Origin of the sequence: Myxococcus guangdongensis (genome assembly GCF_024198255.1) — a bacterium.
Taxonomy (GTDB): Bacteria; Myxococcota; Myxococcia; order Myxococcales; family Myxococcaceae; genus Myxococcus; species Myxococcus guangdongensis.
The window spans coordinates 171,407-286,749 of record NZ_JAJVKW010000010.1 but is presented as its reverse complement, the minus strand read 5'-3'; the positions used below and the strand labels follow the sequence as shown (position 1 = coordinate 286,749).

Here is a 115,343-nt window from a genome sequence, read left to right as displayed (position 1 = left end):
AGCGCATGGCCGAAGTCCGCGTTGGCTTCCTCCAACGCGGTCCGGTCGTAGCGATGGGTGTCGAATACGGCCAGTCGCATGCCTGCCCTCCCGCCGACGGACCGGGTGCCCGTCGCGCTGGTGCTCCCGCTGCAACGCCCACACCATGTCTTCCTCGTGGCCCGGGCGCGATGAAGGGCCGCGAAAAAGCTGCGCATGCGCGAAAAAGGACGCAAAAAAGCCAAGGCACCGTGCCGGGCGAGCAGGCGGGGCCCCGAGCATGGGGGGGACGCGCCAGGAGCCCGCGCGGCCTACCTTCCCAACAGAGACTCCGAGAAGGAGGCGTCATGTTCCGCTGCGCGGCCTGTGGTGCGTTCAATCGCGTGAGAGAGCCCCGACCCTCGGGAAACCCCGAGTGTGGCCGGTGTCACCGGGCGCTGGATTTGTCGGGCGCGCCGCAGGAGGTGGACGGCGAGGGGCTGGACCGGGCGGTGCTGGCCTCGCCGGTGCCCATCCTGTTGGACCTGTGGGCGCCGTGGTGCGCGCCGTGTCGCGCGGCGGCCCCCATCCTGGACGCGGTGGGCCGGGCTCAGGCGGGGCGGCTGCTCGTGCTCAAGCTCGACACGGAACAGAACCCGCGCTCCGCGAGCGCGCTCGGCGTGCAGGGCATCCCTACCTTCGTGGTGTTCCAGGGCGGGCGCGAGGTGGCGCGGCGCAGCGGGGTGATGCCGAAGCCGGAGCTGGAGCGCTGGGTGGCGGGCGCGACGTCGGCGCAGGGAGGCGCGGGCGTGACGGCCTGAGTCGTGCATTCGCGCGTGGACCGCGCCTCGGCCATCACCCGTCGGGGCCCGCACATGAGCACATGAGGGGAGTCGACATGGTGTCCGAGGCCGCGCTGCTGACGGACCTCTACCAGCTGACGATGACGGAGGCGTACCTGGCCGAGGGCCAGTGGGACGAGGGGGTGTTCAGCCTCTTCGCGCGGCGCCTTCCTCGCCAGCGCAACTACCTGGTGGCCGCGGGGCTGGAGGACGCGCTCCGGACGCTCGAGGACTTGCGCTTCGAGTCCGAGGACCTGGCGTGGCTCGAGTCGACGGGCCGCTTCTCGGACCGGCTGCTGCGTTGGTTGGAGCGCTTCCGCTTCAGTGGCGACGTGGACGCGATGCCGGAGGGCACGCCAGTCTTCGCGCAGGAGCCGCTGTTGGAGGTGCGGGCGCCGCTGCCCGAGGCGCAGCTGGTGGAGACGTACCTGCTCAACCCGGTGCATCTGCAGACGCTCGCGGCGTCCAAGGCCTCGCGGGTGGTGGAGGCGGCGCGAGGCAGGCCGGTGATGGAGTTCGGGCTGCGGCGCATCCACGGCGCGGACACGGGGCTGAAGGTGGCGCGCGCGGCGTATCTGGCGGGGGTGGACTCGACGTCGAACGTGCTCGCGGGGAAGCGGTATGGGATTCCGCTCGCGGGCACGATGGCGCACAGCTACGTGCAGTCGCACGACGATGAGCTGGAGGCGTTCCGCGCCTTCACGCGCGTGTATCCGGACGCGACGCTGTTGGTGGACACCTACGACACGCTGCGGGGCATCCAGCACGTCATCCGGCTGGCGCGCGAGCGGGGTGAGGAGTTCCGCGTGCGCGCGCTGAGGCTCGACTCGGGGGACTTGCTCGCGCTGTCGTTGGCGGCGCGGGAGCTGCTCGACGAGGCGGGCCTGCAGCGGGTGCGGCTGGTGGCCAGTGGGGGGCTGGACGAGGAGCAGGTGGCGGGGCTGCTCGCGCGCGGTGCGCCCATCGACGGCTTCGGCGTGGGCACCGCGATGGGCGTGTCCGCGGACGCGCCCTCGTTGGACATGGCCTACAAGCTGGTGGAGTACGCGGGCCGGGCGCGGGTGAAGTTGTCCGCGGGCAAGGCGCTGCTGCCCGGAGCGAAGCAGGTGTATCGGCAGGAGGAGGACGGCGTGGCGAGGCGCGACCTGCTGGTGCGGCGGGGAGACGCGGCGCACGGACGGCCCCTGTTGCGGCCGGTGATGCGCGCGGGCCAGCGCGTGCCCGGGGCCGTGGCGTCACTCGCCGAGGCGCGGGAGTATGCGCGTCGTGAGCGTGAGCGCTTGCCGAGGGAGGTGCGGGCCCTGGAGCCGGCGAGGCCGCCCTACTCGGTCGTGATTGGAGACGGGCTGGCGCGGGCGCGCGCTCACGAGGTGGAGGTCTGGGCGACCGAGCCGTGAGGCCGGGTGACGCTTCGCGCGAGGGCACCGTCCACGGCGAAGGCGCCGCTGCCGAGGAGGGCCTGGGCGACGAGCGCCATGATGAGGAAGGCGACGTACTCCCAGCCTCCACCCGGGTTGGTGAACATCCAGCCCAGGGAGGCGTGCGACGCGAAGGCGCCGAGCATCATGGGCAGGAGCCCCAGTGACACGAGGCGGACCCGCAGACCCGCGATGAGCGCGAGGCCGCCGAGCAACTCCATCGCGAACACCGGCGTGGCCATCCAACCGGGGAAGCCATGGGCCACGAAGAACCGGGCGGTGCCCTCGAGGGTGAAGAGGAACCACTTGGCGCCCGCGTGGGCCAGGAACACCGCGCCCAGGGACACACGAAGCACGGTGGCGGCGAGGGCGGATGAACCAGGATGTGATGCGTTGCCGAGCATGACGACCTCCGGAAGACGGCTGAGCTGACGCGACATGGAATGCGCGCCTGGCGGCTCCGGGGGAAGGTCCGTGTCGAGAACGAATCGTTCTGCTCGCAGGACAATCTTGTGCGTCGGTGCGCCTGCTTCAGCGCTCAGGAGACCGGAGCGTGAGCAGGCACAGCCCCAGCACGCGAAGCTCGTTGGTGCGGGGCGCTGCTCGGCGCATCCATCGGAACGAACTTCCGAGGTCGGCTTGAGGGCCTGTTCAAAGCTCGGACGCCCACGCGCGAAGGCTCACAGCCCGGGTGCGTGGAGCGGAGCGCGCCAGTCAGGAGCCCTGCTCGGCTCAGCACTCGGGCATCTGCGCGCCAGGAGGCTCAGCCCCAGCGCGGGGAGCGAAACTCCGCGGCCAGCACATCGAGCAGGGCGCGCACCAGCGGCGCGGGGGAGCGCCCCGCCGCGTGGACAGCGTGGATGCCCACGGGCCTCGGCATGAAGTCGTCCAGGACGGTGACGAGCCGCCCCGAGCGCAGCTCCTCGTCCACCATGAAGCGCGGCAGCACCGCGAGGCCGATGCCCTCCGCCACCGCCTCGCGCAGCAAGGTCCCGTTGGCCACCGTCAGCGGCCCGCTCACGGACACGGGGATGCGCCCCCGGGGGCCATGGAAGCGCCACTCGTCCTCGACGCGCAGGTGCGCGTAGCGCAGGCACGCGTGGCCCGACAGGTCCTCGGGCCTGCGGGGTGTCCCCTTGCGTTTCAGGTAGGCAGGCGCCGCGCAGACACACAGCGCGGTGGTCGCGAGCTTGCGGGCCACGAGGTTCGAATCGCGCAGGCGCGTGATTCGCAGGGCGACGTCCACCCGCTCCTCGACCAGGTCCACGAGCCTGTCGCTCAACATCACCTCCACCGAAGCCCCCGGGTGGGCCGCGAGGAAGCGCGCCAGGGGACGGGCGAGGTACATCTGCGCGAAGCTGATGGGCGCGTTGATGCGCAGGCTCCCCCGCCCCGCGTCGGAGGCCCCTCGCGTGGCGGCTCCCGCCTCCTCCAGCAGACGCGCGGCATGCGCGTACACACCCATGCCCGCATCCGTGACGGAGAGCTTGCGGGTGGTGCGGATGAGCAGCCGCTCCCCGACCCGGGACTCCAGGCGGGAGATGCGCGCGCTCACCACCGACTTGGACACCCCGAGCACCCCCGCGGCCCGGGTGAACGAGCGGTGCTCCACCACGCGCGCGAAGCACGCGAGGCCCAGCAGGTCATCGAACAGGGGCTCCGTCACGCGCGCAGGCTGCCACGGACCCACCTGTAGAACCAGATGCACACATCTACACCGTATTTCCAATGCAATCGAGTGACTGTTATGCCGCCGTCACGCGGAGTTGACGTGGAAGACCGCACGGAGCGTCGGTCCCCCCCGTCACAATGCGGGCCTCACCATTCACCACGAGGAACGGATGACACGAGCAACCACAGCGAAGACGTGGCTGGGCCTGGGACTTTGCGGAGCACTGGCGACGATGACGGGCGCCACCACGGCGGTGGCCGAGGCGCCGCGCACCGAGGCGCGGGCGGCCTTCACCTCGCCCTGGTCCGCGGCGGCGTCGATGAGCCAGGTGCGCGCGTACCACACGGCGACGCGGCTGCCGACGGGCAATGTGCTCGTCACGGGTGGCAGCGGCTGGGGCACGGTGTCGGCGTCGACGGAGACGTACAACCCCAACACCAACACCTGGGCGGCGACGGCGACGATGAGCCAGACGCGCTCGAACCACACGGCGACGCTCCTGTCCTCGGGCAAGGTGCTCGTGGTGGGCGGCCAGGGCGCGGGCACGCTGGCGAGCGCGGAGCTGTACAACCCCTCGACGAACACGTGGAGCGCCACGGGCAGCCTGGCCACGGCGCGGCGGAACCACAAGGCGGTGGTGCTGTCGACCGGCAAGGTGCTGGTGTTCGGCGGCTTCGGGGCGACGGCGCTGAAGAGCGCGGAGCTGTATGACCCGGCGACGGGCACGTGGACGGCGACGGGCTCCACGTCCGTGGTGGCGGGCCGCACCAGCCTCACGCGGCTGCCTTCCGGCAACGTGCTGGCGGTCAACGACGACGGCGTCGTCGGCGCGGCCGAGGTCTACAACGTGAGCACGGGCACGTGGAGCACCGCCGCGGCGGCGCCCGCGTTCTACGGGCACGCGGCCGTCCTGCTGAACCAGGGCGCGGTGCTGGTCGTCGGTCAGGAGCAGGGCCAGTATGCGAGCGGCGCCTGGCTGTTCTGGCCGGAGGACAACGAGTGGGAGTACACGTCCTACGCCACCGAGGAGCGCCGCATGGGCCACTCCCTGACGCTGCTGCCGTCGGGCAAGGTGCTCGTCGCGCGCGGCACGCGCAACCAGATTGGCGGCGTGACGGAGGTCTACGACCCGCAGGCGTTCTGGCAGCTGTACGTGGTGGGCAATGACCAGGCGACGCAGGGTCACACCGCCACGCGCCTCATCAACGGCCAGGTGCTCGTGGTGGGCGGCTCCAGCCAGGAGGAGCCCGAGCTGTACTCCTCCGCGGAGCTGTACACCGAGTAGCCCGCGGGCATGGATTCAACGGCCCCACCCCGCGCACACGGGTGGGGCCGACCGGGCACGCCGCACCCGTTGACTCGCGCCAGCCCCTGGCTAGGTTCACCTCGAATGTATCGGCCCTCCCACCGTCTCCTGCGCTGGCTCCGACTGGTCCTCGCCAGTCTGACGCTCGTGGGGACGGGGGCCATGGCGCAGCCGCCCGCGCGCCCGGTGGCCGCCGCCGTCCAGGCCGGTGGCTCCACCACTGTCCACAGCGCGCCCGAGCTGGTGCGTTACGCGCGGCACCTCGCGGGCCCCGCGCCCTTCATCATCGCCCCGGTTGGCGGCACCGAGCCACGGGCGCCCGAGCCACCCCGCCGCACCGCTCGACGCTTCCTGCTCCATCGGTCGCTCCTGCACTGAGTCCTTCCGGAGTCCCTTTCCGGAAGAGCCCACTCACGTCCCAGGAGCACCCATGTCCCGGTTTCTGACGCGGGCACGCGACGTCGCGTGCGCCGTGGCGCGACCTCTCCGTCGCGCGCTTCGACTCGTCTTCATCCTCATCCTCGTCGCCCTGCCCATCCCCCTCGCGCCCGTCGTCTCGGCGCTGCTGCGTCCCTTCCGACGCAACCTCCCCGCCGAGGTCCTCCGCGAGAACGAGAAGAAGAAGCCCTGAGCCGTCATCTCACGGCTTCACCCACTCCTCGCGGTCCGGAGGTCCACCGAAGTCATCACCCTTCCTGGGAGGCTGCCGCGAGCGCTTCACCGGCAGCCGCCACCCGCGCCGCACGGAGATGAGGCGCACCAGCGCGCCCACCGCCATGCCCGCCACCAACGCCAGACGCCGGTGCCCCGTGAGCGAGAGCGCCAGACACACCAGGCTCGCCGCGAGCGCGGCGATGGCGTAGTACCCGGGCTCCGGTCTCATCACCGTGGGCGTGCGCCGGATGAGCACGTCGCGGATGATGCCGCCCCCCGCCGCGGTGATGATGCCAATCAACACCGCCGTCCCCGGACTGAGCCCCACCTCCAGCGTGCGCTGCGTGCCCGCCACCGCGAACGAGCCGAGCGTCAGCGCGTCCAGCGCCGACAAGAGCTTCACCGTCGGCCCGTGCCGCAGCTCGAAGAGGAACGCCGCGAACGCCCCCGTGAACGCCGCGACCAGATACGCCGGCTTCACCAACACCAGCGGAGGCCCCACCTGCAACAGCGTGTCGCGAAGGATGCCGCCGCCCACGCCCGACACCAGGCCCAGGACGAGGAAGCCCATCAGGTCCATCTTCCGACGCTCGGCCAACAGCGCGCCCAGCACCGAGCCGGAGAACACGCCGAGCAGGTCCGCCACCAGCGTCCCCAGCGAGATGACCTGCTCCTGGACATTGGGTTCCGTCAGGTCGAGTGACATGGCATGCGCGAGGCGGCCCGTCAGCGCTCCACCCCACCCGCAGCGTGGGGACGCCCCCCGTCACGAGCAACACACGCCGGCAGACCCAGGGACTGGCCGCACGGCACCCCCATCACAGCGGGCAACCTCTCGGGCGACGGCGCGACACCTCACGCTCGGGTGGACGTGCTCCGCGCGAGACAACACCTTCCAGGAGCAACCTCCTCTCCCGAGCCCACGCCATGAGCCCCACCCAGCCCGCGGACCGCATCTTCGAGGGTGGCACCCTCCTCACCATGAACGACCAACAGCCCACCGCCGAGGCCATCGCCCTCCAGGCCGGTCGCATCCTCGCCGTGGGCACCCGCGCCGACATCCTCGCGCTGCGCGGCCCCGACACCGAGGTCGTCTCGCTGCGGGGCGGCACCATGATTCCCGCCATCGTCGATGACCCCACCACCACCGACGCCGCGGCCTCCGGCGATGTCGAGCCCCAACCCCAGGGCACGCTCGAGCCCGGCCAGCGCGCCAACTTCGTCGTGCTCTCCGACAATCCGCTCACCCTGGCGCCCCAAGCCCGCGAGGACCTTCGGGTGTTGCACATCGTCAAGGACGGCGAGAGCCTCTACCTCGACAACGCGCAGGCCGAGCAGGAAGAGGACGACGCGATGTTCACCGAGGCCCTGTTCCTCGACGAGAGCGGTTGGCTCGTCTGAGTTCCTCCCGGAAGCGACGCGTCGTGACGCGGGGAGCGGGGTGAATGGCACCCATGCGCGAGTGGGCTATCGGAAACTTCATCGCCCTCTACTCCGAGGGTGACTTCCTCCCACTCCGGCCGTTCTGCGATGGTGTGAACGAACCCCGCACCGGAGAGCCTCCATGCTCCGCCATCTCGGCCCCGCGTTCTTCCTCGGCACCCTGCTGATGGGTGGCGCTTGCAAGAAGTCACAGGACCCCGTCCCCGAGACGCCCGCGGCGCCCAAGCCCGCCCCCGAGCCCTTGCCCGCCTTCTCGCTGTCGCTCCTCCAGGACGCGGCGCCGGCGGGCTGTACTTGGCTGCGGCAGGAGACCACGGGCATACGCAAGGCCCTGACCACCGTGGAGGCTCCCTGCGCGCGGGTCAGCCTGGCGTGGAGCCCGGACGGCAAGCAGGGCGTCCTGATGGACCGGGGCAACAACAGCGTGCAGCCGCGCGCCTGGAAGGTGGACTTCGACTCCGCCCAGGGTGTCCCACTGCCGCTGCCCGCCGAGGGCCTCACGGACACGGTCGGCTTCGACGCGCGAGGCCAGGTGGTGGCGCTCGTCTCCCAGCTCGAGGGGCTGGCGCGCAAGGAGGAGCGCGGCGAGGAGTTCTTCGTCGTCGACGGCCGCAAGCTGATGGTGCCGGAGATGGAGGGCAGCAGCCCAGGGCTGGCCCACGCGTACCGCCGTGAAGGAGAGACGTGGAAGCGCATCGAGTCGGTCGCCACGGTGTACGAGACCGAGGACGCGCCGGGCACGAGCGCGCTGGCCACCGCGAGCCAGCTGGTGTCCTCCACCGACGGCACGGACCCGGACGACCCCGTCTCGACGGAGCTCTCCGAGGGCAGTGAAGACGCGGTGCGCCTGGACGCGGTGGTGAAGGACAAGGGCCATACCGAGTACGGCGCCTGGGTCTCGCTGGAGACGCATGGTGGGCCGCTGTTCGCCTGGCGCGCGGCGACGGAGCTGCCGGTGTTGATGCTGCCCTTGCGGTGGGAGTCGGAGGACCGCCTGTTGGAGCCCGAGTCCCTGTCGCTGCCCCCCACGGAGGTGGTGGCCGTGCGGGTGAGGGGCGCGCTGCTCCTGGTGAGCGCGGAGGCCCACGCCCGCGTCTACGACGCGCGCACGAAGAAGCGCATCGCCTCGTTGGACGACGTGCATGACGCGCGCTTCTGGCCCAAGCAGCGCACCGTCACCGCCGCCATCCCGACCGCGGGCGCCTCGGCGACGCAGTAGTCCCCCGGGGGACGGGCAGGCATCCGAGCGGCCAAGCCATCCCTCCCGCTCGTGAGCACCTTTCGGGGGATGCACGAGCGCTTCCACAAGTTCGCCCAGGGCGTGTCCGAGCGCGTGGGCTCCATCCAGGCGTTGCTCCTGGCGGTCGCGGTGGTGGTCCTGTGGTTGGTGTCGGGGCCGCTGTTCCACTTCAGCGACACCTGGCAGCTCGTCATCAACACGGCGACGACGGTCATCACCTTCCTGATGGTGTTCGTCATCCAGGCCACCCAGAACCGGGATGCGAGGGCCATCCACCTCAAGCTGGACGAGCTCATCCGCTCGCAGCGGCATGCCCGGAACTTCTTCACGGACCTGGAGCACGCCACGGACGAGGAACTCGCGGAGCTGTCGCTCCAGTTCAAGCAGGTGCACGAGCGCGCCCAGCGCCGCCGCGCCGCGAAGGAACCGGCGCCTCCACGCAGCGCCGACGCGAAGCACTGAGGGCGCGCGTCAGAGCTTGAGGGCCCCGGGCGCGAGGATGGCGGTCACGATGGCCACGTAGCTGCCCACGCCGATGCAGCAGGTGAGCGCCGGAATCAGCAGCGCGCCGAACACCGCGGGGCCCCAGCCGACACCGTGCAGGCTGCGGTACGCGGAGACGCGGACGCCGAGGCTCCAGAAGGGCAGCACGTACATGCTGCAGAAGGGCACCAGGCCCGCGAGGTAGACGCCCTGGGCCAGGGCATGGCCGCGCAGCGTCGTCCTGAACGAGCCCTGTGCGCCCGCGACCTTGAGCACCAGGTGGTCCAGCCCCGCGGCCACGAGCGTGAGGCCCATGCTCATCAACGGCACCAGCATCATGCAGACGACGAAGAGGACCACGGCGACGCCGCGGTAGAGGAGCGGGTTGGTCTCGTTGTCGGAGCCGCTGGCGGGGAAGGTCTCGTAGGGGAAGGCGAGCAGGAAGAGGGTGTAGAGGAGCCAGGTGGAGAAGGAGCCCACGAACGCGGTGAGGCCGGCGAAGACGAGCGAGTCGCCCACCGACGCCTCGCGCGACATGCGCTCGAAGGTGGTGACGGGGCGAAGCATCACCTCGACGCACGTCTTCCAGAACGCCTTGACCCAGCCGAGCTCGGCGCGTTGGTCCCAGGGGAGCAGGGCGTGGGGCACGCGGGCGTGGCACATCTCGCAGACCAGCTCCTGCCGTGGACCTCGGCGCAGACACCGGGCGCATGCGAAGGCGCCGCAGCGCTCACAGGCATGCTGGCTCATCCACTGGGGATGGACGGCGCACACCGGGGCGCCCGAGTCGGGCGGAGGCGAGGCGAGGAAGGAGGCGCCGCAGCCACCGCAGCGAAGGACACCAGCGCCCACGGGGACCTGGCAGAAGGGACACACGAGCTCGGACACGCTTCACATCCTCGCACAGTCGCCACACGCGCAAGGACACAGCGGGACACCACCGGAGCGAAGCACGCGCGGCGCCTGCCCGTCTGCCCTCGAGGACTCAAAGAACGAGCCACCCGCTCAAGGCGACGGACGCGGGCGCACCAATCCGTGGTCATCCGGCACGGGGCCCGCGCCCCGGTCTCCACCGCTCCGGCTCGCCGGGTCCACCGAGGGCTCCGGCCGGGCCTCACGCGCGCGGCGCGCCTGACGCAGCGCCGCCTTCGCCTCGGCTTTGTGCCCCTGCGCCTTCTCCCGCTTCGCCAGCGCCTCCCACAACTCCGGCGACTCCGGATGCAGCGCCACCGCCGCGCGCAGCAGCCCCAGCCCCACGCGCGGAGACTCCGCCTCCGCCACGCGCTTGAGCAGCTGCGTCGGCGCCAGCGCCAACATCCCCTGAGGCGTCGCGAGCGCCTCGCGCAGGTGCCCCAGCACCTCCTCGTCCCGCTTCGCCACGAGCAGCGCCTGCGACAACGCCAGCCGCGCGTCCACGCTCCGCGGATGCAGCTCCACCGCGCGCTCCAGCCAGCGCAGCCGCCCCGCCTGCTGCTTGCGCCACGCGAAGCGCTCCGCGATGCGCAGCATCTCGTCCGAGTAGTCCGGCCGCACGTCCGGCGACAGCCCCGCCGCCTTCTTCACCACCGCCCAACGCGGCTCCGGGTTCGACTCCTCGTCCAGCCGCTGACGCCGCAGCTCCGGCACCTCCGCGCGCTTCCACCCCGCCACGAACCGCAGCAGGTCCGAGCGCAGCGGCTCACCGAAGCGCTCCGTGTCCTGCACCCCCTGCGCGTCACACGCCGCCAGGTAGTCCGCGAAGAACGACAGCGGCCCCTCCGCTGGATACGCCAGCAGCCGCTCCGGGCCCTGCGCCTTCTCCAACGTGCGCGCCATCTGCGCGCCCACGCGGATGAACACCGACCCCAACCGAGGGTCATGCCCACTGCGGATGCGCTCCAGCGCCACCTTGCCATCCCGCGCAATCGCCTTGCGGTCCAGCAGCTCCGACACCCGGGTGAACGCCCCCGGCAAATCCTCGTCCGCCGGCAGCGAGCCCGGCCCACGCGTGGCCCACAGGTGGTACGCGAGCCCATAGCTCGCGATGCGCCCCAGCCCCTCGTACACCACCGAGTCCACCGGGTCCGTGAAGTGCGCATCTCTCCGCGTGACGCCCTGCTCCAGCACCCCCTCCATCAACCGGATGGACAGCCGGCGCAGGCGCTTCGCCTCGCCCTCGATGTTCGTGGCCAGCGAGATGACCGTGTCCTCCGCCGGGAACATCACCAGCAACGTCGTCGTCTCCGGCTGCCCTCCCGCGTGCGCCACCAGGTAGTGACCGCGCAGCGGATAGGTCGCGAAGCCCATGCCGTAGTCCGTCAGCCGCCCGTCGCTCGTGGCCATGGACGCCTGCATCTTCCCCATCGTGTCGCGAGACACCAGCCGGTGCGCCAGCACCGCCCGACCGAAGCCGAGCATGTCCCCCACCGTCCCTCGCGTCCCACCACCACCGAAGCGGCTGGACACATCCAGGAAGCGAGAGGGCTTGAGCACCCCGTCCTTCACCCGATAGCCCGCCGCCTGGTGCTCATCGCGCGTGGCGGTGACATCCAGGTCCGCGTGCTCCATGCCCGCGGGCTGGAAGACATGCTCGCGCAGATAGTCGCGATACGACTGCCCGGACGCGGACTCCACCGCCGCGCCCAAGAGGTTGTAGCCCCACGTGCTGTACAGGTAGCGGGAGCGCGGCTCGAACGCGAGCGGCTTCTGGGAGAACAGCGCCAGCGCCTCCTCGGTGCTCACCGCCTTCACGTTCTGGGTCGACGCCACGCCGTCGTACGTGGGCACGCCGCTCAGGTGTCCCAGCAAATCCTTCACCGTGACGGTCCACTGCTTGGCCGGATACGTCGGCACCACCGTGTGGATGTCCGCGTCCAGCGACAGCTTCCCCTGCTCCACCAACTGCAACACCGCCACCGCGGTGAAGGACTTGGTGACGGACGCCATCCGGTACGTGGTGCGCGGCGTCGCGGGCAGCCGCTTCGTCACGTCGCGGTAGCCATAACCACACACCCACCGCTGCTCACCGCGGGACACCGCCACGGACAGGCCCGCCACGGGCCCCTGGGACAGCTCCGAGCGGACGATGGCATCCAGCGCCTTCGTCACCTCCTCGGGCAGCGCGCGCGGCGAGGCGCCAGCCTCGTCGGCCTCCACGCTCTCGCAGACCGACGGCAGCTTCGGCGCCGCGACCACCGGCGTCGAGACACAGAGGACGACGGCCAGCCACCCCGCGCTTCGCATCGTCATGGCACGGCCTCCACCCGCTCGGCCTGTGGCGCCACCTGGGCCACGGGGCCTTGGGCCGGAGGCGTCTCCACCCACGCGCGCAGCAGCGCGTCCGTCACCAGATGCCCCAGCACATCCAACCCCCGTCCACGCGGGTGCACCAGGTCGTCATGCATGAAGCCGGACTGGTGGAAGCGCGTCAGCGCGCCCTTTCCACCCATCGCCTCGTACAGGTTGAAGAACGCGCAGCCCTCGGCGAGCGACACCTCGCGCTCCGCCTCCACCACCGCCTCCAGGAACGGGCGCTGGGTGAAGGCCTTGCCCGAGTCCTTCGAATCGCGCACCGCGTCCATCGGCCCCACCACCAGACACGCGCTCGTGGGCGCCGCCACGCGGGCCCGCCGCAAGAGCGCGCCCAGGTCATCGCGCAGCCGCGTCAGGTCCGTGCGCTTCCACTCCAGGCGCTTGGACTCGTTGCCGCCCAGGAAGAACACCAGCAGCTTCGGCTCCCGCTCGGTGAGCTGCGAGCGCAGCGCCCCCTCCTCCAGTCGCGCGTACAGGCTCGCGTCCGCGGACGGCACCCCCAACATGTCCAGGACGATGCCGGGGCGCTCGTGCTGGAGCACCACGCCCTGCACCACCGCGCCCTTGCCCTCGGCCACCACGTCCACCGTCGTCGCGCCGGACGGCAGGTCGAAGCGCGTGGAGCGCGACGCGCCCGTGCCCTCCGGCGTCGTCCGCGCCAGCACCGTGTCGCCGCTCACCACGCTGAGCGCGCCCCCTTCCGGGACGTCCAGCCACCACAGCGTGCCGTGCGCCTCACCCTCCAGCTTGAAGCGGCTGCGCGCCTTCGCCTTCGTGGCCACGTGGTACACGCCGGTGATTCCGAACGGCAGCGGCGGCGCGCGCAGCTCGCCCAACGTGCGCGGCGTCCAACCACTCGCGCTGTGGCTCGCCCGGCCACGCCCACCGTAGGGCGCCATCCGGTCCACCAACAGCACACCCCGCCCCGCCGCGCCGAAGCCCGCGCCCAGGTCATCCCTCAGGATGTCCACGATGCGGTCACCCGCGATGAGTGAATTGCCGAACGCCTCGATGACGGTGGGCTTCTTCGCCGTACCCGACGACAGCGCGTCCAGCGACTCGAAGAAGGGCGCCAGCGCGGTGCGCGCGCACCCCTGCGCCACCGACGCCACGCACGGGTCATCCACCTTCGCGCCCGGAGCACCCAGCTTCACCGCCAGCGCTCGCGTCGACCGGGTCCGCTCGGACGGCTCCGGAGAAACCCTTCGAGGCGCAACGACGGGCGCCACCGGCACCGGGGGCCTCGGTGACGCCACGGCGGGCGTCGCCACCGCCGCGGGGACTGGCGCGGAGAGGGGACGTGCCTCGGAACCGATTTCACACGCGGTCAGCAGCCCGCCACAGGCCAGGACGCGGAGCACGCGCCCGACGCCCACCCACCCGACTTCCGAATGCGTCATGCGGCGTGCAGCGTAGACGAAAGCTTCCGCCCGCGCATTTTCCCGGCCTGCCAGGCCCCCTGCTCTCCAAGGGAGCCCGAACCACGCTCCCGCTCGCACCTTGCCCCCTGGTTTCGCGCGCGTCTGCGACACACAGGGCCTGCGAGTTGGCGAACAGGCCGATGCCAGGGTCCACACGCCAACAGACTCACTTCACTTGGGCCGCACCGTCCCCAAGTTATCCGCCACTCATATGGAGAAAGCGAAAAACAAGGTAGCGAACTGGACGAGGTTCCATCGCAAGTTCGGCAGCCATGTGCGCCAGCTCCGTAACAGCCGTGAGCTCACCCAGGAGGTGCTGGCCGAGCGGTGTGACCTCTCCGTGGATGCCATCCGTCGGATCGAGCGCGGGTCCTTCTCTCCCTCGCTCGACACGCTGGGCAAGCTGTCGGTGGGCCTGGACGTGTCGCTCAAGACGCTCTTCCAGGGGTTCGAGCACGAGCGCACCGGCGACGTGGCGGAAATCTGTGACTTCCTCTCGTGTCGCTCCGACCCGGAGGTGAAGCTCGCCCGGAGGGTGCTCCAGGCGATGTTCGAGGACCCGTAGTCTCTCTTCTCCGGACATCTGCCGGTGGAAACCGGCAGATGTTCCCTGTTCCCCACGGCCACGCTGACCTACGCACGCTCGCATATGTCGGGAGTCCCCGAAGGCATCCTCCTCGTGGTGGAGGACGATGCGGACCTGCGCGCCGCCGTCGTCGAAATCATCGCGACCACGGGACAGCGCGTGTCCATGGCGAAGGACGGCTTGGAGGCGCTCACCTGGCTGGAGGTGCACGGCCGTCCCAGGCTGGTGCTGCTGGACATGGGAATGCCGCGCATGACGGGCCACGACTTCCTGGAGCGCGTGGAGCGGCACTGGCCGCGCCTTCCCGTGGTGGCCATGACGACGCGGCCCATCCATCACCCGGGCGTGCTCGACACGCTGCTCAAGCCCTTCGACCTGGAGACGCTCCTGGAGCGGCTCCCCGTCTGGCTGCGTCGGGCGCGCGACCTGCCCCAGCCCTGAGGCGCGATTTCATTGCGCGCAATGCAGTCCGGGGGCATGTTGGGGAGAGGAGTGGTCATGTCCCCGTTGAACAAGAAGCGCGGCGACGCGCTGCACCTGGACGAGCAGCTGTGTTTCACCCTCTACTCGACGGTGCACCTGCTCAACCGCACGTACCGGCCGCTCCTGGAGAAGCTGGGCCTCACCTATCCCCAGTACCTGGCGATGATGGTGCTGTGGGAGGAGGACGGCGTCACGGTGAAGGCGCTGGGGGAGCGGCTCCTGCTCGACTCGGGCACGCTGACGCCGCTGCTCAAGCGGCTGGAGGCCGCGGGGCTGCTCAAGCGCGAGCGGGACGTGCTCGACGAGCGCCAGGTGCGCATCCGCCTGACGGCGGCCGGTCGCGCGCTGCGCGCCAGGGCGGAGGACGTGCCTTTCTCCATCCTGGAGGCCTCGGGCTGCTCGTTGGAGGAGCTCAAGGACTTGAAGGCCCGCGTGCTCGCCATCCGTGAGCAGCTGGGCGCGCGGCTGGGCGAGGAGTCCTCCGCCGCGGCGCCCCGGGGCAACACGCGCAAGAAGTCGGGCTAGCGCGCCGTCGCGGTGCGCGTCGTCCTGCCGCCGATTCCCACCAGCCGGCTCACCAGCTCCAGCGCCTGGGTGTAGCGGGTCATCGAGGCCTGGAGCGCGAGCAGCTCCGCGTTGGACAGCCGCTCGCCCGAGGGCGCCGACTGGATGGCGCCGACGAGCGCGCGCTGCCCCACCTCCAGCTCCTGCATGAAGCGGGAGATGCCGTCGAATCGATCCACCCGCTCCCCCGTGGGCACCGCGCGCGGCGCGCCCGCCTCGCTGTGGTCCGCCACCTTCACGCTCGAGACAGCCACACTCACGGAAGACCGATTCACCGAAGAAGGACGAGGGAGTGCTGCGGTCAGCGGACGCGACATGAAGCGGACTCCTGCGGGGACGGAGTGAGGGGGTGGCGCGAGTATCCGCCCGTGGACTGACAGCCGCCAGTCGGGTCGGCACGCCGGCCTCCTCTCCAGGCACTCGATTACGTCATACGCGGTGAATCCGCGTTCCCCACCCCTGGAGGCGGCTCACCACGTAGGCCGCGTCGAGCACGCCCTCGGGCGAATACAATCCGGGCTTCACGGGAGTCCCACCTCTGAGGCCCAGCAGCTGCTCCACGGCGAGCGCGGCGCCCTTTCCGCTCAGACCGGAATGGACGTCCGAGTCGACCAGCGCGTGACGCACGAGCGACGGCGTTCCGTCCGCCTTCACGCCCTCCAGTTCGATGATGACCTCGTGGCCTGGCCCCTGCCCCGGCGCGCGGCTGGACGCGGGGCGCAGCGCGAAGTCCAGGCGGATGTCACTCGCGTCCGTCACCGCCGCGAGCGAGGCCACGTCGAGCAGCGGATACGCGCGGCCGGTCCACTGCGTGCCGTCGACGCCCTGGAAGGTGCGGGTGATGTCGGCCTCGCGGGTGGCCCAGAGGAACCGGCCCTCCTTGCGGATGAGCGGGCTGGGCACGGCCTTCGCCACGCGGTCCATGTCGCCGAGCGCGGCGGGTCCGCCCACGTCGTCTTCATCGAACACGGCGGAGATGCGGATGGCGTGGACCTTCGCCAGCTCGCGCGCGAAGTGGACCGTGGCCAGGGCGACGGTGCCGCCGAGGAAGTGCCCGAGGAACAACGTGGGCGAGGCCGTGGGCCGCTGGACGTGGAGCGCGACCTCCGGGCCGATGTCGAAGACGAAGTCGGAGAACGACACGTAGGGCACACCCTGGTCCTGCGCGTACCGCATCGTCCGGAGCGAGTCGTCCTTGAGCAGCACCACCACGGCGCTGAAGGCGGAGCCCGGAGGCAGGCCCAGGTCATCGCGCTCCAGGTCGATGCGCACGGCGTCGGCGTTGCCCACTTCATGTGCGAGCGCGGACGCCCTCGTCACGTCGCGCGCGCCGATGCGGATGGGCAGTTCGGGTTGGAGGTCGCGGAGGGCCTTCACGGCGCGACGCCCGACGACGCCAGAGCCGCCGATGAAGAGGACGGGGTTGAGCTTCGATGCGTTGTTCATGACGGGATTCCTATGAGCAGGGTGGGAGAAAGAGGCCGTGCGTCCTGGCGCTGGCCTCGAACAGCGATGAAGGGCGGCGGCCGTGAATGAACGCCGGCCGCGAGCAGGGACAACGCGTGGCGCGGTGGCGACGTCCGCGGCCACCCGCCTCACGTCGTGGAGCCAGCGCGAATCAGAGGCGGCGCGTGCGGACACCGGCCTCCTCGAGTTGGCGCGAGGCAGAGGCGACACGTGCGGACACCGGCCTCCTCGAGCCAGCGAGAATCAGGAGAGGCGGCGCGTGCGGACCCCGGCTTCCTCGAGCCGGCGCATCAGATAGGCGGGCTCGATGAGGCCGTTCGGCAGGTAGAGCCCCGGCGCGACGGGAGCGCCGCCCGCGAGCCCCAGCAATCGCTCCACGCTCACGGCCACGCCCACCGCGGTGACGGGCGCCTGCCCCTGCGCGTGGCTCATCTCGTAACGCACGCGCGCCTTCGTGCCGTCCTGCAACGTGCCCTCGAGCTCGAAGAGTGTCTCGACGGAGTGGGACCCACCCTTGCGACGCCCGGCGGACAGGCCCACCACCGCGTCGAGCCGGATGGCGCGCGCCTTCGTCTCGGCCGCCAGGCTCACCGGGTCCGTCAGCGAGTACGCCTGCCCCACGTGCTCGTTCCCATCGCCATCGCGGAAGCGACGCTCCCCCGCCGCGCCGCCCACCCAGCGCCACTTGCCGTCCTCGAGGATGAGCGCGTTGGGCGCGGCGCTCGCGGCGCGCTCCAGGTCCGCGGACGCGGCGGGCCCACCCACGTCCTGCTCGTCCAGCACGGCCCCCATCGCGATGGAGTCCAGCGTCTTGAACTCCCGCGCGAAGTGGAGCGCGGGCAGCGTCGCCGCGCCCACCAGCCAGCTGGTGCCCAGCAACACCGCCGAGCGATGGGGCGCGTTCATGAAGTACGCCACCTCGGGCGCCACCTCGAACAGGCCCGTGGAGATGCCCAGGTGCGGGATGCCCTGGGCTTGAGCGAAGCGCAGCGCGTTGAGCGTGTGGTCCTTCACGAACAGGACCACGGCGCTGTACCCGCGCCCCTCGGGCAGTCCCAAATCCCCGCGCGACAAATCCACGCGCACCGCGTCCGCGTGCCCCAACCCCCGGGCCACCGCCTCCGCGCGGGCCACGTCCCTCCCGCCAATCGTGATGGGCAACTCGGGGTGGAACCGACGAAGCGTCTGGGCGGCCAACGAGCCGACGACGCCCGAGCCTCCGATGATGAGGACGGGCTTCTGCGTGGGTGAAGACATGACGGGTGCGCTCCCCTGCCAGCGAAGGCAGTGGTCGAGAGGGCCGGAGGACCGGCGCGGACGGGAATTCCAACAACCCTACAAGAAGTAAGTTACCAAAGGCAGGTCCGCAACGATTTCGTCCGGAGCCCACGTCGGTTGCGCGCCACGGGCCGGGCGGATAAGCCCTGGAGGAGCGGTGGTGACGCGCATGAGTGAGACCTCTTCCAAGAAGCTGCCCAAGGCCCAGCGACGCGAGCAGCTGCTCGACGTGGCGGTGGAGGTGGTGCGCGAGGAGGGCACGGACGCGCTGACGCTCGGGCATCTGGCCGAGCGCGCGGGGGTGAGCAAGCCCATCACCTACGAGCACTTCCAGACGCGCGCCGGGCTGTTGATGGCGCTGTACGAGCGCACCGACGCGCGACAGGTGGCCCAGCTCCAGGAGGCGCTCGAGCGCACGCGGCGCAAGCTGGAGGACGTGGCCCGGGTGATGAGCGCCGCGTACATGAGCTGCTACACCACGTCTGGCCCCGAGCACTCCGCCATCGCCGCCGCGCTCAAGGGCGACGGGCAGATGGAGGCGTTCCACCAGGGCCTCTTGGACCAGTACGTGGACTTCTACCAGCGCACGCTCGGGCCCTTCTGCGACTTGCCCCGGGAGGCCCTGCGCCAGCGCTGCGTGGCCATCATCGGCGCGGCGGAGGCCCTGTCTCGCGACGTGCTGCGCGGCGCCGTGGCGGAAGGCACCGCGGCCAACACGCTCGCGTCGCTCATCGTCTCCTGGCTGACCTCGCGCAAGTAGCACCGCCCGCGTCGATGTGATGCAGTCGCGCGGTGCTCGACAGCGTCACCATCGACCAGCTCCGGACGCTCCGCGCGGTGGCCGAAGAGGGGAGCTTCTCCGCGGCGGCGCGCAAGCTGGGTCAGGGCCAGCCCGCCGTCAGTCAGGCCATCCAGCGTCTGGAGAAGCAGCTGGGCCTGCGCCTCTTCGACCGCAGCAGCCGCGTGCCCCGACTCACCGCCAAGGGAGAAGCCGTGGTCGCCGCGGCCCACCGGCTCCATGAAGACCTGGCCACCTTCCAGTCGGTGGTGGGCCGCATCAAGAGCGGCGAGGAGACGAAGCTCGCGCTCGTGGTCGACGCGATGTTCCCCACGCCCGCGCTGCTCTCCTTCGTGCGCGAGCTGGCCCAGACGCACCCGGGCGTGGAGCTGACGCTGGAGGTGGAGCTGCTCTCCGCGGTGACGGAGCGCCTGCGCGAGCGCAAGGCGACGCTCGGCATCGCGGGCGCGGACCTGGACCTCACGGGCCTGGAGCAGCGGCCCATCGCGCTGTTGAGCATGTTGCCCGTCGCCGCGCCCTCGCATCCGCTGGCCCGCGTGAAGGGGCTCATCACCGAGGAGCACCTCGCCTCCGCCACGCAGCTGGTGCTGAGCGAGCGGCTGCCCACGGGCAAGGCGGGCACGGTGGACCGGGGCGTGCTCTCGCCGAAGCAGTGGCGCGTCGCGGATTTGATGACGAAACATGCGCTCATCCTCGGCGGCCTCGGCTGGGGCCACGAGCCCGAGCACCTGGTGCGCGAGGACCTGAACGCCGGCAGGCTCGTGCAGCTGAGGCTCGCCGCGTGGGAGGGAGGCCCTCCGCCCCGACGCCCGCTCGCCCTGGTGCGCCGCAAGGGCGTGCCGCTGGGCCCGGTGGCCACGTGGGCCTCGAACCGGCTCACGGACCTGTGTCAGCTCGCACTGTCCGCGGACCATCACACGACGCGCTGACCCGCTCGATTACTTCGGTCCTCCACTGGGGCCTGTCACTCGCTCGAACGACACCCCAAGGTTCCCGACTCCTTCAAGTGCGTCCTTGATCTCTTCCGAAACGATGAACGAAACCTTGAACTTCTTCAGTCGAAAGACTTGGGCGCCTTCTGTCTTCGAGGGGTCGATTCGCAGCCCGTAAATCCAGTTGTACTCCCCTTCATATCCAGGCGCAGGGTCGTCTTCGTCATAGTGATGCACCTCTCTGCACCGTGCCTCGTCGATGGCATCAACGACCCTGGTTGCGTTGACGACGAAGTACCGCCCAGGCGCTCCCTCGACGGACACCGGCAACAGCTGGACAACATCGGGAGCCAGGGTCCGGAACACGTTCGCGATGGCTTCGCTCCCAATGGGAGTCTCCTCCACGCCCGCGAACACGAACGTGCGCCGCTCGCCAGGATGCGAAATCCGGGTCCCGATGGGTCCAGGGTCTTGAAGAACGCGACCCTCCACGAACATCCAAGGCTCGTCAAAGGCCTCCCCGGAGCCCCGTGTCGGCGTCGCAAGGAGCCATTGGGGCACATCTCCAAGAACCACTGAGTAGAAATGGCGCTCCACCTCACCCCTCTCCTTTCACAATGAAGCTCCGCAGGTCAGAGCCCTGCGTCAGAAGCTCGTTGGAAATCTTCGCAAGCTCCTTTGTCAGGCTGGCCCGGCAGGCCTCCGGCGTCTGGCAGCGCGCGACAGAACGATTGAGGCGACGAACCACCTCTCGGTGATACAGCTCGGGGTGAGGCCCCTCGTGTCCCTTGAGCCGCACCTTGTTTGCGACATCCTCGAGGGACATTCCGGCCTTCTTGAAGATCTCCTCACACCTCGGCGTCCAAGGGCCACCTGTCGCGGCCGAAATCGTGTTCTTGGTCGTGCAGATGTGATGAACGGGTCCCTCCTCATCGCCAGGAAACCGACCCTCCGAGTACATCGCCAGGGCGGCGGCAGCTCCGGGCGCCAGGGCGACGTTCAGCACACCCGCGGCAGGCATCGCGATTGACGCCACCCCACCACTCATCGCCGCCCCGAGCTGGAATCCTGCCTCGGCCTGCCCTCGAAGCGCGGCCTGGGAGAAGCCTGGCAGCCTGGGGCCTTGGGAGGCCATCGCGCTCTTTCCTCCGAGGGCCGTCATGACGACGAGCACCAGGACGCGCGTGCCGTTCGTCCCCAGCACCTCTCCGAAGCGATGGCCGATTTCCTGTAACCCCATGACGCTCGTTGCCCTCTCTGCTTCATCCCACAGTCGCACGAAGCCCTGGCCAATCTCCCAGACCGGCACCACCCCCAAGTAGGCCACCATCGCCGCCGTCAATGCGACCGCGATGACCTTGGTGACCGGCTCGGGAAGGGCCATCGTGAGGAGCACCGTCAGCGCGGCGGACGTCACCAAGGCCTTGAGCGCCGTGGGGTTCAGCACCTTTCCGACCTCCGCCTCGACGCTCTCCCAGACGGAATCGAACGCGAAGGACAGCGCCATGAGCGTCCGGTCTCTTCGCGAGAAGGTGAGCCCCGTCCCGCTCACCAGCATCAAGCACTCGTCGCCGTCAGGGCAGATGCGTGAGGACAAGGACTCCGGAGAGGCTCCAGCCCCCGAATCCGCGAGTCCCTTCGACGATGCGAGCAATGTCCTGGACCGCACCCACCCTTGCTGGTCCGCCGCATCGGCTTCGCGGAAGGCGATATCCATCCGCAAGTCGAGGATGAGGCGGGTGAGGGCCGACTTGAACTCCGCCTCGCTCACCTCCACGGGCTCCACGTCCACGGACTCGTGGGTCACCTGCCTGCCGCCTCCAACGTCCACGTGGACGACTCGGGTCGTCGCACACCCACACACGAGAAGCGATGACGCGACAAACCCCATCCATCGCATAGAGCCTCCGAAGGCAGCCACCCCATTAAAACCTGGAGGTCAAGCTATCCTCACTTCAGCAGAGCGATTCAAGGAAGCGGCGCCCGCTCGCCCTGGTGCGCCGCAAGGGCGTGCCGCTGGGCCCGGTGGCCACGTGGGCCTCGAACCGGCTCACGGACCTGTGTCAGCTCGCGCTGTCCGCGGACCATCACACGACGTGATGCTAAGCATCATGGGTGGCGGCGATTTACACCGCGCCTCCCGCCCTTACTGTTTGGGTCATGAGCACCACGACCCAGACACTTCCTCCCCCCACCGTTCCCCATGCGCTTCCCCGCGCGCGGACGCTCGAGAGCGTCCACGGCGGCGGGCCCCTGCACTGGGTCGGTGACGGCTTCCGCGTCAAGACGCTCGTCCCCAGTGGCGGCCTCACCCAGGAGCGCGTCAGTCCCTTCCTGCTCCTGGACCACCATCCGCCGCACGCGTACCCGCCCCTCGCCAAGGGCCAGCGCGGCGTCGGCTGGCACCCGCACCGGGGCTTCGAGACCGTCTCGCTCGCCTTCCAGGGCGTCGTCGCGCACCGTGACAACGCGGGCCACTCGGGCGTCATCGGCCCGGGCGACGTGCAGTGGATGACGGCCGCGTCCGGCATCCTCCACGAGGAGTTCCATGAGAAGGCCTTCTCCCGCCACGGCGGCGTCTTCGAGTTCCTGCAGATCTGGGTGAACCTCCCTCGCGCCGACAAGCGGGCCGCCCCGGGCTACCAGCCCATCACCGCGGCCCAGATTCCGACCGTCCCCATCGAGGGCGGCACGGTGCGCGTCATCGCGGGCGACTTCGCCGACACCCGAGGCCCCGCCCGGACCTTCACGCCCATCACCCTGCTCGACGTCAACGTGCGAGCCGGAACCCAGCTCGAAGTCCCCCTGCCCCGTGGCCACAACGCCATGGTGCTCGTCGCCTCCGGCCGCGTGTCGTCCGGCGGTGAGCGGGCCACCTCCGGGGAGCTGGCCGTGTTCGCCAACGACGGCGAGCACCTGACGCTCCTCGCAGAGGAGGACACGCACCTGGTGGTCCTCGCGGGCGAGCCCATCCGCGAGCCCATCTTCCACATGGGCCCGTTCGTCATGAACAGCCAGCGCGAGCTGTTCCAGGCGATTCATGACTTCGAGACGGGCCGCTTCGGCGACCTCCCCGAGGATGCGCCCGGCACCACCGGGTAGGTGAAACGCGACGCCCGTCGGAGCCCCGTGCGCCGACGGGCGATCAGCGTCCCCGGGCCCGACGCGCGGCGGCCGGCGGCTTCGCACGAGGCTCCGCCGCCCGCGTCATCGAGTGCTCCTTCAACACCTCCACCATCAGCTGCCGGAAGTAGCGCGCGCCGGGGTCCGCGTGCGTGCGCTCGTGCCATATCAGCGACATGAGCATGGGCGGCGTGTGGATGGCCAGGCGCAGCCGCTTGACGGGCAGCATCGCGCACAGCGCGTCCGCGGTGCGCCCCGGCATTCCCGCCACGTAGTCCGTGCGCGTGACGGCCATGCCCGCGGCGATGAAGTGCGAGACGGACAGCGTGGGGTTGAACTCCAGGCCGTGCTCCTTGCAGAACTCCTGGAAGTACCGGTGGCCGACGCCCGGACGCCCCTGCGCGATGACCATGCCGATGTGCTGGGAGGCGTTGAACTCCTCCTTCGTCAGCGTCGACCCGCGCAGGCGCGGATGCTCCTTGCGCACGAGGAAGGCCACCTCCTCGAGGTAGAGCTCCTCGGAGAAGTAGCCGTCGCGCGCCGCCACCATCTGGGGCGCCAGCGCCGCGTCCACCTCGCCCGTGGACAACCCGTCCGAGGCAATCAGGAAGTCGATGCTCACCACACGCAGCCGCGCGCGGGGAAGCTTCTGGGCGAAGGCCTCCACCACGCGAGGCACCTCACAGACATCCTGGTTGTCGCCACACGACAGCGTGAAGGTGCGCGTGCTCTCCTCGGGCACGAAGCGCTGTCCGTCCACGGCCACCTGCAGCTGCGCCACCGCGTTGACCACGAGCGGCCGGAGCTCCTCGCAGCGCGGCGTGGGCACCAGGCCGCGTCCGCTGCGCACGAAGAGAGGGTCCCCCAACATCTCCCGCAGCCTCGCGAGCGCGTTGCTCACCGCGGACTGCGTGACGTGGAGCTGCTTGGCCGCGTCCGTGGCGCTCCCCGTCTCCAGCACCGCGTGCAGCACGAGGAACAGGTTCAGGTCGATGGCGGACAGGTTCATGACGACACGGGCATAGCGCACGTGCCGTCATGAAGGCACCTCAGGAGCGCTGCGCGCCCGACAGCATCGCCGCCACCTGGGGGTCCAGGCGGAAGGACTCGAAGAACGCCTCCGCGTCGGCGGGCGGCTTGCCCTCCGGGTGGAGCAACAGCTGCTGATAGAGCCGGGGGCCCACCAGGAAGAAGCGGCCCTTGAGCCGGCGCGGTCCGGAGATGCCCTCCACCTCCCAGCCCGGGAAGCCCTCCAGCGTCAGCGGCCGCGAGGACACGCCCGTGGCCCCCAGCGCCTCCAGCGCGCCCATGCTCGCGCGCGACACCACGTCGCTCGGCTTCGCCTGCGACACGGCCGACGCGGGGAAGTCCGTGTACGAGACGTAGTACGCCGTGGACGCCTCCTTGCGCTCGGCGATGAACGTATGGAGTGTCACCTCGCCCACATCCGTCAGCTGCGAGCGGCGCTCCTCGCTCACCGGCCCCGGCAGCGCGACGGAGAAGCCGCCCTCCGTGGACTGGACGACAGAAGCACTGGCGGCGGCCGACGGGGCCACCGGGGCCTCGGGCGCCGTCTGGCGGGAGGCACACGCCCCCAGCAGTCCTCCCACGGACAGCAGGATGGCGAGCGGCGCGACCCGGCGCGAATTCTTCATAATCCCTGCGACTCCTGGCATGTGGCCCGGAAGGTACGTCCTACGAGCGTCCGGCGCACCCAGCCTCCACGACACGAGCGTCACGCGCAACGCTTTGCGTCTAGTGCCAGGCGTCCGGCCCCCCGCCCCGGGCCTCCGGGGCCGGTCCCTCGGCGTCGTGCGACTTCTCGCCGCCCACCCGCGCCAGCCGGACGCAGAAGGTGGACCCCGCCCCGGGCGCGCTCTGCACCTCGATGTTCCCGCCGTGCGCCTCCACGATGCGCCGGGCCACGGACAGCCCCAGCCCCACCCCCGGAGCGCGCTTGCCGCGCGGGTTGCCCAGCCGCTGGAAGGGCGCGAAGAGGATGGCCATGTCCTCCTCGGAGATGCCGATGCCCTGGTCCTTCACCAACAGGAGCACGTGTGACTGCTCCCCGCGCACCGCCACGTCCACGCGGCTCCCCGCCGGTGAGTACTTCAGCGCGTTGCTCACCAGGTTGGCCATCACCTGCTCCAGCCGGTCCGGGTCCGCGCGCACGAAGAGCGGCGCGTCCGGCACGTCCAGCTGGAGCACGTGTCCGCTGTCGCTCGAGCGGTACAGCTCCACCACGCCCCGCGCCAGCTCGCGCGCGTCCCGCACCTCCGGGCGCAGCTCCAGCTTGCCCGCCTCGATGCGCGTGGCGTCGAGCAGGTCGCCCACCATGCGGTCCAGTCGCTCCACCTGACGTCCCACCAGCGCCAGCGTGCGGTGCATGCGTTCGGGCGTGAGCTGGGCCTGGCTTCGCTCGGACAGAGCGGTGGACAGCTTCAGCGCGGACAGGGGGTTTCGCAGCTCGTGGGCCACGCCGGCGAGGAAGGCGAGCTGCTGCTCCTGCTGGTACGTCAGGCTGTTGGCCATCTCGTTGAAGGTGCGGGCCATGTCCCGCAGCTCCGTGGGTCCCGCCACCGGCGCGCGCGTGCGCTTGCGGCCCACGCCGAAGCGGCGCATGGACTGGCTGATGTCCTTCAGCGGCTGGAGCGCGATGCGCTGGAGCAGGAACGAGCCCACGACGAAGGCCACCAGGAGCAGGCCGCACAGCGACAGCCCCACGGTGTTGCCCAGCCGGTTCAAGTCCGCCGAGGCATCGCGCGCGACGCGGGCCTCCTCCACGTTGAGCTGCACCAGCCGCTCGAGTGAATCCAGCGCCGCGTCCATCGCGGGCACCACGGGGGCCAGACGCGTGCGCTCGGGCAGACGGAGGGCCCCTCGCTGGGCCTCCAGGTAGCGCCCGAAGTCTCCTTCCACTTCCTGGATGAGGGCCCGCTCGGCGTCGGAGACGGCGTTCTGCTCCAGCCCGTCGAGCAGGAGGGGGAACGAGGCCTCGATGCTCTCCACGGAGCGACCGCGGATGAGTTGGGAGCGGGTGTCCTGCGGGCCCGCGCCGCCGCTGAGGCGGAAGTGGTTGAGCAGGTCGATCTCCAGCTCCTCCGCCATGTGCAGCCCGTCCACGGAGTTGCCGAGCGTGTTCGCCGAGTGGTTCTGCGCGTTCGTGAGGACGATGAGCGCAGTGGCGGCGACGAGCGTCAGGAGGGCCAGTCCGCCCATGGTGGCGGCCAGCCAGGCGCGCAGGCTCATGGTGCCTCCCGGAGAATCACGCGGGCGGGACGGGTCACGGTGGAGGCCCTCCTGGAATGGGGACGGGTGAGACGGCGGTGCCCCTTACCTGACTGGAGGAACAAGCCCAGGGCGTGGGGGATTCACCGAGTGGACAGCGGCCCGGCGCGGGGGTGGGTTCCCCGCACGGTGTCAGCACCGGCGGCGGGCAATCGTGCTAGGGAGGTTTCAGCGAGGCGGGCGAGCGAGCGCCTGCTGGCCGCGCGCGAGGTCACCACCATGGACATGCTCCCCCAGCCGAGTCGTACCTTGAAGTTCGATGGTTTCTGGCGCTGGCTCCAGGAACACACCCAGTGCATCCTCCGGTGCGGCTCGGTCGACGCGATGCTGTACGACCACGACGACTTCCACTGGGTGGTGCTCGAGGAGGACCGCCAGCACATCATCCAGGTGCTCAAGGGCAAGGTGCTCGTGGGCGAGCTGGTGATGGCGGGCCGTGAGGTCACGGAGGTGAACGTGGCGCCGGACCCGGACTCGGGCACCCAGGGTCACTTCCTGGTGGAGCTGATGGGCGGTCCGAAGGAGGACCCGCAGGTGCTCTACCACTTCATCATGGCGCACGGCATCGACCCCGCGCCGGGCCACAAGGACCTCAAGCACTGAGCACCGCCGCGTCCTGTGCTCCGTTCATCGCGGAGCACGGCGCCGGGGTTCAAGCGCCGAGCAGGATGCGCTCGATGAGCGCCACCGCGTCCCGAGCGCCATTCGCGTAGCTCGGCGGGTCCCGCCTCGGGCGCGAGCCCGCCAACTCCACAGCCCGCTCCACCAGCTCCTCGGGCGTGCGCGCCAGCTCCTCGGGGCGCAGCCGCACCGCCTGCCGGTCATAGCGCCGCTCCCGCGCCAGGGCCACCAGCGGAGTGCCCGTCACGCGAGCCTCCTGCACGGTGTTGTAGCCACCCGCGCCCACCAACACGTCCACGCCGGACATCACCGCCAACGCGGGCCACACACGCAACGGACGGGGCGCGCCGTCACGCACCACGTTCTTCTTCCGAGGCGTCTTATCCGAGAGCCAAGGCCCCGGAGGCGCGAGCCACCGCACCGGAGCCAGAGCCCCGAGCCGCTCCTGCAGCCGCGCGGCGATGAGCCCCGCCTCCTCCACCTCCACCGCATTGCCGCTGCCCATCACCGCGACGAGCGGACGCATGTCATCAGGCGCCACACCCAGCCGCTCACGAGCCTCCTCGCGCCCCAGCCACTCCTCACGGCCGAGCAACAGCCACGGCTCCGTGCGCACCGCGCGAGGATGCCCCGCGAAGGGCGCATCCTCACCAGGGACGAGCAGCAGATGAAAGTCCTCCACCGCAGCGGCGATGTCGAAGCGCGCGACGTACGTCGGATTCAGGTCGCGATGCACCAGCACCTTGCCCACGCGCAGCGAGGGCAGCAGCGGCGCCAGCTCCCCCACCAGCCCGCGAGGGAACGTGTCCACCACGAGCAGGTCCGGGCGCACGCCGTCGAGCAGACAGTCCACCGTCTCGCGCATCGCGGCCTTGCCCAGCTCCGGGCTCAACCGGTGCACGTGCACCTCCGGGCCGAGCACCGCCTCCAACGGGACATCCGGCGCGAAGGGGCTGTTCGTCACCAACGTGACGTGATGACCCTTCCGAGCCGCATTGCGCGCGAGCCCCGACGCACGGGTGAAGTGCCCCATGCCGCCCCCCAGGGCGTAGATGAGCCAGCGCGCGGAGGTCATCAGCTTCCGCCCAGGTCCTCCTCGAAGGAGGCATCTTCCTCGTGGCGCAGGCTCTCGCCGTCCGCCTCGGTGAAGTCATGCGGGTCCCTCGAGGAGCCGCTGCCCCACGACGAGCCACGGCCGTAGTAGCCATAGTCGTCGTAGTAGGTGCTCGCCTCGTCCGAATCCTCGGACAGCATGCCCGCGCACCCCGTGCAGACAACCTGGTCCTCTTGCGAGGTCAGGTGCATCTCGCAAGCGAGCTTGCCGCACAGCTCGCAGTGGGTGCCCGCGGGCATCCCACACTCGCGGGGCAACAGGAAGCCCAGCCCCACCTGACAGCCAGTGTTCGCGCTCATGGCGTGGGTCCGGAAGGCGGCTGCTGGAGTTGGTGGAGCAGCGCCACGCGCAGCGGCAAGGACACCGACTCGAACGCGAGGCACGCCGCCGCGTCCGCGCGCACGAGCGCATGCGTGGAGAGCGTCGTCTTGCCCTGGGCATCGCGCAGGGACACCTTGCCCTCGCGCACCTTCACGCGAGCAACCTCCGCGCCCTGAGCATCCTGGACACGGGCGCCCTCGTCATCCGGGGACACGGTGTAGAGCAGCGAACCCTTGGCGTCGGTGAGGCGCCAACCGGGGCCCTGGATGGAGAGCGTGTAGAGCACCTGCTTCTGCTCGCCATCGCGCACGATGAGCGCGCCACCGGACGAGCCGAGCACATACCCCAGCGCCACATCATCCGGACCGGAGACCTTGAGGGAGGCGCCCTTCCACTTGAGGCGCGCCAGCTCGCGCTCGTCACCGTCGACGAGCTTGGCGCCATCGTCCTTGGGCTTGAGGGAGAAGCGCTCGCGGCCGTCGCCGTCCTTGAACTTGAGCTTGCCCGGCAGGGGCACGTCCTCCGCGGGAGCGGCGGCGCTCGTGGGGACCTGGGGAGGCTCGGAGCCGGAGGGACGCGAGCAGCCCGCGACGAGCAACAGGCAGAGGAGGAGTGGGAGGCGGCTCATGAAGCCCTCGAGGAGAGGTGCTTGCCACGCGCCGAGGAGGCGTGGAGCACCTGGAAGAGGCTCAACAGCATCATCAGGCAGGCCCGCGTCGCGTCAGGCTCCACCTTCCATTCCGAGTCCATGTGGGCGCGCATGGCGAGCTTGTCCTCCGTCACGTCGAGCCGGGACAGCTTCACCGTGGGAGGCAGCTTCACGGCCTGCTGGGCCTGCGCGCGCATCTGGGCGAGGCCCGGGTGACGCTCGGGCTTCACGCGCAGCTGGGCCTGGAGGAACGTGGCGCCCTTGCGCCTGTGCTTCGTCTTGTACTTGCCGCGCGGGTTGCGCCGGGTGCGCGTGCGCTTCTGCAGCCACTCGGTGAGGGAGAGGCGCAGGTGGGTGCCGTCGCGCAAGCGGGCCTGGAGCGACAGCCACGCATCCTCGAAGTCTCTCGTCTCCCAGCCGGTGGGTGTCTTCCCCTGGCGGGTGAAGTTCGAGGAGTGGTCGACGGGCTGGAAGTCCAGCTCCAGCGTGACGGGCTCCTGCGGGTCGATGTCGCGAAGCAGTGGCCGCAGCAGGCGAGCGGGCAGCTGGTAGCGGCGGTCTTCGAGGTCGCATCCGGCGTAACCGGAGACCTTGAGCTGCAGGAACACCGTGACCCCGAGTGACAGCATGCCCAGCGCCACCATCCACCCACCGAGCCCGGTGTCCGTGAAGTTATGGAGGATGATGGCCAGGGCGAAGAAGCCGCCGCAGACCGTCAGGACGACACCTCTGCGGCGACGCCAGATGTTGGCCTGCTCGGCCATGCGCTCATCGAAGTGCCCGAGCAGGTCCAGGTCCTCCATCAACACGGACACCGGCGCGGTGTTGCGGTAGTGCTTCTCCACGCGGAAGCGGTCGATGTCGAAGGACACGATGGGAGCTCCCCCTCGGAGCGACGATACGGAGGCGCTGAGTGTATGGGTCGGCGGGGGGCGGGGCAAACGAGGAGGTTGGCCGAGGAGGGTCAGGCGCGATAGCACGCATGACGTGGCCTCCGCGTCCGGCATCGTCTACGCATCGTTCGACCGCTTCCCGGCCCCCAAGGGAGCAGCCGTGCACATCCGGGCCTTCGTGGAGGCGCTGGGCACGGCCTTCGGAGGGGTGGAGCTGCTGGCGCTCCGGGACGGCCCCACGGCGAGCGCCGAGCCGAGGCCCCTGGTCGAGGGCGTGACGTATCACCCCCTGGAGGCGAGGGGCCGGGACCTGGTGGCGCAGGCGCTGTCGTTCCGAACGCACCTGGCGGCGTGGTGGAGGAACCGGCCGAGGGCGCGGGTGGTCCACGTGCGCTCCATCTTCGAGGGCTATCCGGTGGCGACGCGGAAGGCCGCGCTGACGGACGCGCTGGTGTTCGAGGTGAACGGGCTGCCGTCCATCGAGCTCAAGTATCACCACCCGGATGTGGCGGATGACGCGGAGCTGATGCTCAAGCTCATCGCACAGGAGGATGCGTGTATCGCGAGCGCGGACCTGCTCGTGACGCCCAGCGAGGTGACGGCGGAGTACCTGGTGCAGCGCGGCGCGCAGGCATCGAAGGTGCGGGTGATTCCGAATGGTGTCGAGCTGGAGGTGTTCCGCCACGCACCGCCGAGGATTCGAGCGCCGGGGCAGCCGGTGCGCCTGCTGTACAGCGGGACGATGACGTCGTGGCAGGGCGTGCATCACGCCATCGAGGCGCTGCGGCTGTTGCGCGAGCAGATGCCGGCGGTGCTGACGTTGGTGGGGCCGCTGCGCAAGCACCAGCGCAAGGTGATGCTGGACCGGTGTGGGGACCTGTTGTTGGAGGGGGCGGTGGAGTTGCGAGAGCCCCTGCCCCAGGCGGAGCTGGCGGCGTTGCATCACGACTGTGACGCGGTGCTGGTGCCGTTGCCGGTGAACGACCGCAACTGCGTGCAGGGATGTTGTCCGCTGAAGTTGCTGGAGGCGATGGCGTCGGGGACTCCGGTCATCGCGTCGAACCTGCCGGTGGTGAGGACACTGGCGGGGCCGGACGAGGTGTTGCTCGTGAGGCCGGGCTCGCCGAAGGCCATCGTGGAGGCGGTGAAGGATTTGTGCGCGAACCCCGAGCTGGGTCCGTCACTGAGTCACAGGGCGAGGGCCCGCGTGGAGCGCGACTTCAGCTGGGCGAAGGCCCGTGAGGCGTTGGTGAGCGCGTACGAGACAGAGCTCGGGATGACGCGCAAGGCCCCAGGCATCGCCGCGAGCTGAAGCGCCGTACCGTGCAAGCAGTCGGGCGAGACTGCCTCGATGTGGCATCGGCCAGTCGAGGCCCGACGCCAACCCGCCTGATGTGGCAGCCGACGCGAAGTGCGCACGGATGAGTCGGCGCCGGGTCTTCCGAATCATCCCACGCCGACACGAAGCGCGCGGATGAGTCGGCGATAGGCCTTCCGACTCATCCCACGCGAGGAACAGCGCACGGATGAGTCGGCACCAGGTCTTCCGAATCATCCCACGCGAGGAACAGCGCGAGTGAGGACCCGGCGCAGCACCTCCGCTTCGGCCTCGGACTGGAAGCGCTCCAGGATGCGGCGGCGCGCGGCGGCGCCGATGGCGGCGCGGTGCTCCGAGGACAGCGACAGCACGTCGAGACACGCCTGCCCGAGGTGATTGAGCAGGGCCTTGGAGACGATGAAGCCGTTGCGCTGATGGTCGATGGCCTCGGGGATGCCGCCCGCGTCACTGGCGACGACAGGCAGGCCGCAGGACATCGCCTCCAGCAGTGCGTTCGGCATCCCCTCCCACAGGGACGGCTGGAGATACACGTCGCACAGGCGCAGGTGCGCGGCGATGGACTCCGGCGTCTCGAGCGCGCCCGAGACGAGGATGCGAGCTCCATCCTCGGGATGCTCGGCCCGGAAGGCGACGAGGTGCTCGGCATCCCGAGGCCGCACCTCACCGATGACGAGCAGACACGCGGGCCGGGTGCGCCGCACCTCCGAGAGCGCGGCGAGCAGGAACGGCAGCCCCTTCTTGTGACGAAGCTCTCCCGAGAAGCCGAGCACCGCCTCATCCGGAGCGATGCCGAGCCGCTCGCGCAGGGAGACGTCCGCGGGGCCGGGTGAGAACACCTCGGTGTCGACGGCGTTGGGGATGACCTCCACGCGGCCATCCTTGCCGAGCAGCATGCTCATCTTCCGGCCCAGGTCGGCGGAAGCCGCGGTGAGCACATCCGCGCGCTGGAGCGTCCACAGCAGGCGAGCGAAGTCACCGGGCGGGAACATGTGCTGGTCCACGTCATTGCCGCGAGCGCTCACGGTGGAAGCGATGCCGACAGACGCAGCGAACACCACGGCGAGGAATCCCGGAGGGGACAGGTAGTGCCCCCAGACCAGGTCATAGCGTCGACGCGAGTGCAGATACCCGAGCACGTCCAGCGTGTGTTGCATGGACAGGTCGCTGCTCCCGAAGAGCCCCAGCCGATGCAACGTGACACCGCGAGCAAACGGCGTCACCTCACCCGCGTCATCCAGTGTGCTCAGCGCGCCGGGGGCCGCCGTACGGGTCCAGGCGAGCACCTCCACCCGAGCCCCGAGTCGAGCCAGGGCCCCCGCGGTGCGAGCGCCGCTGCGAGCAAGCCCTCCGATATCAGGAGGGAAGCGTTCAGCGAGGAGAAGGACACGAGGTGAGCCAGCAGCCATGGGGATGAATCTACCCGGCTGGGGCTGCATCGCCCTCGTGGAATCTCACGAGTCCCTATCGAGACATGGCTCGACACCTGACAACCCGTCATCACGACGCACAAAGCCAGACGAATTGATTGGACACCCCCGGCGAATCACTCACACCATGGATTCGCCCTCACTCCCCCTGGCTCGCGGTCCGTGACTCAATCCCAGTCGGGTTGAGACGCGCTCCCTCACCGCAGCCGGGTGTCATCACCGCCCCACACCCTACGACGGGAGTTCGTCCCCACTGCTCCGCGCACGCGAGGCCGGTCGCGGAGAAAGTCCTTGGAGCGCAGCTTGAGATACCTCTGTCAGGCGAGGTCAGCCGTACCTCGCATCCACTACGTGATTCCCCTACTCCTGGCCCTGCTGTCCTGCGGCGAGCCAGACCCCCTGTCTGACAATGGGTCGGAGACGACCACGACCCGGAAGAAGCTGTCCGCCCAGGTGAAGGTGGACCGGGCCGTGGCGGCCGGTGCCTATCACTCACTGTTCCTTCAGAAGAACGGCGAGGTCTTCGCCTGGGGACAGAACATCTCCGGTCAGCTCGGCAATGGCAGCACCAGCACCACACCGGTGGCGACCCCGACGAAGCCCGTGGGCCTACCGCCCATCAAGGCCATCACCGCGGGCCAGACGCACTCCCTCGCGCTCGATGTGGACGGCGATGTCTGGGCCTGGGGCAAGAACGACTTCGGTCAGGTAGGCCTTGGCACCACGGGCGGACTGGTGCACGCGCCCACGCGCGTCGGTGGGCTGTCGGGTATCCAGGCCATCTCTGCGAACGGGAATTTCTCTCTCGCACTGGGACAGGATGGGCGCGTCTGGGCGTGGGGACAGAACGCCTCCGGACAAGTGGGCAAGGGCGCGGTCAGCACCGCGGAGGCCACGCCCCGTCAGGTGAACAGCCTGCCCACCATCCGGGCCATCGCGGCGGGCCACAACCACGCACTCGCGCTGGATGCCGATGGCAAGGTGTGGGCCTGGGGAAAGAACGACTTCGGACAGCTTGGCACGGGGAGCACCACGCCTGGCATGGTGCTCGTGCCCACGGTGGTGACCACCCTGCCCCGGGCCAAGGCCATCGCGGCTGGAGCGGCGCACTCGCTCGCCATCGACGAGCAGTTCGGCAACATCTGGGGCTGGGGACAGAACTCCTCGGGACAGGTCGGCACCGGGACGACGAGCACCACGGCGGTGCTGACGCCCACGGCCGTCCCGGGTGTGTTCGCCGCGACGCAGGTTCGCGCGGGTCATGCCTTCTCCGTGGTCATCATGGGCAGCGGCGCCGTGAAGGCGTGGGGACTCAACGCCTCGGGGCAGCTCGGGCACGGAGCTCCGGGAGGCACGAGCGGAGCCCCCGTGGACGTCGTGGGGCTCACGGACGTCACGGCCATCGCCGCTGGCTACCATCATGCATTGGCGGTGCGCCCTGGCTGCCCGGTGTGGACGTGGGGCAACAACAGCCAGGGACAACTCGGCACGGGTGCATACACGACCACCGCGACGTCCGCGCCCGTGACGACGCTCATCCTCAATACCTACTACTTCGATGGTGACATGGACGGCTTCGGCGACGAGTACGTCTCGCTCGAGGCCTGTGCCCCTCCGGATGGCTTCGCGGAGGACATCGACTGTGACGACTTCAATTCGGCCACATACCCGGGCGCGCCGGAGACGTGCAACAGCGTCGACGACAACTGCGACGGCGAGGTCGACGAGGGCAACCCGAGTGGCGGCGAAGAGTGTGCAACAGGTCAGCTCGGTGTCTGCGCGAAGGGGACCACGGCCTGCACGCAGGGCAGTGTGGTGTGCGCGCAGGATCAGGCTGCATCCACGGAGCAGTGCGACGGCCTGGACAATGACTGTGACGGAGAGGTGGACGATGGCAACCCAGGCGGGCTCGTCGCGTGCGAGACGGGCGGCGTCGGTGTGTGCGGCGAGGGCGTCAGGTACTGCACCCACGGCGCCATCGAGTGCGTGCAGAAGTATGCCCCGTCCGCCGAGGTCTGCGACAACCGCGACAACGACTGTAACGGACAGACGGACGACGGCCTGACGTTCACGACGTGGTACCTGGACCAGGACCACGACGACTACGGTGTCGCCTCACAGTCACTGCAGGCCTGTGCGCGTCCGGCGAACCACGCGTCCCAGGCGGGCGACTGCGACGACACGCGAGCCACATTCAACCCGAGCGCTCCCGAGTCCTGCGACGGCCTCGACAACAACTGCGATGGCCAGGTGGACGAGGGCCTGACTCGGCAGACGTGGTACCGCGACGCGGACGGTGACGGATTCGGCGTCGCGAGCGACACGGTGAGCGACTGCCGGCAGCCCGCGGGCTATTCCGCCGTTGCCGGCGACTGCAACGACGGCAACGCGGCCATCAAGCCCGGCGCGGCGGAGGTCTGCGACGGCGCGGACAACGACTGCGACTCCTTGACGGATGAAGGAGTGCTGGGCAGGTACTATCGGGACGCGGATGGTGATGGCTACGGCAGCGCGAGCCAGTCAACCCAGGCGTGCTCCGCGCCCACCGGCTACGTCGCGAACGCCTCGGACTGTGTGGATACGGATGCGACCATCCACCCAGGGGCCACTGAGGTCTGCGACGGCGTGGACAACAACTGCTCGGGCGGCGTCGACGAGGGTGTCCCCACGCAGGAGTGGTTCCTCGACGGAGACGGAGATGGCCATGGTCGGTCGACCCTGTCGACGCGGAGCTGCCGTCAGCCCGCGGGCTACGTGTCGAGCGCCTCAGACTGCGATGACGCCAATCCGACGACGCACCCAGGCGCCACCGAGGTCTGCGACGGCGTGGACAACAACTGCGCGGGAGGAGTCGACGAGGGCCTCACGACCCAGGCCTGGTACCGGGACGTGGACGGTGATGGGTACGGCGACGCGAACAACGCCACGCAGTACTGCCGCCAGCCCTCGGGGTACGTGAGCAACGCCTCGGACTGCCACGACGCGAACCCCAACATCCGTCCTGGCGCCTCCGAGACGTGTGATGGCGTGGACAACAACTGCAACGGCTCCACGGACGAGGGCGTCACCTCCACGTACTACAGCGACGCGGATGGCGACGGTTACGGCAACGCCTCGGCCAGCACCCAGGCCTGCACGAAGCCGGCGGGCTATGTCTCCAACGCGGGAGATTGCAACGACGGCAGCGGTGCCATCCACCCGGGGGCCACGGAGGTCTGCGACGGCATCGACAACAACTGCGCGGGCGGCGCCGACGAGGGCCTCACCACCTCCACCTGGTACCGTGACGCGGACTCCGACGGGGCCGGTGATGCGAGCAACACCACGCAGAACTGCCGACAGCCGTCGGGATACGTGAGCAACGCCTCGGACTGCCATGATGGCAACTCCAGCATCCGCCCGGGTGCCGCGGAGTCCTGCGATGGCGTGGACAACAACTGCAACGGTTCCGTGGACGAGGGCGTCACCTCGACCTGGCATCGGGACGCGGATGGTGACGGCTACGGCAACGCATCGAGCACCACGCAGGCCTGCTCGAAGCCCTCCGGCTACGTGGCGAACGCCACCGACTGCAACGATGGCAGTGCGTCCATCCACCCAGGCGCATCCGAGGTCTGCGACGGCGTGGACAACAACTGCTCGGGTGGCGCCGACGAGGGCCTCACGACGCAGACCTGGTACCGCGACGCGGACGGCGACGGGTACGGAAACACGAGCGTCTCCACGCAGAACTGCCGGCAGCCCTCGGGCTATGTGAGCAACGCCTCGGACTGCAATGACGGCAGCTCCGGCATCCGCCCGGGTGCATCTGAGTCCTGCGACGGTGTGGATAACAACTGCAACGGCACCGTGGATGAAGGCGTGACCTCGACCTGGTACCGGGACGCGGATGGCGACGGCTACGGAAGTGCCTCGAGTTCTACCCAAGCCTGCTCGCAACCGTCCGGCTACGTGACGAACGCCAGTGACTGCCACGACGGCAACGGGTCCATCCACCCGGGAGCCTCAGAGGTGTGCGACGGCGTGGACAACAACTGCTCGGGCGGCGCGGACGAAGGGCTCGCGACCCCCATGTGGTACCGCGACGCGGATGGAGATGGTTACGGCAACTCCAGCGTGTCGACGCAGAACTGCCGGCAGCCCTCGGGCTACGTGGGCAATACCGCCGACTGCAACGACGGCAGCTCCAGCATCCACCCGGGAGCCTCGGAAGTGTGCGACGGCGTGGACAACAACTGTGCGGGCGGCGTGGACGAAGGCGTCACCTCGACCTGGTACCAGGACGCCGATGGAGACAGCTACGGGAACGCATTGAGTCCTGCCCAAGCCTGCTCGCAACCGTCCGGCTACGTGGCGAACGCCAGCGACTGCAACGACAGCAATGCGAGCGTCAGCCCTGGGGCATCCGAGGCATGTGACGGCGCGGACAACAACTGCAACGGCTCCGTGGACGAGGGGCTGACGATACCCACCTGGTACCGCGATGCGGACGGCGATGGATACGGCAACGCGGGCGTGTCAACACAGAGCTGCGGCAATCCTGCTGGCTATGTCTCCAGCGCCTCGGACTGCGACGACGCCAACAGGCTCGTCAACCCAGGCATGTCGGAGATCTGCTTCGACGGCATCGACAACAACTGCTCCGGCACCCAGAACGAACTCTGCATGGGCCCATGTGGACCGATTGAGGACCTCGCCGAGTCCGGCGATTCCTCGCTGCGCCCCCAATGCGGCCCGCCTAAACTGCGCTGAGTCGACGCTGGCGTCTGGATAGAACGCCCACAAGAACATGAGCGTCGGGGAGGTTTCGTAAAGCCTCCCTGACGCCTTCGTGCATCAGTTCGGCTGACGTGCCTACCTGGTACCGCCACGCGGACAGCGACGGCTAAGGCAACGCGAGCACGCCCCTCAGAGATGCGCCATGCCTGGCGGCTGCGTCGCGGACAAGACGGACTGCAACGATACCGACAGGGACATCAACCTCGGGAGGGAGGACGCGAACTCCGACCGTGCCGACAACAACTGCAACGGGCGACGCGACGAAGGCTGCCCCCTTTGCCCTGACCCTCCGTACCTGAACTTTTCCTCCACCGAGGGCCTCTCGACCCTGATCGATTGCGACCCCTTCATGCCGAGTGAGTACGTGAGCGAAGAAGTCCAGTAGGCCCCACAACCACACGACCCGGCGTCAGGAGAACGCACCCTCCTGACGCCGGCCGTGAATAATTCCCGCGAGCCCCCGTCCAGGGGCACGGAGGATCCACCCTTACCCCAGGGCCGGACCCCTACAGGCTCCTCCGGAGGCATTCCACACATGCACGCGCGCCCGTGGTGGGCAATCGCGCTCGCGGGGACACTCGCGGGCTGCATCGTCGATTCCGGGCTGGACGACCCGCCCGGCTGGGACGAAGACCCCAGCGAGCCCAGGCCCGACCCCAGCACCCCCAGGCCCCAGCCGAGCTCCCCCGACTTCCGGGTGGACCTCGTCTCGGGTCCCTCGGCCCTGGGAACAGGTGAGCAGCGCGTCCAGGCCCGCCTGTGCAATGACGGCGCGGGCTCCGGCATGACGGAGGCGGCCTTCTTCCTCACCGCCTCCTCCGCCCCCGGCACCTCCGAGTTCCGCCTGGGCGTCAGTCCCCGCTTCTCCCTGCGCGCTGGTGAATGTCGTGAGGTCTCCGCGTCCGTCAACGCCCGCGCCATCCCCGAGGGCGACTACTTCCTCAGCGCACGCGTGGACCCGGATGGCCTCGTCACCGAGGACAGCGAGAACAACAACGTGCGCCTCGGCAACGCGGTGTTCGTGGACCGCACGCCGCCGCCCACTCCCGCGCCCACCTGGGCCCAGGCAGGCTCCGGCAACACCCGCGCCCTCACCCTCCACACCGAGGCCGGCGCCACCGTCCGCGTGTACCAGGGCCCCGGCTGCACCGGGACCGAGGTCGGCTACACCGTGGCCAACGCGGGCAACTACTGCGAGGTCCCCATCTCCGTCCCCAACGGCCCGGGCGCCCGCTACTCCGCGCGAGCCTACGACTCCGTCGGCAACGCATCTCAGTGCAGCCCCGCGGTGGACTACCCCTACGGCCCGGGCACGCCCCGGATGGCGCCGGTGCTGCTGAGCACCTCGCCCACATCTCCAGGCGGCAGCATGCAGCCCGTCTTCCACGGCCGCGCCGAGCCGCGCGTCACGGTGGAGGTCTTCCGCACCGCCAACTGCCAGGGCCCCGTGGAGAAGACGGTGACCACGGATGACATCGGCCTGTTCTACGCCCAGGTGAGCGTGGCGAAGAACGCGAAGGTGACGGTGTCCGCGCGGGCGACGGCCGCGGGCGGCTACGACTCCGCGTCCACCTGCTCCAACCCGCTCGAGTACCAGCACGACGGCGAGCCGCCCGAGCCGCCGCGCGTGACGGACGTGAAGTGGCAGTACCTGAACAACGGCCAGCAGCTCGTCATCACGGGCACCGCGGAGCCGCACGCCACGGTGGGCATCTTCGTCGACGTGGCCTGCACGGGCACGCCCACGCGCACGGTGCAGGCGGACGCGCAGGGGCGCTTCAGCACGGTGGCGCCGTTCGGTCCCGGAGGCAGCCACCGCGTGTTCCTCGCGGCGAAGGACGCGTGCGGAAACGTGTCCACGTGCGCCGAGGGCCCCGCGTACGAGCTGCGCTGCCCGCCCGGCACCGCGGACTGCGACGGCCGCTCGTCCAACGGCTGCGAGGTGGACCTCACGGCGAACCCCAACCACTGCGGCACGTGCGGCAACTTGTGCCAGGACGGCCCCTACGCGGACGGCGTCTGCGTGGCGGCCACGTGCGGACAGACCTGCGTGCCGGGCTACTACGACTGTGACGGCAAGGCGTCCAACGGCTGCGAGTCGCGCACGGTGTGCCAGCCCACCAACACGTGCACCATCGACAAGCCGAGCGAGCTGATGATCACGCACCTGTCCGTGGTGGAGGACCCGGTGCGCACGGCGCCCGGTGGCGCGTGGCACTTCGGCACGGTGATGCGCGAGCTGAACGGCGGACAGGACCCGTCCGAGCTGGTGCGCGCGTGGCTGAAGACGTGGCTGGAGAAGCAGCACGTGAACGGGCTGACGATTCCGCCGCGTCCGGCGATGCAGACGAAGGTGCTCGGGCCGTGGGAGACGCGCAGCGGTGGACCGTCGAAGCCGCTGGACTTCAACTCGGCGCCGTTCCGGCTGCTGGCCATCGTCAACCGCATCGACCTGCGCGAGCAGGGCGTGACGGCGGGCGAGGGGCGCTTCATCTACGGCGTGGTGGCACCCAACGGCGAGCCGCTCGAGTTCACCGTCATCCTGGAGTACGCGCTGCCGGGCACCACGCCCGCGGCCATCCAGAGCTGGGCCTCGGACTGGCATGCACTGGGCGCGGTGAAGGTGGGCAACGCGGGCTACAACGCGAAGCTGCAGGCGCTCACGGACCGCTTCGCGAAGGCGGGGGTGATGACGGGTCGGCACCAGGGCAGCGCGCTGAACCAGATTCGCACCAACGAAATCGAGCTGGAGGAGCCCTGGGAGCTGCGCGAGTTCGTGCTGTCACCGCTGGGGCTGATGCCGACGACGGTGAAGCTCACGCCGGCGAACCACTTCGAGAACACGCAGATGCTGGCCAGCTACCTGACGGAGAACTCGGCGGCGGTGCTGGAGGAGCGGCACACGGTGCCCGACAGCATGGGCGGCATCCCGTTCCTCGGGGCGCACGCGCTGGTGCCGCTGGACTTCTTCTGGCGGGCGCCGAACGTGTCGAACGAGGTGCGGCACAAGTTCTCGCTCAACACGTGCAGCGGGTGTCACGCGGGTGAGACGCAGACGGAGTTCGTCCACGTGTCCACGCGGGCCTCGGGCAGGACGTCCACGCTGTCGCCCTATCTGCGAGGCACCACGGTGACGGACCCGGTGACGAAGTCGATTCGCACGTTCGACGACCTCACGCGCCGCGCCGAGGACCTGAAGGCGCTGGTGTGCGCGCCCACGGCGGGCCTCAAGTCGGTGGGCCTGGCGCCCTCCAACCTGCCGCGCGCCCGCGTGCACTGAAGTGCGAAGGCCCGAGCCGTCCGGAGCGCATCCTCGCCTCCGGGCGGCTCATGTCGAGGTGGAGCCAGGCGTCGGCTCGGCGCGCCATCGCTCCACCAAGCGACGCCGATGGGCGGGCGAGATCTCCGAGCCATAGGTCCGGTCGAGGAGACCGAGCTTCCATTCGGCGGAGCCCCTCGTCAGCCCCTGCTCCCGTAGCGAGGCCGCGACCAGTGCACGTGCGGCGGAGAACATGTCGGCCCCCATCACGAGACGCTCCTCCCCCGACTTGCGCAGGAGCAACGAGCGAACGAGAGCCTCGGCACGAGGCAGGGTGTCCTTCATGGCTTCACCTTCTCCAACAAGGACTCGATTCCCAAGTCCCGCGCCCAGTGCCTCAGATAGGTCCAGTCCATTGAGGACGTAGCTTCCAAGATGTTCCTCACATCTCCCAACTGCATCTCGGACAGACTGTCCCGCGCCCAGTAAAGCTTCGAGAGGACCAGGTCCTCGGGCGAGACAATCCAGATGCGCTGTCCCTGGAGGTCGATTGTTCGCCGCCTGCGGAACTCTTCCTGTCGATACGCCGACCGCTTGCGGATGACACAGGCGACCTTCACCACCGTTTCGAAGTGGATGAGGTTGAAGAGCGACTGGTGTGACAGCGCCTCGCGAATCTCCTCCTCATCGATGGAGAAGTCGGCCTGGAACAGAGAGAGAAGGACTGGAACCTTCGGCACCTCCAGCTCGACGACGATGTCCACATCGCGAGTCATGCGGGGGCGCGCGTAGAAGTTCATGGCCGTGGAGCCACTCAGCATGTGCGGGATGCCGGCCTGCTCCAGCCTGCTCCTCACCGAGAGGAGGACCTTGAGGTAATCGTCCACGCGCGGCAGATAGCGCGTTCAGCCTCCGTCAGCCCGTCTTGACCCGCCAGCCCGCAGGGCTGGCAGGCCCCCCCTCGACTCCAAGAGTCACCGCCCGAAGCCGCCCAGGGCCGTGCGGCTGAAGCTCGCGCCGCCCTGGCTCACCTTCACCGCGGACTGGCTGAACACCTGGAAGGCCGAGCGAATCTCCCGCTCGGACTGGCCCGGCGTGAGAATCCACGCGTCCTCGATGCCCATTTGCTGGAACACGCGTCGGAAGTTCGTGCTCCCGTCGTCGATGCCCATCGCCGCGACGATGTGGTTCTCCGCCCGCCGCAGGTCCTTCACCACCGCCGCCACGTCCTTCGCCTGCGCGCGGCTCGAGTGCATGTCCGCGCCGTCCGTAATCAACAGCGTCACCGTGCGCACCGGCACGCCGTTCGCGCTGAACTCCTGGGACTTCGCCAGCACCGTCCCCAACAGCACCACCGCCTGGTCATACAGCGGCGTCCCCTGGTCCGCGCGGTAGTTGCCCGAGTGCATCCGCACCACGTCCTCCAGCGGCCGGTAGGGATTGAGCACCTGGCCATTCAGGTAGCGCGTGTGGAAGAGCACGCCGTCCTTCTGCTTGCTCGCCAGGAGCGAATCGAGCACCAGGTTGTGCCCGTCACACACCGTCTTCGTGTGCCCCGACGTGGAGATGCTCCCCGAGTCGTCCGGCATCACCGTCACCAGCACCACCTCGCTGGCCTGCACGTCCTCCACCCGCACGCCCAGGCCCGCCTGGATTTGCGCGCCCAGGTCCACCACCGTCAGCGCCTGCAGTCCCGCGGGGCTCAGCACGCCTTCCGCGTGCGCGTCCTCGAAGAGCTGCGTGGCCGTCCGAGGGCCTCCACTCGTCGTCCTGCTCATGTCCTGCGCTCTCTTTCTCCCTCATCGTGAGGGCATGGCTCCGCCGCCCCGCTCCACCTGAGACAGGCGCGGTCATCGAACTCTCGGCAACAACTCCAGGGACGCTCAGCCGATGTGCAGGTCCGGCCAGCTCGCCAGCGGGTCGGTGGACCGCACCAGGTGCATGCCCGCGTCCGCGAAGCGCTTGAGCGCAGCATCCGCTTGCGGCGTGAAGTCCGCCGCGAAGCCGCCCTTCCCGTCCGGCACCGTCACCGCCGACATGCAGTCCGTCAGCAGATACACCTTGCGAGCCAGCGCCGCGTCCTGCGCCACGATTTCGCCGAGCAGGTCGTCGATGGAGCTCTTCACGCAGTGGCTCGCGGCCTGTCCGCCAATCACCACCGCGTCCGCCGTCAGCAGCGTCTTGAGGAACTGGGTGTTGCGCTGCGCCAGCGGCTGTCCGTCATGCCGGCTCATCACCTCCGGGCGCAGCACCGAGTAGTTCTCCGTCAGCGGGTTGCCGCCCTTCACCTCCGCCCACGACTGCATGCCGCGCACGTACGAGTGGAACAGCCGCGCCTCCTGCACCACGCCCGCCAGCGCGTGCCCGTCCCCACCGAGCAGGCAGTGCGGCGGCCACAGGTACAGCGTGTACTTGCCCGCGCGCTCCAGCTCCTCGCAGTAGTACTTCACCTGCTTGAGCAGCCACGGGTAGTTGCCACCGCACAGCCACTTCGCCATCGCCGGGTTCGGCCTCGCCTGCCCGCGCTCGATCTGCTCGCGCGTCACCTCGCGATACGGCGTCAGCGGCTGGTCGTCCTGGTCCACCCAGAAGGACGGGAAGAAGATCTGGTACGCGAAGTGGGTGTCGAGCGTCGCCGTCACGTTCGTGAGCGCGCCCAGGTTCTTGTAGATGAACTCGGCGATGCGGCGGCTGTCATCCACGGCGCCGCGCCCGCTGCGCCCCGCGACGTAGAGCGAGCCCTCCGGGAAGCAGAAGTCCTTCTGCACGTCGATGAGCAGCAGGTGCAGGTTGAAGCCATCCGCCGCGGCCGCGGTGACGCCGTTCGCGCTGCGCCAGGTGCCCGCCTCCATCTGCAGCTTCCCCGCATCAGGACCGTAGCCGTACTTCCCCGCGTGCTCCGCCCGATAGAACCCAGGTACCGGCAGCTCCTTCACTTGCTTCCTCATCGCACGACCCCCTGTGATGTAAAGACATCCACCCTGTTCAAGCCATCCGCAGCGTGGTGAGTTCCTGCCGCCCCACCACGACCAACCCCTGACGCGTCAGCAGCAGCCGTGCCCCCGAGTCCACGAAGGGCTCCGCGTCGGGAAAGTCACGCACGGCCTCCAGTCGCCCCTGTCGCAGCTCCACGCGCGTCAGCCCCGCGTCCGTGGCGCAGAACAGCGCCTCGCCCACCGCGCACCGTCCCGACCGAAGAGCCCCGCCCAGCCACGAGCCATCATTCGCCTCGGCCACCGCCTGCGCCCGCACCCCACCGTCCGAGCCGAGCACCACGCAGTGATGCACCGTGCGCCCCTGCGTCTGCTCGGCGAGGAACAACCACGCGAGCGCCCCATCGAAGAGACACTCCGCGTCCACCAGCTGCCCCGATGGCCACGGCAGCGTCAGCCCGTCCCGCAGCCCCAGACGCTCGGCGTCGAAGACGAACGCGCCTCGGAGCCCACCCGCGCGATGGAACCCCAGCCCGAAGCGAGGCCCCACGAACAACCGCGTCTGCCCTTCCAGCACATCGCCGATGCGCTCCGGTCCGTGCACCCCGTCCCGCCACAACCCGCCACCCACCGCCCAGTAGCGATGCCTCGCGTTGGTCGCGAAGGCGGGACGTCCCTCGGGAGCGTCCACACCCAACCGCTCGCGCTCGCCCAAGGGGCCGAGCACCGCGACCACCCCATCCCGCCCCACCAGCGTCACGCCCTCCTGCAGGGCCCAGTGCAGCGAGGGGTCCAGCGGTCCTCTCATCACCACGCGGCCGTCCCCTCGGCGATAGGCGCCATCCGCGTGGTAGAGCCAGCGCGGGACACCGTCCTCCACGCTCGCGTGCACCAGGACACCGCGCGTGGAGAACAGGCGCGTGGCCGTCACCTGCCCCCGCGCCGAGGTGACAGGCGTGGTCTGCGCCACCGCGTTCGGCTGGCACGTGGGACAGGCTCGCCGGGCATGCTCCACGCCGCACGACGCGCACTGCGTGAAGTGCAGCCCCTCCAGCAGCGGCAGCGGAAAGGCGCCGCGCAGGTCCTCCACGAAGACACGGTGGAGATGCTGGAGCACGTCATCGGGGAGCGTCCGCTGGGGCAGCGCGGGCTTCGGGTACTGCACGTCCGGATGGAAGACGGTGATGCGCTGGAGCAGCCGACCCGCGTTCGTCGTGCGCGCGGACGGAGACTTCGGCCGATGAATCCCGCCATGGGGTCCCACGCACAGCAGCGACTGCATCGCCGCCACGGTGTAGCCATACCAATCACTCTCACTCGACGCCGGACGCGTGGGCACCAGGCTCTTCCCGTTCAGCCGCACCGGGTCCACGAAGCGCTCGGTGAACAGCGCGCACAGGAACCCTCCGAACTGGAAGCTGTCCGCGTCGATGAGGTGCGCGCCCGCCGCGCCCGTGACGAGCACGTTGAGGTCGTTGAAGTCCCCCACCACCACGCCCGCCGCGTGGACGCCGGTGAGGGTGTGATGCAGGGAGCGCAGCACCTCCACCACGCGCGCGGAGGTGGCGCCCGCGCGACGGAACGAGGGCTCACCGAAGCGCCGCAGCGACTCCACGCCGTCCAGCTTGCGCATGGCGTACCCCAACACCGTGCGCTCCTTCTTGTCCGTGGCCAGCGCCTGCGGCGTCACCACGCGCCCGGGCAGCCCCGTGGGGAACACGCGCAGCTTGCGCTGGTGCTCTTCGAGGCGGGCCCGCGCGGCCTCCTGCTCCACCACGAGCCCCGTGTAGTCCGGGTGCTCCGGCGGCTTGAAGACCTTGAGCGCACGGCCATCGCCCAGGTCGAACACGTCCGCCTCGCCGCCCTTGCCGAGCGCCTTGGCCGGGTCCAGCCGCACCTTCTTCCCCTCGAGCCAGACGTCCATGGCCTCACGCCCTCCCCATGCGGCGACGCAGCACCACCAGCGTCGTGTCATCCGGGAGCAACCCCGGCGTGCGCACCAGCCGCCGCGCATCGAAGTCGGCGCGGACGCACTCGCGGTTGAGCATCGCGAGCCGGCGCCTCAGCGCATCCGGGTTCTCGAAGTAGCGCGCCTCCGTCCACAGGCGCGACAGCGGCCCCACCCGCTCGTCCCCCGAGGGCAGCACCACGTCCGCGAGCTTCGCCAGGTCCGCCACGCCATCCGTGCCGAGCAGCAGCGCGTGCACGTCCTCGGTGGGCACCAGCGCCTGACGGACGAGCGGCGTGTCCTCCTCGCCGCGCGACAAGGCATACGCGAGATACGGCGGCGCGTTGTTCGGGAAGGGCCCCAGCGCATGCACCTCGCCGTTGAGGGCCCACACCCCATCCCCCGCGGAGAAGACGAGCGTGTGAGAGGGCGTCATCACCGCGCCCACCACCGTGAAGAGGAAGTCCCCCAGGGTGTCGCGACCGAGCTCCCCCCGAAGCTCGCTCAACAGACACAGCACGTCCTCTCGCAGGCCGGGAAGAAACCCGGCTTCATCCACACGCTCGTCCTCCGCCAATCGCGTCAGCGCCGCCTGCACCACCCGGCGCCCCCCCAGCTGCGCCCCCAGCTCACTGCACGGCTGACTGCCACACCCGTCCGCCACCACCGCCACCAGCCCGTGCTCGCTGGCCCGCACACACCACGCATCCTGGTTGTTGCGGCCCGCCCGAGCATGCTCCCGGCCGAGCACCGAGCCCGCGGCGACATCGAAGGGCAACGTGGACATGGCTCTCCCCTGGCCCGCGACGCGGGCAATGGCAGACACGGACGTGGACTCGCGGAGCCTCAGTGGCCCCCTGTTCGTGTATCTATGACACCAACATAGTGTCCTAACTACACGATGTCAACGCGGGCGCGTCCCGTCCTCTGGGGAGGGGCCTTCCAGGGGTGCGGTTCAGAGCTCGAAGTTGAAGCCGGCCTTCTCCAACTGCCGGTACTTCTTGTGGTCGAACCGGTAGAGGCGCGCGGCGCGGTGGGAGACGTCCTGCTCCACCTCGTCCAGCTCCTCGAGCAGGTCCATGGCGAGTATCTTCTTGCGGAAGTTGCGCTTGTCGAGCTCGCGCTCCAGGACGATTTCGTAGAGCCGCTGGAGCTGGGTGAGCGTGAACTTGGGAGGCAACAGCTCGAAGCCGATGGGCTGGTAGCGCACCTTGCCCTTGAGGCGCAGGAGCGCGGTGTTGAGGATGTCCGCGTGGTCGAACGCCAGCTTGGGCGTATCCCAGACGGAGAACCACGCCGCCTCGCGCGCATCCGTGGCCGCGCGCAGGGTGTGCGCGCTGAGCTTCACCAGGGCGAAGTACGCCACCGTGACGACGCGGCCCCGAGGGTCCCTCTCCGGCGTGCCGAACGTGAAGAGCTGCTCCAGGTGCCCGGGGCGGATGCCGGACTCCTCCTCGAGCTCGCGCCGGGCGGCCTCGTCCAACGACTCGTCCATGCGCACGAAGCCACCGGGCAGGGCCCACCGTCCCTGGAAGGGCTCCACGCCGCGCTGGATGAGCAGCACCTTCAGGTCGTCGTCATCCAGGCCGAAGACGACACAGTCCACCGTCAACGCGGGTCTCGGGTACTCGTAGGTGTGGCTCACGGACACCGGGCATAGTGTCCGGAGCACACCCGAGTCAACGCGCCGTCGGAGGGAGGCTCAGGCCTTCACCATGCGCGACAGCTTGTGCCAGTCGACCAGCTGCACGCTCTCCTCGGCCAGGTCGAACTCCACCGAGCGCCGCAGGCCGATGACGTCGCCGCCCAGCTGGAAGGGCACCTCGCGGTCGAAGTCCATGCGCAGCCGCTGGACGAACCAGTCGTTCATGTGCGGCAGCGGGTGCTCGCCGCGCCACAGCTTGAACATGTTGCGCGTGGCCTCCAGCACGCCGCCCCCGTAGACGCGCACGGAGAGCCGGTGCGGCACCTTCTGGGCGAACGGGAAGGCCTTGAAGCCGAAGCCCCACTCGGGCGTCGTGGCGGCGCCGGCCACGCCCGCGGGGCCCTCGTACAGGAGCGCACCCTTCTCTCCGCCGGGCACGGGAATCACGTGGCCCTTCGCGTCCACGGTGAGCGCCGCGTCGCCCATGTTGTAGACGGACACGCGGGGGTTGCCGCCGCCGAACATGTGCCGAGGCACCGTCCGGGTGAACATGGCGGTGAGGTAGCCGCGCAGCCCCGCCTGCTGGCTGCGCAGGGGGCCGGAAGCCGCGAGCTGGTCCTTGAAGTCCTGAATCATCTCCGCGTCCCAGCCGGTGCCGGCGAAGGGGGCCACCTTGCCGTCCACGCGGACCAGCGAAAAGGGCCGCAGGGGCGGCAGGTCGTTCTTCATCGCGGCGATCTGCTTGAGCGCCACGGAGGGCTTCGGAGCGCCGGTGACCCGGGCCCAGGCGTTGCCGGTGCCCATGGGCAGCACACCGATGGCGGGCAGCGCCACGCCCGCCGCGCGCAGCTCGTTGAGCAGTCCGGTGATGGTGCCATCGCCGCCGCCGGCCAGGAGGAGGGAGGGCGGGTTCGGCCGGAGCTGGTCGGAAATCCAGTGCCGGGCCTCGTCGAGCGAGCGGGTGAGCGCCACGCGGGCACGGGGGAGGAACTGCTGTACCAGGCCGCCGACTCCCTCGGAGCCACGGCGTGCGCGCAAGTTGACGAGGACGGCGATGTCGGTCATGGCGGCGGGACTTTCCCCGGGCTGTGTCATGGCCCGGTCACGGGACGCGAGGGACTCGCCCCGTGACGACAATGTGTGCCTCACACGCCCAGTGCGTGGGCGACACGTGCACCGAGCCGCCCTCGGGCCTCCTTCCTCCCCAACCAGGCGGCCGTGGCGACCAATCCCCCGGCGAAGAGCAGGCGGCGCAGGGCTTGCTGGCCCTTCGAGTGGTAGCCGCCGGACGCCCCGGTGCCCTCGGGCATGGGGTGGAAGAGGCTGCCGGCGGTGGCGCCCTGGCGCTCGTTCTCGAAGTGGAGGGCCTCGGTGGCGCCGTTCATGGTGCGCTCGAAGGTGCGCGGCATCAGCCCGTGCATGGCGGCGAAGGCGCGGGCAGCGGGGCCGACGAGGACCTCGGCGCGGGGCTTTCGCAGCATGAGGAGGATGCTCCGGGCGACGCGCTCCGGGGTGTAGACGGGCTCGACGGGGCGCACGCGCCAGCCGGTGTAGTTGGCGGTGTGGTGCCACAGGGGGGTGTCGATGGCGGCGGGCATGACGGTGCAGACGTGGATGCCGGTGTCGAGCAGCTCCTGGCGGACGGAGGCGGTGAAGCCGCGCACGGCGTGCTTGGAGGCGACGTAGGCGCTGACGTACGGGGCGGTGACGGCGCCGAAGGAGGAGGAGACGTTGACGAGGGTGCCGTAGCCCTGGCGGCGGAACTGCGTCACGGCGACGCGGGTGCCGCTGACGGTGCCGAAGAAGTTGGTCTCCATGAGCTGGCGGAAGGCGTCGTCGGGGGTCTCCTCCAGGCTGCCCATCAGGTAGACGCCGGCGTTGTTGATCCACGCATCGAAGCGGCCGAAGGCTCGCACGGCCTCCTGGGCGAGGGCTTGGACGGAGGCGGCGTCGGAGACATCGGTGGGGACGGCGACGGCGCGGACGCCGAGGGCCTCGCACTCACGGGCGAGGTCCTCGAGCGGGTCCTCCCGACGGGCGGCGAGCACCAGGTGGGCGCCCTTCTTGGAGAGAGCGAGGGCGGTGGCGCGGCCGATGCCGCTGGACGCTCCGGTGATGACGACGACGCGGTTCTTCCAGGCACGCTTCATGGGTGCGAAGTCTCCGGTGGATGAGGGGTCGCGGCCGTGGCGACAGGCCCTCGGGACAAGATGGGGATGGAGGCGGGTGGTGCCCCGTGCTCCGTGGGGCTCCCCAGGAGGGCGGGCGGCGGAGCGGTTTCCTCAAGCGGACGGGGGTCCCGGCGCGGGATGGGTCCGCGTGACTTCCACCCTGGGCGGCAGTGAGAGGGACCGAGGGTAAGCCATTGAAAGCAGGGGGTTTGAAGGGGGTGAGGGAGGGCTGCTATGTGCGGAGGACTGTCCTGTGGGCAACGGAATGGGGCCTGCACCGACGTCTCGTGATGCGCACTCCAAGACCTGTCCTGCTGCCCTGGGTGGCCGCTGTCCTCCTGTCCTCGCCGGCCTGTATCGAGGTGCCGGCAATCACTCCCGTGAACAGTGAGGTGCGCATCGTCGCGCCCGCGGGAGTGGCCCATACGAATGGCGTCCTGGAGGTCCGGCTGGAGGTCGCGGGGCATGTCCCGGACCGGCTGGAGCTGCTCCGGGACGGAGAGGTGCTCGCGGTGCTGGAGCCTCCGTACGTGTATGCGTGGGACACGACGGTGGAGGCGGAGGGGGAACACACGCTGCGGACCCGGACGGTGTTCGGGGAGACGGTGTTCGAGGGGGAGTCGCGGGAAGTGGTGGTGGACCGGACGCCACCGAGGCTGGTGACGCGGTCGCCGGAGCCGGGCGCGCAGAGGGTCTGGGTGAAGGCGCCCATCCAGGCGGAGTTCTCCGAGCCGATGCGAGCGGACACGGTGACGAGCGCCACGGTCCGGCTCACGGTGGGTGACGCGGAGGTGCCCCGGACGGTGGGCCTGTCGGGGGATGGGAAGACGCTGACGGTGTCCCCGGGCGAGGGCTATGCGCCGTCGAACCCGGTTCGACTGGTGCTCACCGAGTCCGTGGTGGACCTGGCGGGGAACAGCCTGGTGCCTGAGTCACGGGGCTGGGACTGGGTGGTGCCGTTCTGGATTGATTGGGGAACTGGTGATGGGGCACGCACGTATCTCTCCAGCAGCGAAACGATGGAGAGCTATGCCTTCGATACCGTCGGCAACTTGATTGCCGTGTGGCACGATATCAAGCCATCGCTAAGCCATCTTCGCGTCAGACGTTTTACGAATGGCGAATGGATAGACCATGGTCCCTCAGGCGTAGCCGTTTCATCCATCGCGGGCATCTCCAAGGCTTCACTCATCCTCAATCCGGAGGGGCATCCAATAGTTGCTTGGACGCAAGAGCACAACCGCAACCCATACAGCGCACGCATTCATGCCTCCCAATGGACGGGGACCCAATGGAGTGCAATGGGGATCACAAGCATCGAGGAGGACGATGCCAAGATCTACAAGACCGCGCCCTATCTCACATGGACTGCGTCGGGCCGTCCGGCTATCACCTGGGCAGAACGAGATGCCTCAGGGAACTCAACCATCTGCGCTGCCGAATGGAGTGCAGACAGCTGGGACATTCAAGGCACCTGCTTCAACATTCAAGAGCAAACCAAGGATGCCTACCCCCCTGTCCTGAAATATACGAGCAACAATACCCCCACGATGGCCTGGATCGCGAAAAACCCACTCAACATCTACGCCATCCACGCAAGCCAGTTCATCAACAACGTATGGGAGCCCCTTTTTCAAGAGGATCTCGAGATACGCAACCAAGATCCCTATGTCTCCCTGGCAATAGGCCCTTCAGATACTCCCATCCTCTCGTGGCTCTACACGGCAGGCGACGGTCACGAAGCAGTAACCACTTCAAAATGGCATGACTTCACCTGGACTCCCCTGGGGCCCACGATCATGCCTCTGTCGGGAGATCTGACCATGATGACCCCGGCACTTCAAACAGATGCATCGGGAACCCCATTTATCACCTGGACCGGCAACAACTCCCCGAAGCATCGACTGCACACAGCCCGTTGGACTGGACAGCAGTGGGAGTCCCTCGACGACAGCTCTTTCGCCAACGACGGCTCGGCACTCACCAATTTCCATTCGCTTCAACGCATGAGCACCGGCGAAATCATCCTCTCCTGGCAGGAAAGCACTGGGACGGGAACCCGAATGCGTGTGCGTCGTTTCAACCGATAGTCTTCGAACTCGTCATCACGTTCGGCACCAATCCTGGCAGCCACTCGGTACCACTCCACGGACCTTTCCGATGTCAGCTCTCCGATTCCTCATCTTTCTCATCGCGACACTTCCGGCACTCGGACTCGCGGCACCGCGGCGCATGGTCGTCGCGAGCGGCGACTGCAAGGACGCGGAGCTGGGCAGCCAGGCCAACGCGTTCCTCAGCGCCCTGGTGTCCCGCCCCGAGCAGGACGTCCTGAGCGCGGAGGGCTTCAGCGAGCGGCTCTTCCCGCAGCCCAGCAAGAGCTACGAAGACCTCCAGCGTCAGCTCGACTCGGCCCAGGACCACTTCTACGAGAACCGCAACGCCAAGGCGGCGCAGCTCGTCGACGAGGCGCTCCAGCAGATCAACCGGCTCCCCGTCGGCGAGGCACGTCGGAAGCTCTTCGTGAGCGCCCAGCTCCTGCACGGAATCAACTACCGGGCCATGACGCGACAGAAGGAGAGCGACACCGCGTTCCGCAACGTGCTCCGGCTTCAGCCCACATACGCGCTTGACCCCGACTACTTCGCGCCCTCGGTGCGGCAAGGCTTCGAGAAGTTGCGTCGGGAGATGAACCAGACTCGCAAGGTGAAGCTCTCGATTCGGTCCACCCTGCCGACCTCGGATGTCTATCTGGATGGTCTCAAGGTGGGCCAGTCGCCGATGACGCTCGATGTGCCGGCGGGCACCTATGACTTGACCGTGGTGAAGGGCGACGCCATCAGCTTCCCCCGGCAGATCCAGGCGCAAGGCGTGGACACGCCGCTGCTCGTCGACCTCGCCTACGAAGGCTCCATCATCGCCACGCCGTTCCCCTGCCTCACCACGACCGATGGCAGCGATGAGCGGACCCTCAGCCACGCGGTCCGTCTCGGTGGCACGCTCGGCGTCGAGGAGGTCATCGTCGTACGCCTGGAGCGCCCCAGCAGCGGGCCCAAGTGGTTCGCGGCCACCGTGCTCAATGTCGAGGGTGGCCAGAAGCTCCGTGAAGGTGGCTTCAAGACCCAGGGACTGGATGCCCCGGCGGAAGCACTCTCCGCGCTCGTCGACTTCGTGACCACGGGACGCTCCCCTTCCAACCTCGTGGTGATGAACTCCAATGGTCGCGCACCGTGGGAGCAGCCCAGTCCCCCGGACAAGAACGGAGCTCCCTCAGGGAACAGCCTGGATGTCAGCGCGCCGGACCGGCTCACGGAGAACGTCACGGGCACGGCTTCCCAATCCACGCCCGGACTGCGAGTGGCGTCCTACGTCCTGCTCGGTACAGGCGTGGCGGCGCTGGGCGGCGCGGGCGTGGTGCGGCTGCTCGCGCAGAAGGACGTGAACGATTTGGAGAAGCGGCTCGAGAACGGACGCATCCGCTCCACGGACCAGGAGTCCCTGCGCCTGCGAGACTCCCTCGTGCAGAAGAACAATCTCCTCACCGGGCTGCTCGTCGGTGGCGGTGCCGCTGCCGCAACGGGCGCCGTGCTCTTCCTGCTCTCCCCCTCGGCCGAGGCGCCTCCGCCTGTCTCCGTGGGAGTCGCCACGGATGGTGACGGTTTCTCCGCGAGCCTCTCCGGCACCTTCTGATTTTCGCGCCTTCATGACCTGGCGGATGCTCACTCGTGGAGTGAGCCCGCCATGCCTCCATGCGTCAGGAAGGCCGCGCTTTCGCGCACGTGGCGCGCCAGCCTCGCATCCGCGGCGTAGAGTGCCGCGCATGACGCGAGCCCTACTTGCCCTCCTGCTGCTGGTCACGAGCGCTTCCGCCGCGGCCCCTCGCACCCTCCGGGTGGATTACTTCCACACCGGTAACGCCACCGAGGAGCGCTTCAGCCTCGACAAGGTCGTCATCGAGCCGCTGCCCTGGCCGGGACATCCCCAGCGCACCATCGATGACACCAACCTCGGCAAGTACCTCTACGAGGTGAGGGACCGCGAAACGAACCAGCTCCTGTTCTCCCGCGGCTTCGCCTCCATCTATGGCGAGTGGGAGCTGACCACGGACGCGAAGAGCGAGAACCGCACCTTCCACGAGTCCCTGCGCTTCCCCACGCCCGAGCGCCCCGTGCAGGTGCTCGTGAAGAAGCGCGATGCACGCAACGCCTTCCGCGAGGTGTGGTCACTCATCGTCGACCCCAAGGGCATGTTCGTGGACCCGTCCTCGCCTCCCGCGCCGGGCCCGCTCCTGAAGCTCATGGAGAACGGACCCTCGGAGCAGAAGGTGGACCTGCTCATCCTCGGTGACGGCTACACCGAGGCCGAGCGCGGCAAGTTCGAGAAGGACGCCAAGCGGATGGTGGACATCCTCTTCACCTTCTCGCCCTTCAAGGAGCGCAAGGCCGACTTCAACGTCTGGGGGCTCGTCCCCGCCGCCACGCAGTCCGGCATCTCCCGGCCGTCCACCGGCGTCCACAAGCGCTCGCCCGTGGGCACCACGTATGACGCGTTCGGCAGCGAGCGCTACGTGCTCACCTTCGACAACAAGGCGTTCCGCGAGCTGTCCGCCTTCGCGCCCTACGAGTTCGTGGAAATCCTGTCCAACGGCAACACCTACGGAGGCGGAGGCATCTTCGGCCTCTACGGCACGGTGGCGTCCGACAGCCTGTGGGCGCCCTACGTCTTCGTCCACGAGTTCGGCCACCACTTCGCGGGGCTCGCGGACGAGTACTACACCTCCGAGTCCGTCTACGTCCCCAGCGAGGACCGCCTGGAGCCGTGGGAGAAGAACGTCACCGCCCTCAAGGACCCCGAGCAGCTCAAGTGGAAGCACCTGGTGACGACTGGGACACCCTTGCCCACCCCTTGGGGCAAGGAGGCCTACGAGAACCACTCCAACGACGTGCAGAAGCGCCGCCGCCAGGTCCGCGCCCAGCGCAAGCCGGAGTCGGAGATGGACTCGCTCTTCATCGCCCAGCGCGACTGGGAGGAGAAGTTCCTCTCCTCCCAGAAGTACTCGGGCAAGGTGGGTGCCTTCGAGGGAGCGAACTACGAGGCGCGTGGGTATTACCGACCCCAGCTCGACTGCGTCATGTTCACCCGCGACCGCGTGCCCTTCTGCGCGGTGTGTCAGAGCGCGATTTCACAGGTCATCGACTTGTACGCGGGTCAACGCGGCCAGACACCCCGCAAGACTCCGTGAAAGCCTGACTTTTCAAGGGAATCCTGCGTGACATGGCGGTGTCACGCGGGCCCCGCAATGGACCCTCTCCGGGTTCGGGTGTAATGGGGCGGGGTTACTACCTGTCGCATCCCAATGGAGGGGACCGCATGCTGAAGCGAAATTGGCTTCCAGCTCTCATGACCGCCGTGTTCGTCACGCTGGGCACGGGCTGTGGAGATGAGTGCGTCGACCAGTTTGACTGTCGCGCCGACAATGGCCAACCGAGTGAGGGCAATGAGTGGGTCTGTGAGGACGGCACCTGCAAGCAGGAGCCCGTCACCCAGCCGCCGACGCCCGATGCGGGCACGCCGGACTCGGGAACCCCGGACTCCGGCACGCCGGACTCGGGGACTCCGGACTCGGGGACTCCGGACTCGGGGACTCCGGACGCGGGCGTGACCTGCAGCCCGGCTTGCGCCACGGGTGAGATTTGCGATGTGAGCTCCGGCACGGGCGTGTGCAAGACCTGCCGCGACACGGCCACGGGCAACGGCACCGACCAGGGCTGCTCCGCCACGGCGCCCATCTGCGACCCCTCCGGTGCGAGCGGCAAGGGCGTGTGCACGGCGTGCCGTGACACCGCCACGGGCAGCGGCCAGGACAACGGCTGCTCCGCCGAGACGCCGGTTTGCGACCCCGCCGGCAACAACGGCGTGGGCATCTGCAAGGCGTGCACGGACTCCGCGACGGGCAACGGCCAGGACAACGGCTGCTCCGCCACGGCGCCCATCTGCGACGCGGCGGCCAACAACGGCGCGGGCGCGTGCAAGGTCTGCATGGACTCGGCGACGAGCCCCGACCTGGGCTGCTCCTCGCCCACCAACATCTGCGACACGGCGGCCAACAACGGCGCGGGTGAGTGCAAGGTGTGCAACGCCACCGAGGGTTGCCAGGGTGAGCAGACGTGCAACGCCACGGGCACCGCCTGCGAGGGCTGCGCGGACAACGCCTCGTGCGACCCGGCGACCCCGGTCTGCCGCACGGACACCACGCCGACGGCGTGCGTCGAGTGCACCGCGGACCAGACCGCGCACTGCGATGCGACCAAGCCGGCCTGCAACGCGAACTACCTGTGCGGCTGCTCGACGAACGAGCAGTGCGCCGGCGTGCCGGACAGCGCCCGCGACTTCTGCGACACGACGGGCAACAACGGCCGTGGCCAGTGCGAGGTCTGCGTCACCGACGCGCAGTGCGCGGGTGTCGACCCGACGAAGCCGGTCTGCAACAACCGCACGGCGTGCGTGCAGTGTCTGACGAACGCGCACTGCGCGGCGAGCCAGGTCTGCAACACGACGAGCAACGCGTGCGAGGCGGCTCCGGGCCCGACGGCGGCGGATACCAGCGAACAGATTAGGACGTTCCTCACCGCAGCAGCCGGTGCTCTCAGCCATCCCATCAACGGTGCGTACGTCACGTTCATCAAGCCCGCTGTGCCGGGGCAGGCGGCCTCGGAGCAGGTGGGCTTCTTCCTCCAGGCGGAGCCCAATGGTCCAGCGATGTTGGTCACCGATGCAGCGGCACTGAGCCAAGTTTCCGTGGGCGACCGCGTCAGCCTGACCGTCACCGAGAAGGCGGTCAACAACGCGATCAAGGAGGCCAAGACGGTCACGAACTTCACCCGTCTCAGCCAGGGACATGGCGTGAGTTCGCTCGTCGTTGACCGCTCTGGTGCGACCGACCTCGTCGCTGGGCTCGACACTTACGAGTACGAGTTCGTCTCACTCACTGGAACCATCGCTGATGGTGGTACTGACCAGGGAGCTGGCTTCATTGGCTTCACGTTCACCACAACGGGCCAGACTGCCGCTTCGAACGCCCTGCGGGCCCGTCTGCCGACGAGTCTCGCGCGGTCGCTCGACGTCACCATCGGCTGCCAGTTCCGCCTCATGGGCCCCATGTGGCGGTTCAACAACAACGCCCAGCCTTCGGCGTTCGCCGCGTCTGACTTCACCATCATCGAGTGCCCGGCCCCCAAGCTGACCGCCGCCGCGGGCACCGCAGCCACGACGGTCACGCTGACGTTCGACCGGAACATCGCCCAGGACAGCATCACCAACGCGGCCAGCCAGTTCACCTTCTCCAACGGGCTCATGGCCACGGGCGCCCAGGTAACGGGGCGCCAGGTCGCGGTGACCACGACGGACCAGACGGCGGGCGCCGCGTACACGGTCACCGTCGCCAACACCGTGACGGACTCGCGGGGTGTTGGAGTGGCTGCCTCGAACAGCACGGCGAACTTCACGGGCTTCCGTGTCGTCGCGGTGTTGCGCATCACCGAGGTTCAGCCGAACGGGCCGAGCAGCAGAGACCTGGTCGAGCTGCAGGTTCTTCAGAGTGGAACCACGGACGGTCTGGTGCTCCAGCAGGACATCAACTCGCCTGCAACTCTCCTGACGTTCCCGAATGTCACCGTGGCCCAGGGCGACATCATCGTCGTCCACATCAACGAGGCCACTGCGTACGTGGGCGAGACCACGGCCAAGGACCAGTTCCCCAAGAGCGCAACGCCGGCGAACTACGACAACGCCTGGGACTTCAAGGGCGGCACGACGGGCATCACGTTCTCGAACCGTCTCCTGCTGGTCAAGGATGCCTCCGGAGCGATTCAGGACGCGGCTGCGTTCGCACGCACGACCGGAACTCCTCCTTCGGCGTTCCCCACGAACCTGCAGGCCCTCCAGGCTACGGGACAGTGGCTGCCTGCGGACTGTGGTGGCGCGCTCTGCACCTACACGTCGACCCCTACGGCGGTGGCGGTCTCTGCTGACTGGAACGACATTCCGACGACACAGGTCACCCCGGACACGGTCACCATCCGCCGCGTCAGCGCGACGGACACCAACACTGCGGCGGATTGGGCCATCGGTCCTTCGTCGTGGGGCGTCGCGAATCCGTAGTCTGATTCTCTGTTCCTGAGACACCGGGCCGCGGTCCCTTCGGGGACCGCGGCCTTTTCTTGTCCGGCTCCCGGTACCCTTGAATCCATGTCATTCCCGGGGAGTACAGTGTTGACTTCACCACGGAGCAATTCTTCCAGCTCCGACGGACCGGAGTCTCCATGCGGTTACGCCGCACCCTTTCGCTGCTGCTCGTTCTCTCCCTCGCAGCCTGCTCCAGCTCCCCGCCACCAAAGCTGCCTGACACGCCCGACTCGGGCCCGGGCCCTTCCGATGGCGGCGGCAATCACCTCTCCTTCCAGACCACCTCGCTCCCCGACGCGTACCTCGGTGAGTCGTACTCCACGCCCCTCGTCGCCTCCGGCGGCACCGCGCCCCTCATCTGGCGTCTCGCCAGCGGTGAGCTGCCCTCTGGCTTGAGCTTCTCCGCCCAGGGGCTCGTCTCCGGCACCCCCGCCGCCGTCGGCACCTTCTCCGCCACCTTCCAGGTCGACGACGGCTCCGGCGCTCGCATCTCCAAGCAGCTCGAGCTCACCGTCCTCACCCCGCCGACACTCGCCAACGCGAACCTGTCGCTCGGTGTCGTCGGCGCCCCGTACTCGTTCACCTTCACGGCCTCGGGCGGACGCCCTCCTCTGTCCCTCCATGTCGCCTCGGGCACCCTGCCCGCGGGCCTCCGCCTCGAGGCCCTGTCGCTCGCCGGCACGCCCACCGCCGCGGGCACGTCGTCCTTCACCCTCGAAGCCCGTGACGCCAACAACCGCTCGGCCTCCGCCGCCTTCCAGCTCACCGTCCGCGACGGCCTCACCATCACCGCCACACACCTCCCCGATGCCTATACGGACAGGACCTACGCCCAGGCCCTCACCGCGCTCGGCGGCAAGGCGCCGTACACGTGGACGCTCGTCAGCGGCACGCTGCCTCCCGGACTGAGCCTCCGTGACTCGGGCAACCTCGAAGGCACTCCCACCACGTCGGGCGACTTCCCACTCGTCCTCCGCGTCACGGACTCCGCCGGCGCCACGGACTCGCGTGAGGTCTCGCTCTCGACGTATCTACCCCCCACGCTTGCCGCCGTTCCCGCGCTGAGCCTCTACGTCCAGGACAACGTCACCCGCCCCCTCTCGGCCTCCCAGGGCAAGCCCCCGTACGTGTTCACCACGACAGGGCCGCTGCCTCCCGGAATCACCCTCGCTCGCGAGGGGCTCCTCCACGGCCAGCCCACCCAGAGCGGCGCCTTCACCTTCAACGTCGTCGCCAGTGACGCCAACAGCCGCACCATCTCCGTCTCCGTCTCCGTCTCCGTCTCCGCGCTGCCCACCATCACCACGCAGACCCTCCCCGAGGCGACGCGCGGCATCGCCTATCAACACACCCTCGGCGCCACCGGTGGACAGGGCACCCTGGCATGGACGCTCGCCTCCGGTGCGCTCCCCTCGGGCATCTCCCTGTCGACCCAAGGCGCGCTGAGCGGCACGCCCTCGACCACGGGCTCCCACGCGGTCACCCTGCGCGTCTCCGACGCGAATGGACGCACCGACAGCCGCGCCCTCGCGCTCGTCGTCGAGGCGCCGCTCTCCCTGAGCGGCACGCTCGCGGATGGCTACGCGGGCACCTCGTACTCCAGCTCCGTCACCGCGGCGGGCGGCCGCGCGCCCCTCGCCTGGAGCATCGCCTCGGGCGCGCTGCCCTCGGGACTCACCCTCGCACCGGAGAACGGGCTCGTCTCCGGCACCCTCGCCCCCAGCGCCACCTCCTCCACCGTCACCCTTCGCGCCACCGACGCCGCCAGTCGCTCCGCCACACATCAGGCCACGGTCGCCGTCTACGCGCTCCCCACCGTCACCACGGACCTGCTGCCGCCCGCCACACTCGGACAGCCGTACTCGACCCAGCTCGCCGCCTCCGGTGGCAAGACGCCCATCACCTGGAGCATCGCCTCGGGCGCGCTGCCCTCGGGCCTGAGCCTCTCCGCGTCCGGCGGCATCAGCGGCACCACGAATGCGAGCGCCACCACCTTCACCGCGCGCGCCACCGACGCCAACGGCCGCTTCGCGGACAAGGGCCTCTCGGTCACCACCATCGCCCCGCCTCCCGCGGTGACGACCGCGACCCTGCCCGACGCCACCGTGGGCCAGGCCTACTCCGTCACCCTCGCCGCGACCGGTGGCCAGGCGCCCCTGCGGTGGAGCACCTCGAGCACCCTGCCCGCGGGGCTCTCGCTCTCCACGACGGGGACCCTCTCCGGCACGCCCACCACGGCGGGCACTCCGCGCATCACGTTCGTGGTGACCGACAGCCGGGACACCTTCGCCTCACGCGAGCTGCCGCTCAAAATCCTCCCCGCGGGAGTCGAAATCGCCGTGGGCCACTGGAACCTCGAGTGGTTCGGCTCGGATACCCAGGGACCTCCGAACTCCACCTCTCCGGGTGGCACGCTCGATGACCTGCAGATCTCCCACACCCGCGACATCCTGCGCACCACCGGCGCCAACATCTGGGGGCTCGTCGAGGTCGTCGACAGCCAGGACTTCGCGACCCTGCTCGCGCAGCTCCCCAACTACTCCGGCTTCATCTCCAATGACACGAGCCGCGTCCCCAACGCCGGCAGCATCTACACCGCGAGTGGACAGAAGCTGGCCATCCTCTACGACGACAGCGTCACCTTCCAGAGCGCCGAGCTCATCCTCGTGGATGTCGCCAACCGCTTTGGCGGACGCCCTCCCCTGCGCGTCAACTTCACCCTGCGCGGGACGACCACGCCCCTCACCGTCATCGTCCTGCACATGAAGGCGTCCGCGGACGAGTACTCACATGGGCTCCGCACCGACGCGAGCGCCAGCCTCAAGTACTACCTCGAGGACCACCCCGTGGAGCGCCTGTTCGTCATCGGAGACTGGAATGACGACCTGGACGAGTCCATCACCACCGTCGCGGGCATCCCCAAGCCCACGCCCTACGAGAACTTCGTCTCCGATTCGCGCTACACCTTCATCACCCGAGCCCTGACGAGTCGCTCGGAGAGCACCACCACCGGCTACTCCGAAACCATCGACCACACGCTCGTCAACGCGAGCGTCGCCGGGTCCTTCGTCCCCAGCTCGCTGAAGGTCGTCCGGCCCACGGACATTCCCGACTACGGCAACGTCGTCAGCGACCACTACCCGGTCATCAGCCGCTATGCCTTTGGCGGGGCGCCGCCGCCGGCGCCGATGGTCATCATCAACGAGGTCCTCGCCAACGAGCCCTCCACCCCGAATGGCAACGGCACCTCCACGCCGGACCCCGATTACGAGTTCATCGAGCTGGTCAACCTCGGCACGACCCCCGTCGACCTGTCGGGGTGGACCTTGTCGGATGCCGCCAGCGTCCGTCATGTCTTCGGCAACGGGACGCTCGTGCCCGCGGGCGGGGCGTATGTCGTCTTCGGAGGCAATCGCGGCTACACGCCCGGGACACCGAACACCGTGTCCGCGTCGTCCGGGACGCTCGGGCTCAACAACACCAGCGATTCGGTGTACCTGCGTGCACTGGACTCGGCCACCGTGGACCAGTTGAGCTACACGGCCACCGAGGACGACATCTCCATCAATCGCTCGCCCGACACCCAGGCCGGCGCGCCCTTCGTCCGCCATCCCCAGCTCAACCCCGCGCTCCGTTCGTCTCCCGGACGGCGCGCGAATGGTGCGGCGTTCTGAGCTGACGATGCGTCCTGGGTGAGCATCGTCAGCGAGGCAGCGTGGAGGAGTCACCTCCACGCTGCTCGCCCGATGCTCGCCCTCTGCGCCCCTCGCGCTCGGTGGAGATGTCCCGAGGTGGGCTCACCTCCACGTCCACCTCGCGCGCGACCCAGCCGCCAGGGCTGTCGTCGTAGGCCACCTTGACGGCGTCGCCCTCTCGCATCGACGCCAGGCCCACCGCGTTCCCGTTCAACCGCAGTCGGGTATCGGGGACGACCCCGATGTCCTGCTCCACGCCCGCTCCGTCGCGGACGAGCAGCTCGTTGTCCCCCACCCACGTCACCCGGCCGTGCAGGATGCCCGTGGGCTCGGCGCGTCCCGAGCCCCCCACGCCCTGAGCATCCGGTCCCTTCAGGGCCTCGGGGTCTGGCGCCTTCTCACGCGAGGCCATCAGGTCGCGCCAGAACGCCGAGCGCATCTCACGGTTCTTCGCGGAGGGAGTGCCTTCGCCACCTCCTCCTGTGTCCTCGGGACGCTCGCAGCTCACGCCCCAGACGCCCAGCAGGAGCCCCAGGGCCCAGCCCTTGACCCGGCGTTTGCGGTCCATCGTCGCGGCCTCCCCATGCGTGTCGTTCCAGACCCGAACCCACACCTCCGGCGCATCCGCTGCTTCCGCGTCAACATGTGAACGCTCCAGGCAGCCGAGAACCCCGCGTCCCCGCGCACCGGCCTCACAGGTCCAGGGGCAGGCAGGCAGCCCCCCGCGCGCATGGCTCCCTCGCGTGGACTTCGTCCCTCAGAACTTCCACTCCGTCTCCTTGCCGAGCGCCGCGCGCGTCGCCGCCACATCCCGCAGCGCCTTGAAGGGCGAGGCGTCCGCCAGCTTCACGACCGACTCCAGGACCGCGGCCGCCATCCCCACGTTGTCGCTCGCGATGGCTCCGTCCAGGCGCTCGAAGAGCTGTCGGAAGTTCTCCCGTCGCTCGTCGAAGCTGCGGTCCAGGTAGTCCATGAGCACGTCGCGCATGGCGTGGATGTGCTCGACATCCACGCGGGACTGCTCACGCAGCCGGGTCTGCTCCGTGCGCTCCTTCTGGATGTCGCGCACGCAGTCGGCCACCACCTGGATGCCCGTCAGCACGTCCTTCAGCGACAGCTCCGTCTTCAGCGTCATGACGTCCCCCGTTGGAGCAGGCCACGCGACTGCTCCAGCAAGGTCTCCAGTTGGGTGTTCAGGTCTCCGCCGTCGGCGAAGAGGGGCATCCGCATCAGCTCGCTCTGGGCCTTCACCAACTGCATCGCGGTGGCGAACCGGGCCAGGTGGACATCGTCCTCCGCGTCGAACCGTCCGCCCAGCGCCCACAACGCGTCGAGGGCTCGACCCGCGCGTTCGTCGAGCGCGCCCAGCACTCCGCTCAACTCCTCCACGCGCGTGCACGCCCGTGCCAGCAGCGCGATGGCCGCGTCGATGGACGCGACCTGGGCGTCGACCTCCTCCGCGTAGGCGATGGCCTTCGTCTTCGCCTTCTCCCCCTGATGGGCGAGGACGAAGCCGACCACGGCCACGGCGGGGGCCACCGCGATGCCTCCGAGGACCACGGTGCCTCCCGCCACGCCCAGGCCTCCCGAGGCGAGCGAGCCGCCTCCCAGCCACGCCAGCAAGGCGCTGTTGGCCGCGGCGCCGGAGAGCCCCGACATCGCGGCGCCCGTCCCCGCGGTGGCGAAGGTGGTGACCAGGCCCGTGGTCAGCGCACTCGCGCCCGCACCCGTGACGGCCGCCGCCACCGAGCCCGAGAGGGTGCCGCCCGCCTCCAGGTACTGCGCGGCGAACAGCCGGACCTCCTCCCGACTCACGCCGACCGTCCCCAGGCGCTCGAGCGCCTCCAGGCGCGCCTTCTGACTCAACTGCTCGAGGAAATCGAAGAGCCGGCGGAAGGTCGTGGTGATGATGCCGTCGCGCCGAGCGGACAGCGCATCGAGTTGCTGCTGCAGCACGCCCCGAGCACCGTCCAACCGCCGGACCGCGTCCTGATGGCGGGCCTCCGCCTCTTCGCCAATGTCCTTGGCGTCCTTCATGCTGTCGATTCCGTCGTAGCCTTTCTTGGCGCCGTAACCAATAAGACCTGCAAGTAGAAACGCGGCGGGAATGAGCGGCAGTGGCATCACACACCTCGGCAATCAAAACCCAGCCATGAGCAAGGGGCCGCAATCCGCGACACCTTTCGGCCCCACGCTGGGTCATGCCCACCCCGATGGGAATACCACCCCGGGGTGAGGCTCCGCAGGGCCCTTTGCCTCACGCTCGTGCTTGCAACCCACTATCATTCGTCTCACGGATAGAGCCAGACGTGAGCGGTCGCCGTCCTCAGGCGCCGGGCGGGGAGCAACACAATGGAGGTATGGATTCGGGCGCTGCCGACCCTGGTGGCCGCCGCTCAGTCAGACCGAGTCGGGGGCCCTCTGTGCTGCATGGTCATGCTCGGGCTGGGCGCGTGGGGTGGCATTGTCTGGCTCAACAAGGTCAATGCCCGCTGGAAGGCCTCGCAGCAGGCGCGGTCCGGCGTCGTGACCGCCGCTGTCCCTTCCCCTGCTCCAGCGGCTTCCTCGCCTGGTTCGTCCACCATTGCCCTGCGCTTCGAGCGCGTGAGCGCGCCCCGGGTCTCACCCGGGCTCAAGGTTCGTATCGCGGATGAGCCACGGACGGTGGTGAAGAGCTCCACCGAGCCGCTCGCGCAGGCTGTCTCCACACCGACGGCATCACGTATCGAGCCGATGCGGTCGGCGCGCGCCGTCATCGCTCCAGCGCCGCCCTCCTCGATTGGGAAACCCGTCGAGCACGCACCGCGTGCGCCTTCGCCTCTCGTTCCGACCTGGACGCCGAGCGAGCCCACGCCCCTCGAGCGCAGTGTGCTGTCGGATCCCTCGCCGACCCGGAAACCTGTTGAGCCCGCCCCCACCATCGAGACCGTGCAGCGCGTCGCCTCCGTGCAGCCCCTCGGACCTGCGTCCGCGCCTGACTCCACGCTGTCTCCCGTGGCTGCGCAGAAGACGGAGTGGATTGCTCCGGGCCAGTCGATCGAGGTCGCGGGCTACACGCTCAAGGATGGAATGGTCTACGTGGGCTCGCGCCTGCGCGCGGTGAAGACCCCGAGTGTTGAACCGGCCCTCATCAACCCCAAGCTCGAGGTCGCGTCCCGCCCCAATCGCGGTGTCCAGGGCTTGCGGTACTGGCCCTCGTACTCGGACCTCTCGCCCGCCTCCCGCGCGGGATACCTCGCATGGCTCGCGGATGGACGACGTCAGCCTGGAATCGATATCGGTTTCGTCTTCCTGTTCTTCTACGGACTGGAACGGCGCGTGCTCCACGAGCTGGGCACCGAACCCGATGCGCGCGCCGAGGCCCGGCTCATCGAAGACGAAGTCCAAGGGCTCCTCGATGTCTACGGGGAGAACCACTCCTTCGCCAACTATGCCTCGGCCTTCCTCGATGTCCTGCGCGTGCGTCGCACCAGCGAGGATGGATTGCTGAAGGAGTCTCCCGCAGTCTGGCTGCGCAACGCCGGCTCCGCGTCGTTCGACGTGCGCATGGCCGCGGGCACGGCCGCCACTCGGGCGCTCCCACTCCCCGCGGATTGGGCCCTCGTCTGGGCCGTGGAGACCCATGTCACCCGGCTGCGCACGCCCGCCACTCGCTGCCCCGAGGAGTTCCAGGCGCTCTTCCGTGCGCGCTACCAACGTGACCACGGCGCGGGCATCGTCCCTCGCGCCCTGAAATCGAAGGTCGAGGCCCGCTACAACCCCGCGAGCGCATCCTTCGGCGGCCCGGTGCGCCTGGCCTCGGCCTCCATCAACGAAGCCTCCGAGACCTCCCTCAAGCCCGTGCGCGCGCTCATCGAGGAGTGCTGCGAATCGCTCGAGTCCTACAGTCGCTGGGTGGGGAAGAACCCCGACGCGCGCAACAGCATGAGCGCCCTCGCCCTGCTTCCTCCCGAGCTCGCCGCCTCCATCGACGGAGGCTCGGACGTGCAGGCACTCCGCGCGCTGCTGCGCCAATCCCTCGGGAACAACCCCTCCGCTCCTGTGCCCGCGACGGACCTCCTGAAGCACTGGCCCACCGCGACCCTCGGCAAGCTCACCAAGGCCGAGGCCGTGGGCCTGGCCCAGGCCCTGGAGAAGCTGGGCCACGGCATGGAGCCCGACCCTCGCATGGGCGGCGCCGTGCTCTCCCCGGACGAGTCCGCGTGGCTCTTCCCGCTGCCTCCCGATTCACCGAGCGCCCCTTCGGCGAGCTACCTGTCCGCGCTCGCGATGCTCCACCTCGCCGCCGCCGTGGCCACCGCCGATGGCACCGTCTCCACCGACGAAGTCCATCGCATGGAGGCCCTCGTCGAAGCCGCGCAGGGACTGCTCTCCTCCGAAAAGGTCCGGCTCCACGCCCATGTGTCCTGGTTGCTCGCGCGCCCCGCCTCCAGCGCGGGCCACAAGAAGCGCGTGGAGGCGCTGACACCCGAGGCTCGCACGTCGCTCGGAAACCTCCTGGTCGAGGTCGCCGTGGCCGACGGCACCGTGTCACCCCAGGAGCTCAAGACGCTGTCGAAGCTCTACGCCATGCTGGGGCTCGACGAGAGCAGCGTCTACTCGCGCGTCCACGCCGCCACCGCGTCACGCCCCGCGACCGAGCCCGTCCCCATGCGACTGGCCGGTGCCCCCGAGCAGGGATTCGCCATCCCCGCCCCACCTCCCGAGAAGGGCGAGCGGGTGGCGCTCGACATGCGCAGCGTCCAGGCGAAGCTCGCGGAGACCGCCGCGGTCTCCAGCCTCCTGGGGAGCATCTTCTCCGAGGAGGAGCCACCCCCTCCCGCGCCCCCGCCGACGCAGGCAGGTATCGCGGGCCTCGATGCCCTCCACACGTCCCTCCTGCGCGCGCTCGTCGCGAAGCCCGAGTGGCCCCGCTCGGAGGTGGAGAAGCTGGCCAGCGGGCTCGGCCTGCTTCCGGAGGGCGCGCTGGATGTCATCAACGACGCGGCGTTCGAGGTGTGCGGCGAGCCCATCCTCGAGGGCGACGAGACCCTTCAGCTCAATGAACAGGCGATCAAGGAGATGATGTCATGACGGACGCGACGCCCCAGGGACGCATCAGGCCGAAGGACCGGGACGCCATCGTCCAGTCGCTGCGCGCGGGCGTCGTGCCTCGCGTGGGACAGCAGCACATCCAGGTCGGTCGCGCCGAGGAGGTCCGCGCCCTCGTCCGCGACGTGGAGCGCATCGCCGAGGGCGGCAGCGCCATCCGCTTCGTCATCGGCGAGTACGGCTCCGGCAAGACGTTCTTCCTCAACCTCGTCCGCTCCATCGCCCTGGAGAAGCGGCTGGTCACCCTGCACGCGGACCTCAACCCCGACCGGCGCCTGCACGCGACGGACGGCAAGGCCCGCAGCCTCTACGCGGAGCTGATGCGCAACCTGGCCACCCGGGCCCGTCCCGAGGGCGGCGCGCTCGCCAGCGTCGTGGAGCGCTTCGTCTCCAGCGCCCTCACCGACGCCAAGGCGCGTGAGCTGAACCCCGAGGTCGTCATCCGCGAGAAGCTCGCCGCACTGTCGGAGCTGGTGGGCGGCTACGACTTCGCGGAGGTCATCGCCGCCTACTGGCGCGGCCACGACACGGGCAACGAGGTGCTCAAGGCCGACGCCGTGAAGTGGCTGCGCGGCGAGTTCTCCACGCGCACCGATGCCCGCAAGGCGCTCGGCGTGCGCACCATCATCGACGACGCGGATGTCTACGACCAGCTCAAGCTCCTGGCGCGCTTCGTCCGCCTGTCCGGCTACGACGGGTTGATGGTGTGTCTGGATGAGCTGGTCAATCTCTACAAGATGGCCAACACCAAGGCCCGCGCGTCCAACTACGAGCAGATCCTCCGCATCCTCAACGACTGTCTCCAGGGCAGCGCCGAGGGCCTGGGCTTCATCCTGGGAGGAACGCCCGAGTTCCTCATGGACACCCGCCGCGGCCTCTACAGCTACGAGGCCCTCCAGTCGCGCCTCGCGCAGAACACCTTCGCCGTGGGCAACCTGGTCGACTACAGCTCCCCGGTCCTCCGGCTGGCCAACCTCACCCCCGAGGACCTCTACGTCCTGCTCACCAAGCTGCGGCACGTCTACTCCGCGGGAGATGCGTCCGCGCAGCGCCTGCCCGACGAGGGACTCCACGGCTTCATGACCCACTGCTCGGAGCGCATCGGCGAGGCGTACTTCCGCACGCCCCGCAGCACCGTGACGGCGTTCATCAACCTGCTGGCCGTGCTCGAACAGAACCCGGGCGCGGATTGGAAGGAGCTGCTCGGCGGCGTGGAGTTCGCCACGGACCTCAATCCCGACCTGGCGCCCCTGAGCGAGACGGAGGCGGGGGCCCCCGCGGCCGGAGCGGATGATGAGCTCGAATCCTTCAAGCTCTGACCCGGGCGGCGCCGCGTCGAGCGCCTTCCATCGACTGCACCCCCAGGTGCGGCGCTGGGTGTGGACCCAGGGGTGGAAGGAGCTGCGCGGCATCCAGGAGGCCGCCATCGTCCCCCTCCTCGAGGGGACGCAGGACGTCATCCTCTCCGCGTCGACGGCGAGCGGGAAGACGGAGGCCGCCTTCCTGCCCATCTGCAGCCGACTGGCGGAGGACGCCGGCGGCAGCGTGCGCGCCATCTACGTGGGTCCGCTCAAGGCGCTCATCAACGACCAGTTCGAGCGACTCGACGGGCTCTGCGAGGGGCTGCGCATCCCCGTGCACCGGTGGCATGGCGATGTGTCCCAAGGCCACAAGGCCCGGCTGCTCCAGTCCCCCGCGGGAATCCTCCTCATCACGCCCGAGTCACTCGAGGCGCTCTTCATCCGCCAGGGCTCCGCGCTCGCCGGACTGTTCTCCGGACTGGAGCACATCGTCATCGACGAGCTGCATGCCTTCATCGGCACCGAGCGGGGCTGTCAGCTCCAGTCGCTCCTGCACCGTGTCGAGCTGAGCCTGCGGCGCACCGTGCCGCGCGTGGGCCTCAGCGCCACCCTGGGCGACATGTCGCTGGCCGCGGAGTTCCTGCGGCCCGGCGCGGGCGCGAAGGTCCGGCTGTGCAACTCCGACTCGGGCGGCGGCGAGCTGCTCCTCCAGCTCCGGGGCTATCGCAAGCGCGCGCCCGATGCTCGCGCAGAAGAAGACGAGGAGCCCACGGACGACATGCCCGAGGACGAGCACGACGTGGGGGCGCACCTCTTCAAGACGCTGCGCGGGACGCACAACCTGGTGTTCGCCAACAGTCGCGCGAACGTCGAGCTGTACGCGGACCTCCTGCGTCGCAGGTGCGAAGACGCGCGGCTGCCCAACGAGTTCTTCCCGCACCACGGCAACCTGTCCAAGGAGCTGCGCGAGGAGGCGGAGGCCGCGCTCAAGGCGAAGCAGCGCCCCGTGAGCCTCGTGTGCACGACGACGCTGGAGATGGGCATCGACGTGGGCTCCGTGCAGAGCATCGCGCAGGTGGGCGTGCCGCCCTCGGTGTCCAGCCTCCGTCAGCGACTGGGGCGCAGCGGACGCAAGGGCGGCCCCGCCGTGCTCCGGCTGTATCTTCAAGAAGCGGAGCTGACGGACACCAGTCCCCTGCCGGACCAGCTTCGGGTGCGGCTGGTCCAGTCGGTGGCGATGCTGGAGCTGCTGCTGACGAGCTGGTTCGAGCCTCCCGCGTCGGGCGCCTTCCACTTCTCCACGCTGGTGCAGCAGTTGCTCTCGCTCATCGCCCAGCACGGGGGCGTCAAGGCGGGCGAGGCCTTCCTGGCGCTGTGCCACGAAGGTCCCTTCGCGAAGGTGTCACGCGAGGACTTCGTGCGCTTCCTGCGCGGGCTGGGGCAGCGGGAGCTGCTCTCGCAGTCCTCGGATGGGACGTTGCTGTTGGGCCGCGTGGGGGAGCGGCTCGTCAACCACTACAGCTTCTATGCGGCCTTCGCCTCGGTGGAGGAGTTCCGGCTGGTGGCCGAAGGCCGCACGCTGGGCACGATGCCCATCGACCAGCCGCTCTTCGTCGGCACGTACCTCATCTTCGGTGGACGACGGTGGCGCGTGCTCGCCGTGCAGGGCGACGAGAAGGTCGTGGAGCTGGAGCCCGCGCCCGCGGGACGCGTGCCCGTCTTCGAGCCCACCGGTGTCGGCCGCGTGCATGACCGCGTCCGGGAGCAGATGCGCGCCATCTATGCCGGTGAGGGGCTGCCTCGCTACCTGGATGCGCGGGCGCTGGAGCTGCTCGCGGAGGCTCGGGCGAACTTCAAACGATGGCGGCTCGCCGAGCGCTCCATCGTGGCCTCGGGGATGGAGGTCCATGTCTTCCCGTGGGCCGGTGACGCGGTGGTGCACACGCTGGCGCTCGCGCTCCAGGCCCGTGGGTTGTCGGTGCAGACGCTGGGGCCCGTGTTGAGCGTGGCGGGACCGCAAGCCGACGTGGAGAGCGCCCTGCGCGCGCTGGTGGCGGAGGGGCCGCCTCGGGCCGAGTCCCTCACGCGCCAGGTGGTGAACATGGCGCTCGAGAAACATGACGGCTTCGTGCCGGAGGACCTGCTCGCTCGCGATTACGCCGCTCGGCATCTGGATGTCGAGGGCGCGTGGCGTGTTGCCCGGCAGGTGTTGCAGTGATGCGTCTTCTGATGAGGCCTTGTCGCCCATGAGCCTTCCGTCCCAGCAACCCCAGACCATCGACCCGATGCCTCCCGTGGACGCGGAGGCCATCCAGCAGGCCGCGGTCCAGGCCTTCGTCGAGTGGACCCGGCGACTGCCCGTGCCGCCTCCGAACCCGAAGGACTTCATCCGCGCCGTGGAGCCAAAGGCACGCAGGGCGGCCCGGCTCTACTCCGTCATCACGGAGCGGCAGGTGGTGTGGAAGAAGGGCGCGCCGCAGGGCTCGCCGGACGTCACGGGGTTGAGGCGACAGTCGGACAGCGTCGACCCCTGGGCCGAGACCCACGCGAGCCTGCGCGAGAGCAGCCTCTCCATCCTCGCGTGCTCGCCGTGTGGAAGCAGAGGCACGGTCTCCTGCCCCAACTGCGCCGGCAGGGAGGTCGTCCAGTGCTCCAACTGCGGGGGCTCGCGGAAGGCCTACGGCCATGCGTCGAACGGCTCGCGCCGACTCATGAACTGCAGGTCGTGCAGCGCGAAGGGGACGGTTCCCTGCCCTTCCTGTCGCTCGGGACGGGTGAACTGCTCGGCGTGTCACGGGCGCGGCCGCGAACAGCATTGGCTCGAGTTCGTCGAGTCGGTGCGCTTCGACTTCCTGGTGCTGTCCGAGGAGGAGGAGCTGCGCCGACTCGTGTGGACGAAGACGGACATGGAGAAGGACGCGAAGCTCGTGGGGGACATCAGCGCGAATGGCGTGCTCGCGCAGGAGAAGGTCTCGCTCCATCTCCCCGAGGACTGGGTCCACCAGCACTGGGGGAAGACCCAGGTCAAACTCAAGCCCCGGGAGCGCATCACCAGCCAGAGCTTCCAGGTGTTCGAGGTCCCCGCCGCGCGCGTCTCCTATTCCATCGCGGACGCGCCTCCCACGACGATTGAGTTCGAGGGTCAGCGGATGCTCGCGCCACCGCCTTCCGCGGACCGGCAGTTCACGGCGCGCGGTCGGAAGGTCCAGGCGGTGCGCGGGCTCCTGCTCGCGTTGGCCTTGGGGATTCCGCTGCTCTACATCCTGCGCGGCGCCTACTTCTGGAACGGCCTGCTGGTGTTCATGAGCGTGTTCCTCGGCGTGTCCGCGATTCTGGCCGAGCACTTCGTGCGGGATTGGACCCTGGGACGGAAGGGTCGGGCACGCGGCTGGGGCATCGGCGCGGCGGTGTCCGCGCTCCCCGTCACCGTCCTGGCGATGGTCTCGGAGCCGAGCCTCCAGGATGCACGGCAGCACATGTCGGAGGGACGCCTCGACGACGCGCAGACGGAGCTGCAGGCGCTGGGCGAGCCCGAGTCACCCGAGCTCCAGCAGGCCTGGGCGGACCTGCACCTGGCCCATGCGCTCCGTGAGCAGAACGTGGACGAGGTCGTCAAGGATGCCCTCGCCATGGCGCCGAACGCACCCGAGCGGGCGAAGGTCGAACAACACCTCCTGTCCCTCACCCGTCAGCAGGCCCTCGCCTCTCTCGAGCGCAAGGACGTGGCCTCCGCCTCGACGGTGCTCGCCTCCGCGCAGCCCGTGCTCGCGCGGAGCTTCTCGAGGGACCTCGGCGAGCTGACCGCGCGCCTCCATGACACGGAGCACGCGGCCTGCTCCACGGACCCCTGCCGATGGAAGGCGCTCTTCGCCGCGTACACCGCCCAGCCCACGCCGAGCCGCGAGCGGCTCATCGGACAGCTGAGCACTGCGCTCCAGGAGCAACTGACGCCCAAGCCGCGTCCCAAGGCCGCCACCCTGGACTGGGTCCTCCACCTCCACAAGACGACCGCGCTCGCCGCCGAAATGGCGGACACGCCACACGACCCACAGGTGTCGGTCCGCGCGAATCAGGCCCTCACCTGGGCCCGGGAGGAGCGGGAGCAGATTCCGCTCATCGGCGCGGAGCGCGAGGTGGCCATCGCCCTGCTCCAACTGACGGCCAGCAGTCACCCGAACATCCTGTCGAAGACCACGGAGTCCGTCTCCCTCTCGTGCGAGCTGCGGGACGGGCGCTGCGTGGGCGCGTACCTGGCCGGCTCGGACAAGGAGTCCCGCGTGCTCAACAACCTGAAGCGCACGCCCGTGACGAAGGAGCTGCTCTCACGCGTCCTGGGGCATCCCGTCGAGCTGCCCGCGCCGCCCCAGCCTCGTGGAGGCAAGCCCCCCACGCAGACGACCTGGAAGGATGGCCGCGTGACGCTCGTGGCGAGATGGAACGGCATCTACCTGATGGAGCTGCGCGTCGGTGAGGTGAAGCCATGAACCCGAAGCCTCCCCGGCTGCTCTCCGTCAGCGCGGCGCTCATGGGACTGCTCGGGGGCGCGGCGCCCTCGGGGCTGCTCGTGCCCGGCATCGAGCTCCAGGTCGCCCAACCCACGTGGAGGCGGCGCAACGAAGAGGACTCGCGCGACGAGCTGCTCCTCGTCGTCCCGCCCACCCATGGGCAGATACTGCTCGCGGGTCATCGCTCGCACCGCTCCCACTCCTCGCACCGCAGCCACTACTCCGGCAGCAGGAACCGGAGCTACGGCGGCGGCGGAGGCGGCTACTACGTCCCCTCCGCCGAGCCCGCGACACCTCCGCCCCCCAAGCTCACGCTCCCTCCACCGCCCAAGCCCGCGACGGTGTCCTTCGTCGCCTTCCCTGGCGGACGCATCTTCGTCGACGACAAGCCCGCGGGGCAGGACGTGACCACCCTCATGCGTCTGGCGGCGGGCAAGCACACGGTCCGCATCGAGAACCGCTTCCTCGGCACCACCACCGTCGAGGTGGACCTGGTCGAAGGGCAGACCGGCGACGTCACCATCGAATGGTGAGGAGCAGACACGTGACGACGGACACCGACCTCATCTTCCGCGACGGCGCCGTGCAGGCCGTCCTCGACCTGCGCGTCTATCGACTCGCGGCGATACAGAAGTCCGCGTACCGCTTCGCCGACCGGTGCACCGCGGTGCTCGGCTCGCCCGACGCGGACCGGATTCCCCTCCGCTTCCTCTTCGCGCCCGCCGTCACCGAGCAGGACGCGCTCGAGACGGTGCGGCTGTTCTTCCAGGAGCTGTTGGACCAGGAGCTGCGCGAGCAGGTGGGCGATGAGACCCGCGCCCTGCGGGCGTTGATTGTCGCGCAGGCCTTCTCGCGCACCGGCCTGATTCGCCAGGACTGAGGTCGACGCACGCCATGTTCCATGACCGCTCCCGGTACCAGTCCACCCAGGGCTACCAGCTCGCGCCCCTGCGCTTCAGCAAGCTGGATGACGCCCGCTACGTCGTGACGAACGACGTGGGCGAGTACGTCGTGCTCCCTCGACACGAGCTGTTCGACTTCCTCCGTCACGCGCTGCCACCGCACCGCGAGGCCTACAAGGCGCTCAAGTCGCGGCACTTCCTGTTCGACGAGCACTCCCGCGTGGCGCTGGAGTTGCTCGCGCTGAAGTACCGCACCCGCGCCGAGCAGCTCGCGAACTTCACCGGCCTGCACATCTTCGTGGTCACCCTGCGCTGCGACCACTCCTGCGCGTACTGCCAGGTGTCCCGGCAAGCGGAGGGCGCCCTCGAGTTCGACATGTCGCAGGAGCACGCGGACCGCGCGCTCGACTTCATGTTCCGCAGCCCATCCCCCACCCTCAAGGTCGAGTTCCAGGGTGGAGAGCCGCTGCTCCACTTCGAGCGCATCCGGTACATCGTCGAGCGCGCCAAGGCCCTGAACCTGGTGCACCGCCGCGACCTCCAGTTCGTCATCGCCAGCAACCTCTCCCGCCTCACCGACGAGGTGCTCGGCTTCTGCCGCGAGCACGGCGTGCTGCTCTCGACCTCCCTCGATGGCCCCGAGGACCTGCACAACACCCAGCGCCCCGTGCGCGGCGGAGACAGCCACCGACGCACGTGCGAGGCGATTCACCGGGCACGACAGGCGCTCGGTCCGGACGCCGTCTCCGCGCTGATGACCACGACACAGGCGAGCCTCACGCGCGTCGAGGACATCATCGACGAGTACGTGCGCCTGGGCTTCCACGGCATCTTCCTCAGGAACATCAGCCCCTATGGGTTCGCCGTCCGCGGACGCGCCTCACGCCAGTACGACGTCTCGGCGTGGGTGGAGTTCTACCAGCGCGGGCTCGCGCACATCCTTCGCATCAACGAGCAGGGCTACCCGCTCCAGGAGGAGTACACCGCCATCCTGTTGCAGAAGCTCTTCTCACCCCGGGGCTCGGCGTACGTCGACCTCCAGTCGCCCGCGGGCATCGGCATCGGCGCGCTCGTCTACAACTACGACGGCGCGGTGTACGCCTCCGACGAGGGGCGGATGCTCGCGGAGATGGGTGACTTCTCCTTCCGACTGGGCCACCTCTCGCACGACTCCTACGAGTCCATCATGACGTCCGACACGCTCCTGGCCCACCTGAGCGACACCATGCCGGAGGGCGTGCCCATGTGCGGCGACTGCGCCTTCCTCCCCTACTGTGGCGCGGACCCCGTCTTCCATCAGGCGACGATGAAGGACGCCGTCGGACACAAGGCGTTCAGCGCCTTCTGCCAGAAGCAGATGAGCGTGCTGCGCCACCTCATCGGACTGCTCGAGGATGACGCCCGCGCTCGCGACATCCTCATGGGGTGGCGCTGAGCCATGCCCGCCCTGGACCTCGCCTCGGCCGGACTGACGGCCCTCTCGACGCGCTCCTCCGAGCCTTTCATCGCCCGCCTCCGGGAGCACCTGGACGACGCGTCCTCCCTCCGTGAGCAGGAGGTGCTCCTCGTGCGGCGTCCCACGGAGTCACTGCCCCCGGGCTTCCGTGGGTACCTGCTGTGGGACGAGGGCCTCGTAAGCCGCAGCGCGGCCCCGGGGGACACCTACGTCCTGCCTCCGAACCTGCGCTACCTCGCGGAGGGGGACGTGGTGCGCCTCCATCCCGAGCGCGGCGCCCTGTCGACGCTGTACCGCCGCGCCTCTGCGTCGAACACCTTCCTGGTCACGGAGCGCTGCGACAACAATTGCCTGATGTGCTCCCAGCCGCCTCGCAAGCAGGACGACTCCTGGCTCGTGGACGAGCTGATGCAGGCGCTCCCGCTCATCTCCCCGGAGACGCGCGAGCTCGGCATCACCGGCGGCGAGCCGAGCCTGCTCAAGGGCCGCCTCGTCGAGCTGCTCGCGCGGATGAAGCACCACCTGCCGCGAACCGCGGTCCACCTCCTCACCAACGGGCGCGGCTTCGCGAACCCCGAGCTGGCGCGCGCGGTGGCGGACGTCCAGCACCCCGACCTCATGCTGGGCATCCCGCTCTATTCGGACCTGCCCGAGGAGCACGACTACGTCGTCCAGGCCCTGGGCGCCTTCGACGAGACGGTCCGAGGCATCCTCCACCTCAAGCGCTCCCGGGTGCGCGTGGAGCTGCGCTGCGTGGTCCACGCGCAGACGTACGCGCGCCTGCCCCAGCTCGCGGAGTTCATCGCGCGCAACCTGGCCTTCGTCGACCACGTCGCGCTGATGGGCCTGGAGTTGATGGGGTTCGCCAAGACGAACCTCGGCCTGCTCTGGATGGACCCGCTCGACTACCCGTCCCAGCTCACCGCGGCGGTCCGCACGTTGAGCCGCGCGGGGCTGGAGACGTCCCTCTACAACCACCCGCTGTGCACCCTGCCCGGCGAGCTGCACCCCTTCGCGCGCAAGAGCATCTCCGACTGGAAGAACCTCTACGCCGAGGACTGCGAGCGCTGCACCCGCCGGGAGGACTGCGGCGGGTTGTTCGCCTCGGGCCTCGTCAAGCGGAGCCGAGGCATCCAGCCCTTCTTGGACTGAAAGGGCGCCTACGCGACGGACGCCGTCCGCCCGGTGAACGGGCACACCGCGCCCGCGGCCGACGGAGGAGCCCCCACCGGCGTCAGCCTCGTCCCCTCCGGCGAGTTGTCGATGTCCACGCCGAACTCGTCCCGGAGCACGTCCAGCAGGTACGGCAGCACGCCGACGGTGCCCGCGCGCATGCGGTGGTGGAGCGACAGGTCCTTGTTGGTGAACCGCCGCTCCGGATGCGGCCGCCGCAGGAGCGCGTTGGTCTCCCGCTGCACGTTCTCCAGCGCCAGCAGCGCCGAGCGCTCCAGCGTCAGGTACTCCGCCACCGCGTCCGCGATGGCCTCCGCCTGCGTCCCGAAGGCGTCACCCACCTTCGCGCGCACCAGGGCGCTCAGCCCCTTGCGCGTGTGTTCGAACACCGCGTCGTGCACGGGCGTGAAGATGTCCTTCAGGTGGACCCGCGACGCCTCCTGGAAGGTGCTCATGCCCCGCTGCGCGCGGTCGAACATCTCGATGTAGCGCGCCTCCGCCCAGTCGCGCTGGGTGGCCGTGTGCAGCCGCGTGGGCCGCATCATCTCGAAGTCCTTCTTCAGGCGCGCCTGCAGCCCGCTCCAGAAGTCACCCTCCTTCGACGCGACGGCCTGGGCCACCTCGCGGACCTGCTCGTACGCGCGACACATGTAGCTCCACAGGTTGAACTGGAGCGAGTAGAGCTGCAGTCCCAGCTGCCCGTAGTCCACGCCCGGGACGATGTCCTTCTCCCACTCGAAGGCCATGGGCTCCTCGTTCGCCACCGGCCGGCCGTCCATCAGCGTCTGGAAGTACTCGTCCACCAGGTTCGGCGGCCCCGCGCACACGCCTCGGTTGGACAGGTAGTGGTTGTCGCGGTCCGTCACGTACAGCAGCTCCGCGGACGAGATGGGCGAGTCGTAGGTGAGCGGCTCCTCCGGCAGGAAGAGCATGTACGCGGCCACCATCCGCACGCCGTCCGTCACGCGGTAGATGTTGGAGAGCACCGGGTCCAGCTGCCCGTTGGGCACCGGGTCGTTCGCGCGCATCAACATGTACGAGGGCACCGCGAGCACCGCGCACGCCACCGCGTGCAAATCCCCCATCCGCCAGCGCCCGTCCGGGAGCACCGTGTCGGGGCGCAGGAACGCCTGCCGCACCGCGCGCACCGCGTGCATCATCGGCTTCCAGTGGCGCATCATCGACTTGAGCGCCGTCACGTTCATGGGCGCGTTGTTGCGGTAGCGGCTCCCGGCGAAGTGGCAGGCCTTGAATTCGGTGTCCATCTTCATGCGCATCTGCTCGGGGAAGGTGTTGCTCTCCCCGACGTGCCGCCCCTCGGTGTCGAGCGCGGGGTGCGCGATGCGATACACCGGCAGCACCGCCTCCAGGAACCCCAGCGCCAGGGGCCGCCCCGTCAGCTCGCGCATCACCTCCGGGGCGTCCGGGTTCCACCACACGGGCTGGGCGGGCGCGTCCCGCTTCGCCTCCATCGCCAGGTACTTGCGGTGGGACTCGCTCTCGAAGGCGAGCGTCGGGGCCTCGCGCGTGACGACGCCCTCCTCCAGCAGCGCCTCGAGCAGCTCCTTCACGCGCTCCCAGGGATACGGCTCGCCCGTCGTCCACTTCGTGGCGTTGCCCGCCATGAAGGAGTCCTCCAGGCACAGCTGCTCCCCGAAGGAGTGCAGGTCCTGCTCCTCGATGGAGATCTCCCGGGTGCCGTAATAGATGTGCAGCTCGCGCACGCCCTCGGGCGTGGTCAGGTACTCCTTGATGAAGCGACGCCTCAGCGGCACGTACAGCGTCTCGTGAGGGTCCACCGACACCGGCACCGAGTCCTGGCTCACGCGAATGCTCCTGACGGGTCCTGAAAGAAAAACAGCCGCCAGCGGCCCGTGCACAGGCCACCGGCGACCGATTCAGCTCACCAACCCCACCTCAGATGTCGAGGGGCGCGGCGATGATGACGCCACCACCACAGCCACGACCGCCGCTGCCCGCGGCAATCGGCCCAGCACGAACGCGCGTCTTGATCTTCATGGACTGCTCCTCGTGTGAGTGAGACGTGATTTCCGATTCACGCGAAGCACAACCCTCGCGGACCCGGAGTCACAATCAAAACCAATCCGAATCTTGAGGTCAAGTTGCACCAGTCACCCGAACACCCGTCGCGGAAACGCCTGACGCGATGCCCCGCAATCACTGTCCCAGGTGCTGGAATTCCAGCCACGAAGTCACGAATACGAGAATATCGAGTATTGACCGATGTGGCCGAATCGCATCGGGACCTGTGTGTCCCGTCGGGTGACTGGCATTTCTCGGCCGGCGTGAAACGCAGTGCGGCAAGACGGGCCGCGCGACGGCGCGCCGAAAGACGACGACCGCCGACGGACCGTGCACGGTCCGCCGACGGCCGAGGCGTGACGACGGGAAACCGCTCAGATGTCGAGGGGCGTGGCGATGATGATGCCGCCGCCACAGCCGCGACCTCCGCCGCCGGTGGAACCGTCATCAGCCGACATGGGGCCCGCACGAACGCGCGTCTTGATCTTCATGGGTTGCTCCTGTGTGAGTGATACGGAAGACCGGTTCACGCCACGGGAAAAACTGGCAGACCCGGAGCAATCATTGAAACGAGATAAAATCTGTCAGTCAAGTCGCAGCCACCCTGACGCCATGCATCGTCTTCCGACCGACATGCCGTCTCAATCCCAACCTGATTGGATGGGATTGGCTCCAGCGGTCATGGAATGCATCGGATTGAGCCCGTGGGATTCAGGCGAGGCCAGGCGGACGGGCAGGCCATGCCTTCCGAGCCCCCTGGCGGGCGCGCTCGGACACCCGGAGGGAAAACGTGGAGCCCCCGCCTCGGGGTGAAGCCCTCGACGGACGCGCCGGGTCCTGCCTAACGTGGGTGGGTCAGCGCCCCCGCGCACCACCGCCGTCCCCTCCCTTGAACAAACCCCCTGGTTTTCCTCCAGACCCGAAGGAGCGCCCTTCGCGCACCGCGCCATCCGCCCGCGTGTGGCTGGTCGAGGACAGCCCGCTCCAGCGCGCGCGCGCGCGGGAGCTGCTGGAGCGGCACCACGCGGTGGAGACGTTCGAGGACGCCGAGCAGGCGCTTGAGCGGCTCTCCTCGGAGCCCCCGCCCGACGTGCTCATGCTGGACTGGCGGTTGCCGGGCGTCTCGGGCCTGGACGCGTGCCGCTACGTCCGCGAGCGCTACGACGAGGTCACCCTCCCCATCCTGATGCTCTCCGTGCGAGGAGCCCACGAGGACTTCACGGAGGGCCTGGAGGCGGGCGCCAACGACTACGTCGCCAAGCCCTTCCACGACGAGGAGATGCTCGCCCGGGTGGCCAGCCTCCTGCGCGTGCGGGCCCAGGGGGAGCGGCTGAGGGAGCGCGAAGCGCATCTGTCCACGACGCTCTCCTCCATCAGCGACGCGGTCATCACCACGGACCCGGTCGGCCGCATCCTCCTCCTCAACCCGGTGGCCGAGCAGCTCACCGGCTGGAGCACGTCCGAGGCCTGGCAGCGTCCCGTCGCGGAGGTCTTCCGCGTCATCGACGCCGTCACCCGGGAGCCCCTGGACAACCCCGTCGAGCGGGCGCTCGGCTCCGAGTCGGTCCAGCGCCTCACGCGGCCCGCGCTGCTGCTCCGGAAGGACGGGACGGAGGTCCCCATCGAGGACAGCGCCGCGCCGATTCGCACGGGGCCGAGCGCCCCCTCCGGCGCGGTGCTCATCTTCCGCGACGTCACCGAGAAGATGCGGGTGAGCCAGCGCAACGAGGCGCTCACGGCGCAGCTGCGCGTGAGCGAGGCCGAGCAGTCCCTGCTGCTCGACGCGATTCCCGTCCTCGTCTCCTACGTCAACTCGGACGAGCGCTACGGCCGCGTCAACAAGGCGTACGAGGAGTGGTTCGGGATTTCGCGGGACCAGCTGCGCAACCGCAAGGTCCGGGAGGTCATCGGGGAGGCGGCGTACGCGGTGCTGGGCCCGTACGTGCGGCGGGGCCTCGCGGGCGAGAGCTTGTCCTTCGAGCAGCACGACGTGCCCTACCGGTTGGGCGGCAAGCGGGACGTGCGGGTGTCCTTCATCGCGCACCAATCCCCGGGCGGCTCCGTGGACGGCTACGTCGCGCTCCTGCAGGACATCACGACGCAGCGGAAGCTGGAGCAGGAGCGGGAGCAGCACGCGCGACAGCTCCAGCAGCAGGCGGAGTTCGAGCAGCTGCTCATCGGCATCGTGAGCCACGACTTGCGCAACCCCCTGGGCGCCATCCTCATGGGGGCCGAGCGGCTCAAGCGCATGGAGACCCTGCCGCCGGAGGCCCTCAGGCCGGTGGAGCGCATCCAGGCGTCGGCCCATCGCGCGGTGAAGCTGGTGAAGGAGCTGCTCGACTTCACCCAGGCGCGGCTGGGCGGCGGCATCCGGCTGGAGCGCGCCCCCTCGGACCTCCACCAGGTCTGCCACTCGGCCGTGGAGGAGGTGGAGACGGCCCACCCCTCCGCCGACGTGCGGGTGGCGGCGAGCGGCGACGGACACGGCACGTGGGACGCGGACCGGCTGGCGCAGGTCGTCCAGAACCTGCTGACGAACGCGCTGAAGCACGGTCGGCCCGGGGCGCCCGTCCAGGTGGAGACGCGCGGCGACGGCCCTCGGGTGACGCTGCGGGTCCACAACGAGGGCCCGCCCATCCCCGCCTCGCAACTCCCGAACCTCTTCCAGCCCCTCCAGCGCGGCACCGACGCGGTGGACCTGGCGAGCCGCAGCGTGGGGCTGGGCCTCTTCATCGTGAAGGCCATCGTCGACGCGCACCAGGGACACGTCGAGGTGGAGTCCACGGCCGAGCGGGGCACCACCTTCACCGTGAGCCTCCCGCGGCGGCCCACCGGCTGAGCTCGCCCCATCCAACGACAAGGGCCCCGGACACGTGGCCCGGAGCCCCTGGGGTGTCGATGCGGGTGGTGGCTAGCGCACGGACTCGATGACGTAGATGAGCGTGACCTTGGCCTGCACCGTCTGCTCCTCCGGCTGGATGGGCGTGGCGACGCGCGCGTCGGACGCCATCTCGGCCATGGCGAAGCGGGCCGGGTAGAGCTGCGGCGGCTCCGTCACGGTGCTCGCGTCCACCACCGCGCCCAGCTTCACGTTGAGGGCGGCGGCCAGCACCTCGGCCGACTTGCGGGCCCGCGCCACCGCCTGCCGCAGCGCCTCACCCTGCACCGCGTCCTGGCGCGCCAGGCCGAAGCGCACCTGGTCCACCCGGTTGGCGCCCGCCGCCAGCGCCTGGTCCAGCACGCTGCCCACGCGCGACAGCTCCGTCAGGTGCACGCCCACCACGTTGCTCACGCGGTAGCCGCGCAGCTTGGGCTCCGTCTCGTTGGGCGCCGGCGGCCCGTAGTCCGGGTACACCGAGTAGTTGCGCGTCTGGATTTCCTTGCGGGGGATGCCCGCGGACGTCAGCGCGGCGATGACCTTCTCCATCTTCTTCGCGTTCTGCTCACCCGCCGCCTTCGCGGTCTTCTCGAGCGTCTCCACGGCCAGGTCGATGAAGGCCTCGTCGGGCTGCGCCTTCACCTCGCCGGTGCCCTCGACGCGCAGGGTGCGCGTGGCCGGGTCCACCGCGGGACGGGCCTGGGAGACGGGCAGGGACTGGGCGGAAGCGCCCAGCGAGGCGAGCAGGACGGCGGTGAGCAGCCAGGAACGAACGGGACGGGCGTGAAGCATGGCGCCTCCTTGGGGCGGATGGGCGGTACGGCGGGGTCGTGTTGCCGCTGCCTTACTCCCTGGGACGGCCCCTCCACGAGGACATTCACGCCCACGAGAAAGGGCCCGGCCCACCCCACGGGGAGCCGGGCCCGCTCACTCGGGGAGCACGGGCTCACGGACTGGCGGACTCGTTGGCCTCGTACTCGGCGGCGGAGGGAGCGCGCGATTTCGGGACGCGCCCGGTGACCTCCCGCACCTTGGTCGTGGCCTTGCGGCGCGCGGCCCGGAGCGCGTCCCGGCCGATGTCCATCACCGCGGACACCGCGCCAGCGACCAGGTTGCCCGGCGGCGTGTCCGGCGCCAGCGGATGCGGACGCGTGGGGGCCGCCTGCTTCGCCGCCTCCAGCACCTGGCCCAGCTCGCGCAGCTCGTTCGGACGGAACGCCTTCTTCACCTCGGGGAAGAGCGTGGTCTCCTCCTCGAGGACGTGCGCGCGGACGTTCTCCATCAGCACGTAGACCTTCGCGTCGAAGCGCTCGGCCTCCGAGGGCAGCTCGTCCAGCTCCGACAGCACCCACTTCACCACGTGGTGCTCCTCCAGCGAGCGGAGCACCTCGTCGCGCAAGGACGCCGAGCGCTGGCGCACCGCCGGGTAGAAGACCTGCTCCTCGATGGAGGAGTGCACGGACAGCTCCAGCACCATCTGCTCCACCAGCTTGCGCTTGAGCTTGTGGGCATTGGGGCCCGCCTTCTCGAACCGGCGGAACAGCTGCTCCACCGTCTTGTGGTCCGCCTTCAGCAACGCGATGGCATCCATGTCGTTTGCCTCCCTGGGGTTCCGGGGGCCGCGCATCCCCTCCGTGGCGCGCACGGCCCATGACGCGGCATGTCCTGGATGGTGGGGATGGCTTGGGCGCGATGCCGGAGCGGCGCACGGACGGCCCGCTCTCCCGTGCGCTCGGCGACCGAGCGACGCGCTTGCCCTGTCGGGCGCTCGCGGGCCCCAGGCACGGCACGCCCGCGCTCATCCATGCGGACCGGACACCGCGGGAGGGAAGCGGCGTTCCCAGGTCGGGCAACGCGGGCGCCGCACTGGCGCCGCGCGTTCACCCGTCGTCACGCGAAGCGTGGAGGAGGCGACGCGCCGGCCGCCCTTCGGGGCAATCCCACGCGGAACCACCTCTGCTCAATGTCGTGTCCGTCGGAACGGGGGGTTGGGCCCGCGGCGTCCGCGGGAAGGGAGAGGGGAAGTTGGTGAACACCGTGATGAATGAAGCGCTGCGCGTGCGGGTCGCCCGCATCGCCCGCGAGGCCGAGGACATCCTGTCGTACGAGCTGGTCGCGGAAGACGGCGGCGCGCTCGCGTCCTTCGAGGCCGGAGCCCACCTGGACGTGCGCGTGCCGGGCAGGGAGTCCACGCTGCGCTCGTACTCGCTCTGCAACGACCCGGAGGAGACGCACCGCTACGTCATCGCCGTGCAGCGGGACGCGAAGGGCCGCGGCGGCTCGCGCGCCATGCATGAGCACGTGCGCGAGGGAGACGTGCTGGTGGTGAGCCCCCCGCGCAACGACTTCCCGCTGCTGTTCGCGCGGGGCTATGTGCTGGTGGCCGGCGGCATCGGCATCACCCCGCTGTTGTCCATGGCGCGTCAGCTCCAGCGGACCGGGCTGCCCTACACGATGTACTACTGCGCGCGGGCTCCGGAGCGCGCGGCGTTCCGGGAGCTGCTGTCCACGGCGCCCTTCGCGGACCACGTGCGCTTCCACTTCGACGGGGGAGACCCGGACAAGGGGCTGGATGTGTCGGGGCTGTTGTCCACGCGCGCGCCGGGCACGCGGCTGTACTGCTGCGGCCCCGCGGGGCTGATGAAGGCGGTGCGCGATGCGTCCGTGCGGCACCGATGGCCGTGGGAGAAGGTCCACTTCGAGTCGTTCGGCGCCGAGGGCGTGGGCGCGCTCGCGGCGAAGGAGGACACGGACTTCGAGGTGACCATCCGCAGCACGGGGCAGGTGCTCAGCGTGCCCAAGGGGCAGTCGGTGCTCAACGTGCTGCGCCACAACGGGCTGCGCGTGACGAGCGACTGTGAGGCGGGCTCCTGCGGGACGTGCGTCACCCGCGTCTGCGAGGGAGAGCCCGAGCACCGCGACACCTTCTTCCAGCAGGAGCCCGCGGGCAACCAGCGCATGCTCATCTGCGTGTCACGCGCCCGCTCGAAGCGGTTGGTGCTGGACCTGTAGACGGCTCAGGCGGCCCGGCCCGCGGCCTCGCGTCGCGCCCGGGCCACCTCCGAGCGGACCAGCGCGCGCAGGGACTCCGGGTCGAACGGCTTCTCCACGCGCGGGTTCTCCACCCGCTCCAGGAAGTTGCGCGCCGTGGGCGTGAAGGCGCCTCCGGTGATGAACACCATGCGCTCCGCGATGGCCGGCGCCGCGTGCCCGAGCGCCTCGTGGAGGTCCATCCCCGTCATCTCCGGCATCATCAAGTCACAGAGCACGACGTCGTAGTGACGGGGCTCCGGTCCGCTGAGCCGCTCCAGCGCCTGCCGGGCGCTCACCACCACGTCCACGTCGTTCTCGCGCGCGAGCGTGCGGCGGATGGCTCCGCTCACCAGCGCATCGTCGTCCACGACGAGTACGCGGCCGCGGACCTGCGGCGCCACGGGCTCGGACTCGGGAGGTCGTGCGCCCTGTGGGGCGTCCGCCGTGCTCGATGGGGGGAGCGCGGCGCTGCCTGGGGTGGAGCGCGAGGGCTCCACGGGCCCCGTGGAGGACGGGTTCGCGACAGGTGACGGGGTTGAGGCCGACGTGCGCGTCGGGGAGGAGCGCGCGTCCGCGAACGGGGGCGAACCCGTGGAGGGCTTCGTGGGTGAGGCAGGCTCCGACGCGGACCGCATGCTCGAGGATGACTCGACGGCCGTGGTGTGGCCCGTCACGAACGTGCGTCCCGGCGGCATGCCTGTGCCCGTGTCCGTGGATGCCCCGGAGGTGCGGTGCGCGATGGCGCTCCCCGCTGGCATCTCGGAGGAACTTGGAGATGAGGACGCAGCCAGCGCGTGCGCCGGCATGGAGACACGCTCCGTCACCGAACGGTCCTGCGTGAACGATTCGCGCGCCGGCACGGAGGCGTGCTCGGTGCTGGACCTCGCGCCCGGGGAGGACTCCGCGTCCCCCGGCGTGGACTCGGGCCCGGAGCCCGTCATGGATGCGCCGCGCTCCGTGGCGGACATGGCACCCTGCGAGGACTCCGAGAGCCTCGGCGTGGATTCGGACACAGAGCCACTCATGGGCGTGCCTCGCTCCGTGACGGACCTACCGCCTTGGGCGGACTCCGAATATCTCGGCGCAGTGTCGGACGCGAAGCCACTCATCGACGCGCCCCGCTCCGTGGCGGACCTGCTGCCTGGAGATGGCTCCGAAGACCTCGGTGCGGCGTCGGACGCGGAGCCACTCATGGACGTGGACCTGCCGCCTGTGGATGACTCCGAGGACGTCGGCGCGTGTCCCGTCACGGACGCACCGCGCTCCGAGGTCGACCTGACACCCTGCGCGGACTCGGAGAACTTCGGCGCGGATGCGCGCTCGGAGACGGACCTCGCGTCCACGAAGGTTTGATGCGACGCCACGGACTGCGACTCCGCCGCGGGCCTCGACGCGCCCGTGGCGGACTCTTGCGCCACCGCGGCGGACACGGACTCCGTCACCCACCGCGAGTCCCCGGCCCCCTGCGTCCCCTTCGAGGCCGAGGGCTCCGTCGTGGACCGCCGTGACTCGGGCACCGTCGGATAGCCCGTGGGCGACGACGCGCGCTCACCCGGCCCGCGCACGGACCAGCCTCCGCCCCGCCGCGCATCCACGGCCACGCCCGCGCCCGGGGCCCTCGCGCGTCGCAGGGACACGCGGAACACCGAGCCCTTGCCCAGCTCGCTCTCCACCGAGATGGTGCCGCCCATCGCCGTCACGTACGCGTGGCACAACGACAACCCCAGCCCCGTCCCCACGCCCACCGGCTTCGTCGTGTAGAACGGGTCGAAGATGCGCCCGAGCGACTCCGGCGAAATCCCGCTCCCCGTGTCGCGCACCTCCGCCACCACCCAACCCTCCGCGCCCCCGCGCGTCACCAGGCGCACCTCGTTCTGCTCCGCGCGCCCCTCCGGCAACGCCTGCGCCGCGTTGATGAGCAAATTGAGGAACACCTGCGCCAGTCGCGCCTCGTTCCCCTCCACCCACGTCACGTCGCCGTAGTCCCGCACCAGCTTCGCGCGCGGCCGCAGCTCGCCCATCGCAATCTTCACCGCCGAGTCGAGCACCGCCCCCAGCTCCACCGGCCCCTGCTTCTCGTCATCCGGTCGGGAGAAGGTCTTCAAGTCGCGCACGATGCGCCGCACCCGGTCCGCGCCATGCAATGCCTCGCGCAGGGCCTGCCCCACCTCGCGCAGCCGCGTCCCCGCCGCGCGCGTCTCGCCGAGCTCGCGGGCGAGCATGTCCGACTCCTCGCTCGCGTGCTCCAGGTTCGACACGATGTACGCCAGCGGGTTGTTGATTTCGTGCCCCACGCCCGCCGCGAGCTGGCCCACCGCCGCCATCCGCCCGGCCTGGACCAGCTGCGCCTGCGTCTGCCGCAGCGTGCGCACGTTCGCCTCCAGCTCCTCGTTCGCTCGCGCCAGCTCCCGCGTGCGCTCCTGCACACGCGCCTCCAGCCACCGCTCGCGCGCCTTCAGCTGCCCCACGCGCAGCAGGTACACGCTGACGCCCAGCATCCCCATCCCCAACACGAACAGCGCCCAGAACTCCGTGCGCTGCCACAGGCTCGGCTCCAGGAGCACGTCCAGCGACACGGGCTCCGTCCACCCGCCGTCGCGCAGCTCCGCCTGCACCTGGAACAGATAGCGCCCGGGCCTCAGGCCCGTGTACGTGGCCCGGCGAATCTCCGCGCGCACCCAGCCGTCGTCATGCCCCACCAGCCGGTACCGGAAGGGCACGCGCACCGCGTCCCCCGGCGTGAAGGCCGTGAAGCGGATGTCCAACCGCGAGTCGTCCGGCCGCAGCTCCACGGGCCCCAGCACCGGCACCAGCTTCCCGTTGACCCGCACCTCCTCGATGCGCACCTCGGGAGGCTGCCGCGTCGCGCGCACGCGCACCGGGTCCACCACGATGGCGCCCTGGATGGTGGTGAACCACAGCCGCCCGTCCTTGCCCCGCCACCCCGACGGCTGCGTGTTCCCGTTGCACTCCGCGGTGCGCATGCCGTCCGTCTGGTCGAACCCCATCACCGCCAGCCGCGTGCGCTTGCCCTCCGCGACCTCCTCCAGCTCGCGCCGGGACACCCGGGACACGCCCTTGTTGCTGCTCATCCACAGGTGCTCGTCCCCATCCGAGACGATGCTGAACACCGCGTCGTCATAGAGGCCGTGCTGCGACACCGTGTAGCGGAACCACGTCCCGTCCCTCCACCGCCCCAGGCCCGTCTCCGTCCCCACCCACACCGTGCCGTCCGGGTCCGCCAGCAGCGCCAGCACCACCTCGCCCGGCGCGCCGTCCTTCGCCGTGAAGCGGCGCAGCCCCTTGCCCTCCTCGTAGCGCCACAGCCCGCTGTCCGCGCCCAACCACAGCGCCCCGGACGCGTCCTCGGCCATGACGATGATGGGCGAGGTCAGCCCCTGCCGCGGGCCGAACACCGCCACGTCGCCGCCGCGCACCCGCGCCAGCCCCTTGCGCGTGCCGAACCACTGCGTGCCCCGCGAGTCCACCAGGATGGACGTCACCACGTCGTCCGGCAGCCCCTGTACCCGCGAGGACTTCGCGAAGCGGTGCCCGTCGTACCGGAACGCGCCCGCCTTCGAGCCCGCCCACAGCGTCCCGTCCGGCGCCTCGTGCAGCGCGGTGATGACCGGGTCCGTGCCGCCCTCGAAGTCATCCATGCGGTGGATGCGCCCATCGCGCAGGAAGAACAGGCCTCCGCCCACCGTGCCCAGCCACACCGTGCCGTGCTTGTCCTCCAGCACCGTGCTCACCGTCTCGTTGCTCAGGCCCTCCGGCGCGCCGAACGTCGCGAACGGGCCGTCGCGCAGGCGGAACAGGCCCGAATACGTACCCACCCACAGCGAGCCGTCCCGGTCCTCCAGCAGCGACAGCACCTCCGCGTCCACCAGCCCCGCGCCATGCAGCGGCGCGCTGAAGCCCGCGGCCTCGCGCCGGAGCAGTCCGCCCCGCCGCGTGCCCACCCACAGGTTGCCCTGGCTGTCCGCGAGCAGCGCCGTGACGACGGCCGGCAGCCCGTCCGACGTGCTGTAGCGCCGGGCCACCGTGCCGTTCCACGACACCAGCCCCGCCTCCGTGCCCATCCACAGCGTGCCGGTGACATCCTGGAACAGCGACGTCACCTCCGAGCGCACGTCCCCGCCGGGTATCGGGAAGGGCAGGCCCCGCACCTGTCCGCCCTCCAGCAGCGCCAGGCCCGTCTTGGTGCCCACCCACAGCCGGTTGTCCCCGCCGCCTCGCGCCAGCGCGGTGATGGACATGCCCGGCATGCCGTCCGCCTCCGTGTACTGCCGCGCCACGCCCTCGCCGAGCGGCACCTGCCACAGCCCGCCCGAGGTGCCCGCCCACAGGGAGCCCTCGCCCACGATGAGGTGCTCCACGCGGAAGCCCTCCAGCGGCGCCGAGGCCCCCGGCGCCCGCTCGAAGCGGCCGTCCACGTACGACACCAGGCCCTGGTCCGTGCCCACCCACAGCACGCCGGACGCGTCCTCCGCGAGCGCCTTGATGGTGTGGTTGCGCAGCTCCGGCGTGTTGCGCTTGTCGAACACGACGAAGCGCGAGCCGTCGAAGCGCACCAGCCCTTCCCACGTGCCCAGCCACACGTAGCCGTCACGCGTCTGCGCCATCGACAGCAGGCTGTTCTGCGGGAGCCCGTCGTCGCTGCGCCACGAGTCCTGGCTGTACTGCGAGACCCAGCGCTGCGGGTCCAGGGCAAGGCTCGGCCACGCCAGGGCGAGCCCAGCGAGCAAGACGAACCCCCCGAGCCCGCGCCACACCGCGCGGAGCCGATGCCCTGGAATGCCCATGACGGGCCACAGTGTCCGGCAGAATCGACCGCGAGGCCAAACCTCGGGCATTCACCCGGAGTGGAACGTTGGCCGCCAACGGCCTCGGCGACAGCGGCGGGGGACCACCTGCCCCCCCACGACTCCCAAACTTCCCCCCGCCGCTGTCGCCTCGTACGCCACCACCTGTCGGCACCTGAGGAGCCACGCGTCCCGGAGGACCGGGGACGTGGCTCGTGCGCCGCGCATCGAGGCCCCGGTGGTGACGGAGGCCTCGCCGCATCGCGCTGAACCCAAGATGGGAGCCGGGGGTCCGGGGCGCCACTGCGGGAAGAAGACAGGAGTCACGTCCCCCGGTCGCCCCAGGGCGGCCCGTGGGCGCCCGCCTTCCCGCCCGGCGCCACGCACGCGGACGACTGTTTCCGGACGGGAGCCCACGCTCGGAGGGCGGCGCGCGGGGCCCCCGCGGGGCCGGGCGAAGGTCTATGCTCCGCGCCCCGAGGAGCGTGGGCGGATGAGTGACGGGGCGTTGTTCTCGACAGACACGGTGACCACCGAGGCGCGGTACCAGTGGCACCTGTGGGTGGCGGACGTGCTGGACCTGGCGATGGCGGCCCTGGTGGGCTGGGCGGCGCTGCGGGCGCTGGAGCACGAGCGCACCCCGGTGGCGATGCTCGTCGCCATCCTGCTGGCCTGGCTGGCGGTGTCGGCGGTGGGCGGAATCTGGGGCAGGACGCTGTGGCGGCAGCTCTTCGGGGTGCGGCTGGTGCGCATGGGCCGGGCCCCCGGGGTGCCTCGCGCGCTGGTCCGGGCGCTCACCACGCCGGTGGACCTGCTCATCACCCCGGTGCTGCAGCGCCGTCCCCTGGACACCTGGCTCGGCGTGCACGCGGAGCCGGTGACGGCGGGGGCTTCAGCGCGGCTCAAGGCACTGGGCGCGCAGCTGCCCTGGCTGGGGCTCATCGCGGGCGCGGTGTGGCTGCTCGTCACTCCCACGCGGGCGGAGATGCTCAAGTACCTGGGGCGGACGCTGACGGGCTGGCACTGCTGCCACGGCACCCGGGACGTGACGTGGGAGTGCAAGACGTCGCTGAACCGGGCCGTGCGCGAGGCCCACGGCGACCGCGAGGACGTGCGCGCGGTGGTGGCGGACTGTCCGGTGGCCGCGGAGCGCTCGGGCAAGCCGTAGCGCCCGGCGGGCCTCACTTCACCTTCGAGAAGAGCGTCCCTTCCTTGCAGTACACGCCCGCCTTGCCCGCGGGGGGGATCAGCTGCGTCTGGGGCTTGCTGAAGCGCGACACCTCGCGCTTGCTGTAGGCGGCCAGCTCTCCCAGCGTCGCGCGCTGACGCGTCTCGATGACGAGGACGCAGTCGGTCCACTCGAACTCGTCGGCGTTGCTCACCGTGTAGACGGTGGTGCCAATCAGGGGGTCGCGCTTGGCGACGTGCCCCGTCAACGCGCCCGTCTTCGGGGGCGCGGTGGTGGCGGACGCGGGCTCCACGCCCCGCTCGGTGGGTTCCCCGAAGTAGGGGTCCTCCGCGGGGACCGCGGCGTAGAGCTTCGGGGCGGACTTGACGTCCTTGGCCAGCTTCAGGCGGGCCTGCCGCCTCTCAGTGGCGATGACCCTCGCGGAGCCGAACACCGGACGCTGTCCGTTGGACGCCGCCTCTCCCACCACCTTCACGTCCATGCCCACCTGGAAGGCCCTGGAGCGAGCCCCCTTCACCAGGAAGGTACCGTCATCGGCCGTGAGCGCGACCACCTCCGTGAAGTAGCCGTAGGCGCCCGTGTTGGCAGCCACGACGGGCTCCACCGGCGCCTTGTCCGGCTCCGGAGCCGGCTTGGGCGGAGTGTTGGGGCGCTTGGGCGGAGCCGTGACGACCTTGTCCGGCTTGGGCGTCGGCTTCTTGATGACGGGCGTCGGCTCGGGCTGGGTCGGCGCCTGGGCCGTGACAGGCGGCGGCGTCTCCTTGATGACCGGAGGAGTGACGGGCGGCGGATCCCGAGGAGGAGGCTGCCCCGGCGGCGGGGGCCGTCCATCCATCCCGGCCAGTCCACCCGGCGGCGGATGACCCGGAGGAGGCGGCGGCGGGGCGTCCACCGGCGGGGGCCCCTGGGGCCGCATGAAGTGCGCCGTCGTCACCGCGGTGCCCACCATCAGCAGCACGACCAGGCCGACGACCAACGCGACCAGCCCCTTGCGACCGCGCCCCTCGTCACGCCGCGCGGGCACCTGCTCCCGTGACGAAGACACCGGGCGCACCGGGGCCTGATCCTCCGGAGCCGCGGCGCGAGGACCCGAGCCCGAGGGGCTCTCGGCCTGGGAAGGCAACACCGAGGTGTTGCCCGAGAACCGGGGACCGGAGCCGGACGGCTTCTCGGCGCGAGGACCGGAGGCCGACGCATCGGGCGCGGAAGGCCGCGGCGTGCTCCCTGTCGCACCATCGAAGACGGCCGTCCTGGCCGTGGCGGCACCGGGGTCCGAGCCGGAGCGCAAGGTGGTGGCGTCGGTGGCCATCGACTCGCCGTGCCCCGACACGCCCGGGCGGGCCATGCCGGCCACCTGCTTCTCTCCCGACGGCGTGTCCTGCTTGCGCATCAGGGTCGGCTCGAAGCCCGCGGGCTCCACCTCCTGCGGCCCCGTCCCGAACGCGCCCGTGCCGCCCGCGACCAGGGGGATGGGCGCCGGGGTGCGGCGGTGGCTGGAGGACGACGTCACCTTGGAGATGAGCTGCCGCTGCGCCGCGAAGGCCTCCGGGCACAGCGCGCGGACGAAGTGGCCCACCTCCTCCGCGCCCACCGCCGCGCCGGAGCGCACCAGCTCTCCATTGAGCGCGCGCGCCAGCTCGTCCGAGCGCGAGTAGCGCTCATCCGGCTTCGTCGCCAGCGCCCGGCGCACCACCGTGTCCAGCGCCTCGTCCACGTCCCCGCGCAGCCCCGTCAGCGGCGGCACCGTGGGATGGGACATGGCCGCCATCATCTCCCCCACCGTCCCGTGGGGGATGAGCGAGCGGCCGGCGAGCATCTCCCAGAGCACCACGCCGCAGGAGTAGATGTCGCTGCGGTGGTCCAGCGCCTCGGCGCGCACCTGCTCTGGCGACATGTAGCCCAGCTTGCCCATCACCGTGGCGGGCAGCGTGTACTTGCTGCGCGCGGCGGACTTGGCCAGGCCGAAGTCGATGACCTTGACCTCGCCCTCGTACGACACCATGACGTTGTGGGGCGACACGTCGCGGTGGACGATGCCCAGCGGCACGCCGTCCGGCCCCACCTTGCGGTGCGCGTAGCCCAGGCCCTCCGCCATGCGCTGCCCCAGGAACAGCGCCACCGGCACGGGCACCTGCGCGCCCTGCACCCGCGCCTGCTCCAGGAGGTACGCCAGGTCCACCCCGGCCACGTACTCCAGGGCCATGTAGTACGTCCCGTCCGTCTCCCCCATGTCGTAGACCTGGGCGATGGACGAGTGCACCAGGTGCACCAGCACCTTGGCCTCGTGGTGGAAGCGGTCCAGGAACTGCCGGTCCTTCAGCAGCGCCGGGAGGATGGTCTTCACGATGCACGGCTTCTCGAAGCCCGCCGCGCCGCTGATCTTCGCCAGGAACACCTCGCCCATTCCCCCCTGGCCCAGGGGGTGGACGAGCTCGTAGCGCCCGAGGAAACGGGAGGACTCTGTAGGTTCGGTGCTCATGGCTTCTGCTGGCAGCGAAGCACCCGGACACACACGGAAGCAAGCACCGGGGGCCCCTCGCCTCTGTCAGACACCACACGGCCCCGGAACAGAAAGGCCGGACGCTCCCCCTCCGGGTGTCAGACCGGTGGAGCAGAAAGGAGCGTGACGGCGCCCTCCCCGCCCGTTTGGCCTCGGGGCCTTCGTCAGCCGGTCCGGCGCGCCACGGGGGTCCTCCCCTTCGCGTGGAGGTGGGCAAGGAGGGCGGGTTTCGGGACAGCCGCTCCCAGGGGCGGTCGGGGTCGGACGCCAGTTTGAGACACGCGGCACGGACCGGATGTGAACCCACGCACCTCCCATCGGTGGCGGGCTCGGGGCGCCGTTGCCGCCCGGAGGCGGGATGCACTCCCTGGGGGCTGGTGGGGTCGTCCGGCTGGAAGCCCTCCGGCCGGGCCCCGCGAGGTCGCCCGGATTGGCGACGGAAGGAAGGGGCTCATGAAGCGCTGGGGATTCATCGGGCTGATGGTGCTGGCGGGGTGCATGCCGGACGAGTCGGAGAAGCGGGACGCCCAGCGCAACGTCTGCCCCGGCATCACCGCCGGGGAGGTGCCCCAGGCGCCCCGGACAACCCAGAAGGTCACGCTGGAGGACGGGCGGGAGCCGGTCATCATCCGCTACCGCCAGGGCCAGGGCGTGGCGGAGGCGCGGGTGCACCAGCTGGGCGGCCGGGTGACGGCGAACTTCCGCCACGCGCCCGCCCTGGCCGCGCGCGTGACGCCCGAGGAGCGGCTGGCGCTGGCGCTGGACCCCTCGGTGGAGAGCATCGAGCCGGACGCGGAGCTGCGCGCGACAGGGCTCTCCTCGCTGCCTTTGGGGGCGCTGAGCCGCGTCGGGCTCGGCGCGAGCGGCACCGGGGACTACACCGGGAAGCTGCAGCGGGTGCAGGCGCTGGAGGTGTGGGACCGCGATGGGGACGGGGTGCCGGACCCGGGCGCGGTGACGGGCGCGGGCGTGCGCGTGTGCGTCATCGACAGCGGCATGGACATGAACCACCCGGAGCTGCGCGACGCGGTGGTGGCGGCGCGGGACTTCCTGGACGACGACGACGACGCGACGGACGGCGAGGAGGGCCACTGGGGCACCGGCCACGGCACGCACGTGGCGGGCATCGTCGCGGCCCGGGCGGGAATGGGGGGCCAGGGCGGGCCGGTGCTCACCGAGAGCGGGCTGATGGGCGTGGCGCCGGGGGCCCAGCTGCTGGTCGCGCGGGTGCTGGACGTGAACGGCCGCACCCACATGAGCGTGGTGCTCGAGGCCGTCGAGTGGTGCATGAGCCAGGGCGCCCGGGTGGCCTCGCTGTCGCTGGCCGGGGGCCTGGCCACCTTCACCTCCGAGGACATCTTCAAGGCCGCGCTCGACGGCGGGATGCTGGTGGTGGCCGCGGCGGGCAACGAGGGGCAGTACCTGGTGTCCTATCCGGCGTCGGACCCGTCCGTGCTCGCGGTGGGCGCGGTGGATGACCTGGACCGGCGCGTGCACTTCTCCTCCCGTGGCGAGCAGCTGTCGCTGATGGCGCCGGGCGTGGACGTGCTGTCCACCTTCCCCCGGGGCCTGGGCTCGTTCGCGCAGCTGGAGCTGGGAAAGGCCCGGCCCGCGTCGCGCTCCCTCTTGTACGCGCCCACCGGGAACACCTGGGGCCCGCTGGTGGACTGCGGCCACGGCGGCACGCTGGACTCGTGCGGCGAGGACAGCAGCTGTGACGGCTTCATCGCCTATGTGCACCCGCACGCGTACGTGAGGCCGGAGCGGGCCATGGTGAACGTGATGAAGCAGGGCGCGCGCGCGGTCATCTTCGCCAGCGAGCTGGTGGAGGGCGGCGCGGAAATCCTCTCCGTCCCGCAGCAGGGTGCGTGGGTGCCCGCCGTCACCATCACCCAGGCGGCGAGCACGGTGATGGGCCGGCAGCTGGGCGCCACCACGCGGCTGACGCTGCGCCCGGTGGACTACGCGTACATGTCCGGCACCTCCATGGCCACGCCGTACGTCAGCGGCGTCGCCGCGCTGCTGTTCAGCGCCCGCCCCGGCGCGACGCCCGCCCAGGTGCGGGCCGCGCTCGAGTCCAGCGCCAAGGACCTGGGCCCCGCGGGCTGGGATTCGGACCATGGCCACGGCCTGGTGCAGGCGCGCGGCGCGATGGAGGCGCTCGTCGGCCCCATGCCCTGAGGGCTCCGAGGCTCCGAAACCCGCCCGCCCCGCCCGCCGGGGTGGAGCGCGGGGACGGCCGACGCGTCCCTCCTCCTCCCGCGCCCCCCCGCGGAACCATGCCGGGGACGACGGGGGACGTCACGTTGCCTTCCGGACGCTTGGAAAGGAGTCCGACATGAGGACATTCGTGCGTATCGCGGGATGTGTGGGGGCGCTGTGGGGATGCGCCGTGGCGGCCCAGGAGGACTTCCGCCCCAGCGCGGAGCGGGCCCAGGGCTATGTGGAGCCGGAACGGGAGGACTCGCCGCGCCGACACAAGTCGTCCCGCCATGCCGACACCGGGCTGTACGCGCAGCTGGGCGGCGGCGCGGAGGGCTACACCGGGCAGCTGGCGCCCCGCATGGAGGCGGGGTTCGCCTACGGCGCCGCGGTGGGCTACCGGCCCATCCCCTTCATGGCGGTGGAGCTGGGCTTCAACGGCAGCCTCAATGACGTGGACATCGACGGCAACGGCCGCGGGGGCAGCCTGGGCAGCGGCCCGGACGTGGTGCGCAGCGGAGGCCAGGCGCTCGTCGTCGGCAACTTCACCGCCACCCGGCTGCAGCCCTACGCGGTGACGGGCCTGGGCGTCGACGACTACAACATCCGCCACGACGCGCAGGGCCGCATCTACGGCTTCGAGGACGACACCAGCGGCTACGTGCCCGCGGGCCTGGGCCTGCGCTACCAGGTCAACAAGCTCATCACCGCCGACGCGCGCGTGAGCTACAACTTCCTCTTCGACCAGGGCTTCGCCCCCACGTCGGCGACGCCCAACGCCCTGGACGGCCGCTACATGGGCACGCTGCAGGTGGGCGGCACCTACTAGCCAGCGCGAGCGAGGCGTCCGGGCCGCGCGGGTCCGGACGCCTCGGGTGGAGCACCCGTCCCGCCGGGCGCTCTCACGAAGGCCGGTCGATGCCCAGCTTCGCCGCGGCCCACGTGCCCTGGAGCCAGCGGGGCAGCTGCCCCTCGACCTTGCCCGCCTCCTGCTCGGTGAGCTGGGCCCGCAGCGCCGCGAAGACGCCGTGCAGCACCAACCTCACGTTCTCCGGCTCGGCGTTCAGGTGGTTGGCGACCTGCAGGTAGAAGTCGTCCCGGTCCACCTTGCCGTCGCCCTCGCGGGCGTGACGCGGGCACGCATCCAGCATTCCCCGCAGGTCCTCCGGGAGCTGCTCTCGCAGCTGGCGCATCAGCCCGTCGGACAAGAGCTCCGACAGGCCGCAGAACACCGCCTCCGCCGCGCGCTCGGCCTCGAAGTCCGGAAGCTGCGCGGACACCGCGGCCAGGAAGGACTTCCGGTCCGTCCCCACACCCAGCCCCGACCACGACTGCGTCGTCTCCTGCTTCTGCATCGACATGCGCGTCTCCTCTCTCGCGCCTTGAACCGTGGGGGCGCGCGCGCTGTCCGGCAGCAGACAGCGGGACTGCGTCCCGGCCGCACGCTCCGCGCGGGGCACGAGCGTTCGTGCATTCCCAAACACGGGATTCCCGTCCGCTCCTGGGACGTCCAAACGTCCCAGGGCCGCACACCATGTCTGTCTTTGATTCGAGCGATGAAGAGGACTCATCGAACCGCACCCCAGGTCGTACCGCCCGTCGACGCCGCGTCCAGAACCGCACGGACTTCCATGCGATTTGGAGAAAACCCGGCACCGGATGGGCGCGCGAAATGGATGGAATGAAATGTCGTCGCAATTGTAATGGGCGCGCGACGTAGGTCGTCTGTGCGGTGACCGAGCCGCCTTTCTCCTTCCCCCATGAATTGAGGAAAAAATGTATCGCATCGCCGTTGCCGCCTTGATGCTCGCCGCCACTGGTTGTGCCACCACGGGAGGCGGCGGGAGCCGCGAGGGCAACGCCAACGTCGCCGGGGTCATCAAGCTGCCGGAGACCGGGCTGGCCCAGGCGGGCAACCCGTGTGACCAGCTGCGCGTGGTGGTCGCTCACGCGAGCACGCCCACGGACGCCCTGGGTCACGGCATGGTGAAGTCCAGCCGCGGCAATCGCTGTTCCTTCACCGTGTCCGGCATCCCCAGCAACGCCAAGCTGCAGATCAGCGCGGTGGCGGACGCGGGCCTGAAGTGTGATGGCGGCGCTGTGCCCACCCTCTCCCCGGCGCCGTCCGAGCTGAACCTGAAGGACTACGCCACCGGCACGCGCGACTTCACCGTGAGCTGCGGCTCCTGAAGTCGACACGCGCTCGTTGTGCCCTGTCGCTCCGCTCCGGTGTCGGGAGCGGAGCGGGCAGGTAGGCTCCAGGTCGTCCAGGAATTCCGGATTGATTCGCGCTCCGAGGGGCGCGAAGCTTCTGGGAGACCGCCCGTGGAGCGGCGCGAGGTACCGGAGTAGGCCGGGCCGCGACGGATGGCGAAGAAGGACGACCCGGTGATGATTTCGAGAAGCTGGCGCGCCGCCGCGCTCGCCCTGAGCCTGGGTGGGCTGGGGCTGGCGTGTGAGTCGGAGGAACCCTTCCCCACGCTGGACGAGCTGGACCAGCTGCGCAGCCTGCACTCGCTGTCGAGCCACGCTCGCCTGGACGCCACCAACCGGGTGGACGGGCTGGAGGCGGCGCGCACGCTGGGCAACGAGCTGTTCCGGGACCCGGGGCTGTCGCGCTGTGGCTCGGTGTCGTGCGAGAGCTGTCACACCGGCGAGGGCCGCACGGTGGAGACGCCGACGGCGGAGGGCTGCGGAGGCCAGCGCACGGAGAGAAACCCGCCCACCGTGTTGAACGTGCGGCACAACCGCTGGTTCATGTGGGACGGCCGGGCGGACTCGCTCTGGTCGCAGGCGATTCTGCCGCTGACGAATCCGGTGGAGATGGACTCGGACGCGGAGGTGGTGCGCGCGCGGCTGCAGGCACAGGACTCGTACCGCTCGCGCTACCTGGCGCTGTTCGGCGCGGACCCGGGGGCGGAGCCGGGCCCGGAGCTGATGGCCAACGTGGGCAAGGTGCTGGCGGCGTACGAGCGGGACCTGATGCGGGTGGAGGCGCCCTTCGACGTGGACGTGCGGCGCTTCCTCGCGGCGGTGGACGCGGGCACGGCGGAGAGCGACCCGGCGTACCTGGGGTTGAAGACCTTCGTGCGCAAGGGCCAGTGCATCGTGTGCCACAAGGGCCCGTCGCTGACGGACGAGCTGTTCCACAACGTGGGCCTGCAGGACAAGGGGCCGGGCGCGGGGGGACAGTGGGCGGTGCTGCAGTCGCTGCTGGACTGGGAGTACAACGCCGCGGGGCGCTACAGCGATGACCGGAGCGGCGCGGACGCGCGGCGGCTGACCACGCTGCGCACGCAGGCGAAGCAGGAGGAGCTGGAGGGCGCGTTCCGCACGCCGTCGCTGCGCAACGTGGCGCTGACGGCGCCGTACATGCACACGGGCGCGCAGGCCACGCTGGAGGAGGTCGTCGACTTCTACAACGAGGGCGGCGACGCGGAAGGCACCTTCACGGGCAAGCGCACGGTGTCCATCGCCGCGCTGGATTTGACGAACGAGGAGAAGCGCGCGCTGGTGGAGCTCTTGAAGTCGCTGACCGGCGCGACCCGCTGAGCGGGCGGGGGCTCTCGCGCGAGCTTGTGCACGAGAGCCCGGAGCGACCTCAGCGCACCAGATGGAAGTCCGTCTGACGCTTCCAGGCCCAGTGCACGCGGCCCTCGGCGTCGATGGTGATGTCCTCTTCCTGGGCGGAGCGCACGCGCTGGCCGTTCCACTCCGGGACGGCGCTCGTGGCCTGCAGCTCGATGGAGTACCACATGTTCGGCATGACCTTGTGGTCACCGTTGCCGGGCACGCCCTCCTGACGGTCCCACAGGCCCACCATGGCGCCGGCGCCGTGGCCGTGCAGGCCGATGGGGTGCGAGTAGATGGTGCCGTCGATGCCCTCGCTCGTCATGCGCTGACGGGCGCGCTGGAGGACGTCGTTGCCGGCGCGGCCAGGGACCAGCTCCTCGAAGACGATGTCCTGCAGGCGGTTGGACGTCTTGAGCGCGGCCTTGAGGCCCTCGGGCACGTCCGTCTCGCCCTCGCGCAGCACGTAGCCCATGTGCTGGGTGTCGGTGTTGAGGCGCAGGGCGGTGACGCCGTAGTCGCAGTGGAGCACGTCGCCGCGCTGGATGACGGGGTCGTCGCCGAGCTGCTCGTCGGTGACGCCCTGGCGCTGCACGTCGACGGAGGGCTGGAACCAGGTCTCCAGGCCCAGGTCGGCCAGGCGCTGGCGCATCCACCACTCCACGTCCTTCACGCGGGTGGTGCCGGGGGTGATGACCTGGTTGGAGAAGGCGGTCTCGATGATGTTCCAGGCGAGCTTGGTCTGGTCCTCGTAGAAGCGCGCCTCGTCGGGGATGCGCCAGGCGAGCAGGTCCACGGGCAGGCCGCCCGCGGGCTTGAAGCGCTGGACCCAGTCGGGGCCGAGCGCCTCGGCCATGCCCTCGTACTCGCCATGGGAGAGGCCGTCCGCGAAGGCGAAGGTGCGCGAGATGTCGAGCGCGATGCTCTTGGGCTGACGCTCCTCGAGCACCTGCTTGAGGACGAGCCACTGGTCCGGGCCCCACAGCTCCGCCTGACGCAGGCCCTGGCCGCCGTGGCTGACCTGCTGCTGCGCGCGGCGCGGCACGTAGACGCCGCCCTGGGGTCCACCGCCGAGCGCCAGGCGCTCCACGCCCTTCTCGGGGCCGCGGTCATGGAACACGTAGATGGTGCGGCGGCGGGCGGCGAACGTCGTGGGGGACACGAGCGCCTTGAAGACGGGGTCCTCGTTGTACTCGCGCATGGGGATGACCCACAGCTCGACGCCGTACTTGCGCATGAGCTGGGGCAGGGCCGTGTCCATGCGCTCGCGCAGCCAGGCCTGTTGCCGCTCGGCCTGCTCGCGCAGCGTGCCGAAGGGGCGCTCGGGCGCGGTGGGCTTCACCGTCGCGGCGGGGGCATCCGGAGTCTGTGAGGAGACGGAGGCGCATGCGGTGGTGAGCATGAGCGGTGCGAGGAGGCGGAGGCGGGTTCGCATGGGCGCGCAGTGTGGCACGCACGGCCGGGGCCGTCTCGCGTCGCTCGGGGCACGCGCGTCAGGGGCTTCGTGGGTTGCGAGGCTTTCCGTGCGGGAGTGCTCACGCCGTCGCACGCGGGCACGGCTCAGGGTGTGAGCGATGGCGCACCGAGGCACGCTTGACGCTCGGCGCCACAGGCCGCGTCGATGCGCGCGGTGTCCGGTGGACGCTGGCAGTCGCTGTCGAGCGCGGTGGTGAGTTCCTCGGTTCGGATGCGCATGCACTGGACGCAGCCGGACCTGGCGCCCTCGGCGACCTCCAGCGCGGACTCGACTTGCTGATAGCTGTCGAAGACCTGGGCGACGCAGGGCTCCTGCTCCACCGTGGAGCCCGCGCAGGTGCGCGCGTGGGAGCACTGCGCGATGGCCGAACGTTCGGCCCACTCGTCGTAGGTGAGCTGGGGGACACCGTCACCGCCGCAGCCAGTCAGTCCCATTCCCACGACGATTCCGACGAGCCACCCGTGCATGCGGTGCATTCCAGCCGGAATCCTCCACGGCTGTCATCTTCGCTCGACGCGTGAGAACGACGGACACGTCGTGGGTGCCGCTCCACGACGTGCCACCGTCACCGTCGCGTGAGTCCCTCCGCGTGACACGGAGGCGAGTCACAGCGGTCCACGAAGCAAGGCGCGCACTGGAGCTCCCCGCCGCAGCCATCCGGCACCGCGCCACACGCGCCCACGCGAGCCTCACACGTCACGGGCACGCAGCCTCCAGGCAGATACTTCTCGCCCGAGCCGAGCATGCCCGTCATCTCGTTCGCTCCGCCCACGAGCAACACCGCGCCGTCCGACATCAACAGCGCGTGTGACAACCTCCGAGGCTCATCGAGCGCCGGCGCCGAGGACCACTGGCCCGTCATCGGGTTGAAGCGCTCCACGGACGTGAGCGCCCCCGTGGTGAAGTGCTCACCGCCGAGCACCAGCACCGTCCCCTCCTTCGTCACCACCGCCGCGTGGTGCTCGCGAGGCACGGACGGCGCGGCCACCAACGTCCACAGGCCCGTCATGGGGTCATACAGCTCCGCCGTGCTCGACGCGCGCGCGGTGGAGCCGCCGACCACCAACACGCGTCCATCCGGCAGCGCCGTCACGGTGTGCCCCACGCGGTGTGTCCCCGCCGCGCCCCCCGTCAGGCCCGCCTTCTCCCAGCGCCCCGTGGCCACGTCATACAGCTCCGACTGGAGTCCGCTCGCGAAGAGCACCTTGCCCTGCCCGAGCACCACCGCCGTCCCCGCGCCACCTCGCACGAAGCCCGGCGGCGTCGTGGGCCGCCACGTGCCCGTCTCCGGATGGAACAGCTCCGCCGAGCGCAGCGGCCGACGGTCCGCGTCCGTGCCACCCGCGACCAGCACGCGCCCGTCCGGCAGCAGCACCGCGGCCGGGTCGTTGCGCGGCTCGGACATCGGGGCCACCAGCGTCCACTGTCCCGTGGTCGGCTCGTACACCTCCGCGTCCACCAGCGCGCCCGGCGCGACGGCCTGTGCGCCCCCCACCACCAGCACCCGACCATCCAACAGGCGCACCGCCGCGTGGCTGCGACGCGACTTGTTCAGCGCCCCCGTCGCACGCCACAGGCCCGTCTCCGGCTCGAACACCTCGCAGCTCGCGAGCGTGCGCTGACCCTCATGCCCACCCGAGGCCAGCACACGGCCATCCGCCAGCGTGACGAACGGCAGCAGCTTGCGCGGCGTCAGCAGCCGCAGCGGCTCGGCGACGGCGTCCCGAGTGCCCTCGTCCGGACGCGGAGCGGCGCCGCACGAGAACACCAGCGCGCACAGCGCCACGCCCAGAAAGGATGTCGGAACACGTCGCATGGAGCCCACTCGCCTCGCAGGTCGAAGAGAGCCCGTGTAGCCTGACGGTCTGACATTCCAGGGATGCCCAACCTGAGTGATTCCAGACGCTTGACCCGCCTGAAGGGTCGGGCGGGAGACCTCTCGGAGGAGGCCTCGCGAGCCTTCAGTGGCGCACGGACTCGTCGTCCCCGGGGGCCGAGGTGTTCACCGGCTCGGCGTCCATGCCGCGTGAGCGACGGGGTGGCAGCGCGCTTCCGTCGTCATCCACTTCGAGCGTCAACAGCGGATGGTCCGCGTTGGCGAGGTACACGTCGCCAGCGCTGACGTAGTCCACGTCGCGGAACTCCACGAGGTAGTCGCGGCGAGGCACGGGCACCAGGCCCTGCTCGAGCTCGAAGTGGATGTCACCGACCGCGGCGACGCGCCCCAGCTTGCGTCCATCCGCGGTCCTCACCGTCATTCCCTCACGCACTTCGCCGGGCTGAATCATCGGACCTCCTCGCGGCCACACCGTGCCCTCGTCAGGGAGAACCTGCGGGCACCGGGTGGCCGATGACAGTCCGAGAGAGCAGGCGAGGAGGCGCTCGCATCACCTCGTGGCGCATTCCGGGTGGAAGGACAGCGGCCGAGAGGACACCGGGGTCCGCGCCGAGCGAGCAGGCCCTGCCCGCGAGAGGAGGAGGTGCCTACTTTCCGTCACGGGAGGTGCGGCATGTTACTGGAGCTCTCCGATGTAGAAGGTCGCGAGCTGAAGCAGGCATTGGACACGGCGTTGCGCGAGCTGCTCGACGAGATTTCCCGGACGGACCAGCGGGCCTACCGCGACATGCTGCGCGAGCGGCATGACCGGTTGGAGCAGCTCAACCGTCGGCTGGAGATGTCGCTCGAGGGCAATCCCGTCTACGCCTGAGCGAGGGCGCGGAGCAGAGCGCCAGGGTGGCGGCTCGCGGACCATGCGCGCGAGGGACAGCGGTTGGTCCGCGCGGGTGGTGGGGCGCACCTTCCTTGGGCAGGACCGAGGGAGGCCGCGCCATGATTCCGCAGAACATCCTCCAGTACCTGGAGCGTCACCAGATTCCCTTCGAGCGAAGACCGCATCCGCGAGCCATCACCGCGCAGGCGCTCGCGGCGTCGCTGCACGTCAGCGGCTTCCAGGTGGCCAAGTCGGTCATCCTCCGCGCGGAGGACTCGTTCTGGATTTGTGTCGTGGCAGCGCCGGACACGGTGGACGTGGACCGCGTCGCGGAGGTGACGGGCGCGAAGGGCTTGCGGCTCGCGGACGAGGCCGAGTTCGCCACGCTCTTCCCCGACTGCGAGGTGGGCGCGGAGCCACCGTTCGGCAGGCGCTATGGATTGCCGGTGGTGATGGACGGGCACCTGGGCGAAGCGGAGACGCTGCTGTTCCGCGCGGGCTCGCACGATGAAGCGCTGGAGCTGCGCGTCGCGGACTTCGTGGGCGTGGAGGCGCCGTATCTCGGCGCCATCATCCACGACCGTCCGGGCGAGGCGCGCGGGCTTCCGTTCGACAGCGAAGCGCTCCAGCCCGATTACTGAGCGAGCGCGCGGCCCGTGCGCGCATCGAAGCGGCGCAACCTGGACGCATCGAAGCGCAGCGCCACCTCCGAGCCCGACGCCGCGCGGAAGTCACCGGGTGCACGGGCCACCAGGTGTTCACCGCCCACGTCCACCGTCACCCAGCTCTCGGCGCCCATGGGCTCCACCAGATACACACGGCCCGTCAGCGCGCCGTCCGTCGAGGGGGACGCAATCACTTCCAGGTGTTCTGGACGCAGCCCCAGCACCACCTCATCCCCGACGAGTCCCAAGGTCCGAGGCTTCACCTGGTTGATGCGAGGCGAGCCGAAGAAGCCCGCGACGAACAGGTTGGCGGGAGCGTCGTAGAGCTCGCGCGGAGGCGCCACCTGCTGAACTTCACCCTGGCTCATGACGACGACACGGTCCGAGAGCGTCATGGCCTCGGCCTGGTCATGGGTGACGTAGATGAAGGTGGCCTGGAGTCGTTCGTGCAGCTTCTTGATTTCGCCACGCATCTGGGTGCGCAGGGCGGCGTCCAGGTTGGAGAGAGGCTCATCGAACAGGAACACCTTGGGGCGGCGCACGAGGGCGCGGCCCAATGCCACGCGTTGACGCTGTCCGCCGGAGAGTTCCTTCGGGCGACGCGAGAGCAGGGCCTCGAGGCCGAGCACCGAGGCGACCTCGCGCACGCGAGCATCGATGTCCGAGCGAGGCAGGCCGGCGACCTCCAAGGGGAAGGCGAGGTTCCGAGCCACATCCAGGTGCGGATAGAGGGCGTAGCTCTGGAAGACCATGGCGATGTCCCGCTCCTTGGGGGACATGCCGTTCACGACGTCGCCATCGATGCGCAGCGTGCCGGAGGACAGCTCCTCCAGTCCGGCGATGAGGTTGAGGGTGGTGGACTTGCCACAGCCGGACGGACCGACGAGTGACACGAACTCGCCGTCGGCGATGTGGAGCGTCACGCCCTTCACGGCGGCCACGCCGCCCCGGTACACCTTGCGAACATCCTCCAGGGATACCGTCGCCACGCGGCTAGGCCTCCCCGAGGCCCGGAGCCCGGGCCCATGTCGTCCGAATCGAAGCTGTCGTCCGCGGGTGCATGACACCCGAGCATCACCGCACCACCCCGCACGGCAAGCACGCTGTCACGCAGACGTGCACCTGCGGACAGCCGTCCACCGCCACCCGCCCACCCACTCCCACACTCCGAGTCAAAGCCTCTCCCGCTGGGGACAGGGCCCCGTGCTAACGTCCGGGAACATCTGACGCGAGGCCCGTTCCACGGGTCCGCACGTCCTGACGCTTGGGGGAAACAGGCATGTCATCCGACACCATCACACTCATCAAGGGCCAGGGGCCTCTCGTGCTCCCGCAGAAGCCGCACCTGCGCCTGGCCAGCGGCAACTTCTGGCCCGAGGAAGTGGACGGTCGCGAAAAGCAGCTCACCGCGGGCCTCTTCATCATCGACACCCGCACCTCCCCCTCGAAGCAGGACCACGTGCGCGTCCACGCGTCCCAGGTCGTCGAGGTGGACGGAGCGAAGCTGGAGATCCTCGAGGTCAGCGGCGAGGACGGACAGCAAGCCGCCATCCACCTGAAGGTCCGCTAGTCCCCCGCACCGTAAGTGCGGGCCCCACGCAACTCGGGGCAGTGCCTTTGAGATAATCCAGACATCCACCACCGTCCTTGGGGGACGGCGGTCCCAGGTTCAAAGTCAGTCGTATCGAGGGGGAGTACGCTCATGAGCTTCAAGATTGGGAATGAAGGGTCCCGCGTCACCCAGACCACCCGCCAGGAGACCGAGGCGGTGCGTCCCGAGGTGAAGAAGCAGGAGGTCCGCGAGACGAAGCCCGAGTGGGCCAGCGGCCGGACCCAGGACGGGATGCTGCCTCCCAGCCGCCGCGAGCAGTTCGCCGCCGCGCTCGGACAGACCCTCCAGACGAGCGGCTCCGAGACGCCGAAGACCAAGGACCCCAAGGCGCTCGACAAGAACGTCACCTATGGCCAGGTGAAGAACGGCAGCCTCTTCGAGGCCGGCGCCGACGGCACCAAGGCTCACTGGAACGACGTGCAGCAGGGCCAGATTGGCGACTGCTACCTGATGACCTCCATGGGCGCCATCGCCCGCGCCAACCCGTCCCTCATCGAGAACATGGTCAAGGGCCCGGACAAGGCCGGCAACTACACCGTCACCTTCCAGGACAAGGGCAAGCCGGTGAACATCACCGTCACCCCGGACCTGCCCCTCAACTCCAGCGGCAACCCGGCCTACGCCGGCACCCCGCCGGAGAACGGCAAGGCGGAGCTGTGGCCCGCCATCGTCGAGAAGGCCTATGCCCAGTGGAAGGGCGGCTACCCCGACATCGTCCACGGCAACAGCGCCAAGGCGATGGAGGCCATCACCGGCAAGAAGAGCAGCAGCCTGGACGTCGACAGCACCACGCTGGCGGACCTGGACAAGCGGCTCAAGGCCGGCGAGGCCATCACCGCGGGCACGCACGACGACATCAAGATTCTCGGCTTCGACCTGCCGGACGGCACCGACGGCGCGCGCTACAAGGACGGCACCCTGGTGGCGGACCACGAGTACTTCGTCACCGGCGTGGACACCAAGGCCGGCACCGTCACGCTGCGCAACCCCTGGGGCGCCGGCACGCCGGACATCGTGCTGACCCAGAAGGAGTTCCAGGAGTCCTTCCAGTACGCCAACAGCAACCCCACCAAGTGAGTCCCCGGGCGTCGCGCGGGTACGCAAGGCTGGCGCTGGCCCTCGGGCTGGCGCTGACCGCGTGCGCCCGCGAGACGCCCTCCGTGGCGCCATCCTCCGAGGCGTCGCCCGGCGTCATCACCCTGACGAAGAACCACGGGCCGCTGCAGGTGACGCCGCGCTTGAGCCTGGCCACGGGCAACTTCTGGCCCGAGGACACCGACGCGGGCGGCCGTGAGCCCACCGCCGCGCTGTTCATCTTCGACGCGAACCTCCAGCCTCCCTCGCAGCAGCACGTGCGCGTGCGCGCGGGTCAGACGGTGGAGGCCGCGGGCTCGGTGCTGGAGGTCTCCGAGGTCATCGACCGGGGCGACGACCAGCGCCTGCGGCTCAAGCTCCGCGCCCCCTGAGTTTCTCGGAAACAGCGTGAATAACCCGAAGGCCCGCGCGTCGGACGCCCACCTTCATTCCCCCGTGGAGCCCCCATGCGTCTGGTCCTCGCCCCGCTCGTCCTCGCTGGCCTCTTGCTGCCCCTGCACGCGGACGCCGCCACGCTGCGCTGTGGAAACAACCTCATCTCCGATGGGGCCACCACCACCGACGCCGTCATCAAGTGCGGCGAGCCCCTGGCCAAGCAGCGCCGCACCGAGTCCACGTCGACGAAGGAGCGGGTGCGCGACGGCAAGGACGAGTCCTCGACGTCGAAGACCGTCACGGTCGACGTCGAGGAGTGGACCTACAACTTCGGCCCCAACCGCCTCATGCAGGTGGTGACCTTCACCGACGGGAAGCTGACGGACGTGCGCAGCACCGTCTACGGCAAGTAGCAGCCCGCTACACCGCCGCCGCGAGCGCCCTTCCCGCCGCGCGCCCCGAGAAGATGCACCCGCCCAGGAAGGTGCCCTCGAGCGCGCGGTAGCCGTGCACGCCGCCGCCGCCGAACCCGGCCACCTCGCCCGCCGCATAGAGCCCGGGGACCAGCTTGCCCTCGGCGCCGAACACGCGGCTGGACAGGTCGGTCTCGAAGCCGCCCAGCGTCTTGCGCGTGAGGATGTTCAGCTTCACGCCGATGAGCGGCGCGGCCTTCGGGTCCAGCAGCCGATGCAGCTTCGCGGTGCGCACCAGCTGGTCTCCCCGGTAGTTGCGCGCCTGGCGAATCGCGGCGATCTGCAGGTCCTTGCCGAACGGGTTGTCCAGCTGCCGGTCCCGCGCGAGCACCTCGCGCTCCACCGCGGCGAAGTCGAGCAGCTTCGTGTCGGTCTTCTCGTTCATCTTCGCCACGAGCGTGCGCAGGTCATCGGCGACGACGAAGTCCGCGCCGTGCTCCTTGAACGCCTCCACCGGGCCCATGGCCTTCTTGCCCACGGCGCGGTTGAGCACGCCCTTCCAATCCTTGCCCGTGAGGTCCGGGTTCTGCTCGGAGCCGGAGAGCGCGAACTCCTTCTTCAGGATCGCCTGGTTCAGCACGAACCACGAGTAGTCGTGCCCCGTCTTCAGGATGTGCTCGAGCGTCCCCAGCGTGTCGAAGCCCGGGTACAGCGGCGGAGGCAATCGCTTGCCCGTGGCGTCCAGCCACAGCGAGCTCGGCCCCGGCAGGATGCGGATGCCGTGGCGCGGCCAGATGGGGTTCCAGTTACGGAGCCCTTCCGTGTAGTGCCACATGCGGTCGCGGTTGATGACCCGTCCGCCCGCGGACTCGGTGATGGCAATCATCCGTCCGTCGACATGGTCGGGGACACCCTGCACCATGAAGGACGGCGCGGGGCCCAGGCGCGACGGCCAGCTCTTGCGCACCAGCTCGTGGTTGCCGCCGATGCCGCCCGAAGTGACGACGACGGCGGACGCGCGCACCTCGAAGTCGCCCACCGTCTCGCGCGAGCTCTTCACGCCGCGCTCCACCTCCGAGGGGACCAACGTCATGCCCCGCACGCCGACGACGGCGCCGCCCTCCGTGAGCAGCTCGTCCACGCGGTGACGGAACAGGAACGTGAGCGTCCCCTTCGTCCGCGCCTCCTGGGCCCGCCGCACGAAGGGCGCGAGCACGCCCGGCCCCGTGCCCCACGTGACGTGGAAGCGCGGCACGGAGTTGCCGTGACCCACGGCGCCGTAACCACCGCGCTCGGCCCAGCCGACGACGGGGAACCAGCGCAGGCCCTGGTTGTAGAGCCACGGGCGCATCTCGCCGGCGGCGAAGTCGACGAAGGCCTCGGCCCACCTGCGGGGCCAGTGGTCCTCCTCGCGGTCGAAGCCCGCGGTGCCCAGCCAGTCCTCAAGCGCGAGCGCGTGCGAGTCATGGATGCCCATGCGCCGCTGCTCGGGCGAGTCCACCAGGAACAGGCCGCCGAAGGACCAGAACGCCTGCCCTCCCAGGTTCTGCTCGCCCTCCTGGTCCACGACGATGACGCGCTTGCCCGCGTCGGCGAGCTCCGTCGCGGCGACGAGCCCCGCCAGCCCCGCGCCCACCACGATGACGTCCGCTTGCTGTCCCATCCGGAGCCTCCAGGTCCAACCCACGAGGAAGGCCCCGGATGATAGGGGAAGCGCGAGCGTCCGTCCGCGTCGACGTCACGCCTCAGCCGTCGAATCGCACCTGGACGTGCGCGGACGGCTCGAAGTGGCGCACCACGCAGTCACCCTCGCTCCCGTCCTCCCAGGCCAGCATGGCCAGCTCCGCGGGCGCGTCGAGCGCGACGATGGGGTGGTGCCACACGCCCCGGTGGTAGTTCACACCCTCACCGGGACCGCAGACGAACGCCTCCAGTCGCTCCAGGTCCGGACCGCCCGAGGGCGCCGTCGGCGCGACGCACACGAGGTAGCGCTCGCAGCGCATGGGCAGGAACACCTGGCTCGAGTACGGATGGTGCTCCAGCAGCTTCACGGTGAAGGGCAGTGAGCGCGCCACCGAGCGGAACACGGCGAGGTTCGGCCTGGCGGACTCGCGAGCGTTCTCCAGTCGCGCGGACCAGTCGAAGCGCACCGCGGTGCCCTGGTTCGCGAGCGCTCCGGGCCCGAGCCCCGCGCTGACCACGTCGCCGTAGGGCGCGAAGCCCTCGGGTGTCAGCGGCCGCGCGACAAGGACTCGGGGCACGTCGGGGTGCTCACGCATGGGCTGAGCATACAGGCCGGTTCGCGGACGGGGCCATGGAACGGTCATGGTCAACGGGCATCGCCCGGCGCGTCATGTCGTGCGTCGGACCGAGGGGCACTTCCACGCGCCTCGCCCACGGGATGACATGGTCTCCTCACCTCGTGAGCCATCCTCCCGATGACTCCGCCCCCACCCCATGCGAACCCTCCTCACCGCCCTGGTCCTGCTGAGCGCGCCCGTTCTCGCCCAGCCTCCTTCCGCGTCGGCGCCGAAGACGGAGAGCTTCATCCGTCAGCTCACGGAGACGCGCTACTTCAACAGTGGCCGGCCGATGGCCACGAGCTTCACGCCGGATGAACGGACGCTCTTCTTCCTGCGCACCGCGGAGGGCTCGCGTGCCGTCTCACTCCACGCGTTCGACACCGCCACGGGACAGACGCGCGAGCACCTCACCGCGGAGAGCCTCCTCCAGCGAGCACAGGAGGGCCTCACCGCCGAGGCGAAGCTGCGAGTCGAGCCCGCGCGCGCCTCACCGCGGGGCCTGAGCTCCTACGCGCTGTCCGAGGACGGCGAGAAGCTGCTCGTGGGGATGTCGGGCAAGCAGTACGTCGTCACGCGCGCCACCGGGAAGGTGACGGAGCTGAAGACGGGCACGGGCGCGATGGACGTGCGCTTCTCGCCAGATGCGACGCAGGTGGCCTACGTGCGGGGCCACGACGTGTATCGCCTGGACCTCGCGACGAACACCGAGCGCGCGGTGACGAAGGGCGGCACGGAGGGCAGGAGCCACGGGACGCCGGAGTTCATCGCCGCCGCCGAGATGATGCGCTTCTCCGGCTACTGGTGGAGCCCGGACGGGAAGTCCCTGGCCTACACGGAGTCCGACACGAGCGGCGTGGAGAAGCTCATCGTCCCGGACGCGCTGAATCCCGAGCGGGAGGAGCAGCGGCTCGCCTATCCGCGCGCGGGCAAGCCCAACGCTCAGGTGCGCCTGGGCATCATCCCCGTCACGGGAGGAAAGACGACGTGGGTGCAGTGGGATGCGGGGAAGTATCCCTATCTCGCCACGGTGCGCTGGCCCGCGAAGGGACCGCTGACGGTGCTGGTGCAGAACCGCGCGCAGACGGAGGAGCTGTTGCTCGCGGTGGACCCGAGGACGGGGCGCACGCGCACGCTGCTCGTGGAGAAGGACGACGCCTGGCTCACGTTGCACCAGACGTTCCCCCAGTGGCTCGCGGACGGGAGCGGGTTCCTCTGGTACACCGAGCGCAACGGGGCCGGTGAGCTGGAGCTGCGCGATGCCACGGGCAAGCTCGTGCGCTCGCTCGTGCCGCCCGACGCGGGCTTCTACGACCTGGTCGGCTACGTGGAGCAGGACGGCACGGTGTACTTCTCCGGCGGCCCCGCGTCGGAGGAGCGCTACGTGTGGCGACTGAGCCCTGGAGGCAAGCCGACGCGTGTCACCACCGAGCGTCCCGCGCTGGAGCAGGCGAAGCTCTCCCAGCGAGGCGGATTCCTGGCACTGAGCGCCGAAGGACCGCGGCGGATGAAGAACACCACGGTGCTGAAGGCGGATGGCACGCGGGTGGGAGAGCTGCCCTCGCTGGCGAAGGAGCCGACGCTGCAGCCGCGCGTGGAGGTACGGCACGTGGGCAAGGAGCGCTATCCCACGTCACTGGTGCGTCCGCGAGACGCGAAGCCCGGGGTGAAGCTGCCGGTCATCGTGGACATCTACGGAGGGCCCGGCATGGCCATGGTCTCCCAGAGCATGACGCAGCATTTCACGGACCAGTGGTTGGCGGACCAGGGCTTCATCGTGGTGAAGCTCGACGGGCGCGGCGTGTCGCCCACGGCGGACGCGAAGCTGCGCAAGCCGAAGTACGACTGGCCGCGCCGGATTCTCGACGAGCAGGTGGCCGCGCTGCGAGCGCTCGCGGCCGAGGTGCCGGAGCTGGACCTGAGTCGCGTGGGAATCACGGGCGCGAGCAACGGCGGCTACATGTCCGCGTTGGCGGTGCTCACGCACCCAGAGGTCTTCAAGGCCGCGGTGGCCGTGTCCGCGGTGACGGACTGGCGGGACTACGACTCACACCTGACGGAGCGCTTCTTCGGTCTGCCGGAAGAGCAGCCCCAGGCCTACGAGCAGGCCTCGCTGCTCACGCACGTGAAGGCCGACAAGCCCATGGGCAAGCTGCTGGTGGTGCACGGCACCGCGGACGACAACGTCCTCTTCTCCCAGGCGCTCAAGCTGTCGGACGCGCTGTTCCGCGCGGGCCAGCCCCACGAGCTCATCCCCCTGAGCGGCATGGGGCACAGGGTGTCCGACCCCGCGCTCGCCGAGCGCCTGTGGGAGGAGACGGCGCGCTACTTCCATCAACACCTGTAGCCGTCAGCGTTGCTGACATACTCCACGAGCAGCCGGCATCACCCACGGCTCACCGCATCGACCAGAACGAGACCATGCGATTTCGCGCCTGCGCCGCACTCCTGCTCTTCATCTCCGCCTGTGCCACGTCGACACCGAGCCCAGGAGAGCGTACGTCACGGAGCCCGCAGCTCGCCAACCTCCGGCGGGCCGCGCCGCTGCCATGGACTGACGGAGGACAGTGCGTCGTTCGCGAGGCCGCCCATCCCTGGCCTGTGCTCGCTGAGCGATGCTTCGCGGCGCTCGACCATGACAGGGTCCGACTGAATGATCGAACGGGCCGATGTACCGTCGCGTCTGCGGGTGCGGCGGCCCTGGGCGTTGGCCTTTGCGTCCTCGCTGCGCCCGAAATCATCGTGGGCGCGGTGGTCGTCCTTGGCGCGGTGGTGGTGGGTGTCGCCATCAAGGAAGCGTTGGATGCGTATGAGCTGAGCGGGAACCATCCGACCGAGGATGAATCCACACCCCGAACGAAGTCGGCCCTGCGAGATCCCTCGGCGAATCGAAAGCCCACTCCAGCCCCATCGGAACAGGACGCGTTTCCCCCTGGGCCAACGGAGCCTCGGGAGTCCGAGCGCCGCCCTGAGTGCAGACCCATCCCGGTGCCTCACGCAGGCAAGGACGCGCCGCACAATGCGTGCGCCGACAGGTTTCCACCCAACCGGTATCCAGGCATGGACGTCCTCGTGGACGGGGTTCGCTTCGATGCACTGCAAGTCGGCGTGCGCGTGCTCTGGGAAATCAAGACCCACCGCTTCGATACCTATAACGGCTTCATCCAGAGTCAGGAGATAGAGAAGGAGATGGCGCAACTCGGCAAGGAGCGGAGAGCGGCCGCGGCCTGCGGCTATCACTTCGTCATCGGAGTGAGCACCGCGGCCCATCGGGACATGCTGGAAGCACAGGACCCCACGCTCGATATCGTCGTCACGGGGTGCCCACGATGAACAAGAGCAGAACCCTCATCGTCATCGCCTACGCCCCAGCACTCGCGAGACACGATGACCGCGCGCTCGCCATCGTCCATCGCATGGAACAGTCGCTCCCAGGCTTGCGCCTGCAGTGGAAGCTCGCCGAAGGCGGCCGCCCCACCGCATTGCCCGACCGTGATGCGTGGCTCGCGGAGCACACCTTGGACGGGGCGTTCCCCCTCCTGTGCAACGGCGATGAGAGCTACCCCATCACGGTTTCGGGAAGGGACCGGTCCGGGCTCTTCAGCCCAGGCGGTCAGGACCAGCTCGAAGTCCATGCACGACTGCCACTGGACGAAGCCGGAATCGCCGCGGCGTCGGCCCTGCTCGAGGGCATGGCGGAGGGCGCGTCCGCGTTCTGGGGCCATGCGTCCCCGGAAAGCTACGGCTCCGAGGTCGCGCGACAGTTTCGCCGCTCCCCCCAAGCCCCCGAACGCTCACCTCGCGGGCTTCCCATGCTCGACCTCCCGGAGAAACTCTCCGCGCCAGAGACGCCCTGCTTCCTCGGGTGGCTGAACCACTGGTCCAGCGCCGCCGCCAAGGTCATCGGATTCCCCTCCCCTGACCACGACACCGGGCTGCTCTCACGAGCACGGCGCACGGCGTCGGACGGGTGGGTCGTGCAGCTGACGGACTCGCCGCTCGACTACGACAATCCCTCACATCTGGACGCGCTTCGACGGGCCTACGAGCGATTCCCCGCGCTGGGTCGGCGCACGGCGTGAGTCGCGGCCATCGGCAATCCAGGAGCGGAAGACCCATGACGGCCTTCCGCTCCCGGGAACTTCAAGTCAGCGCAGCTTCGGCGGCAGCACCTTCAGCTGCGGCTTGACCACCTTCATGTCACCCACGATGACGATGGTCATCGCGTCCTGCGCGAGCACCTTCGCCGCCACGGCGCGCACCTGGTCCGGCGTCACCGCCATCACCCGGCTCACGTAGTCCTTCAGGTACGTCTCCGGCAGGCCGTGCAGGTCCACGTAGCGCAGCTTGTAGATGAGGCCCATGCGCGACGAGTTCTGGAGCAGGAACGCCCCCGCCAGGTAGTTCTGCACGTCGCGGAGCTCCTCCGCCGGCGGCGCCGTCTTCCTCAGCGTGTCCACCTCCTTGAGGATCTCCTTCAGCGAATCGCCCGTGTTCGCCGTCGTCACGTCCGCGTTCTGCACCCAGTACGCATCCTCCACGTGCTCGGAGACCGCGCTGTACGGCGAGTACGCATAGCCCTTCTTCTCGCGGATGTTCGCGGTGATGCGCGAGCTGAAGTACCCCCCCAGCATCGTGTCCAGCACCTCCAACGCGATGGCGTCCTCGCTCGTCGGCGGCAGCGCCTTCGTCGCCACCCGCACCGTGGACTGCACCGAGCCCGGCCGGTCCAGGAACTGCACCGACTTCGCCACCTGCTGCTTCGGCACGTTCTTCACCCGCTCGGGGCCCGCGCGCCAGCCGCTGAAGGCTTCGCGCACCACCTTCTCCACCTGCGCGGGCTCGAAGCGCCCCACCACGTACAGCCGCGAGCGCGCCGCGCCCACGTTGGCCTCGTAGTGCTTCACCACGTGCTCCCGCGTGTACCGCTGGAGCTGCGCCTCCGTCGCCAACGTGCGCCCGTAGGGATGGTCCCCATAAATCGCCTTCGCCATCACCTCGTTCGCCAACACCTGCGGCATCGTCCGGTACACCGCCAGCTCGCGCACCAGGTCGCCCTTCACCCGCTCCACCTCCGACGCGGGGAAGGCCGGGTTCTGGACCACGTCCGCCACCAGCGTCACCGCCTTCGGCGCGAACTCGGAGAGCACCTCCAGGCCCACGTGGGACTGGTCCTGCTGCGTGCCCACCTCCAACTGTCCGCCCAGCTCCGCGGCGGCCTGGGCCACCTGCTCCGCGGAGCGCGTCGTCGTGCCCTCCTTGAGCAGCTTGCCCGCCAGGTCCATGAGCCAGACCTCGTCCGACTTCTCATGGATGTTGCCCGTGTCCACCACCAGCTGGATGGCCACCTTGGGCATGTCGCCATACGGCAACAGCGACACCTCCAGCCCGTTGTCGAGCTTGAACGAGGTGCGCTCGGGAACGTTGAAGGGCTTGGGCGCCGCCGGAGCCGGAGGCGCCTCCTTCGCCGCGGGCGCGGCGAGCACGGGCGCCGCGGCCAGCCCGAACACCAACAGCGAGGACGCGACGAGACGATTGCGAATGGAATGGAAGGTCATGGTCGCGGTCCTCAGTCAGCCTGGAGCGTCTGGGGGGAAGCCGACACCGTGAGCACCGTGCGGTTCGTCGGACGCAGGTACTCGCGGGCCGTGCGCTGAATCACCTCGGGCGTCACCTTCATCAGCTCGTCCTCCAGCCGGTTGAGCCGCTCCGGGTCGTCGAAGAACAGCGCGGACGAGGCCAGCAGGTCCGCCCGGCCGAAGCCAAGGATGCTCTCCACGTGCTCGTACAACCGCGAGCGCGCCTTCACCCGCGCGCGCGCCAGCGTCGCCGCGTCCACCGGCTTCTCCACCAGCTTCGCCACCACCCCATCAATCTCCCCGGCAATCGTCTCCGGCGAGATGACCGTGTCGTGATACATGTAGACGGTCCACTGCATGGGCCCGTTGTAGTTCCACTGGTTGCCCAGCTCGTTCACCCCACCGCTCAGCTCGCCGGTGATGCCCTTCTTCTGCACCAGCTGCTGGTAGAGCGCGCTGTCGCTGCCCTGCAGCAGGATTTCGTCGATGAGCGCCATCGCGTAGAACTCCGGCGTGCCCACCGGGGGCATGTGGTAGCCCGCCGCGAACGCCGGCCGCGTGACTCGCGCGTCCTTCTTGTCGTGCCGCTTCTCCTTCTCCTGGCGAGGCTCGGAGATGTCCGGCAGCTGGGGCACCGGCGCCTTGGGCAAGGCCCCGAAGTACTGCTGCACCCAGCCCTTCACCTGCTCGGGCTCGAAGTCCCCCACCACCACCAGCGCGGCGTTGCTCGGCGCGTAGTACGTCTTGAAGAACGCCCGCACGTCCTCGAGCGTGGCGGCCTCCAGGTCCTTCAGGTCGCCGTAGAAGTTGTGCGCGTTGTACCAGTTGGTGTTCGCCACCTGCGGCATGTCCAGCCACGGGAAGCCGCCGTAGGGCCGGTTGAGGACGTTGACCTTCACCTCGTTGGCCACCACGCCCTGCTGGTTCTTGAGGTTCTCCGGCGTCACCTCCAGGCCGCGCATGCGGTCGGCCTCGGCCCACAGCATCGTCTCCAGCGTGTTCGACGGGACGATTTCGAAGTAGTTCGTGAAGTCGAAGCGCGTGGAGCCGTTGAACGTGCCCCCGTTCTTCTGGATGAGCCGCGCCAGCTCCATCTTCCCCAGGTTCGTCGAGCCCTGGAACATCATGTGCTCGAACAGGTGCGCGAAGCCCGTGCGGTTCCTCGGCTCGATGCGGAAGCCGATGTTGTAGTAGACGCCCACCATCGCCTTGGGCGCGGTGGTGTCGCGCGACAGCACCACCTTC

At 69.8% G+C, this 115,343-nt stretch carries 95 protein-coding genes (2 of these 95 running past the window's edge); 48 read left to right on the top strand and 47 right to left on the bottom strand.

Annotated elements, in window-relative coordinates; translation table 11 throughout:
• Positions 1-80, bottom strand: the beginning of a protein-coding gene (locus LXT21_RS28840) for a 2-hydroxyacid dehydrogenase (RefSeq protein ID WP_254041411.1). The gene continues 934 nt to the left of window position 1, outside the view; only the first 80 of its 1,014 coding nucleotides appear in the window; the start codon lies at positions 78-80; the stop codon falls past the left edge of the window.
• Positions 81-326: 246 nt separating this feature from the next.
• On the opposite strand from LXT21_RS28840, the gene LXT21_RS28835 reads away from it, so the two are divergent.
• Positions 327-779, top strand: a complete 453-nt coding sequence (locus LXT21_RS28835) for a thioredoxin family protein (RefSeq protein WP_254041410.1) — start codon at positions 327-329, stop codon at positions 777-779.
• Between the two features lie 62 nt (positions 780-841).
• Positions 842-2,197 carry a nicotinate phosphoribosyltransferase gene (locus LXT21_RS28830; protein ID WP_254041409.1) on the top strand — a complete coding sequence of 452 codons (1,356 nt, stop codon included), beginning with the start codon at positions 842-844 and terminating at the stop codon, positions 2,195-2,197.
• On the opposite strand, the gene LXT21_RS28825 is transcribed toward LXT21_RS28830, so the two are convergent.
• Positions 2,164-2,658 (bottom strand): DoxX family protein, encoded by a 495-nt coding sequence (locus LXT21_RS28825; protein ID WP_254041408.1) that lies wholly within the window; start codon positions 2,656-2,658, stop codon positions 2,164-2,166. The genes LXT21_RS28830 and LXT21_RS28825 overlap by 34 nt on opposite strands.
• 323 nt (positions 2,659-2,981) lie before the next feature.
• Entirely contained in the window at positions 2,982-3,884 is a 903-nt protein-coding gene (locus tag LXT21_RS28820) for a LysR family transcriptional regulator (protein ID WP_254041407.1), read from the bottom strand.
• 175 nt (positions 3,885-4,059) lie between these two features.
• On the opposite strand from LXT21_RS28820, the gene LXT21_RS28815 reads away from it, so the two are divergent.
• The 3 genes from LXT21_RS28815 (at position 4,060) to LXT21_RS28805 (ending at position 5,827) form a co-directional block, all read left to right on the top strand.
• A complete protein-coding gene (locus LXT21_RS28815; RefSeq protein ID WP_254041406.1) occupies positions 4,060-5,175 on the top strand; it encodes a Kelch repeat-containing protein in 1,116 nt (371 codons plus the stop codon).
• Positions 5,176-5,280: 105 nt separating this feature from the next.
• Entirely contained in the window at positions 5,281-5,574 is a 294-nt protein-coding gene (locus LXT21_RS28810; RefSeq protein ID WP_254041405.1) for a hypothetical protein, read from the top strand.
• 52 nt (positions 5,575-5,626) lie between these two features.
• Positions 5,627-5,827, top strand: a complete 201-nt coding sequence (locus LXT21_RS28805) for a hypothetical protein (protein ID WP_254041404.1) — start codon at positions 5,627-5,629, stop codon at positions 5,825-5,827.
• Between the two features lie 9 nt (positions 5,828-5,836).
• Here LXT21_RS28805 and LXT21_RS28800 read toward each other — a convergent pair whose 3' ends face one another.
• Complete coding sequence (locus LXT21_RS28800; protein ID WP_254041403.1) at positions 5,837-6,556, bottom strand: trimeric intracellular cation channel family protein; 720 nt, start codon at positions 6,554-6,556, stop codon at positions 5,837-5,839.
• Between the two features lie 221 nt (positions 6,557-6,777).
• Between LXT21_RS28800 and LXT21_RS28795 the strand changes: the two genes are divergently transcribed.
• The 3 genes from LXT21_RS28795 to LXT21_RS28785 all read left to right on the top strand — a co-directional run bounded on the left by LXT21_RS28795 (position 6,778) and on the right by LXT21_RS28785 (position 8,995).
• Positions 6,778-7,251, top strand: coding sequence for an amidohydrolase family protein (locus LXT21_RS28795; protein WP_254041402.1), 474 nt, complete (start codon positions 6,778-6,780; stop codon positions 7,249-7,251).
• Positions 7,252-7,414: 163 nt separating this feature from the next.
• On the top strand, positions 7,415-8,512 hold the full coding sequence (locus LXT21_RS28790; RefSeq protein WP_254041401.1) for a hypothetical protein: 1,098 nt from the start codon (positions 7,415-7,417) through the stop codon (positions 8,510-8,512).
• A 69-nt stretch (positions 8,513-8,581) separates the two neighbouring features.
• Positions 8,582-8,995, top strand: coding sequence for a low affinity iron permease family protein (locus LXT21_RS28785; RefSeq protein WP_254041400.1), 414 nt, complete (start codon positions 8,582-8,584; stop codon positions 8,993-8,995).
• A gap of 9 nt (positions 8,996-9,004) precedes the next feature.
• Here LXT21_RS28785 and LXT21_RS45490 read toward each other — a convergent pair whose 3' ends face one another.
• The 3 genes from LXT21_RS45490 to LXT21_RS28770 all read right to left on the bottom strand — a co-directional run bounded on the left by LXT21_RS45490 (position 9,005) and on the right by LXT21_RS28770 (position 13,707).
• Positions 9,005-9,904 (bottom strand): YIP1 family protein, encoded by a 900-nt coding sequence (locus LXT21_RS45490; RefSeq protein WP_254041399.1) that lies wholly within the window; start codon positions 9,902-9,904, stop codon positions 9,005-9,007.
• Between the two features lie 117 nt (positions 9,905-10,021).
• The gene (locus LXT21_RS28775; RefSeq protein ID WP_407667068.1) at positions 10,022-12,238 is read right to left on the bottom strand and encodes a serine hydrolase; all 2,217 of its coding nucleotides are present in this window, start codon (positions 12,236-12,238) and stop codon (positions 10,022-10,024) included.
• A gap of 2 nt (positions 12,239-12,240) precedes the next feature.
• Positions 12,241-13,707 (bottom strand): GDSL-type esterase/lipase family protein, encoded by a 1,467-nt coding sequence (locus LXT21_RS28770; RefSeq protein WP_254041397.1) that lies wholly within the window; start codon positions 13,705-13,707, stop codon positions 12,241-12,243.
• A 232-nt stretch (positions 13,708-13,939) separates the two neighbouring features.
• On the opposite strand from LXT21_RS28770, the gene LXT21_RS28765 reads away from it, so the two are divergent.
• The 3 genes from LXT21_RS28765 (at position 13,940) to LXT21_RS28755 (ending at position 15,322) form a co-directional block, all read left to right on the top strand.
• Entirely contained in the window at positions 13,940-14,293 is a 354-nt protein-coding gene (locus tag LXT21_RS28765; protein WP_254041396.1) for a helix-turn-helix domain-containing protein, read from the top strand.
• A gap of 84 nt (positions 14,294-14,377) precedes the next feature.
• Positions 14,378-14,755, top strand: coding sequence for a response regulator (locus tag LXT21_RS28760; protein ID WP_254041395.1), 378 nt, complete (start codon positions 14,378-14,380; stop codon positions 14,753-14,755).
• 57 nt (positions 14,756-14,812) lie between these two features.
• Positions 14,813-15,322, top strand: a complete 510-nt coding sequence (locus LXT21_RS28755; RefSeq protein ID WP_254041394.1) for a MarR family winged helix-turn-helix transcriptional regulator — start codon at positions 14,813-14,815, stop codon at positions 15,320-15,322.
• Here LXT21_RS28755 and LXT21_RS28750 read toward each other — a convergent pair.
• The 3 genes from LXT21_RS28750 to LXT21_RS28740 all read right to left on the bottom strand — a co-directional run bounded on the left by LXT21_RS28750 (position 15,319) and on the right by LXT21_RS28740 (position 18,085).
• The gene (locus LXT21_RS28750; protein WP_254041393.1) at positions 15,319-15,621 is read right to left on the bottom strand and encodes a hypothetical protein; all 303 of its coding nucleotides are present in this window, start codon (positions 15,619-15,621) and stop codon (positions 15,319-15,321) included. The two genes, LXT21_RS28755 and LXT21_RS28750, sit on opposite strands and share 4 nt — an antisense overlap.
• A 169-nt stretch (positions 15,622-15,790) precedes the next feature.
• On the bottom strand, positions 15,791-16,807 hold the full coding sequence (locus LXT21_RS28745) for an NAD(P)-dependent oxidoreductase (protein WP_254041392.1): 1,017 nt from the start codon (positions 16,805-16,807) through the stop codon (positions 15,791-15,793).
• 264 nt (positions 16,808-17,071) lie between these two features.
• Positions 17,072-18,085, bottom strand: coding sequence for an NAD(P)-dependent oxidoreductase (locus LXT21_RS28740; RefSeq protein ID WP_254041391.1), 1,014 nt, complete (start codon positions 18,083-18,085; stop codon positions 17,072-17,074).
• A gap of 190 nt (positions 18,086-18,275) precedes the next feature.
• Here LXT21_RS28740 and LXT21_RS28735 point away from each other — a divergent pair, with 190 nt between their 5' ends.
• Positions 18,276-18,866 carry a TetR/AcrR family transcriptional regulator gene (locus LXT21_RS28735; RefSeq protein ID WP_254041390.1) on the top strand — a complete coding sequence of 197 codons (591 nt, stop codon included), beginning with the start codon at positions 18,276-18,278 and terminating at the stop codon, positions 18,864-18,866.
• Positions 18,867-18,898: 32 nt separating this feature from the next.
• Positions 18,899-19,834, top strand: coding sequence for a LysR family transcriptional regulator (locus tag LXT21_RS28730; RefSeq protein WP_254041389.1), 936 nt, complete (start codon positions 18,899-18,901; stop codon positions 19,832-19,834).
• 9 nt (positions 19,835-19,843) lie between these two features.
• Here LXT21_RS28730 and LXT21_RS28725 read toward each other — a convergent pair whose 3' ends face one another.
• Both LXT21_RS28725 and LXT21_RS28720 read right to left on the bottom strand, forming a co-directional pair.
• Positions 19,844-20,434: an imm11 family protein gene (locus LXT21_RS28725; protein WP_254041388.1), complete on the bottom strand. Its 591-nt coding sequence runs from the start codon at positions 20,432-20,434 to the stop codon at positions 19,844-19,846.
• A gap of 1 nt (position 20,435) precedes the next feature.
• Positions 20,436-21,737 (bottom strand): AHH domain-containing protein, encoded by a 1,302-nt coding sequence (locus LXT21_RS28720; protein WP_254041387.1) that lies wholly within the window; start codon positions 21,735-21,737, stop codon positions 20,436-20,438.
• Positions 21,738-21,997: 260 nt separating this feature from the next.
• Here LXT21_RS28720 and LXT21_RS28715 point away from each other — a divergent pair, with 260 nt between their 5' ends.
• On the top strand, positions 21,998-22,939 hold the full coding sequence (locus tag LXT21_RS28715) for a pirin family protein (RefSeq protein ID WP_254041386.1): 942 nt from the start codon (positions 21,998-22,000) through the stop codon (positions 22,937-22,939).
• Positions 22,940-22,982: 43 nt separating this feature from the next.
• Here the strand turns inward: LXT21_RS28715 and LXT21_RS28710 are convergent, their stop codons facing one another.
• From LXT21_RS28710 to LXT21_RS28700, 3 genes are all read right to left on the bottom strand, one after another.
• Positions 22,983-23,990: a LysR family transcriptional regulator gene (locus LXT21_RS28710; protein ID WP_254041385.1), complete on the bottom strand. Its 1,008-nt coding sequence runs from the start codon at positions 23,988-23,990 to the stop codon at positions 22,983-22,985.
• A 19-nt stretch (positions 23,991-24,009) separates the two neighbouring features.
• A complete protein-coding gene (locus LXT21_RS28705; protein ID WP_254041384.1) occupies positions 24,010-24,615 on the bottom strand; it encodes a hypothetical protein in 606 nt (201 codons plus the stop codon).
• A gap of 100 nt (positions 24,616-24,715) precedes the next feature.
• On the bottom strand, positions 24,716-26,209 hold the full coding sequence (locus LXT21_RS28700) for a sensor histidine kinase (protein ID WP_254041383.1): 1,494 nt from the start codon (positions 26,207-26,209) through the stop codon (positions 24,716-24,718).
• 258 nt (positions 26,210-26,467) lie between these two features.
• Between LXT21_RS28700 and LXT21_RS28695 the strand changes: the two genes are divergently transcribed.
• Positions 26,468-26,851 carry a hypothetical protein gene (locus LXT21_RS28695; protein ID WP_046716969.1) on the top strand — a complete coding sequence of 128 codons (384 nt, stop codon included), beginning with the start codon at positions 26,468-26,470 and terminating at the stop codon, positions 26,849-26,851.
• Between the two features lie 49 nt (positions 26,852-26,900).
• On the opposite strand, the gene LXT21_RS28690 is transcribed toward LXT21_RS28695, so the two are convergent.
• From LXT21_RS28690 to LXT21_RS28675, 4 genes are read right to left on the bottom strand one after another with little or no spacing between them, the layout of a single operon-like run.
• Entirely contained in the window at positions 26,901-27,944 is a 1,044-nt protein-coding gene (locus LXT21_RS28690; RefSeq protein ID WP_254041382.1) for a hypothetical protein, read from the bottom strand.
• Positions 27,944-28,282, bottom strand: a complete 339-nt coding sequence (locus tag LXT21_RS28685; RefSeq protein ID WP_254041381.1) for a hypothetical protein — start codon at positions 28,280-28,282, stop codon at positions 27,944-27,946. Before LXT21_RS28685 ends, LXT21_RS28690 begins: the two co-directional genes overlap by 1 nt.
• Entirely contained in the window at positions 28,279-28,932 is a 654-nt protein-coding gene (locus tag LXT21_RS28680; protein ID WP_254041380.1) for a hypothetical protein, read from the bottom strand. The genes LXT21_RS28685 and LXT21_RS28680 overlap by 4 nt, the downstream gene beginning before the upstream one ends.
• Positions 28,929-29,825 (bottom strand): hypothetical protein, encoded by an 897-nt coding sequence (locus LXT21_RS28675; protein ID WP_254041379.1) that lies wholly within the window; start codon positions 29,823-29,825, stop codon positions 28,929-28,931. The genes LXT21_RS28680 and LXT21_RS28675 overlap by 4 nt, the downstream gene beginning before the upstream one ends.
• A 115-nt stretch (positions 29,826-29,940) precedes the next feature.
• Between LXT21_RS28675 and LXT21_RS28670 the strand changes: the two genes are divergently transcribed.
• Complete coding sequence (locus tag LXT21_RS28670; protein WP_254041378.1) at positions 29,941-31,158, top strand: glycosyltransferase family 4 protein; 1,218 nt, start codon at positions 29,941-29,943, stop codon at positions 31,156-31,158.
• Positions 31,159-31,397: 239 nt separating this feature from the next.
• Here the strand turns inward: LXT21_RS28670 and LXT21_RS28665 are convergent, their stop codons facing one another.
• Positions 31,398-32,591: a glycosyltransferase gene (locus tag LXT21_RS28665; protein ID WP_254041377.1), complete on the bottom strand. Its 1,194-nt coding sequence runs from the start codon at positions 32,589-32,591 to the stop codon at positions 31,398-31,400.
• A gap of 324 nt (positions 32,592-32,915) precedes the next feature.
• Here LXT21_RS28665 and LXT21_RS28660 point away from each other — a divergent pair, with 324 nt between their 5' ends.
• The 3 genes from LXT21_RS28660 (at position 32,916) to LXT21_RS28655 (ending at position 40,671) form a co-directional block, all read left to right on the top strand.
• The gene (locus LXT21_RS28660; protein ID WP_254041376.1) at positions 32,916-37,364 is read left to right on the top strand and encodes a MopE-related protein; all 4,449 of its coding nucleotides are present in this window, start codon (positions 32,916-32,918) and stop codon (positions 37,362-37,364) included.
• A gap of 169 nt (positions 37,365-37,533) precedes the next feature.
• On the top strand, positions 37,534-37,776 hold the full coding sequence (locus LXT21_RS45695; protein ID WP_407667066.1) for a MopE-related protein: 243 nt from the start codon (positions 37,534-37,536) through the stop codon (positions 37,774-37,776).
• A 150-nt stretch (positions 37,777-37,926) separates the two neighbouring features.
• The gene (locus LXT21_RS28655; protein WP_254041375.1) at positions 37,927-40,671 is read left to right on the top strand and encodes a CARDB domain-containing protein; all 2,745 of its coding nucleotides are present in this window, start codon (positions 37,927-37,929) and stop codon (positions 40,669-40,671) included.
• Between the two features lie 48 nt (positions 40,672-40,719).
• Here the strand turns inward: LXT21_RS28655 and LXT21_RS28650 are convergent, their stop codons facing one another.
• The 9 genes from LXT21_RS28650 to LXT21_RS28610 all read right to left on the bottom strand — a co-directional run bounded on the left by LXT21_RS28650 (position 40,720) and on the right by LXT21_RS28610 (position 49,326).
• The gene (locus LXT21_RS28650) at positions 40,720-40,995 is read right to left on the bottom strand and encodes a hypothetical protein (RefSeq protein ID WP_254041374.1); all 276 of its coding nucleotides are present in this window, start codon (positions 40,993-40,995) and stop codon (positions 40,720-40,722) included.
• The gene (locus LXT21_RS28645; RefSeq protein ID WP_254041373.1) at positions 40,992-41,537 is read right to left on the bottom strand and encodes a nucleotidyltransferase family protein; all 546 of its coding nucleotides are present in this window, start codon (positions 41,535-41,537) and stop codon (positions 40,992-40,994) included. The genes LXT21_RS28650 and LXT21_RS28645 overlap by 4 nt, the downstream gene beginning before the upstream one ends.
• A gap of 87 nt (positions 41,538-41,624) precedes the next feature.
• A complete protein-coding gene (locus tag LXT21_RS28640) occupies positions 41,625-42,428 on the bottom strand; it encodes a hypothetical protein (RefSeq protein ID WP_046716976.1) in 804 nt (267 codons plus the stop codon).
• A gap of 105 nt (positions 42,429-42,533) precedes the next feature.
• A complete protein-coding gene (locus LXT21_RS28635; protein WP_254041372.1) occupies positions 42,534-43,598 on the bottom strand; it encodes a cysteine hydrolase family protein in 1,065 nt (354 codons plus the stop codon).
• Positions 43,599-43,635: 37 nt separating this feature from the next.
• The gene (locus tag LXT21_RS28630; RefSeq protein WP_254041371.1) at positions 43,636-45,507 is read right to left on the bottom strand and encodes a hypothetical protein; all 1,872 of its coding nucleotides are present in this window, start codon (positions 45,505-45,507) and stop codon (positions 43,636-43,638) included.
• A gap of 4 nt (positions 45,508-45,511) precedes the next feature.
• Entirely contained in the window at positions 45,512-46,318 is an 807-nt protein-coding gene (locus tag LXT21_RS28625; RefSeq protein ID WP_254041370.1) for a protein phosphatase 2C domain-containing protein, read from the bottom strand.
• 168 nt (positions 46,319-46,486) lie between these two features.
• Positions 46,487-47,176 carry an NUDIX hydrolase gene (locus LXT21_RS28620; RefSeq protein ID WP_254041369.1) on the bottom strand — a complete coding sequence of 230 codons (690 nt, stop codon included), beginning with the start codon at positions 47,174-47,176 and terminating at the stop codon, positions 46,487-46,489.
• Positions 47,177-47,233: 57 nt separating this feature from the next.
• Complete coding sequence (locus LXT21_RS28615) at positions 47,234-48,241, bottom strand: diacylglycerol/lipid kinase family protein (protein WP_254041368.1); 1,008 nt, start codon at positions 48,239-48,241, stop codon at positions 47,234-47,236.
• Positions 48,242-48,321: 80 nt separating this feature from the next.
• Positions 48,322-49,326, bottom strand: coding sequence for an SDR family oxidoreductase (locus LXT21_RS28610; RefSeq protein WP_254041367.1), 1,005 nt, complete (start codon positions 49,324-49,326; stop codon positions 48,322-48,324).
• A gap of 401 nt (positions 49,327-49,727) precedes the next feature.
• Here LXT21_RS28610 and LXT21_RS28605 point away from each other — a divergent pair, with 401 nt between their 5' ends.
• From LXT21_RS28605 to LXT21_RS28585, 5 genes are all read left to right on the top strand, one after another.
• Positions 49,728-51,437 carry an Ig-like domain-containing protein gene (locus LXT21_RS28605; protein WP_254041366.1) on the top strand — a complete coding sequence of 570 codons (1,710 nt, stop codon included), beginning with the start codon at positions 49,728-49,730 and terminating at the stop codon, positions 51,435-51,437.
• A gap of 142 nt (positions 51,438-51,579) precedes the next feature.
• Complete coding sequence (locus LXT21_RS28600) at positions 51,580-53,034, top strand: PEGA domain-containing protein (RefSeq protein WP_254041365.1); 1,455 nt, start codon at positions 51,580-51,582, stop codon at positions 53,032-53,034.
• A gap of 130 nt (positions 53,035-53,164) precedes the next feature.
• On the top strand, positions 53,165-54,586 hold the full coding sequence (locus LXT21_RS28595) for an IgA Peptidase M64 (RefSeq protein WP_254041364.1): 1,422 nt from the start codon (positions 53,165-53,167) through the stop codon (positions 54,584-54,586).
• Between the two features lie 128 nt (positions 54,587-54,714).
• On the top strand, positions 54,715-57,504 hold the full coding sequence (locus LXT21_RS45235) for an Ig-like domain-containing protein (protein WP_267145425.1): 2,790 nt from the start codon (positions 54,715-54,717) through the stop codon (positions 57,502-57,504).
• Positions 57,505-57,665: 161 nt separating this feature from the next.
• Positions 57,666-61,202, top strand: a complete 3,537-nt coding sequence (locus LXT21_RS28585) for a putative Ig domain-containing protein (protein ID WP_254041363.1) — start codon at positions 57,666-57,668, stop codon at positions 61,200-61,202.
• Between the two features lie 28 nt (positions 61,203-61,230).
• On the opposite strand, the gene LXT21_RS28580 is transcribed toward LXT21_RS28585, so the two are convergent.
• From LXT21_RS28580 to LXT21_RS28570, 3 genes are all read right to left on the bottom strand, one after another.
• Positions 61,231-61,791: a hypothetical protein gene (locus LXT21_RS28580; RefSeq protein ID WP_254041362.1), complete on the bottom strand. Its 561-nt coding sequence runs from the start codon at positions 61,789-61,791 to the stop codon at positions 61,231-61,233.
• A gap of 189 nt (positions 61,792-61,980) precedes the next feature.
• Positions 61,981-62,358 carry a hypothetical protein gene (locus LXT21_RS28575; protein ID WP_141330793.1) on the bottom strand — a complete coding sequence of 126 codons (378 nt, stop codon included), beginning with the start codon at positions 62,356-62,358 and terminating at the stop codon, positions 61,981-61,983.
• Entirely contained in the window at positions 62,355-63,347 is a 993-nt protein-coding gene (locus tag LXT21_RS28570) for a hypothetical protein (RefSeq protein WP_254041361.1), read from the bottom strand. The genes LXT21_RS28575 and LXT21_RS28570 overlap by 4 nt, the downstream gene beginning before the upstream one ends.
• Positions 63,348-64,151: 804 nt before the next feature.
• Between LXT21_RS28570 and LXT21_RS28565 the strand changes: the two genes are divergently transcribed.
• From LXT21_RS28565 to hxsC, 8 genes are read left to right on the top strand one after another with little or no spacing between them, the layout of a single operon-like run.
• Positions 64,152-66,296 carry a tellurite resistance TerB family protein gene (locus tag LXT21_RS28565; protein ID WP_254041360.1) on the top strand — a complete coding sequence of 715 codons (2,145 nt, stop codon included), beginning with the start codon at positions 64,152-64,154 and terminating at the stop codon, positions 66,294-66,296.
• Entirely contained in the window at positions 66,293-67,633 is a 1,341-nt protein-coding gene (locus tag LXT21_RS28560) for an ATP-binding protein (protein WP_254041359.1), read from the top strand. Before LXT21_RS28565 ends, LXT21_RS28560 begins: the two co-directional genes overlap by 4 nt.
• The gene (locus tag LXT21_RS28555) at positions 67,608-69,833 is read left to right on the top strand and encodes a DEAD/DEAH box helicase (protein ID WP_254041358.1); all 2,226 of its coding nucleotides are present in this window, start codon (positions 67,608-67,610) and stop codon (positions 69,831-69,833) included. Before LXT21_RS28560 ends, LXT21_RS28555 begins: the two co-directional genes overlap by 26 nt.
• A 28-nt stretch (positions 69,834-69,861) precedes the next feature.
• Positions 69,862-72,099 carry a DnaJ-like cysteine-rich domain-containing protein gene (locus tag LXT21_RS28550; RefSeq protein WP_254041357.1) on the top strand — a complete coding sequence of 746 codons (2,238 nt, stop codon included), beginning with the start codon at positions 69,862-69,864 and terminating at the stop codon, positions 72,097-72,099.
• A complete protein-coding gene (locus LXT21_RS28545) occupies positions 72,096-72,653 on the top strand; it encodes a peptidase associated/transthyretin-like domain-containing protein (protein ID WP_254041356.1) in 558 nt (185 codons plus the stop codon). The genes LXT21_RS28550 and LXT21_RS28545 overlap by 4 nt, the downstream gene beginning before the upstream one ends.
• An 11-nt stretch (positions 72,654-72,664) precedes the next feature.
• Positions 72,665-73,000, top strand: coding sequence for a His-Xaa-Ser system protein HxsD (gene hxsD, locus LXT21_RS28540; protein WP_254041355.1), 336 nt, complete (start codon positions 72,665-72,667; stop codon positions 72,998-73,000).
• A gap of 14 nt (positions 73,001-73,014) precedes the next feature.
• The gene (gene hxsB / locus LXT21_RS28535) at positions 73,015-74,457 is read left to right on the top strand and encodes a His-Xaa-Ser system radical SAM maturase HxsB (protein ID WP_254041354.1); all 1,443 of its coding nucleotides are present in this window, start codon (positions 73,015-73,017) and stop codon (positions 74,455-74,457) included.
• Positions 74,458-74,460: 3 nt separating this feature from the next.
• Positions 74,461-75,630 (top strand): His-Xaa-Ser system radical SAM maturase HxsC, encoded by a 1,170-nt coding sequence (hxsC, locus tag LXT21_RS28530; protein ID WP_254041353.1) that lies wholly within the window; start codon positions 74,461-74,463, stop codon positions 75,628-75,630.
• A gap of 8 nt (positions 75,631-75,638) precedes the next feature.
• Here hxsC and LXT21_RS28525 read toward each other — a convergent pair whose 3' ends face one another.
• Positions 75,639-77,477 carry a hypothetical protein gene (locus LXT21_RS28525; RefSeq protein WP_254041352.1) on the bottom strand — a complete coding sequence of 613 codons (1,839 nt, stop codon included), beginning with the start codon at positions 77,475-77,477 and terminating at the stop codon, positions 75,639-75,641.
• A gap of 1,106 nt (positions 77,478-78,583) precedes the next feature.
• On the opposite strand from LXT21_RS28525, the gene LXT21_RS28520 reads away from it, so the two are divergent.
• Positions 78,584-80,533, top strand: coding sequence for a hybrid sensor histidine kinase/response regulator (locus LXT21_RS28520; RefSeq protein WP_254041351.1), 1,950 nt, complete (start codon positions 78,584-78,586; stop codon positions 80,531-80,533).
• A 72-nt stretch (positions 80,534-80,605) separates the two neighbouring features.
• Here the strand turns inward: LXT21_RS28520 and LXT21_RS28515 are convergent, their stop codons facing one another.
• Both LXT21_RS28515 and LXT21_RS28510 read right to left on the bottom strand, forming a co-directional pair.
• The gene (locus LXT21_RS28515) at positions 80,606-81,364 is read right to left on the bottom strand and encodes an SIMPL domain-containing protein (RefSeq protein WP_254041350.1); all 759 of its coding nucleotides are present in this window, start codon (positions 81,362-81,364) and stop codon (positions 80,606-80,608) included.
• 154 nt (positions 81,365-81,518) lie between these two features.
• Positions 81,519-82,163, bottom strand: a complete 645-nt coding sequence (locus LXT21_RS28510; RefSeq protein WP_254041349.1) for a hemerythrin domain-containing protein — start codon at positions 82,161-82,163, stop codon at positions 81,519-81,521.
• 449 nt (positions 82,164-82,612) lie between these two features.
• Between LXT21_RS28510 and LXT21_RS28505 the strand changes: the two genes are divergently transcribed.
• Entirely contained in the window at positions 82,613-83,584 is a 972-nt protein-coding gene (locus LXT21_RS28505) for a PDR/VanB family oxidoreductase (RefSeq protein WP_254041538.1), read from the top strand.
• Positions 83,585-83,589: 5 nt separating this feature from the next.
• On the opposite strand, the gene LXT21_RS28500 is transcribed toward LXT21_RS28505, so the two are convergent.
• On the bottom strand, positions 83,590-88,410 hold the full coding sequence (locus LXT21_RS28500) for a two-component regulator propeller domain-containing protein (RefSeq protein ID WP_254041348.1): 4,821 nt from the start codon (positions 88,408-88,410) through the stop codon (positions 83,590-83,592).
• A 493-nt stretch (positions 88,411-88,903) separates the two neighbouring features.
• On the opposite strand from LXT21_RS28500, the gene LXT21_RS28495 reads away from it, so the two are divergent.
• Complete coding sequence (locus LXT21_RS28495; RefSeq protein ID WP_254041347.1) at positions 88,904-89,578, top strand: RDD family protein; 675 nt, start codon at positions 88,904-88,906, stop codon at positions 89,576-89,578.
• Between the two features lie 13 nt (positions 89,579-89,591).
• Here the strand turns inward: LXT21_RS28495 and LXT21_RS28490 are convergent, their stop codons facing one another.
• Entirely contained in the window at positions 89,592-92,078 is a 2,487-nt protein-coding gene (locus LXT21_RS28490) for a serine/threonine protein kinase (RefSeq protein ID WP_254041346.1), read from the bottom strand.
• Between the two features lie 474 nt (positions 92,079-92,552).
• Between LXT21_RS28490 and LXT21_RS28485 the strand changes: the two genes are divergently transcribed.
• On the top strand, positions 92,553-94,280 hold the full coding sequence (locus tag LXT21_RS28485) for a S8 family serine peptidase (RefSeq protein ID WP_254041345.1): 1,728 nt from the start codon (positions 92,553-92,555) through the stop codon (positions 94,278-94,280).
• 157 nt (positions 94,281-94,437) lie between these two features.
• Complete coding sequence (locus tag LXT21_RS28480; RefSeq protein ID WP_254041344.1) at positions 94,438-95,130, top strand: hypothetical protein; 693 nt, start codon at positions 94,438-94,440, stop codon at positions 95,128-95,130.
• Positions 95,131-95,203: 73 nt separating this feature from the next.
• Here LXT21_RS28480 and LXT21_RS28475 read toward each other — a convergent pair whose 3' ends face one another.
• Positions 95,204-95,662: a DUF2267 domain-containing protein gene (locus tag LXT21_RS28475; RefSeq protein WP_254041343.1), complete on the bottom strand. Its 459-nt coding sequence runs from the start codon at positions 95,660-95,662 to the stop codon at positions 95,204-95,206.
• A 415-nt stretch (positions 95,663-96,077) separates the two neighbouring features.
• On the opposite strand from LXT21_RS28475, the gene LXT21_RS28470 reads away from it, so the two are divergent.
• Both LXT21_RS28470 and LXT21_RS28465 read left to right on the top strand, forming a co-directional pair.
• Entirely contained in the window at positions 96,078-96,491 is a 414-nt protein-coding gene (locus tag LXT21_RS28470; RefSeq protein WP_254041342.1) for a hypothetical protein, read from the top strand.
• A gap of 177 nt (positions 96,492-96,668) precedes the next feature.
• Complete coding sequence (locus LXT21_RS28465; protein ID WP_254041341.1) at positions 96,669-97,853, top strand: cytochrome-c peroxidase; 1,185 nt, start codon at positions 96,669-96,671, stop codon at positions 97,851-97,853.
• A 49-nt stretch (positions 97,854-97,902) separates the two neighbouring features.
• On the opposite strand, the gene LXT21_RS28460 is transcribed toward LXT21_RS28465, so the two are convergent.
• The 4 genes from LXT21_RS28460 to LXT21_RS28445 all read right to left on the bottom strand — a co-directional run bounded on the left by LXT21_RS28460 (position 97,903) and on the right by LXT21_RS28445 (position 101,636).
• Positions 97,903-99,306 (bottom strand): M24 family metallopeptidase, encoded by a 1,404-nt coding sequence (locus LXT21_RS28460; RefSeq protein ID WP_323395068.1) that lies wholly within the window; start codon positions 99,304-99,306, stop codon positions 97,903-97,905.
• A gap of 125 nt (positions 99,307-99,431) precedes the next feature.
• On the bottom strand, positions 99,432-99,824 hold the full coding sequence (locus tag LXT21_RS28455) for a hypothetical protein (protein WP_254041339.1): 393 nt from the start codon (positions 99,822-99,824) through the stop codon (positions 99,432-99,434).
• A gap of 89 nt (positions 99,825-99,913) precedes the next feature.
• On the bottom strand, positions 99,914-101,164 hold the full coding sequence (locus LXT21_RS28450) for a Kelch repeat-containing protein (RefSeq protein ID WP_254041338.1): 1,251 nt from the start codon (positions 101,162-101,164) through the stop codon (positions 99,914-99,916).
• A gap of 145 nt (positions 101,165-101,309) precedes the next feature.
• Positions 101,310-101,636 (bottom strand): PRC-barrel domain-containing protein, encoded by a 327-nt coding sequence (locus LXT21_RS28445; protein ID WP_254041337.1) that lies wholly within the window; start codon positions 101,634-101,636, stop codon positions 101,310-101,312.
• Positions 101,637-101,858: 222 nt separating this feature from the next.
• On the opposite strand from LXT21_RS28445, the gene LXT21_RS28440 reads away from it, so the two are divergent.
• Both LXT21_RS28440 and LXT21_RS28435 read left to right on the top strand, forming a co-directional pair.
• Positions 101,859-102,056: a hypothetical protein gene (locus tag LXT21_RS28440; protein WP_254041336.1), complete on the top strand. Its 198-nt coding sequence runs from the start codon at positions 101,859-101,861 to the stop codon at positions 102,054-102,056.
• Positions 102,057-102,178: 122 nt separating this feature from the next.
• The gene (locus LXT21_RS28435) at positions 102,179-102,700 is read left to right on the top strand and encodes an aminoacyl-tRNA deacylase (RefSeq protein ID WP_254041335.1); all 522 of its coding nucleotides are present in this window, start codon (positions 102,179-102,181) and stop codon (positions 102,698-102,700) included.
• On the opposite strand, the gene LXT21_RS28430 is transcribed toward LXT21_RS28435, so the two are convergent.
• Positions 102,694-103,713, bottom strand: coding sequence for an ABC transporter ATP-binding protein (locus tag LXT21_RS28430; RefSeq protein ID WP_254041334.1), 1,020 nt, complete (start codon positions 103,711-103,713; stop codon positions 102,694-102,696). The two genes, LXT21_RS28435 and LXT21_RS28430, sit on opposite strands and share 7 nt — an antisense overlap.
• Before the next feature lie 290 nt (positions 103,714-104,003).
• On the opposite strand from LXT21_RS28430, the gene LXT21_RS28425 reads away from it, so the two are divergent.
• The 4 genes from LXT21_RS28425 to LXT21_RS28410 all read left to right on the top strand — a co-directional run bounded on the left by LXT21_RS28425 (position 104,004) and on the right by LXT21_RS28410 (position 106,219).
• Positions 104,004-104,294 (top strand): hypothetical protein, encoded by a 291-nt coding sequence (locus tag LXT21_RS28425; protein WP_254041333.1) that lies wholly within the window; start codon positions 104,004-104,006, stop codon positions 104,292-104,294.
• Between the two features lie 132 nt (positions 104,295-104,426).
• On the top strand, positions 104,427-105,413 hold the full coding sequence (locus tag LXT21_RS28420; protein WP_254041332.1) for a C2 family cysteine protease: 987 nt from the start codon (positions 104,427-104,429) through the stop codon (positions 105,411-105,413).
• Positions 105,410-105,802, top strand: a complete 393-nt coding sequence (locus tag LXT21_RS28415; RefSeq protein ID WP_254041331.1) for a hypothetical protein — start codon at positions 105,410-105,412, stop codon at positions 105,800-105,802. The genes LXT21_RS28420 and LXT21_RS28415 overlap by 4 nt, the downstream gene beginning before the upstream one ends.
• 75 nt (positions 105,803-105,877) lie before the next feature.
• Positions 105,878-106,219, top strand: a complete 342-nt coding sequence (locus LXT21_RS28410) for a DUF2845 domain-containing protein (RefSeq protein ID WP_254041330.1) — start codon at positions 105,878-105,880, stop codon at positions 106,217-106,219.
• A 7-nt stretch (positions 106,220-106,226) separates the two neighbouring features.
• Here the strand turns inward: LXT21_RS28410 and LXT21_RS28405 are convergent, their stop codons facing one another.
• Both LXT21_RS28405 and LXT21_RS28400 read right to left on the bottom strand, forming a co-directional pair.
• Complete coding sequence (locus LXT21_RS28405) at positions 106,227-107,882, bottom strand: FAD-binding dehydrogenase (RefSeq protein ID WP_254041329.1); 1,656 nt, start codon at positions 107,880-107,882, stop codon at positions 106,227-106,229.
• Positions 107,883-107,964: 82 nt separating this feature from the next.
• Positions 107,965-108,498 carry an ureidoglycolate lyase gene (locus LXT21_RS28400; RefSeq protein WP_254041328.1) on the bottom strand — a complete coding sequence of 178 codons (534 nt, stop codon included), beginning with the start codon at positions 108,496-108,498 and terminating at the stop codon, positions 107,965-107,967.
• Positions 108,499-108,676: 178 nt separating this feature from the next.
• Between LXT21_RS28400 and LXT21_RS28395 the strand changes: the two genes are divergently transcribed.
• From LXT21_RS28395 to LXT21_RS28385, 3 genes are all read left to right on the top strand, one after another.
• Entirely contained in the window at positions 108,677-110,866 is a 2,190-nt protein-coding gene (locus LXT21_RS28395) for a S9 family peptidase (RefSeq protein ID WP_254041327.1), read from the top strand.
• Between the two features lie 74 nt (positions 110,867-110,940).
• On the top strand, positions 110,941-111,852 hold the full coding sequence (locus LXT21_RS45690; RefSeq protein WP_254041326.1) for a DUF6310 domain-containing protein: 912 nt from the start codon (positions 110,941-110,943) through the stop codon (positions 111,850-111,852).
• Positions 111,849-112,601 carry a DUF5953 family protein gene (locus LXT21_RS28385; protein ID WP_254041325.1) on the top strand — a complete coding sequence of 251 codons (753 nt, stop codon included), beginning with the start codon at positions 111,849-111,851 and terminating at the stop codon, positions 112,599-112,601. Before LXT21_RS45690 ends, LXT21_RS28385 begins: the two co-directional genes overlap by 4 nt.
• A 66-nt stretch (positions 112,602-112,667) precedes the next feature.
• Here the strand turns inward: LXT21_RS28385 and LXT21_RS28380 are convergent, their stop codons facing one another.
• Both LXT21_RS28380 and LXT21_RS28375 read right to left on the bottom strand, forming a co-directional pair.
• Complete coding sequence (locus LXT21_RS28380; protein ID WP_254041324.1) at positions 112,668-114,077, bottom strand: M16 family metallopeptidase; 1,410 nt, start codon at positions 114,075-114,077, stop codon at positions 112,668-112,670.
• Positions 114,078-114,088: 11 nt separating this feature from the next.
• A protein-coding gene (locus LXT21_RS28375; protein WP_254041323.1) for a M16 family metallopeptidase crosses the window boundary here: on the bottom strand, positions 114,089-115,343 show its 3' portion. The gene runs 176 nt beyond the window's last position; the window shows 1,255 of its 1,431 coding nt (coding positions 177-1,431); its start codon lies beyond the right edge, outside the window; it ends in the stop codon at positions 114,089-114,091.

Coding starts and splice junctions, on each gene's coding strand:
- LXT21_RS28835 (WP_254041410.1), top strand. CDS start 327: ATGTTCCGCTGCGCGGCCTGTGGTGCGTTCAATCGCGTGAGAGAGCCC.
- LXT21_RS28830 (WP_254041409.1), top strand. CDS start 842: ATGAGGGGAGTCGACATGGTGTCCGAGGCCGCGCTGCTGACGGACCTC.
- LXT21_RS28825 (WP_254041408.1), bottom strand. CDS start 2,658: ATGTCGCGTCAGCTCAGCCGTCTTCCGGAGGTCGTCATGCTCGGCAAC.
- LXT21_RS28815 (WP_254041406.1), top strand. CDS start 4,060: ATGACACGAGCAACCACAGCGAAGACGTGGCTGGGCCTGGGACTTTGC.
- LXT21_RS28810 (WP_254041405.1), top strand. CDS start 5,281: ATGTATCGGCCCTCCCACCGTCTCCTGCGCTGGCTCCGACTGGTCCTC.
- LXT21_RS28805 (WP_254041404.1), top strand. CDS start 5,627: ATGTCCCGGTTTCTGACGCGGGCACGCGACGTCGCGTGCGCCGTGGCG.
- LXT21_RS28800 (WP_254041403.1), bottom strand. CDS start 6,556: ATGTCACTCGACCTGACGGAACCCAATGTCCAGGAGCAGGTCATCTCG.
- LXT21_RS28795 (WP_254041402.1), top strand. CDS start 6,778: ATGAGCCCCACCCAGCCCGCGGACCGCATCTTCGAGGGTGGCACCCTC.
- LXT21_RS28790 (WP_254041401.1), top strand. CDS start 7,415: ATGCTCCGCCATCTCGGCCCCGCGTTCTTCCTCGGCACCCTGCTGATG.
- LXT21_RS28785 (WP_254041400.1), top strand. CDS start 8,582: ATGCACGAGCGCTTCCACAAGTTCGCCCAGGGCGTGTCCGAGCGCGTG.
- LXT21_RS28775 (WP_407667068.1), bottom strand. CDS start 12,238: ATGCGAAGCGCGGGGTGGCTGGCCGTCGTCCTCTGTGTCTCGACGCCG.
- LXT21_RS28770 (WP_254041397.1), bottom strand. CDS start 13,707: ATGACGCATTCGGAAGTCGGGTGGGTGGGCGTCGGGCGCGTGCTCCGC.
- LXT21_RS28765 (WP_254041396.1), top strand. CDS start 13,940: ATGGAGAAAGCGAAAAACAAGGTAGCGAACTGGACGAGGTTCCATCGC.
- LXT21_RS28760 (WP_254041395.1), top strand. CDS start 14,378: ATGTCGGGAGTCCCCGAAGGCATCCTCCTCGTGGTGGAGGACGATGCG.
- LXT21_RS28755 (WP_254041394.1), top strand. CDS start 14,813: ATGTCCCCGTTGAACAAGAAGCGCGGCGACGCGCTGCACCTGGACGAG.
- LXT21_RS28745 (WP_254041392.1), bottom strand. CDS start 16,807: ATGAACAACGCATCGAAGCTCAACCCCGTCCTCTTCATCGGCGGCTCT.
- LXT21_RS28740 (WP_254041391.1), bottom strand. CDS start 18,085: ATGTCTTCACCCACGCAGAAGCCCGTCCTCATCATCGGAGGCTCGGGC.
- LXT21_RS28735 (WP_254041390.1), top strand. CDS start 18,276: ATGAGTGAGACCTCTTCCAAGAAGCTGCCCAAGGCCCAGCGACGCGAG.
- LXT21_RS28720 (WP_254041387.1), bottom strand. CDS start 21,737: ATGCGATGGATGGGGTTTGTCGCGTCATCGCTTCTCGTGTGTGGGTGT.
- LXT21_RS28715 (WP_254041386.1), top strand. CDS start 21,998: ATGAGCACCACGACCCAGACACTTCCTCCCCCCACCGTTCCCCATGCG.
- LXT21_RS28705 (WP_254041384.1), bottom strand. CDS start 24,615: ATGAAGAATTCGCGCCGGGTCGCGCCGCTCGCCATCCTGCTGTCCGTG.
- LXT21_RS28700 (WP_254041383.1), bottom strand. CDS start 26,209: ATGAGCCTGCGCGCCTGGCTGGCCGCCACCATGGGCGGACTGGCCCTC.
- LXT21_RS28695 (WP_046716969.1), top strand. CDS start 26,468: ATGGACATGCTCCCCCAGCCGAGTCGTACCTTGAAGTTCGATGGTTTC.
- LXT21_RS28690 (WP_254041382.1), bottom strand. CDS start 27,944: ATGACCTCCGCGCGCTGGCTCATCTACGCCCTGGGGGGCGGCATGGGG.
- LXT21_RS28685 (WP_254041381.1), bottom strand. CDS start 28,282: ATGAGCGCGAACACTGGCTGTCAGGTGGGGCTGGGCTTCCTGTTGCCC.
- LXT21_RS28680 (WP_254041380.1), bottom strand. CDS start 28,932: ATGAGCCGCCTCCCACTCCTCCTCTGCCTGTTGCTCGTCGCGGGCTGC.
- LXT21_RS28665 (WP_254041377.1), bottom strand. CDS start 32,591: ATGGCTGCTGGCTCACCTCGTGTCCTTCTCCTCGCTGAACGCTTCCCT.
- LXT21_RS45695 (WP_407667066.1), top strand. CDS start 37,534: ATGCCTGGCGGCTGCGTCGCGGACAAGACGGACTGCAACGATACCGAC.
- LXT21_RS28655 (WP_254041375.1), top strand. CDS start 37,927: ATGCACGCGCGCCCGTGGTGGGCAATCGCGCTCGCGGGGACACTCGCG.
- LXT21_RS28650 (WP_254041374.1), bottom strand. CDS start 40,995: ATGAAGGACACCCTGCCTCGTGCCGAGGCTCTCGTTCGCTCGTTGCTC.
- LXT21_RS28640 (WP_046716976.1), bottom strand. CDS start 42,428: ATGAGCAGGACGACGAGTGGAGGCCCTCGGACGGCCACGCAGCTCTTC.
- LXT21_RS28635 (WP_254041372.1), bottom strand. CDS start 43,598: ATGAGGAAGCAAGTGAAGGAGCTGCCGGTACCTGGGTTCTATCGGGCG.
- LXT21_RS28630 (WP_254041371.1), bottom strand. CDS start 45,507: ATGGACGTCTGGCTCGAGGGGAAGAAGGTGCGGCTGGACCCGGCCAAG.
- LXT21_RS28625 (WP_254041370.1), bottom strand. CDS start 46,318: ATGTCCACGTTGCCCTTCGATGTCGCCGCGGGCTCGGTGCTCGGCCGG.
- LXT21_RS28615 (WP_254041368.1), bottom strand. CDS start 48,241: ATGACCGACATCGCCGTCCTCGTCAACTTGCGCGCACGCCGTGGCTCC.
- LXT21_RS28610 (WP_254041367.1), bottom strand. CDS start 49,326: ATGAAGCGTGCCTGGAAGAACCGCGTCGTCGTCATCACCGGAGCGTCC.
- LXT21_RS28600 (WP_254041365.1), top strand. CDS start 51,580: ATGGTCGTCGCGAGCGGCGACTGCAAGGACGCGGAGCTGGGCAGCCAG.
- LXT21_RS28595 (WP_254041364.1), top strand. CDS start 53,165: ATGACGCGAGCCCTACTTGCCCTCCTGCTGCTGGTCACGAGCGCTTCC.
- LXT21_RS45235 (WP_267145425.1), top strand. CDS start 54,715: ATGCTGAAGCGAAATTGGCTTCCAGCTCTCATGACCGCCGTGTTCGTC.
- LXT21_RS28585 (WP_254041363.1), top strand. CDS start 57,666: ATGCGGTTACGCCGCACCCTTTCGCTGCTGCTCGTTCTCTCCCTCGCA.
- LXT21_RS28580 (WP_254041362.1), bottom strand. CDS start 61,791: ATGGACCGCAAACGCCGGGTCAAGGGCTGGGCCCTGGGGCTCCTGCTG.
- LXT21_RS28575 (WP_141330793.1), bottom strand. CDS start 62,358: ATGACGCTGAAGACGGAGCTGTCGCTGAAGGACGTGCTGACGGGCATC.
- LXT21_RS28570 (WP_254041361.1), bottom strand. CDS start 63,347: ATGCCACTGCCGCTCATTCCCGCCGCGTTTCTACTTGCAGGTCTTATT.
- LXT21_RS28560 (WP_254041359.1), top strand. CDS start 66,293: ATGACGGACGCGACGCCCCAGGGACGCATCAGGCCGAAGGACCGGGAC.
- LXT21_RS28555 (WP_254041358.1), top strand. CDS start 67,608: ATGAGCTCGAATCCTTCAAGCTCTGACCCGGGCGGCGCCGCGTCGAGC.
- LXT21_RS28550 (WP_254041357.1), top strand. CDS start 69,862: ATGAGCCTTCCGTCCCAGCAACCCCAGACCATCGACCCGATGCCTCCC.
- LXT21_RS28545 (WP_254041356.1), top strand. CDS start 72,096: ATGAACCCGAAGCCTCCCCGGCTGCTCTCCGTCAGCGCGGCGCTCATG.
- hxsB (WP_254041354.1), top strand. CDS start 73,015: ATGTTCCATGACCGCTCCCGGTACCAGTCCACCCAGGGCTACCAGCTC.
- hxsC (WP_254041353.1), top strand. CDS start 74,461: ATGCCCGCCCTGGACCTCGCCTCGGCCGGACTGACGGCCCTCTCGACG.
- LXT21_RS28515 (WP_254041350.1), bottom strand. CDS start 81,364: ATGCTTCACGCCCGTCCCGTTCGTTCCTGGCTGCTCACCGCCGTCCTG.
- LXT21_RS28510 (WP_254041349.1), bottom strand. CDS start 82,163: ATGGATGCCATCGCGTTGCTGAAGGCGGACCACAAGACGGTGGAGCAG.
- LXT21_RS28505 (WP_254041538.1), top strand. CDS start 82,613: ATGAATGAAGCGCTGCGCGTGCGGGTCGCCCGCATCGCCCGCGAGGCC.
- LXT21_RS28500 (WP_254041348.1), bottom strand. CDS start 88,410: ATGGGCATTCCAGGGCATCGGCTCCGCGCGGTGTGGCGCGGGCTCGGG.
- LXT21_RS28495 (WP_254041347.1), top strand. CDS start 88,904: ATGAGTGACGGGGCGTTGTTCTCGACAGACACGGTGACCACCGAGGCG.
- LXT21_RS28490 (WP_254041346.1), bottom strand. CDS start 92,078: ATGAGCACCGAACCTACAGAGTCCTCCCGTTTCCTCGGGCGCTACGAG.
- LXT21_RS28485 (WP_254041345.1), top strand. CDS start 92,553: ATGAAGCGCTGGGGATTCATCGGGCTGATGGTGCTGGCGGGGTGCATG.
- LXT21_RS28480 (WP_254041344.1), top strand. CDS start 94,438: ATGAGGACATTCGTGCGTATCGCGGGATGTGTGGGGGCGCTGTGGGGA.
- LXT21_RS28475 (WP_254041343.1), bottom strand. CDS start 95,662: ATGTCGATGCAGAAGCAGGAGACGACGCAGTCGTGGTCGGGGCTGGGT.
- LXT21_RS28470 (WP_254041342.1), top strand. CDS start 96,078: ATGTATCGCATCGCCGTTGCCGCCTTGATGCTCGCCGCCACTGGTTGT.
- LXT21_RS28465 (WP_254041341.1), top strand. CDS start 96,669: ATGGCGAAGAAGGACGACCCGGTGATGATTTCGAGAAGCTGGCGCGCC.
- LXT21_RS28460 (WP_323395068.1), bottom strand. CDS start 99,306: ATGCGAACCCGCCTCCGCCTCCTCGCACCGCTCATGCTCACCACCGCA.
- LXT21_RS28455 (WP_254041339.1), bottom strand. CDS start 99,824: ATGCACCGCATGCACGGGTGGCTCGTCGGAATCGTCGTGGGAATGGGA.
- LXT21_RS28450 (WP_254041338.1), bottom strand. CDS start 101,164: ATGCGACGTGTTCCGACATCCTTTCTGGGCGTGGCGCTGTGCGCGCTG.
- LXT21_RS28445 (WP_254041337.1), bottom strand. CDS start 101,636: ATGATTCAGCCCGGCGAAGTGCGTGAGGGAATGACGGTGAGGACCGCG.
- LXT21_RS28440 (WP_254041336.1), top strand. CDS start 101,859: ATGTTACTGGAGCTCTCCGATGTAGAAGGTCGCGAGCTGAAGCAGGCA.
- LXT21_RS28435 (WP_254041335.1), top strand. CDS start 102,179: ATGATTCCGCAGAACATCCTCCAGTACCTGGAGCGTCACCAGATTCCC.
- LXT21_RS28425 (WP_254041333.1), top strand. CDS start 104,004: ATGTCATCCGACACCATCACACTCATCAAGGGCCAGGGGCCTCTCGTG.
- LXT21_RS28420 (WP_254041332.1), top strand. CDS start 104,427: ATGAGCTTCAAGATTGGGAATGAAGGGTCCCGCGTCACCCAGACCACC.
- LXT21_RS28410 (WP_254041330.1), top strand. CDS start 105,878: ATGCGTCTGGTCCTCGCCCCGCTCGTCCTCGCTGGCCTCTTGCTGCCC.
- LXT21_RS28405 (WP_254041329.1), bottom strand. CDS start 107,882: ATGGGACAGCAAGCGGACGTCATCGTGGTGGGCGCGGGGCTGGCGGGG.
- LXT21_RS28400 (WP_254041328.1), bottom strand. CDS start 108,498: ATGCGTGAGCACCCCGACGTGCCCCGAGTCCTTGTCGCGCGGCCGCTG.
- LXT21_RS28395 (WP_254041327.1), top strand. CDS start 108,677: ATGCGAACCCTCCTCACCGCCCTGGTCCTGCTGAGCGCGCCCGTTCTC.
- LXT21_RS45690 (WP_254041326.1), top strand. CDS start 110,941: ATGCGATTTCGCGCCTGCGCCGCACTCCTGCTCTTCATCTCCGCCTGT.
- LXT21_RS28385 (WP_254041325.1), top strand. CDS start 111,849: ATGAACAAGAGCAGAACCCTCATCGTCATCGCCTACGCCCCAGCACTC.
- LXT21_RS28380 (WP_254041324.1), bottom strand. CDS start 114,077: ATGACCTTCCATTCCATTCGCAATCGTCTCGTCGCGTCCTCGCTGTTG.